Here is a 115343-nt window from a genome sequence, read left to right as displayed (position 1 = left end):
AGCTCGCCGTCGCGCTCCAGCCCCTCGACGGTGGTGACCTCGTGCCCGTCGCACATCACGGCGAGCGTCGGCCTGCGGGTCGCAGTTCGCGGCGGCGATGCGGCCCGCCTCGGCGAACGCCTCCTCGTCGGGGCCCGGCCGGTCAGGTACTCCTCGGCCTCGGGCGCGGCGAAGTGCTCGGCGCCGACGGCGGTCAACCCTATCCCGGCCTCGGCGGCCACCCCGCCGTCGAGCCGGGGCAGCGCCCCGGCCGCGGCGACCGGCCAGTCGCCCACCCGGCGCTCGACCTTCTCGTAGGCGCTCCCCGCGCCGGGGCGCAGCGGCACCCGCAGCCGGGTGAGCAGCTCGCCGGGCTCCACCGCCGTCTCGTACGGCCCGCGGTGGAACTCCCGGATCGGCACCTCGCGCTCGCCGCCGGGTCCCTGGATCACGGCCGTGGCCCGGACCGCGGCGAAGGCCGCCGACAGGTCCTCCGAGGGGTCGGCCTGGCAGAGCGAGCCGCCGACCGTGCCCCGGTTGCGGGCCACGGGGTCGGCGATCACCCGCTCCGCGTCACGAAATATCGGGAAAAATCGCCCCACTGTGGGGTCGGCGGGAAGCTGCGCGTGCCGTACCAGCGCACCGACGACCAGCTCGTTCCCCTCGACCCCGAGGAAGGACAGCTCGGCCAGGTCGTTGATGTCGATCAGAACCTCGGGACGGGCCAGCCGGAGCTTCATCATCGGGAGCAGGCTGTGCCCTCCGGCGATCACCCGGGACTCCGGGCCGTGCCTGTGCGCCTCGTCCCCTCCCGGAAGGCGGTTCCTCACCGCCGCAGCAGGCGGGGTGGGGTGTGGATGTCGAAGTGGATGCGCTCCTGGGCCAGGATCGAGTGCGGCTTCGAGGAGGGGGTGGTCAGGCCGAGCTCCTCGAAGAGGCGGAACCCGGCCGAGGTGGCGGCCAGGTGGCGCGGCCGCATCGGCGGGTGCCAGATGCTGTAGGTGCCCACGCGGCCGTCGCGGCGGCGGTACCAGCCGACGGTCGGGTGGGTGAGCAGGGCCATCCAGTGGCTCTCGCCGGTGAACCCGTCCAGGCTCACGGGCGGCGCGCCGAGCTCGGCGGCCTCGCAGTGCGCCCCGTCGCCGGACAGCCGCCAGCGGGCGGGCGCGGCGTCCCACTCCGCGGAGATGCGGATGCGGGCGCGGCGCCACGGCATGCCCCACACCCGCCGCGGCACGGCGACCAGCGGGTGGTCCAGGCTCGTGCCGAAGAACCACACGCCCTCCCGGCCGCCCGCCGTGACGTAGGCCCGGTAGTTGATCTGGCCGCAGTTGATCGCCGCCGGCGGGCAGAAGCGGAAGTGGAAGTCACGGTCCCGGAAGGCGACCGCAGAGACCATGGCCGCCGTCTCCCCGTCGGAGAAAGCGAACTCCACCGGGGCGACCCCCTCGGGCAGCAACCGGGCGAGCGCGCCGGTCGGCACCCGGTAGCTGACGATCGCGAAGTCGTCGAGGTCGGTCTCGGCGTGGTACCAGCGCAAAGGCGGCCTCGGGGTCCCGCTGAAGCTCATGGCAGCGAGGATACGGGCGCCGGACGGATGCCGGACCAGTGCTCCGTTCCTGGCAGGATGGTCGCCCGTGGCTGGGGAGAAATCATGGCAAATCGGGCTGGCGGCCGTACTCGTGGCCCTGTCGTCGGCCGGGTGCGCGACCGGCGCGGAGCGCGGTTCCGGGGCGGCCGTCGAGAGGTCGCCGCAGACCGCCGAGGGCTCCGGGCGTCCGTCCGCCTCGCCGTCCGGGCCCGCGGGACCGCCCGGCGCGCTGCCGGAACCGGGTGAGGTGGGGCGGATCCCCCGGTCCGCCGACGGGCTGCCGCCGGTGATCAGCTCCATCCCGACCGAGCGGAAGGTCGTCTTCCTCACCATCGACGACGGGTGGGAGCAGGATCCCGGCCTCGTCAGACAGGTCCGCGACGGGCGGATCCCCATCGCCGCCTTCGTCACCCGCGACGCCGTCGAGGCGCGGGGCGCGGCCGACCCGACCGCGCAGGGCGGCAGATATCTGGGCGCCGGGAAGTGGGACTACGTCCGGAGCCTGCGCGAGGCGGGCGCGACGGTGGAGAACCACACCCTGACCCATCCCGACCTGCACACCCTCGGCTACGAGGGACAGCGGGCCGAGATCTGCGGCGCCTCCAAGCTGATCCGCGGGCAGACCGGGACCGCGCCGTGGCTGCTGCGCCCGCCGTTCGGCAACCACAACACGCTGACCCGGCGGGCGGCCAAGGCCTGCGGCGTCAAAGCCCTGCTGCTGTGGACCGCGACCGTGCAGCCCGGCGGGAAGATCGCCTACCAGGTGCCGGACAAGAAGCTCCGCCCCGGCGACGTGCTGCTGCTGCACTTCCGGCCGAACCTGTCGCGGGACTTCCGCATCCTCGTCAACAAGATCAAGCGCCGGGGCTTCGAGATCGGCAACCTCGACGCCTATCTCAAGGCGGCCGGCGTCACCCGCTGACGGCCTCATCCGCTGGCGCCGTCCTCCGCAGAAGAGCCGCCCGCAGTAGAGCCGCCCGTGAAAACAGAGCCGCGGCCCGTTCCCCCCTCCCTGGGAACGGACCGCGGCCGGAATCTATGTGATTACTCGCTCTCGGCGGTGTAGAGGTACTCCCAGTCACCGCAACGAGTCGGGTACTTGCTGTGCAGGCCGATCTGGCAGACCTTCGCCCGCACGCCGTCGACGTCGTGGCTGGAGAAGTGGAACTTCTTGTAGCCGCCGGCGCCGCAGTACTTGTAGTACTCGCTCTCGGCCCAGTAGTTGTGGTGGTCGTCGAAGCGGTGCGCCTGGATCTTCACGTAGGCGCACTTGCCGCCCTGCCCGTAGGTGCGGTGGTCGAGGTCGTACAGCTTGCCGCGGACGTGCACCTCGTTGGACTCCTGGTGGTGGTCCCACTCGACGCCGATCCAGCCCTTGGCCTTGGCCTTGTAGTTGTGTGAGTAGACGGGGCCCCAGTAGTCGTCGTAGTCGTAGCCGGACGAGCTGGCCGTGGCGGACGCCGTGGTGGGCGTGGCCGCCTGGGCGGAGGCCGGCATCGCGAGCGCGAAGGTCGCGGCGGTGGCGGTGGCGGCCAGCAGGCCCATGGTCAGTCGCTTCATTGTCGTTCTCTCCCTAGCGCCCCTCGGACCGGCTCCCTGCCGGATCCCCCCTGGGCGTGACTCATTGATAACCGAGCGTGCTTGCAGCCCTCTTGCCGGTCCTTTATCCGCGCTTTATAGGTGCTTACAGCGCTCCGTAACCGCGCTTGCAAGCCGCGTGATCATGTCCGCCGTCCGGCCTACCCCCGAATCACCCGAGCGGCGGACGCGCCGCCCGCACCGCCTGCACCAGCATGAGGTCATGCGCTTCCGGGAGCCTGGCGGACCCGGAAGCGCCCTCCCGGCAGGTGGAGCCGCCAGCTCTTTCGCCGGGACGGCCGGGGCGCGCCCCCGGCGAGGGAAGAAGGACCGGTGCCGCGAGCCGGAGGGACGATCTGGCCCGCCAGAGAAGTGCGGTCTCGAAACGGGCCGTGTGACAAAGATCGCATCAGCTCGCGGCACCGCTCCCGCCTATTGCTCTACAGGCCGTAGTACTACTAGAAGTAGAACTACGGCTTGTAGAGCTTCAGACCCGCGGGGGGAAGCATGGAGGCGCTTGACCTGGCACGGTGGCAGTTCGGGGTGACCACCGTGTACCACTTTCTGTTCGTACCGCTGACGATCGGCCTAGGCGTCTTCGTGGCCGGACTGCAGACCGCCTGGCACCGTACGGGCAAGGAGCAGTACCTGAGGCTGACGAAGTTCTTCGGGAAGATCTTCCTGATCAACTTCGCGATGGGCGTGGTCACCGGCATCGTGCAGGAGTTCCAGTTCGGGATGAACTGGAGCGAGTACTCGGTCTTCGTCGGCGACGTCTTCGGCGCCCCGCTGGCCCTGGAGGCGCTGCTCGCGTTCTTCCTTGAGTCGACCTTCCTCGGTCTGTGGATCTTCGGCTGGGACAAGCTGCCCAAGCGCGTGCACCTGGCCACGATCTGGGCCGCGGTGATCGGCTCCAACCTGTCGGCCTACTTCATCCTGGCGGCCAACGCCTGGATGAAGCACCCGGTCGGGTACGAGGTGGTGGACGGCAAGGCCCGGATGACGGACCTGTGGGCCGTACTGACCAACTCCACCGCGCTGGCCCAGGTGCCGCACGTGGTGGCGGGATCGTTCGTGATCGCGGGCGGGTTCGTGCTGGCGGTCTGCGGCTACCAGGTTCTGAAGGAGCGCCGGAGCGCCGATCCCGACCGGACCGTCCCGATGCGGCGGGGCGCCGGCCTCGCCGTGAGCATGTGGCGCACGCCGATGCGGGCCGCCCTGGTCATGACGGCGATCGCGGGCATGGTCGTCGCCGGCAGCGGCGACCTGTCGGGCAAGCTCCTGCACGAGCAGCAGCCCATGAAGCTGGCCGCCGCCGAGGGCCTTGAGCGCGACACGGCCGGCGCCGCCTTCTCCCCGGTCCCGGGGGTCGAGGTGCCGATGCTGCTGAGCTTCCTGGCCACCAACGACCCGAACGCGGTCGTCCGCGGCATGGAGGACCTCCAGGAGGAGTACACCCAGCGGTTCGGCCCCGGGGACTACCGGCCCAACCTGCCGGTGGTCTACCTGTCCTTCCGCGTGATGATCGTTTTCGGCATGACCACGGTGGGCCTGTCGGTCCTCGGCCTGTGGCTCACCCGGCGCCGCCGCGCCACCGGCCCCTCCGACGGGCAGCCCGCCCCGCGCGGGCGGACACTGCGCCGCCGCGCCGCAGGAGCGCCGCGCGAGGTCCCGGCCTGGTTCGCCCGGCTCTGCCTGCTGGCCCTCCCGCTGCCGTTCATCGCGATGATCGCGGGCTGGCTGCTCAGCGAGATCGGCCGCCAGCCGTGGACCGTCCAGGGCGAGCTGCTCACCGCGGCGAGCGTCTCCCCCGGTGTCAGCCTGACCGAGGTGGCCGTCTCACTGGCGGTCTTCACCCTCCTGTACGGCCTGCTCGCGGTGGCCGAGGCCGTACTGATCGTCCGCCACGTCAAGGCGGGCCCCGAGCCCGCCCCCTCCGTCCCGCCCGCCTCCCCCACCGGGACCGGCGGCACCGGCGACGGCGACAGGACGGCCGTCATGCTCCAGCCGACCCTGATGTACTGAGGCGGTAACGATGGAACTCACCACCTTCTGGTTCGCGGTCATCGCGTTCCTGTGGACCGGCTTCTTCGTACTGGAGGGCTTCGACTTCGGCGTCGGCATGCTCGCGCCCGTGCTCTCCCGCGACGAGGCCGAGCGCAGGCAGGTCCTGGGCACGATCGGCCCGGTCTGGGACGGCAACGAGGTCTGGCTGATCACCGCGGTGGGCGCGATGTTCGCCGCGTTCCCCGCCTGGTACGCCGGGCTGCTCAGCGAGTTCTACCTGCCGATCGTGCTGGTCCTGGCCGGGTTGATCATGCGCGGCGTCGGCCTGGAGTGGCGGGGCAAGGTCCAGCACGCCTCCGACCGGGCCTGGTGCGACCTGGGCATCCTCGCCGGCAGCGCCCTGCCGGCCTTCCTGTGGGGGGCGGTCTTCGCCGACCTGCTCCGCGCCAGCGCGCCGGCCGCACTGGCCGGCGGGGCGTTCTCGCTGTCGGTGTGCCTGCTGCACGGCGCGGTCTTCGTCGCGCTCAAGACCTCCGGCCCGGTGCGCGCCCGCGCCCGCCGTACCGCCATGGTCGTCTCCGTGGTGGCACTGCCCGCCGGGGTGGTGGCGCTGTCCGGCATCCCCTCGGCCGGTACGGCCGTCGCCGGGTGGGGCGCCTCCCCCTGGCTGTGGGGCTGCGCCCTGGCCGCAATGGCCTTCCTGGCCGCCGCCGTGGCCCTGACCTGGCGCGGCCGAGAGGGCTGGGCGTTCACCGCCACCGCCTCCTCCATCGCGCTGACCGGCGCCGCCCTGTTCGGCGCCCTGTGGCCCGCGCCGCTGCCCGGCCTCACCGTCGCCGAGGCCGCCTCGGGACCGTACACGCTGGGCATGCTCACCTGGATCGGCCTGATCGCGCTGCCGTTCGTGCTGGGCTACCAGGCCTGGTCCTACTGGGTGTTCCGCAAGCGGCTGGTCGCCGAGGTCTCCTGAGCGCCTCCGCCGGCTTTTTCTGCGAGGCGATATCGCCCGTCTCCACTGATATCGCCTCGTCAGCCGTCACTCATGGGGCGTTGCCCTTGTCGGCGTGACCTGCCGTGTCTAGCGTGTCGGGTGGTGTTTTCTCCGAGCAGGGGGTCCGGGAGGGAACGGAGGCCGCCATGACCGAGCCGATGGTGCCCAACCCGCGCCATCTGCGGCTGCGGGAACTCCTGGCGGAGGCCGAGCAGCGGGCCGTCGAGGTCCGTACGGCCTACCGGCGCGTCGTCCAGGCGATGCAGTCGGGGAAGGTGTGGACCGGCCCCGCGGCCACCGCGTGGACGGAGCAGGTGGACGACCGGCACCGCCGGCTGGCCCGCCTGGCGCAACAGGTGGTGGACGCCGTCGAGGACGAACTGCGCCGCCACCCTCCCCTGGTGACCCGGGCCCAGGCCGACGCGGCGCGGCGGGAGCTGGCCGGGCGTCTGTGAGCACGCGACCGTCGAAGGAGGTTCTCCCCGTGGCGCCGACCGACGAGTTCTGCGGCATCGACCCCGGTGAGATGAGCCGGATGGCCGCGGACCTGCGGGACGCCTCCGCCGGGCTGACCGCCTTCTGCGCCAAGTTCGAACGCAGGCTCGGCGCGAACGGGGTCGGCACCGCTGCGCTGCGGGAGATCTCCGAGATCGCCGAGTGGGGCCGCGGCCAGGTCTCCGCGCTCCACGACCGGGCCGACCTGATCCAGGCCCTGAACGGCGGGGACGACCGGGCGTTCGTCAGCCTCCCCGGCGATCTGGAGTCCTTCGAGACGGCCCGGGGCCTGGCCCGGATGTACGGCCACGACATCTTCGTGAACTTCAGCGGCGAACTGCAGGCGGGACTCATCCACGAGCACGCCGACGAGGTCGCCCGGCTGGCCGGCGATCCCCAGGCCGCCGCGGCCTTCTTCGCCCTCCTGCCCCCGCATATCCGCGACTCCCTGGCCACCCGGATCGCCCGGACCGGCAGCGGGACCGCCAAGGCCGACCTGGCGGCCTTCGGCAAGGCCCTCGGCGCCGCTCTGAGCGCTCCCCCTCTCGTTCCCGCCTTCACCAAGGTCAGGAACGACCTGCTGAAACCCGCCGACAAGGCCACCGCGTGGAACCGGCTCGCCCTGCTGCAGGGCGTGAGCCTGCCTGCGGCCGTCCGCGGCGCGGCGGCCCGCTCCCTGGCGCTGGACGGGTTCACCAAGGCGCCCCGGCAGGACTGGCGGGGCGCGGGACCCGTCGAGACACGGGCCTACGACCTCTCCCCCGACCTGGTGGCGCTGGGCCTGGGCCTGCTCGCCGGGGACGGGGCGGCCGCGCGGGACGCGTTCGCGAAGATGGGCGGGGCCGACGTCAAGCTCGGCCGGGCCGACAAAATGAAGCAGATCCTGGACTACGCCCTGACGATCGAGACCGGGGACGACGTCGCCGCCGCCTTCGGCCGGGCCGTGCAGGCCGGCACCGGCGCCACGACCGAACGCCCGGGCCACCACAGCCCGGCCGCCGCGGCGTTCGCGCTGGACACGATCCTGGCGGCGGGCTCCCTCGGCGAGAAACTGCCGGAGGCGGCCCGGGGCTCCATGAGCACGATCGCGAAGTCGTACGTCCACGAACTCGCCTCGGGCGGCCGTTTCGACAAGGCGGTCTACCGCACCTCCGGCATGTCCGTCCCCGACAACTGGATCGCCGTCCCCGGCGTGACCCCCGCCTTCTACCTCAGCCCAAGGGACACGTTCGGCTTCCTGCGGACCTTCGCCGGAGACAAACGCCTGACCGACGACTTCGACACGGCCATGGCCCGCTTCCGCCATGACACCCTGACCACGGCAGCCCGCCTCGACGCCCAGAAAGACGATGGTCGCTTCGAACGGGCCGCGCGGATGTTCGGTGATGTTGGAGCTCTTGAATTCAAGGCCGCGGTGGAGATCCGCGGAGAGAAAGACGCTACGGACGACCTGATCCGCGGCGTCGTCCAGGAGACCGCAGCCCTCGGGATCGACGGAATCCCCGTCGCCGACCCGGTCATCTCAGCAGGGTGGGAACTCGCCAAGGCCTACGGGGCCGGAGCCCTCTTCGACAAGTGGAACGACAGCCTCAAGACCCGCGTCGAGGAACTGACCGGAGAACGGTCAGACTTCGCTCTACGTCAGAAGTATGATTTAGCTCGACTTCTTTACGAGGCCGGCTACCCGACGAGTGAGCCACCGGCGGAAATCACCACCGGAAGTCCTCCAAAGATCGACACCTACGAAGAAATCACGAACACATCCAAGCGCGAAGCCAGCATAAACGGAAGGAAATGGGAAGATATACTTAGAGAAAAACTGATCCCGTACGAGCAGTGGACAGACGAGAACGATAGACTCGACATCAAAGCCGAAAACGCTTCACGGTTCCACACCAACGAACAGGCCAAGGAATTAATGAAGATCTGGGGCAGATCGGCAACCTAGCCACGAGATAGACATGGGGTTTCCGAACGCAGTCTCCAGGTTGGAGAATCCGGCAGCACATCCACCGTGACAGTTATTCCAAGATCTTTCTTTTCCCCCCTTATTAGCCGCCCATCCTCCTTATCCGTCTGACTGAAGTCATACTCCAGCTTATAACCGAACAATTGAGCCAGAGTGTTCTCCATTAACGTCTGGGCGAGATCGAGATGGCCATCCACATCAGGGGCCTTGCGCTCGTAATCAGCCGTCGCCCTCAAAATCCGCCTGAACTTACCATTCCCACAGGGGATATCCTTGTCGGGGCGTTCAAGAATATTCAGTTTACTCAACGGGTTCTTGAAAACGTCGTCGGTTTCCAGGCGTTGGGTGTCCTTCTGCAGCTCCGCCGCCGCGTCCTCCAGTGACGGTCCCGAAGAACAGCCCGTCATCACCGCCAGCGCCGAGACGACGGCCAGCATCCGGGCGACGCGCATGCCGTACCTCCGGATCGGTGTGAACACCGGGACCCACCAATCTTGACCCACCACCGCCTCCCCGTCAGGACTTTCCCGTACGGGCTCCCGCCCGCGCCGAGGAACAGCGGAACTTCCTGCTGTTCCTCGGCGCGCATGCGACATACATGGCGGGCAGCGGCCTCGGCTGGGTGGCGCTGCCGCTGCTGGCCACGACCGCGATCGAGCTGGTCACCCAGCCGTTCCTCCTGCTGGTCGCGTTCACCCCGGGCGGCTGGCCCGGCCTCCTCTACGCGATCCCCACGTTCGTCCAGGGCGCCGGTTTCGCGATCGCGGGTATCGCGCAGATCGGCTATCTCCAGTGGAGGATCCCGTACGACCTGCGCGGCCGCGTGCTCGCCGTCCAGATTCTCCTGTTCACCCTCGCCGCCTTCCCCGCCCCCCTCGCCGGGGCGATGCTCGGGCAGGTCCTGTCCCCGGAGTTCACCGTCCTCGTCTGCGCGGCGGGCCTGACCCTGACCGGAATCGTCGCGTGGCGGGCGCTGCCGTCCACGGTGAGCGACGCACCCCCGGCGGAGGTCACCGGCCGCTAGGCGCCGTGCCCCGGGCCGGGGCTGCGGATAGGGGTTGCGGGGGGCGTACGATCATCGTCACGATACCCGGATGACCTCCGTCAGCCTGTTCAGGCACCGGAACTTCATGCTCCTGTTCGGCGCCGACACAATCAGCCAGATCGGTACACAGGTCAGCCTGCTCGCCCTGCCCCTCGTGGCCGTGGTGGCGCTGAAGGCGAGCCCGTTCGAGACGGGGCTCCTGGTGGCGGCGGAGACCGCGGCCTTCCTGCTGGTGGGGCTGCCCGCGGGGGTGTGGGTGGACCGGATGGCGCGGCGCCGGATCCTCGTCGTCGCCGATCTGGTCCGGGGCGTGCTGTTGGCGTCGGTGCCGGTCTCCTGGTGGCTGGGGGCCCTGAGCATGCCCCAGCTGTACGGCGTGGCGCTCGGAACGGGTCTGGCCACGGTCTTCTTCGACATCGCCTACCAGAGCTACCTGCCGAGCCTGGTCAGCCGTGACCGGCTGGTGGACGGCAACGCCAAGCTGGAGATCGTGCGCACGACGGCGGGGGTGGCCGGGCCGGCCGTGGGCGGCGGGCTGGTGCAGTTGCTCACCGCACCGGTCGCGGTGCTGGTGGACGCGGTCAGCTTCCTCGGCTCGGCGCTGTTCCTGTGGCGGATCGACGCCACCGAGCAGGTGCCGGACCGCTCCGGGCGCCGCGGGCTGCTCAAGGAGATCGGGGAGGGCCTGCGGTTCGTGGCCACGCACCGGATCCTGCGGATGGTCGCAGCCTCCACCGCCACCGGCAACTTCGCCAACGGCGTCTTCGCGGCCATGGAGATGATCTTCCTTGTCCGGGAGCTCCGCCTCGCCCCCGGCCTCGTCGGCCTGCTGTTCTCGGCGGCCGCCGTCGGCGGCCTGGTCGGCGCGGTCATCGTGGGCCGGGCCGCCCGCCTGGTCGGCTCGGCGCGGCTCATCTGGCTGTCCATCCTGGTGACCCAGCCGTTCATGTTCCTGGTGCCGCTCACCGAGCCCGGATGGCGGCTGGGGCTCTTCGTCATCGGGAGTTTCATGCACTCCATCGGCGTGGTGCTCTACAACGTCAGCCAGGTCAGCTTCCGCCAGGCCGTCACCCCCGAGCGCATGCTCGGGCGGATGAACGCCACCATGCGCTTCGTGGTGTGGGGCACCCTTCCCCTCGGCGGCCTCACCGGAGGACTCCTGGGCGAGGCGTTCGGCGCCCGCACCACGCTGTGGATCAGCGCGGCGCTCGTATCGCTGTCGGCGGTGCCGCTGCTGCTCTCCCCCCTGCGTGACATGCGCGACCTCCCCGACCCCGAGGCGGCCGACGCCTGACCCGCGGACGCCGCCCCACCACGGACTCCGGCGGATCGGCGGGATGCGGTCACCCCTTGCCTCCGACCCCTCGCCGGTTGTTATCGTTGCAGGTCGGGAAGCCTGCTACCGGGGGGAGCAATGGCGGATCAGAGGGCCGCGCCGGAGAAGGGCACCGGACACGCCACGCGGCAGATGGCGCTGGTGTTCGCCATGGGAGTGGCCCTGACCCTGGGGGGACTGCTGATAGCGCCGCCCGGTGACCGGGGGGCGGTCATAGTGATCGCGGCCATCCTCCTGGCCCTGGCCGCGGGGACGTGGCTGTTCCCCTGGGAGCGGTTCGATCCCCGGCTACCCCTGGTGCTGTGCCTGCCGGTGCTGGGAATCCTGGCCTACTGCACGCTGGCCTTCGAGGGGAGCTCGGTCGGTACGGCGCCGTTCTTCATGCTGCTGTCCGTCTGGGTGGGCCTGCACTTCCCGACGGCGGCCGTCCTGGCCCTGGGGCCGCTCACGGTGCTCGCCTACGTGGTCCCGCTGGCCGTCGACGGCCGGGGGACTGCGGTGGTGGTCGGCGCGATCCTGTTCGTCCCCACGGCGATGGCGGTGGGCACGCTGATCTCCCGGCAGGTCAACCGTCAGCACCGCGCCCGCGAGACCATCCAGCGCATGGAACGGTGGCGCGCGGCGCTGACGGCCACGCTGGCCCACGACGTACGTTCCCCGCTGACCTCGGTCCAGTTCGCGCTGGAGACCCTGGACGAGGACGGCGACGTCCTGCCCCCGGAGCAGCGGCACGCCATCATCGCCTCGGCGCTGCGCCAGACCAGCCGGATCCGCCGGCTGGCCACCAGCCTGCTGGACGCCGAGCGCATCGACAGCCGGGGCCTCCAGCTGGACCTGCGGCCCATCCGGCTGCGCGCCGCGGTCGAGGACGCCGTCAGCTACCTGACCGCCCCGGTGGGGGTGGCGGTCGACCCCGACCTGATGGTGCGGGCCGACCCGCAGCGGCTGGAGCAGATCCTGGTCAACCTCACCGCCAACGCCATCCGCCACGGCGCCCCGCCCATCATCGTCAGCACCGAACCCGCAGCCGCCGACGGCATGGTGGCCGTCCACGTGCGCGACCACGGTCCCGGCGTGCCCGAGGAGAAGCGCGCGGCCCTGTTCTCCCGGTTCAGCAGCGCCGACACCAGCCCCGAGTCGGTCGGGCTGGGACTGTGGATCACCCGGGAGCTGGTCCGCGCGCACGGCGGCGACGTGCACCACAGCCCCGCCGACCCCGGCACCCGCTTCACCTTCACCATCCCCGCCGCCTGATCCCGCGAGCCGTCCCCCCTCGCTTCATCCCGCGAGCCGTTCCTCCCTCGCTTCGTCCCGCGGGCCGCTCTCACCGCCTGATACCGCGGCGCCGTTTTCCGCTCACCCGCAGACAACGGAATCTCCTTCGGTTAGCCTGGGTTCAAAAATCGAACACAGGGAGCCCGAATGGACTGGAAACCCACCGCCTGTGTGCTCTGCGCCTGCAACTGCGGGATCGAGATCCGCCTCGACGGGCGGAGGTTCGACCGGATCCGGGGCGACAAGCGGCATCCCTCGTCCCAGGGATACACCTGCGAGAAGCCGCTCCGGCTCGACCACTACCAGAACGGCGCCGACCGGCTGACCCGCCCGCTGCGCCGCCGTCCGGACGGCACCTTCGAGCCCGTCTCCTGGGAGACCGCGATCACCGAGGTCGCCGGGCGGTTCGCGGCCGTGCGCGACGCCCACGGCGGGGAGTCGATCTTCTACTACGGCGGCGGCGGGCAGGGCAACCACCTGGGCGGCTCCTACTCCGGCTCCTTCATGCGCGCCCTCGGCGCCCGCTACCGCTCCAACGCCCTGGCACAGGAGAAGACCGGCCAGTTCTGGGTCGGGGACCGGATGCTCGGCAACGTGGCCGTCGGCGACGTCGAGCACTGCGAGGTGGCGCTGTTCGTCGGCAAGAATCCCTGGCAGTCGCACGGCATCCCGCGGGCCCGTCCCGCGCTGCGCGAGATCGCCCGCGACCCGGACCGCTGCCTGATCGTGGTCGACCCCCGGCGCACCGAGACCGCGGAGCTCGCCGACATCCACCTGCGGGTACGGCCCGGCACCGACGCCTGGCTGCTGACCGCCCTGGCGGCCGTCCTCGTCCAGGAGGACCTGGTCGCCACCGAGTGGCTGGCCCGGCACGCCGTGGGGCTCGACGAGGTCGCGACGGTCCTTTCGAAGGTCCCGGTGGCGGAGTACGCGGCCGGCTGCGGCGTCCCGGAGCAGCTGGTCCGCGGCGCCGCCCGGCGGATCGCCGCCGCCGACAGCGTCGCCGTCCACGAGGACCTGGGTGTGCAGATGTCCCCGCACTCCACCCTGAACAGCTACCTCGACAACCTGATCTACCTGCTCACCGGGAACTTCGGGCGCACGGGGACGAACAACCCGCCCATCCCGTTCGCTCCGATGATCTCCTTCTCCCACTGGGGTCCCCGGCGCGACCGCGTCAGCCCGGTGGCCGGGGCCCGCATCATCTCCGGCCTGGTCCCGTGCAACGTGATCGCCGAGGAGATCCTCACCGACCATCCCGCCCGCTACCGGGCGATGTTCGTGGAGACGGCCAACCCGGTGCACTCGCTGGCCGACTCGGCGCGGATGCGCGAGGCGCTGGAGGCCCTGGACCTGCTGGTGGTCGTCGACGTCGCCATGACCGAGACCGCCCGGATGGCGGACTACGTGCTCCCCGCGCCCACCCAGTTCGAGAAGTGGGAGGCGACGTTCTTCAACTTCGAGACCCCGGCGAACTACTTCCACCTGCGCGCCCCGGTGCTGGACCCGCCGCCCGGTTCGGACCTGCTGCCCGAACCCGAGATCCACGCCCGGCTCTGCGAGGCGATCGGCGCGGTCCCCGACCTCGCCCCGCTGCGCGAGGCGCTGTCCCGGGGCCGGGCCGCGTTCGCCGAGGCGTTCCTGGCCGCGGTGGCCGCCGACCCCGCGCTCGCCCTGATCGCCCCGGTCGCGCTGTACCGGGTGCTCGGTCCCACCCTGCCCGACGGCGCCGCCGCGGCGGCGTCCCTGTGGGCGCTGGCGCACAAGGTCGCGTTCGCCCATCCGCAGGCCGTACGGCGGGCCGGGATCGCGGGCGAGGGCCTGGAGCTGGGCGACAACCTGTTCGACGCCGTCCTGAACGGCCGGTCGGGCGTGGTGTTCGCGGTCGACGAGCCGGGTGACGCGATCGCCCGCGTCGGCACGCCGGACGGGAAGATCCATCTGGAGATCCCCGAGCTGCTCGAGGAGATCTCCCGGCTCGGCGAGGTCCCGCGCTCCGACCCCGCGTTCCCGTTCGTGCTCTCCGCCGGGGAACGGCGCGCGTTCACGGCCAACACCATCGTGCGCGACCCCGCCTGGCGCCGCCGCGACGGCACGGGCGTGCTGCGCGTCAACCCGGACGACGCCGCCGATCTCGGTCTGGCCGACGGCGGGGCCGCCCGGCTGACCACCCGCCGGGGCAGCGCCGAGGTCACCGTGGAGCTGACCGACAGCCTGCAGCGCGGTCACGTCTCGCTGCCCAACGGGCTCGGCCTGGACTACGGGGGCACGGTGACCGGTGTCGCCCCCAACGAGCTGACCTCCGTCGAGGACCGCGACCCCTATGCCGGCACGCCGTGGCACAAGCACGTCCCCGCCCGCGTGGAGGCGCTGCGCTGACCTCCACTGCGCCGACCTCCGCCGGACCGACCTGCTCCGGGCCGCCCCGCTCCGGGCCGCCCCGGCCCGGGAGACCGGTCAGGGAGACCGGTCAGGGAGACCGGTCAGGGAGACCGGTCAGGGCTTCATCGTCCGCCAGGACGCGTAGTGGTGGACCGCGATGCCGGCGAAGGCCGGGTACGCCCGGGCGGCCGAGTCGACGTCGGCCAGGACCGTGGTCATGCGCGCGGCGCCCTCCTCGTAGAAGGTGCAGTGCAGGCAGTCGGACAGCGAGCCGGTCTCGGCGGACAGCCGGACCGGCTTGCCGGCCTCCGTGCCGCGGGCGAGGATGTCGGCGCTGACGTCCATCATCGAGTTCGGGCCGGTGGCGGTGTCGCGGTAGCTCATGACGGTGACCCCGTCCACCTGCGCCAGCACCCCGTCGGCCAGCGTGGCGCCCGGGCCGGTGGGGATCGTGTGATACCAGAACGGGATGTCGGCCTCCAGCGGGCGCGGGTCGTCGGCCTGCAGCAGCCGCAGCATCTCCACCAGGCCCGAGGCCAGCGCGCCCTGGTCGGTCTGCCAGGCGGGCAGGGCGTACGGCTCCACGTCGACGTGGCTGCCGGCGAACAGCCCGGTGCCGAGGACGGCCCGCTGCCAGGCCCGCGCCGCCGCGTGGTCGGTGGCCCACGCCGGGTCGCCGCCCAGCGCGCTCAGCCGGATGCGGGCCTTGTCCGCACCGCGCTTCAGCTCCCGCAGCCTCGTCATCCTGGCGGTGTCGGAGGGCAGCCCCGCCCCGGCGTGCACGAAGATCTCATTCACGCCCCGGGCCTTCGCCCAGGCCAGCATGTCCGCCGGCTGCGCCGTACCGATGTCCCACAGCCACATCGCCCGCGTCCCCGCCGCCGCGGCCTTCAGCCCGGCCGCGGCCGAGGCGGGGGCGGGGAGGATCACGCCCGCCAGCAGCGCGGCGGCGAGGAGGAGGAAGAGGACCCAGCCGGTCCTGACCGCCGCGATACTCGATCCGCTGCTCATCACGCCCCGCCCTTCCCTGGGGTTGCTGCCGCCGGTCCGTGGCGGCAGCGGACCTCATCGGGCGGGGCGGGCGTGACCTGAGGTTTTCCGCACCTCTTCCGCAACAATTCGCTACCCGAGGCGCAACCTCCCGGGCGGCCCACCCGGCGGACCGGGTGGCCGCGCGGCACGGCGGGCTCAGGAGGCGGCGCGGCGCAGGTCGAACAGCTCCGACGGGGAGATGGGCATCTTGTCGATCGGGATGCCCTCGGCGTCCTCGATCGCCGAGGCGATCACCGCCGAGACCGGGATGACCCCCGCCTCGCCCGCGCCCTTGATGCCGAGCGGGTTGAGCGGGGACGGAGTCTCCAGGTGCGCCGTCTCCACGTGCGGGACCTCCGTGGCGTACGGCATCAGGAAGTCCATGAACGAGGCGTTGAGCAGCTGGCCGTGGCCGTCGTAGACCATCCGCTCGTACAGCGCGCCGCCGACGCCCTGGGCGACGCCGCCGTGGATCTGCCCCTCGACGATCATCGGGTTGATGAGGTTGCCGCAGTCGTGCACGACGGCGTAGCGCAGGATGCGGATCTCCGCGGTGAGCGGGTCGGTCTCGACGATCGCCGCGTGCATGCCGGAGGCGAAGGTCGAGCGGATCGGCGAGTAGTAGTCGCGCCCCTCCAGTCCCGGCTCGTCGCCCTCCGGCACCGGCGGCCTGTCGAAGGAGGCCGCCCCGGCGAACTGCGTGGCGCGGGCCGCCTCCTCGTCGAAGGCGTAGCGCAGCGGGTTGGACAGCACGGCCACGGTGGCCAGCGGGATGGCGGCGCCCGGGGTGCCGGCCACGTGGACCATCCCGTCGGTGATCTCCAGGTCGCGGGGGTCGGCCTCCAGCGCGTCGGCGGCGATCCGCAGCGCCTTCTCCCTGACCTTCCGGCAGGCCAGCGCGATCGCGTTGCCGCTCATCACGGCGGCGCGCGAGGCGAAGGTGCCGACCGCGTAGCCGAACCTGCGGGTGTCACCGGTGACGACCGAGACCCGCTCCAGCGGCACGCCCAGCTCCGCCGCGGCGATCTGCGCGAACGCGGTCTCGTGGCCCTGGCCCTGCGAGGTCAGCCCGGTCGAGACGTGCACCCGGCCGTCGGAGGTGACCTGGACGTGCCCGCCCTCGTACGGCCCGACGCCGGTGCCCTCGACGTAACAGCCGACCCCGATGCCGATGCGCCTGCCCTCAGCCGCGGCCCGCTCCTTCTCGGCGGGGAAGGAGTCCCAGCCGATCAGCTCCTTCAACATGCGCAGCGACTCGGGGTAGTCGCCGCTGTCGTAGATCAGCGGGCGGCCGTCCTGGAAGATCAGTCCCTGGTCGTAGGGGAACTCCTCGGGCTGGATGAAGTTGACGGCGCGCACCGCCGTACGGTCCAGCCCGAGATGGTCGGCGATGCGGTCCATCGTGCGTTCCATGCAGAAGACCGCCTGCGGGCGGCCCGCCCCCCGGTACGGCGTGACCTGCACGGTGTTGGTGTAGATCGAGGAGAACTCGACCCGGTAGGCCCCGAGCCTGTACGGCCCCGGCAGCTGGGTGGAGGTGATGATCGGCACGATGATCCCGTACGGCGTGTAGGCGCCGTGGTCGTGCAGGATGGTCACCTCCAGGCCGAGCACCCGCCCCTCGTCGTCGAAGCCGACCCGGACGAACTGCACCTGGGCCCGCTCGTGCGCCGAGGAGACGAAGTGCTCGCGCCGGTCCTCGGTCCACTTCACCTCGCGGTTCAGCAGCATGGCCGCCCAGGGGACCAGGACCTCCTCCGGCCACGGGTGCACGATCTTCACGCCGAACCCGCCGCCGACGTCCGGCGCGATCACCTCGACCTTGGGCAGCGGCAGGCCGAGCTTGGCGGCCACGGCCATGCGGACGCTGGTGGAGGTCTGGGTGCTGGAGTAGACCCGCAGGGAGGAGTCGTCGGCGTCCCAGCGGGCGTACACGCCGCGCCCCTCCAGCGGCGTGGACGCGCTGCGCTCGATGTCCAGCCGGAAGGCCAGCGTGTGCGGCGCGTCCTCGATGACCTCGCGCACGTCGAGCCCGCCGGCCGAGGGCACCTCCTGGACCATGCGCGCGCCGACGTTGCCCGGCACGTCGTCGTGGACGAGCTGCGCCGACTGGGCGGCCTCCTCCACCCCGACCACCGGCTTGAGGAGCTCGTAGTCCACCCGGATCAGCGCGCAGGCGTCCTCGGCGACGTAGCGGTCGCGGGCGACGACCATGACGACCGGCTCGCCCACGTGCCGCACGCGCTCGCGCGCCAGCGGGTAGGCGGTGCGGCCGTGGGTCAGGGCCGGGTGCGGGATGAGCAGCGGCAGCGGCTCGGCGAGCCGGTCCGGCAGGTCCTCCCAGGTGTAGATGGCCACCAGCCCGTCCACGTCGAGCGCGGCCGACACGTCGATGTCGCGGATCACGGCGTGCGCGTGCGGGGACCTGACGAACGCCGCGGCCAGCGCGTCGCGGCCGAGGTCGTCGAGATAGCGGCCCCGGCCGGTGAGCAGGCGCGGGTCCTCCCGGCGCCGTACGGGCTCCCCGAACAGCTTCGTCGTCACCGCTCCGCCTCCCGCAGGCCCGGTCGCGTCCCGGGGACCGCCGCGGTGCGCGGCCGCCGCCCGGTCACGACTCCTCCGCCATGATCTCGGCCGCCCGGTGCACGGCCTTGACGATGTTCTGGTAGCCCGTGCACCGGCACAGGTTGCCGGAGATCCCCTCCAGCACCTCCTCGTCGGTGGGCACGGGGTTGTCCCGCAGCAGGGCGGTGACCGTGCACAGGAAGCCGGGGGTGCAGAAGCCGCACTGCAGGCCGTGGCACTCGGCGAAGGCCCGCTGCACCGGGGACATCCGCTCGCCGTCGGCCAGGCCCTCGACCGTGGTGATCTCGCGCCCGTCCACGGTGACGGCGAACGTCAGGCACGAGCGGACCGGCTCGCCGTCCAGCAGCACCGTGCAGCACCCGCACACCCCGTGCTCGCACCCCACGTGCGTGCCGGTCAGGCCCAGGTCGTGCCGGAGGCAGTCGGACAGCAGGCGCCGCCCGGGGACCGCGGCCCGCCTGACCGTCCCGTTGACCACGAGCGTGATGTCGTGCGTCCTCTCAGCCATTCAGGGCCTCCCTCGCCGCGTCGCGCAACGCCCGCTCGGCGAGCACCCCGATGAGGTGCCGCCGGTAACCGGCGGTGGCGTGGATGTCGTCCTCGGGCTCGGCGCGGTCCTGTACGGCGCGCGCGGCCCCGGCCCAGCCGGCGGAGGCGGGCGGGCGGTGCCCGCACTCGCCGGTGACGTCGACGAGCAGCGGGACCGGACCGGCGCTCACGCACGCCACCGCGGCCGAGGTGATCCGCAGGTCGTCGTCCAGGACGACCAGGGCCGCGACGCCGGCCAGCGCGTAGTCGCCGTGCCGCCTGGCCACCTCGCGGAAGGCGGTGCCCGAGCGCGGGGGCAGGGCCGGGAAGAAGGCGGAGACGGCCAGCTCGCCGGGGCCGGCCGCCGACTCCAGCGGGCCGGTGAAGAACTCGCCCGCCGCGACGTCCCGCACGACGAAGGAGCCGCCCGCCGCGACGTCCTGTGCGGTGGAGGAGCCCGCGGCCGGGGTGCCCGGCCCGCCGCGTCGCGCGAGCCGTACCGAGCCGCCGAGCAGGGTGAGCACCGCGGGGAGCTCGGCGGCCGGGTCGGCGTGGACGAGGCTGCCGACCACGGTGCCCCGGTTGCGGACCACCGGGTGGGCCACCAGCCCGAGCGCCTGACGGAGCAGGGGCTGGGCGGCGGCGGCCGGCTCGGAACGCTCCACCTCGGCGTGCCGGGCCAGCGCCCCGATCCGGACTCCGTCCGGCTCCACCTCGACGCCCGCCAGCCCGGTCAGGCGGTTGATGTCCACGAGATGCCCGGGAGCGGCCAGCCGCATGTTCAGCAGCGGGATCAGGCTCTGGCCGCCCGCGAGCACCTTGGCCCGCTCCCCCTCCGCCGCCAGGACGTCGAGCGCCTCGGCGACGGAGCGGGGGGCGTGATAGTCGAAGGGGGGTGGCTTCAACCGGTTGCCTCTCGTCTGGGGTGGTCGTCGCGCGGTCCGGCATGTGCGTCGCGGCGGGAGAGGGCCCGGAGCAGGTGGTAACCGCCGAGCGCCACGATGGTGCCGAGCGCGATGCCCGAGAGCGTGAAGTCTTCGGTGATCACCATGTCGACCGGGCCGATGGCCATGATGATGCCCGCACCGATGGGCACCATGTTGACCGGATCGGAGAAGTCGACCCGGTTCTCGATCCAGATCTTGGCGCCGAGCAGGCCGATCATGCCGTAGAGGATGACGGTGACGCCGCCGAGCACGCCGTTGGGCGTGGCCGCGACCAGCGCGCCGAACTTCGGGCACAGGCCGAACAGGATCGCGATGACGCCGGCGATGTAGTAGGCCAGGGTCGAGTAGACCCGGGTCGCCGCCATGACGCCGATGTTCTCGGCGTAGGTGGTGGTGGGCGAGCCGCCCGCGGCGCTGGCGACCATGGTGCCGACGCCGTCGCCGATCAACGCCCGGCCGACGTAGGGGTCGGCGTCGACGCCGGTCATCTCGCCCACGGCCTTGACGTGCCCGATGTTCTCCGCGATGAGCGCGATGACGGCGGGCAGCACCAGCAGGATCGCCGAGGCCTTGAAGTCGGTGGGCAGGTGGAAGTCCGGCAGACCGATCCAGGGGGCGTCGGCCACCGCGTCGAGGTTGACCCTCGGGTGGGTGTCCACCTGGCCGGTGGCGGCGTTGTAGGCGGTGATGTTCCCGAAGATGCGGTCGGCCGCCCAGGACAGGATGAAGCCTGCGACCAGGCCGATCAGGATGCCGATCCGGCCGATGAACCCCTTGAACAGGACGATGACCACGAAGGTCACCAGCATGGTGATGAGGGCGATCCACTGGTCGGCGGGCCAGTAGAAGCGGGCCACCACGTAGGCCAGGCCGAAGCCGATCAGCATGACCACCGCGCCGGTGACCACCGGCGGGAAGATCCGGTGGATGACCTGCACGCCCATCCGGTGGATGAGGTATCCGCACAGTGCCAGTACGGCTCCCGCCACCAGGATCGCGCTGGTGACCGTCACGCTGTCGCCGCCGCCCGCGCGGATGGCGGCCACCGCCCCGACGAAGGACGCCGAGGTGCCGAGATAACTGGGGATCTTCCCGTTCACGATGAGCAGGAAGAGGATCGTCGCGACGCCCGACATCATGATCGCGACATTGGGGTCGAGTCCCATGACGACGGGGAAGACGAATGTCGCGCCGAACATCGCGATGACGTGCTGGGCCCCGAACCCGACCATGCGCGGCCAGGACAGGCGTTCCTCAGGCTTGACGACCTCCCCCGGCGCCAGGGTGCGTCCGTCTCCGTGTTTGGTCCATCCTGCAACCATCAAGCCCACCTTTCCCGGGCCGTCGGTCGGTGGCCGCCCCGCAGGCTCCCTCCGGCGGATCTTTCACTGCTGCCGTTGCGGGCACATTAGGACCGTGAACCCGCCCTCACATCGTCATGATCTGCCAAATCTGAGCCGCCGACCAGGGGACGGCTTACGCACAACCGGCGGGGACGCCCGGTGAGCGGGCCGGTGAGCGGACCGGGTCAGCCTCCCGCGGCGACCACTTCGATCTCGAAGCCGTCGCCGGTGACGACCTGACCGGCGCGGATCTTGCAGGTTTTGCGGAGCTCGACCTCGCCGTCCACCATGACGTTCCCCTCGGCGACGAGGTGCTTGGCCTGGCCGCCGGTGTCGGTGACGGCGCAGTACTTCAGCAGGTCGCACAGCGGGATGTAGTCGGTCGTCAGTTCAAAGGTCTCTCGCACGCCCACAGCTTAGGACCCGGGCCCCCGCCCGGCCCCTCAGGCACAGCGTGTCAGCGGTGGTCAGATGCCGCGCATCCGCAGGACGTGCAGCGCGAGGGTCAGGTTGAGCCGCAGGTGGGCGTCCTCGGTGAAGTTGCCGAGCATGCGCTCCAGCTTGCCGATCCGGTAGCGCAGCGTGTTGTAGTGGAAGTGCAGCCGCCGGGCCGTCTCGGCGACGTTGAGGTTGGTCTCCAGCAGCACCTGCAGGGTGCGGCGCAGGTCGGCGTTCTCCGCGTCGTCGTCGGAGGCGAGCTGGCCGAGGGTCTCGCGGACGAAGGCGTGCAGCTCGGCGGTGTCGCTGACCAGCGAGAGCAGGCGATAGACGCCGAGCTGGTCGAAGTGGGCCACCGCGCCGGGCCCGTGGAGCTGGCGGCCCACCCGGGCGGCCTTCAGCGCCTGGCCGTACGCCTCGGGCAGCGCCTCGGCCCCGGTGGCGGTACGGCTGGCGCCGGTGGAGAAGGTCGCCGGCAGACACTCGGAGAAGGCGGCCGCGGCGTCCTTGGCCAGCCGTACGGCATCGGCCGCGGCGTCCACGACGGCGACCACCTCGTGGGAGAAACCGGCCACCGCGCCGCGCGGGTCGTGGCGGCGCAGCGCGGCGCTCCAGCAGGAGATCAGGCGGTCCTGGGCGGTCCGCTCGTCGCTCTCGGGGTCGAGCTCGGCCACCAGGACGACGACCGGGCGCTCCAGGTCCCAGCCGAAGGCCGCGGCCCGGGAGGCGACCCGCTCGGAGGTGCCGGCCCTGCCGGTGAGCACGTCGCGCAGGAAGTCGGCGCGGTACTTGCTCTCGACGGCGTTGACCGCCTCCTGCCGGGTGACCACGAGCGCCGCGACCGTGGCGGCACGTTCCAGGATGCCGACGTCGTTGTCGTCGACGGCCCCGGCGGGGCCGTAGGCGACGATGCGGCCGTGGTGGTGCCCGCCCGCCACGACGGGCACGACGGTGCGGCGGTCGTCGGGGACCCCGCGCATGGCGGCGACGTACTCGGGCGGTCCGGCGGCGGCCAGCATCTGACCGGCGCCGTCGACCACGGCCACGGCCACGTCGAGCAGCCCGGCCACCTCGGCGGCCACCTCGCGCAGCCCGCCCCCGGCCAGCACCACCTGCACCAGCGCCCGGTGCGCCTCCTCGGCCCGCGCGAGCACGGCGGCCTGCCGGTTGAGGATGTCGGTGAGGACCTGGTTGAGGATGTCGTCGAAGCCGACGTCGTCGGGGAGCTGGATCAGCGGGAAGCCCAGCCGGTCGGCCTGCTCCACCATCTCGTCGGGCAGCTCGTCCAGATAGCGGCCGAGCTTGATGGCCAGCGCGGCCAGGCCCCGGTCGTCCAGGTCGGTCACCAGCCGGTCGAGCGACTGGGGCGTGTTGCGCAGCGGGTAGCCGGTGGTGAGCAGCAGCTCGTGCGGCTTGACCCAGGCGAGGATGTCGGGGACCTCCATCACGTTGAGCCGTTGCACGATGCGGTCCAGGCCCCGCTCCCCCGCGATCAGCCGGGCCCCGGCCAGGGTCGAGACGCCGAGGACCTCGCCGACGGCGACGCCGTGAGTGATCGTTCCGGTGCTGGCCAGGCGCACGGGGGGTTCCATGGTGCGATTGTTACCGACGGAACCGTCTGTCAGGAAGAGCCAACCTTTGGGCGGACTGTTGGCAGCTTTCTCCGTACGGACCTGATCGCGTGCCGTTTTACCGTCGGGCCATGGATGGTGAGGGCCGGTGACGGTCGGAACGCGCCCGCGAACACACCGGGCGCACACACGGGCACAGGCGACCGGTGCGGCCAGCGCGATCCTGCGCCCCGTGCTGGAGTCGCCCCGCCGTCCCGCGCGGGTGCTGGCGGCCTTTCCCGCCGGGGTCTACCTGGAGGTCCGCGCGGAGCTGGAACCCCATGTGGTGGCGGTGGTCACCGGGGAGGCCACCCGGCTGCCCAACGCGGTCGTCCTCAACGCCCCGCTGCCCCGGGTCACCGTGGGCGACGAGGCCTCCGTCGGAGACGGCTCGATCGAGGTCGGGCACCTCAGCCTGCGGGCCCACCGCTGGTGGAACCCGGCCCCGCCGCTCGGCCCGGTCGACCCGGTACGGCTGGCGCACGTGCTGCCCCAGCTGACCGAGCTGTGCGACAGGTCGGCCAGGCGCCCGGGGCTGGAGGGCAACGGCGCCGTCGCCCTGCTGGCCGAGGCGTGCGCCGAGGCCTCGCTGCTGAACGGCATCATGGCCTCCGAGCAGCTCGTCGGCCTGGGGCCCGGCCTGACGCCGAGCGGTGACGACGTGCTGGCCGGACTGCTGGTGGCGCTGCGCCACCTGGGCGCGGCGGCCGGAGTGGAACGCGCGGTCTGGCTGGCCGACTGGCTGGCCGCCGCGGTGACCTTCGACGCCCGCAGCAGGACCACCCCCATCTCGGCGACGCTGCTGCACTGCGCGGCCCGGGGCGAGGCCAGCGGTGAGGTCCTCGCGGTCCTGCGCGGCCTGGCCGGACGGCAGGATCTGGAGCCCGCGCTGCGCCGGCTGCTCGGGCTCGGCCACACCTCCGGCGCCGACCTGGCGTGCGGGATGCGCATCGGCCTGGCCGCCGTGGCCGGTCTGGCCGGACAGTCCGCCGGCGCCCGTGGCAGGTCCTCCCGGGCCGCGTCCTCCCGTGCCGTCTCTTCCCGGGCCGCCTCCCCCCGCGGCGGGACCGGCCGCCGCGGCAGCCGCCGCGGCGAGGGCGATCACGAAGGTGAGGGCAGGTGAGCAGCGATCTTGTCCAGGTCCGTACCGGGGTGTACCACGACTCGGTGAGCCTGATGCGGGTCAGCCAGGCGGTCACCGGACTGCCCGGGGTGGAGGTCGCGGTGGTCGCCATGGCCACCGAGCTCAATCTCGGCATCGCCGCCGAGCTGGGCTTCGAGCTTCCCCCGGCGGGCCCGGCCGACCTGCTGGTCGCGGTGCGCGCCGCCGATCCCGGCGCCGCCGATCTGGCCGCCGCCGAACTCGACCGGCTCCTGTCCGGTCTCGCGGCCCGCACCGGGAGCCCGGCCGCGGCCGAGCACCCGCCCCGCACCGTCCGCGCCGCCGCCCGGCTCGTCGCCGATCCCGGCGCCGCGGGGGCGGGGGGTGGACCCTCGACCGGCGCCGCGGGGCCGGGCGAGGGGCCGCAGGGCACTCCGTCGCCGGCGGGCGCTTCCGGAGGGGCGGCGCTGGTCCTGGTCTCGGTGCCGGGGCCGTACGCGTTCGCCGAGGCGATGGACGCGCTCGACGCGGGCCTGTCCGTGATGATCTTCAGTGACAACGTCCCGGTCGAGCAGGAGGTGCTGCTCAAGCGGCGCGCGAGCGAGCTCGGCCTGCTGGTCATGGGCCCCGACTGCGGCACCGCCGTGGTCGGCGGGGCGGGGCTCGGGTTCGCCAACGTGCTGCGGCCGGGACCGGTCGGGGTGGTCGCGGCCTCCGGGACCGGGGCGCAGCAGGTGACGTGCCTGCTGGACCTGGCGGGCGTCGGGGTCGGCCATGTCCTGGGCGTGGGCGGGCGGGACCTGTCGGCCGAGGTGGGCGGGCTGTCCACGCTCCGCGCCCTCGATGCCCTGGACGCCGACCCCGCGACGGAGCTGATCGTCCTGATCTCCAAGCCGCCCGCCCCCGAGGTGGCCGACGCCGTGCTGCAGGCCGCCGGGAAGCTCTCCACCCCGGTGGTGACCGCCTTCCTGGGCCCCGGCCGGGACGACCTGACCGCCGCCGCGGAGTCCGTACTGCGGGCGCTGAAGACCGAGCCGCCCGCATGGCCGTCCTGGCCCGCGGCCGGAGAGGACGGTCGGACCGCCGCCGGGGCCGCCACGGGGAGGCTGCGCGGGATCTACTCGGGCGGGACGCTCTGCACCGAGGCGCGGCTGGTGGCCGGGACCGGGGAGTTCACCGACTACGGCGACGACGAGTACACCCGGGGGCGAGCCCATCCCATGATCGACCCGGCGCTCCGCCTGGAGGCCCTGGCCGCGGTGCCCCCCGGCGACGTGGCGCTGCTCGACGTCGTCCTCGGCCACGGCGCCGACCCCGATCCGTCCGCCCGGCTCGCGCCCGCGATCACCGCGGCCGTCTCCCGGGGCGTGCCGGTGGTCGTGGCGCTGGTCGGCACCGAAGGCGACCCCCAGGGACTGGCCGCGCAGGCGCGGGCGCTGAGCGCGGCCGGAGCCCGCGTGTTCGCCTCCAACGCGCAGGCCGCCCGGCACGCCGCGCGCCTGGCAGGCGCGCCCGTCCCCGTCAGGAGCACCCGTTGACGCTGCCCATGCTCTCCGGCGAACCCCACGTGATCACGGCCGGGGCGGACCTGCTCGGCGAGGCGCTGGACGCGCAGGCCGTACCGCGGGTACGGGTGGACTGGCGCCCGCCGATGCCCGGCACCGAGGATCACCTGGCGCGGGTGCTGGCCGATCCGCGCCGGGCCGCGGCCAACGTCCGGGCCGCCGGACGGCTGACCTCCGCCCGTCCCCAGCTCGTCGCGGTACGGCCCGCGCACGAGGTGCTGGAGCTGCCCCCGGGCACGTTCCTGCACGCCGGGCCGCCGATCGATTGGGAGCGCGCGTCCGGGCCGATGCGCGGCGCGCTGATCGGCGCGATGCTGCTGGAGGGGCTGGCCGCCGACGCCCAGGAGGCCGGGAAGCTGCTGGCCGCGGGCCGCGCCCGGCTGGACTCCTGCCACCACCACCGGACCGTGGGACCGATGGCGGGCGTGGTGAGCCCGTCGATGTGGATGTTCGAGGTGCACGACGCCGAGCACGGCGGCACCGCCTACTGCTCCCTCAACGAGGGGCTCGGCAAGGTGCTGCGCTACGGCGCCTACGGACCCGAGGTGATCGAGCGGCTGCGCTGGATGGGCGAGGTGCTCGGCCCGGCGCTGCGGGCCACGCTGGAGCTGACCGGGCCGCTGGACCTGCGGTCGCTGATCGCGCAGGCCCTGCAGATGGGCGACGAGCTGCACAACCGCAACCGGGCCGCGACCTCACTGCTGGTGCGCGAGCTGGCCCCGGCCGTGGTGGAGGCCGCCCCGGGGCACGCGGCCGAGGTGCTGCGCTTCGTCAACGGCAACGACCACTTCTTCCTCAACCCGGGCATGGCCGCCTGCAAGGTGAGCGCCGACGCGGCCCGGGACATCCCCGGCTCGACCATGGTCGTCGCGATGGCCCGCAACGGCACCGACTTCGGCGTGCAGGTCTCGGGCCTGGGCGACCGCTGGTTCACCGGTCCCGCGGGCGTGCCCGACGGGCTCTATCTCGGCGCGTACGGCCCCGCGGACGCCAACCCCGATATCGGCGACTCGACGATCACCGAGACGGCGGGACTGGGCGGCTTCGCGATGGCGGCGGCCCCGGCGATCGTCAGGTTCGTCGGCGGCGACGTCTCCGACGCGGTGGCGGCCACCCGCTCGATGTACGAGATCACCCTCGCCGAGCATCCGGCCTACCAGATCCCGGGGCTCGGCTTCCGCGGCACGCCGGTCGGCGTGGACGTGACGCTGGTGGCCAGGACCGGCCTGCTGCCCACGGTGAACACCGGCATCGCGGGCCGGGTGGCCGGGACCGGACAGGTCGGCGCTGGACTGGTCAGCCCGCCCGCCTCGGCCTTCACCGCCGCCCTGGCCGCGCTGGCGGACGCCGTGCCGATCGGATAAGTGATCGTTTTTCCATAAACCCCGCGAGAGTGAGCGCTCCCACGGGCACTCCGTGTCCTCGCACGTCAAAGCTCACCTATCATGCAAGTCACACAAAGCACATCAACCTCTGACAAATAACACGGAACGCTTTCTTGGTGACCCAGCTTCCATTGCTGATTGCGGTCCCGATATCGTGTTCAACCTCACAAATAGGGCTTGGACTGGGGGAGCGGGGTATGTCAGCGGATCGCTTGGTCGGCAGAGTGCCCCCTGGACCGGAGGGTGCGAACATCACCGGGAGTGCGCCGGAAGGCCAGGGACGGCTGGTGGGCAGGCGTTACCGCCTGATGTCGCCGGTCGGCCGCGGCGGCATGGGCATGGTCTGGCACGCACACGACGTGCTGCTCGACCGGGACGTCGCGGTCAAGGAGCTGATCCTCCCCTACGGGCTGGACCACGCGGGCAAGCAGGTGGCCCACCGCCGGATGATGCGCGAGGCGCGCTCGGCCGCCCGGATAAGCCACCCGGGCATCGTGACCGTCCACGACGTCGTCGAGGAGGACGGCCGTCCCTGGATCGTGATGGAGCTGGTCCGCGCCTGGTCCCTGGAGCAGGCCGTACGGCAGAGCGGGCCGCTGCCGGTGAGCCAGGCCGCCGAGATCGGCATCCGCGTCCTGGACGCGCTGCGCCACGCGCACGCCGCCGGGATCCTGCACCGCGACATCAAGCCCGGCAACGTGCTGCTGACCGCCGACCGGGTGGTGCTCACCGACTTCGGCATCGCCGCCATCGAGGGCGACGTCACGATCACCCAGACCGGCCTGCTGATGGGCTCGCCCGCCTACATCCCGCCGGAGCGGCTCTCCGGGCAGCCGATCACGCAGGCGGCCGACCTGTGGTCCTTCGGCGCCACGCTGTACGCCGCCGTCGAGGGGCGGCCGCCGTACGAGGGGCCCGACGCGATGGCCGTCCTCGGCGCGATCCTCACCCAGGAGCCCGCCCGGCCGCAGCGCGCCGGGGCGCTGACCGGCGTCATCGACGGCCTGCTCCGCAAGAACCCGGCCGACCGCATGCCCGCCTCCCAGGTGTCCGACCTGCTGGAGCAGGTGCTGCGCAGCCACGGCTCCAACACCCCGAACCGGGGGCCCAACTCCCAGGTCCCGGCGGTGATGCCGGTCCCCGGCAACTCCCTGCCGATGCACCTCATGCCGCCGCTGGACGCGCCGTCGGGACCGATGCCCTCGCGGATCATCGAGACCCCCTCGGGCCCGGTGCGCGTGCCGTACGACCCGCAGAGCGGCCAGTCCGGCGGGTACCCGGCCGGCCACGACGCGCTGTCCAGCCCCTCGGGGGCGCACCGCACCGACATGCACGCCTCCTCCGCTCCTCCGGCGGACCCGTTCGCCGCTCCGGGCAGCCCGCCCGGCGGACCCCAGCGCGGCTACGACGCCCTGCGCAGCACCTCCGCGGAGCTGAGCCGGCCCTCCGGGGACCTGCTCGACTCCGACCCGTTCGACTCGCTGCGCAGCGCCTCGGGCGAGTTCGCCCAGAGTGCGCCGGCCCGGCCCGCCCCCGCTCCGGGCGCTCCCGTCCCGCCGATCCTGCCGGTGCAGGCCTCCGCCCGCGAGGCCCTGGACACCGGTCCCACCCGGACGGGACGCGGGCGCGAGAGCGCCCGCTCCGAGGGCCGCAGGAGCACGCGCCGCCGGGAGTCCTCCGGTGAGGACTGGATGCGCGACGGGCGCCCGACCACGCGCCTGATGCTGGTCGCCGGGGTCGGGGCGGTGGGCGTGGTGATCGCCACGGTGCTGCTCCTGACGCAGGGCGACTCCTCCGACGTCGAGGCGACCTCCTCGGCGCCCTCGATCTCCGCGCCCGCCGACCCGGCCACGCCCTCCCGCGCGCAGGCCGAGATCCCCAAGGGCTTCAAGAAGCTCAGCGGGGGCGGCATCTCCGCCGCGGTGCCCGGCAACTGGACGGTGAAGGCGGGCGAGAACGGCACCGTCACCTTCTCCGGGCCGAAGAACAGCGGCCGGAGCATCGTCGTGACCGAGGTCCCCGTGGCTGACCCGGTCTCCGCGCTGGGCAAGGTCGACAAGACGGGCCTGGACGAGTACATCGAGGTCGGGGTGACGCCGGTCACCTACGGCGGCTGGAAGGCCGCCGACTGGGAGTACACCTACGTCCAGCCCGGCGGCATCGTCCCGATGCACGGCCTGACCCGCTACGCGGTGGTCAGCGGCGACAGCGCCTACCAGATCTCGATCCTGGTGAAGGATCTCGACTGGGAGAAGAGCCGCACGACGATCGACGCCTTCTTCTCCACCTTCGACCCCGGCATCTGACCTCCCGCGGACCCCGGGAGCCGATCTCCCGGGCGTCCGGCGGGGCGGTGACGTCTACGGCGTTTATCCACGGGAGAAGCGTCACGAGTGATGGCAGACTTCACTCGTGACTACAGCTCGTACGCCCACCGGCTCGCCCCCTGCCCGTCCCGCAGACGTCGCCGCGGCGCAGCGGCGGACGCTCGGCGTCCTGACCGCCGCGCAGGTCACCAGCGGGATGGGGGTCGCCGTGGGGTTCACCCTCAGCTCGGTGGTGGTCACCGACCTGTCCGGCTCCAAGGCGGTGGGCGGGCTGGCGGGCACCGCCACCGTGCTCGGCGCGGCGCTGCTCGCGCTGCCCACGGCCAAGGCCGCCGGCAGGAGCGGGCGGCGGACGGGCCTGACCCTGGCCTACGGCTGCGCGATCCTCGGCTGCCTGCTCGCGGTGCTGTCCATCACCATCGGGTCCTGGCCCCTGCTCCTGGCCGGGCTGGTGCTGTTCGGCAGCGGCAGCGCGGGCAACCTGGCCTCGCGCTACTCGGCCACGGACCTGTCCCCTCCGGGGCACGCCGCCCGGCACCTGTCGTGGGTGGTGTGGGCCGCCACCATCGGTTCGGTCGCCGGCCCCAACCTCGCCCAGCCCGCCGAGGACCTCGGCCGGCGGCTGGGCCTGGCCGCCTACACCGGCCCGTTCGTGCTGGCCCTGCTGGCTTTCACCCTCGCCGTGATCATCATCTCCGCCGGGCTGCGCCCCGACCCCCTGGTCCTGGCCCGTTCCCTTGCCGCACAGTCCGGGGACGCCGGCGGCGCGGCCGCGGACCCCGGGAAGGGCGCGGCCGGACCGGGCAAGGGGACGGCGGCGGGCAGGTCCAAGGGCACGCTGGGCACCGCCTGGCGGTCGCTGCGCGAGTCGCCGGCCGCCCTGCGGGCGCTGGCCGCGATCGCGATCGGTCACACCTCGATGGTGTCGATCATGTCCATGACCCCGATCCACCTCCACCAGCACGGCGCCGGGTTCTCCGTCATCGGGATGGTGATCAGCCTGCACGTCGTGGGGATGTACGTCCTGTCCCCGCTGGTGGGATGGCTCGCCGACCGGATCGGCCGGGCCCGGGTGCTGGTCCTCGGCATGGCGCTGCTGCTCGTCTCCGCCGTCCTGGCCGGTACGGCGGGCGAGCACGGCGTGACCCAGGTGACCGCCGGGCTGATACTGCTCGGGCTCGGCTGGTCGTGCTGCCTGGTCTCGGGCTCGGCCATGCTCACCGAGGCCGTGCCCCTGGAGCGGCGCCCCGCCGTGCAGGGCCTGTCGGACCTGGTGATGAACGGCTGCGGCGCCACCGGCACGGTCATCGCCGGGGTGATCGTGGAAGTCCTGTCCTACGGCACGCTCGGCGCGGCCGTGGCGGTCCTGGTCACGGCCACCGGCCTCTGGCTGGCCCTCGACCGCCGATGACCACCGCCTGACCGGTCCCCGGGGAACGCCACGGCTCCCCGCTCCCGCGGGACTCCGGGTGCGGACGCTCCCGGTGCGGAGAGGGCCGTCATGCGAGGGACCTGCTTCGCAAAGGCCCTGTTTCGCGAGGACGATCGCGCGAGGACTGTCTCGCGAGGGCTATTTCGCGTCGGCGTAGCAGCGCACGGCGACGGCGCCCATCGGGAAGCGGACGGGGGTGGCGCCGAACAGCAGGCGGGTCGCCTCCTCGGCGGCCCGGCCGACCGCGGCGATCACCTCGTCCGCCATGCCCGCCGGGCAGTGCACCATCACCTCGTCGTGCTGGAAGAACACCAGCCGGGCGGGGTCGGGCAGCAGGCCGCGCAGCACGGCCATCAGCGCCAGCGCCCACTCCGCCGCGGTCGCCTGCACCACGAAGTTGCGGGTGAAGCGGCCCCGGTCGCGGGCCGCCCGCATGCCCTCCGGGCCGGAGACCAGCTCCCGCCAGCGGGCCGAGGGCGGCGGGCAGGTGCGGCCCAGCCAGGAGCGGACCAGCCGGCCCTCCTCCCCCGCCCGCGCGGCGTCCTCCACGAACCGGTAGGCGGCCGGGAAGCGCTGGCGCATCACGGCCAGCAGCTTGGGGGCATCACCGCTGGTCCCGCCGTACATCGCCGAGAGCATGGCGATCTTGGCGTGGTCGCGGTCGCCGCCGAACGCCTGGGCGAGCGCCTGATAGAGGTCGATCTGCCCGGCGGCCCGGGCCAGCCCGCCGTCACCGGCCATCGCGGCCAGCACCCGGGGTTCGAGCTGGGCGGCGTCGGCGACGACGAGCGTCCAGCCCTCGTCGGCGATCACGGCCCTGCGCATGGTCTTGTGGAGCTGCAGCGCGCCGCCCCCGCTGGTGGCCCACCGGCCGGTCACCACCCCGGCCACCACGAACTCCGGCCGGAAGCGGTCGTCGCGGACCCACTGGTCGGCCCAGGCCCAGCCGTGGAAGCTGTAGAACCTGGCCAGCTCCTTGTAGGCGAGCAGCGGCTCGACGCCGGGGTGGTCGACGCGCCGCAGCTCGTGGGCCCTGGCCGAGGAGACGGTCAGCCCCGCCGCCTTGAAGGCCTTGACGATCTGCTGGGAGGAGTCGGGGTTGAACGCCGTGCCGAACACGGCCGCGACCCGGTCGGCCAGCGCCTGGAGCTTGGCCGGGCGCATGCCGTGCACCGGGCGCGGGCCGAGCATCTCCAGCAGCAGCGCGTCGTGCTCGGCCCGCCGCCACGGCATGCCGTCGTGACCCATCTCCGCGGCGATCAGCGCCCCGGCCGACTCGGCCGCCACCAGCAGCCGGAACCGGTGCGGGTCGGGCAGCGCCTCGATCCGCCGGAGCTGGTCGGCGTGGACCTCGGCGACCAGCTCGGCGTCGAGCGGGGGCGGCTCCTCGTCGAACAGCGTGGCCTGCCGCGCCTCGGGCGCGGAGTGGTCGTCGGGGACCGGCAGGCCGTGCAGCCGCGCGTGGGCGGCGCGGGCCGAGCGGGGCTCGCCGTAGCGGCCCTCGTGGGCCAGCAGCAGGCCCTCGGTCAGCGCCAGGTCGTGACAGCGCGACAGCCGTACGCCCCGCCGGAGCAGGGCGGGGTAGACCTCGCGCGTGTCGGCCCAGACCCAGCGCGGCGGACCGGCGCCGCCGCCCTCCGCGCGCCCGGTCTCCAGCTCCCGCGCCGCGGCCGCCAGGTCCGTCACGGCCACGGACGGCCGGCCCTCGGGACGCAGCAGGCCGCCGCCCTCGGCTCCCGGCACGACCACGACGTTCACGCCTCCAGCGTGCCACGCGCCACCGACGTTTCCGATCAGGCGATTCGATCAGGCGAGCGGGATGGAGACCTCGTCTTCGAGCGGGGGTTCGAGCTCCTGGGGCAGGCAGCCGGTGGCGGCGAAGCAGCGGATCCGCAGGGCGTCCGGGGTGACCGAGACGTGCAGGAAGCTCTTGAAGAACGGCGGGTCGTCCCAATCGGACAGCTCCGACACGTACCGGTGGAAGACCTTCTCCACGGGCAGCCGGATCGGCAGCGGCAGCGGCATGGCGCCGAGCCAGCGCGCCGCCCACCGCATCCGCCGGGTGATCTTCACCCCGTCGATCGGCCGCGGCGGGGTGTTGCCGATGTAGCCGGACATCAGGCACATGGCCTCGTCCGGTGTGAGATAGAGCCAGCGCATGCGGAGCCGCTCGCTGTAGAGCTTGCTGTAGAGCGACAGCGAGTCGCCGCGCAGCGGATAGCACTTGTAGTCGTCCTCGTGCACGCCGCCGACCGTGATCCTGGGCGTCGTGTGGGTGGCGTGGGTGAAGGCCCCGGACCCGCCCGCCACGATGTACTGGATCGCCCGCTCGCCGACCTTGACCGGGAAGCGCTGGTAGTTGTGCACGTCCCCGCCGATGACCGCGACGTAGTTGTGCAGGGGGTCGCGCACGATGTCGTCGATCGTGCCGCCGCCCTCCAGCTTCGACGGCTTGTACTCGTTGCGGGTGTAGATCGGCTTACCGGTGATCAGCATCTTGGGCCGGGGGTCACGCGAGACCTCCCTGAGCCAGTTGGCCTGCTCGCGGTCCAGCTCGCCGCGGATGCCGGTGTCGACCCCCACGATGAGCAGCGTCGGGGTCTCCATCGCCCAGTACGGCCCCGGCTGGGTGGCCTGCTGCCCGGGCAGCGCCCGGCGCTCGCGCGCCCTGGCCAGCCGGCCCTCGTCGATCTTCTCCGGTTTGCGCCAGAGCAGCCCGCGCAGCCCGGAGGGCGACAGCTTGAAGCCCTCTCTCCGGGCCGCGAGCGCGCGGGCGTCGCAGAAGACCCGCATGAAGCCGCCGAGCCCGTCGTACCAGTCGTGGTTGCCGGGGACGGCGTAGATCGGCGCCCGGTAGTTCTGATAGGGGCGGAAGAACTTGTCCTCGTACTCGTTGCCGGAGCCGGTGGGGTAGATCACGTCGCTGGCGATGACCGCGAAGTCCGTCCCCTCGCCGATCCTGAGCATGCCGGGGACCACGGCGTACTGCGAGGCGTCGCCCTCGCCGGTGTCCCCCAGGACCAGGAAGGAGAACTCCGGGCCGACGCTCATCGGGATCCGGAAGGACGGGTCGACGCCCCGGTCGCGCTGCGAGCCCACCCAGCGCGCCCTGACCTGGCCCGACGGGTCCCCGAACAGCGCGGCGAGGATCTCGTTGCGCGACCTCCAGAGCGTGCGCGGGTTGAGCCAGGAGAACGACTCCGTGTTGGGCCGCAGGTCCTTGAACGTGCCCATCTCGACGCAGTCCCAGCCCGCGCCCTCCTGCGAGACCCGGGAGGAGACCTCACGCCCGCGTTCCGCGGCCTGCCCGACATCCACCATGGTCATATTCTGGCCATGATTGGGCGATCACGCGGCGGTTCGGGGAGCGCCGGAGTAAAGATCCTCAGGGCAGGCGGCCGATCCGGAAGTCGTCGAAGTACACGCGGGTGTCCGGCTGCTCCCCGGGCCACTTGGCGGCGCCGAGCCCGTACTTGGGCTTCCCCCTGGCGTCGCCCGCCTCGTCCACGACCTCGGCCACCGGCTCGTCGCCCGCCCACAGGCTCACCCTCACCCGGCCCTCCTCCCGCTCGCACTCCGCCCGCAGCACCAGACCGGCCTTCTTGAACCCCGGCACCGGGACGTCGGGCGTCAGATCCAGGGAGGTCTTGTCGGTGGACTTGCGGATGCGCGCGCGCCCGTCGGGACGGACCTCCGCGACGTAGTAGGAGAACTGCTTTTCATCGAGCCTGTACTCGCAGAAGACCCCGCCCCACGCGTTGTGCGGGACCCCCGCGGCGAGATCGGCCTTGACGCTGACCAGGGCGTGCTCGGGGAGCTCGGCGTTGACCGGCGCGGCGGCGTACCGGGAGTTGTTCGAGAGGTCGGAGGCGATCGTGTAGCGGCCGTCCCCGGTGTACCCGTGCGCCACGTCCACGCGGGTGCCGTCGCTGTACCAGCCGGACTTGTCGTTGCCGAAGTCGTCCTGGTACAGCACGTCGGTCATCTCGGGCGGCCCCTGCGGCAGCGCCCGCACGGCGAACACCCCGGCGGCCGCCAGCAGCAGCACCCCGGCCACCGCGCCGCCCACCAGGTACGGCCGCCGCGGAGAGCGGACCCTGCCCGCGGGCTCCCCCGCAGGCGCCAGCCGGGCGGTCGGCGCGACCAGGCCGGAGAGGTTGAGCCGGATCGTGCCCGCCACCCGGGCGGTGTCCTGCGCCTCCTGCTGTCCCACCAGCCCGGACAGCAGGTCCCTGGCCGAGGGCCGGGCCTGCGGGTCCTTGTCCAGGGCCGCCCCGACCAGTTCGCGCAGGCCCGGGTCGACCCCCTTCAGGTCCGGGGTGTCGTGGACGACCCGGTACAGCGCCTCCGGCACGGTCTTTGAGGCGAAGGGCGAGGCGCCGGTCGCGGCGGCGGCCACCACGCAGCCCCAGGCGAAGACGTCGGCGGGCGGGCCCGACCTGCCCTCGGAGATCAGCTCGGGCGCCATGTACTCCGGGGTGCCGAGGATCTTGCCGGTGACGGTCTGCCCCCGGCCCGCGTCCAGGGCGCGGGCGATGCCGAAGTCGATCACCCGGGGGCCGAGCGGGGACAGCAGCACGTTGGCGGGCTTGAGGTCGCGGTGCACCACCCCGGCGCCGTGGATCGCGGTCAGCGCGGTCGCCACTCCGACGGCCAGCGCCTCCAGGTTGGACCCGGTCAGCGGCCCCTGGTCGCGCAGCAGGCGGGCGAGGTCGGGACCCGCCACGTACTCGGTGACCACCCAGAGCGGCTCCCCCTCCAGCCGGGCGTCCAGCACCGGGGCGGTGCAGAAGCGGCTGACCCTGCGGGCGGCGGCCACCTCGCTGCGGAAGCGCGCCGCGAACTCCGGGTCGGCGGCCAGGTGCCGGTTGATCACCTTGATCGCCACCGGTCCCGACGGGCCCTCGGCGAGGTAGACCGTGCCCATGCCGCCCCGGCCGAGACGCCCGGCGATCCGGTAGGGACCGAGCTCGACCGGATCGGCGGGCTCCAGCGCGAGCATGGGAGGAACTCCGTATGCGGTCACAGCGGACGATCATAGGTTGGACTGATCACAGCAGAGCGGAGATTTCCTCCAAAAGTGACACAGGTGTAAGCAAACGGCCGCCATCCGCCCGTCCGCCGGAAAGATCGGCCGCCGTGACCCGGGGGCGCCCGCCGTACGGCTCTGGAATATAGTTCTGTCCGTGTACGCGCACTGGGAGACCGTCCCCACACGGTGGAAGGACAACGACGTCTACGGCCACATGAACAACGCCGTCCACTACTCGCTGATGGACACGGTGATCAACACGTGGCTGATCAGGACCGCGGGCCTGGACATCCACGACGGTGACGTCATCGGCCTGTGCGTGGAGTCGCACTGCGTCTACAAGGCCGCGATCTCCTTCCCCGAGGCCGTCAGGGTCGGGCTCAGGATCGGGAAGCTGGGCCGCTCCAGCGTCCGCTACGAGCTGGGCCTGTTCCGCGAGGACGGGGAGACGGTCGTGGCCGAGGGCCACTTCGTCCACGTCTTCGTGGACCGGGAGAACCGCAGGCCCGCCGAGATCCCGGCGCCGCTGCGCGCCGCCATGGAGAAAATGGTGATCGACGAATGAGCACCTCCACCCGGGCCGCGGTCCTGGTCGAGTCGGGCCGCCCGGCCCCCTACGCGGACTCCCGCCCCCTGGAGGTCGTACCGCTGACGCTCGACCCGCCCGGCCCCGGCGAGCTGCTGATCCGGGTGCGCGCGGCGGGGCTGTGCCACTCGGACCTGTCGGTGATCAACGGCTCCCGGCTGCGCCCGCTGCCCATGGCCCTGGGGCACGAGGCCGCGGGCGAGGTCGTGGCCGTCGGCGAGGGCACCGAGTTCGCCCCGGGCGACCACGTGGTGCTGGCGTTCGTCCCGGCCTGCGGGCACTGCGCCCCCTGCTCGGGAGGCCGTCCCGCGCTGTGCGAGCCGGGCGCGGCGGCCAACGGCAGCGGCACCCTGCTCGGCGGCGGGCTGCGCTTCAGCGACGCCTCCGGCGGCCGCCCCTGGCACCATCTCGGCGTCTCGGCCTTCTCCGAGTACACGGTCGTCTCGGCGCGCTCGGCGGTCAAGGTCGATCCGGAGCTGCCCCCCGAGATCGCCGCGCTGTTCGGCTGCGCCGTCCTGACCGGCGCGGGCGCCGCGTTCTACAGCGCCCGGGTCGCGCCCGGCGACAGCGTCGCGGTGTTCGGCCTGGGCGGGGTCGGGCTGGCCGCGCTGCTGGCGGCCAAGGCGGCCGGAGCGGCGACGCTGGTCGCGATCGACGTGGTGGAGTCCAAGCTGGAGCTGGCGCGCGAGCTGGGCGCGACGCACACAGTCGCGGGCGGCCCGGACGCCGTCGAGGCGATCCGGGAGATCACCCGCGGCGGCGCCGAGAAGGTCGTCGACACCACCGGGGTGGTCCCGGTCCTGGAGCAGGCCTACCGGGCCACGGCCCGAGGCGGCACGACGGTGACCGTGGGCCTGCCCGACCCCTCCCGCGAGCTGGTCCTGCCCGCGCTGAGCCTGGTCGCCGAGGAGCGCACGCTCAAGGGCAGCTATCTGGGCTCGTGCGTCCCGCGCCGGGACGTCCCGCGCTTCGTCGAGATGTACAGGGCGGGGATCCTGCCGGTGGACGCGCTGCTGTCGCACCGGCTCACCCTGGAGGAGGTCAACGAGGGCTTCGACCGCCTGCACACCGGCGAGGCGGTCCGCCAGGTGATCGTCTTCTGAGACCCCGGCGACCGCCCGCGGTCGTTCCGGCGGGCGCCCGGTCCACCACCCGGTCCGCCCCGGCGGACATTTGACCCGGCGCCCAGGGGCGCTTTCCCTCCGGCCCGCGTGCCCGGCGTCCGGGCGGGTACACGCCTGGCACGGCCGGCGGACCGACCCCGGCGCGGCGTCCCGGGGCCCGACGGGCACGCCGTACCCGCGCCCCTGATCCGAGGACGGCGATGCAGACCTTCCTCCCCTATCCCGACTTCGCCGCCACCGCGGCGGTCCTCGACCCGCTGCGGCTCGGCAAGCAGCGGGTCGAGACGCTCCAGGTGCTGCGCGCGCTGACCGTGCCGGGGTACGGCTGGCGCAACCACCCGGCGGTGCGGATGTGGACCGGCTACGAGGAGGCCCTGGTCAGGTACGGCCTGGAGATATGCGGGCACTGGTGCTCCATGGGCCGGGCCGACACCTGCTCGGAGACGATGGCGCGGGAGCTGACCGAGCGGCGCGGCGTCGGGGTCCCGCGCTCCCAGGAGCTGCTCGGGCAGGCGGGCGAGCTGCCGCCCTGGCTGGGCGACCCCGGTTTCCACCTCAGCCACCGCTCGTCCCTGCTGCGCAAGCTCCCCGACCACTACCGCCCGATCTTCGGCGACGAGCCGGACGACCTGCCCTACGTCTGGCCGGCCTCCGACCGCACTCCCCCTCCCCCGCCCGGGTGACCGGCCCTCAGGGGATCAGCACCCCGGGGTTGAGGATCCCCTCGGGGTCGAGGCGCTCCTTGATCCCGCGCAGGATCTCCACGCCCAGCTCGCCGATCTCGTCGGCGTACGGCCCGCGGTGGTCGCGGCCGACGCCGTGGTGGTGGGAGACGGTGCCGCCCGCGGCGGCGATCGCCTCGTTCGCCGCGCGCTTGGCCGCCTCCCACTGCGCGATCGGGTCCTCGCTCTGGGCCGTGACGACCGTGAAGTAGAGCGAGGCGCCGGTGCCGTACACGTGCGAGATGTGGCACATCACCAGCGGCGAGCCGAGCGCGCCGTGCAGCGCCAGCCGTACGGCGTCGTACAGGCGCGGCAGGCCGGCCCAGAACCCGGCCGTCTCCAGGGTCTCCACCGTGGCCCCGGCCGCGAGCAGGGAGTCGCGCAGGTAGGGGGCCGCGTAGCGGCCGTGCGCCCAGGCCTGGCCGGGCTCGGTGCCCAGGAAGGTCCCGCCGAGCCCGGACAGGACCGCGGCGGCCCGCTCGCGCCGCGCGGGCACCTCCTCGGCTGCGCCCTCGTAGCCGGCCACGACCAGGCAGCCCGCCCCGGAGGCCATGCCGCCCAGCTCACCGGGCTTGGCCAGGCCGATCATCGTCTCGGTCTCGTCCGACAGGCGCAGCACGGTGGGCACCGGCCCGTCCTGGGCGAGCCTGCGCAGCGCGGCCGACCCGGCCGCGAACGACTCGAACCGCCAGCCCTCGTAGACGCGCACCTGCGGGACCGGGCGCACCCGCAGCCGGAGCGAGGTGATCACGCCGAAGGCGCCCTCGGAGCCGAGGATCACCTGGCGCAGGTCGGGCCCGGCGGCGGACTTGGGCGCGCGGCCCAGCTCGAGGGTGCCGCGCGGGGTGGCCACGGTCATGCCGACCACCATGTCGTCGAAACGGCCATAGCCCGCCGAGGCCTGGCCGCTGGAGCGGGCCGCGGCGAAGCCGCCCAGCGTGGCGTACTCGAAGGACTGGGGGAAGTGCCCCAGGGTGAACCCGTGCGCGGCCAGGAGCTCCTCGGCCTGCGGCGCGCGCAGGCCGGGCTCCAGTTCCGCGACCATCGACTCGGCGTCCACCGAGACGAGCCGGTTCAGCCGGGCCAGGTCCAGGGCGACGACCCCGGAGAACCCCTCGCGCGCCGGGGTCAGTCCGCCGACGACCGAGGTGCCGCCGCCGAAGGGCACCACCGCGACCCGGTGCGCGGCGCAGACCCGCAGCACCCGGAGCACCTCGTCGTGCGAGGCGGGCAGCACCACGGCGTCGGGGGCGTCGGAGCCGTCACCGGCGCGCATGCGCATCAGGTCGGGGGTGGACTTGCCCCGGGTGTGGCGGACCCGGTCCTCGTCGCCGGAGCGGACGTACCCGTCGCCGACCACGCCGATCAGTTCGGTCAGCGTCTCGGGGGGCAGGACGGTGACGGGCAGCCGCACCTCCTCCCAGCTCCCGGCCGGGCTCGCCGGCGGGCGCACGCCCAGCACCTCGCGCAGCAGCTTCACGACCGGCTCGGGCAGGTCCGCTGCCTTGGCGGGGTCGCCCCAGCCGGACCAGAGCATCGGTTCGGCGGCGCTCGCCGGGGCCGCCGGGGTCTCTACTTCCGCACGGTGAGTTTCCACCTCTACACTGTGACACATGACGTCCATTCGTCACAATAAGGGCAGAGACCGGGCCGACGACTCCGAGGAGCCCCAGGGCGGCAGGCACGGCGAGGCCGTCCTCGACGCCGCGCGCGAGGTGGTCCTCGCCGTCGGGGTGCGCCGCACCACGCTCACCGACGTGGCGCGGCGGGCCGGGGTGTCCCGGATGACCGTCTACCGGCACTGGCCCGACGTGCGGAGCCTGGTCGCCGACCTGATGACCAGGGAGTGGGTGCGCGTCGCCGGGCGCTTCGCCACCGACGACCCGGTCACCGCGGCCGTCGGGGTGGTCGGGGAGCTGCGCGGCCACCCGCTCTGGCGGAAGATCGTCGAGGTCGACCCCGAGCTGCTCCTGCCCTACCTGCTGGACCGCCGGGGCTCCAGCCACGAGGCCATGCTCGCCCTCGTCGAGCAGGCCGTCGCCCGGGGTCAGGAGCAGGGCACCGTACGGCCCGGCGACCCCGTGGCGATGGCCAGGGCCGTGCTGCTGACCGCCCAGTCCTTCCTGCTGTCCGGCCCCACCATGCTCGGCCCCGTCACCCGGGACGAGCTGGACGCCGAGCTGACCGCACTCCTGGAGAGGTACCTGTCGCCGTGAAGTCCTCCCTCAACGCCGCCCGCCGCTCCCGCGAGCTCGCCGAGCTGGCCGACGGCCGGACCGTCGACGTGCTGGTGGTCGGGCTGGGCGCCACCGGCGCCGGGGCCGCGCTCGACGCCGCCTCGCGCGGCCTGTCGGTGGCCGCGATCGACGCCTGCGACCTGGCCTTCGGCACCTCGCGGTGGAGCTCCAAGATGATCCACGGCGGCCTGCGCTATCTCGCCAAGGGGCAGATCGGGGTGGCGCACGAGAGCGCGGTGGAGCGCGGCGTCCTGCTCGCCCGCACCGCCCCGCACCTGGTGCGGGCGCAGCCGTACCTGCTGCCGCTGACCCCGCGGGTCTCCGGCTCCCAGGCGGCGACCCTGATGACCGGCTACCGGCTGGGCGACGGGCTGCGCGCCGCCGCCCGCACCCCGCGCCGGCTGCTGCCCGGCCCCTCGCGGATCTCCGCCGGGCGGGCCCGCGAGCTGGCCGCGCCGCTGAGCCCGCGCGGGCTGCGCGGGGCGCTGCTGTCGTGGGACGGGCGGCTGGTCGACGACGCCCGGCTGGTGGTCGCGCTGGCCAGGACCGCCGCCGCGCACGGGGCCAGGATCCTGACCCGGTGCCGGGCGCTGGAGCTGGGCGGACGGGAGGCGCGGGTGCGCGACGAGCTCACCGGCGAGACCTTCACGATCCGGGCGCGGGCCGTGATCAACGCCGCGGGGGTCTGGGCCGCGCAGCTCGATCCGGCCATCCGGCTGCGGCCCTCGCGCGGCACCCACCTGGTGCTGCGGCCGGAGACCCTGCCGGGGCTGCGCACCGGGCTGCACGTGCCGATCCCCGGCGAGAGCAACCGCTTCGCGCTGGTGCTGCCCCAGGCCGACGGACGCGTCTACGTGGGCCTGACCGACGAGCCGGTGGAGGGGCCGGTCCCCGACGTCCCCGAGGCGCCCGAAGAGGATGTGACGTTCCTGCTCGGCGTGCTCAACTCGGTGCTGGACACCGAGGTGCGGCGTGAGGAGGTCGCCGGCGCCTTCGCCGGGCTGCGCCCGCTGCTGGCGGCCGAGGGGCGCACCGCCGACCTGTCCAGGAGGCACGCGCTGCTGACCTCCTCCGACGGGATGGTCACGGTCGTGGGCGGCAAGCTCACCACCTACCGGCGGATGGCCGAGGACGCGGTCGACCTGGCGGTCCGCACCCACCGCCTGGGCGCGGGCGCCAGCCGTACGGCGCGCCTGCCCCTGGTCGGCGTCACGCACCCGGGCGTCACGGCGCCGGCGCGGCTGGTGGAGAGGTACGGCGGCGAGGCGGGGGCCGTGCACACCCTGGCCGGGCGGGACCCGGCCCTGGCCGAGCGGCTGCCCACCGGCGTCACGGTGGCCGAGCTCGTCTGGGCGGTCCGGCACGAGGGGGCGCTGGACGCCGGCGACCTGCTGGACCGGCGGACCCGGATCGGCCTGGTCGCGGAGGACAGGCAGGCGGCGCTGCCCGCGGCTCAGAAGGCACTGGATTATCAGGAGTAGATCTTTTTCCCGGCTTTGAGCATTTCTACACCCACAAAGATTCCCCTGATCCGTTAGGTTAGTCTTACCTAACCACGGATAGGGGGAGCGTGTGACCGCGGCGAGCGTTCTGGGCAAGGCGGCCAAGGGGTGCGAGCACCCCCTGGGCTGCCACACCGGCGAGCTCCCGGTGTACGCCAGCGCGACAGTCGGGGCCCGTTTCTGGTTGCTCATCGAGCATTCCGGGCCCTGGGCCTCTCATCTGGAGGACTGCGACCTTCCGGAAGAGATTCACACTCTTATCAAACGGGCGACGAGCCTCGGCATCCGCCCCCAGCTCATCCGCCGGCCGGGGCGCAGAATCCCCGGCGGGGACGGCATTCACGTCATGGTCGCGGACTCCACGGCGGCCGAGCCCTGGCTCGCCGAGGGGGTCGTCGACGACCCCGATGATCTTGACCTGGAGGCTCTTCGGGCCGGAGTGGTCCCCAAGTCCTGCATACTTGTGAGTGAGCCGGTTTTTCTGGTCTGTACGCACGCCAAGCGCAACGCGTGCTGCGCCCGCATTGGACTTCCCCTCGCTCGTTCCCTGGCCGATGTTTGGCCGGACAGAGTATGGGAAACATCACATGTTGGCGGCGATCGCTACGCCGCCAATCTGGTGTGCTTGCCACACGGGCTCTACTACGGCAGCATGTCTCAAGCTGCTGCGCTCGCAGCAGTCGACGCGTACCGGTCCGGCGAGGTGATTCTCGACCGTTTCCGGGGACGCGCAGGCATCCCTGAGCCACTGCAAGCCGCCGAGCATTTCGTCCGTGCCCACACGGGCGAGCTCTCGGTCGGCGGAGTGGCCGTGGAGTCCTCCAGGTCGGAGGGAGCCGCCACCGAGGCCATCGTGCGCGGTAGCGGCACCCGTTTTCGGGTAGTGGTTGAGCCCATGACGTTGCCAACGCCATGTGGTACGGCTTGCGCCGATACGATCACCACCTATCGGCTGGTCACGCTGGACAGGCTCACGCCTGTGCGGTATGCCACGCCTGCTCTGACCTGACTAGAGGGAACATCGCGGCCTATCCAGGCGTTGGCACCAGGGACGTCAAATGCGTCCAATGCGGTAGTAACCCGAAATACTTCTCACTAGAAGGTGGTTTTCTCATGTCTCAGGTACGTCGGCAGACCGCCCGCCCTCGGCCCAGCTGGGGCTGGCAGGATGACGCCGCGTGCCGGGGTGAGGACCTTGTGCTCTTCTTCGGTCCCGATGGCGAGCGTCAGCCCGAGCGTGATATCCGCGAGCGCAAGGCCAAGGCCATCTGCGGCCAGTGCCCCGTCCGCGCCGAGTGCCTTGACTACGCGCTGTCCCGTCCGGAGAAGTACGGCACGTGGGGCGGCCTGAACGAGGACGAGCGCGCCTCCGAGCGCCGTCGTCGCATGCGCCGTGCCGCCAGCGCCGGCATCAGCGCCGTCGCCTGAACGACCTCCACCCGGCTTTCCCCCGCACGTGTGATCTCGCCGGCGTCCCTGCGAGATCACACGTTGTTCCGCGCGCGGACCCAGGTGTCGAGCAGGCCGAGAACGTCGTCGTCGTCGAGCTGGTCGAACCTCCGGTACCACTGCCCCACGGCATGGAAGCCCGGTGGTGCGGCGAGCACCACGATCTCGTCCGCCTCCCCCCGCATGGCCCGGACCGTCTCCGGCGCCGCCACGGGAGCGGCGAGCACCAGACGGGCAGGGGCCCGCGACCTGACCGCGCGCAAGGCGGCCCTGGCCGTGACACCGGTGGCGATGCCGTCGTCGACCACGACCACGTCCCTGCCCTCCGGCTCCGGCGGCCTTCTGCTCCCCCGGTAGACCGCGACCCGCCGGGCCAGCTCGGCCCGCTCCGCCTCGACCACCCGGCGCAGCTCCTGCTCCGACGGCATCAGCCGCCGCAGCATGTCCGGATCGAACACCGGCTCGCCGCCCTCGGCGATCGCCCCCACCCCGAACTCGCGGTTGACCGGATGGCCTATCTTGCGGCTGACGAGCACGTCGAGCACGCCTCCGAGCCGTGCCGCGACCGGGGCGGCCACCGCCACTCCCCCGCGCGGCAGCGCGAACACGACCGGAGCCCGCAGGCCCAGGCCGGCCAGCCGCCCGGCCAGGAGCTCGCCCGCCTCCGCCCGGCCGGTGAAGGGCAGGCGCACTCCCGCGTCACCGCTCACGAGCACGGCGTTCCCCGCCCGCGGCCGGAGGAACCTTCTCATAACTCACATAACGGTCATACCCCTGTTGGAGTGACGGTCCCCCGGCCGGAGACGGACAGAGCCACCGGACAGAGCCACCGGACAGAGCCACCGGACCGCGCCGCCGGGCCCGTCACGGGTCACCGGCGGTCGCGGACCAGAGGCGGTCGCGTGTCACAGGCCGCGGGTCAGGGACGGTTACGTCCCGCCCTCCGCATCTCCTTGTGGATCACCTTCCACCGGTTCTGCTGCTCCTTGCGCAGCCGCGCGTCGGTCCGCGAGGCCATCCAGGCGGCCTCCCGCTGGAGCTTGTTCCAGCTGGTCAGCCGGCGCTCGGGGAGCGTGCCGTCCTCGATCGCCTCGATGACGGCGCAGCCGGGCTCGCTGTCGTGGGCGCAGTCGGCGAACCTGCACCGCTCCGCGAGCTCCTCGATGTCGGAGAAGACCATGTCCACGCCCTCGCCCATGTCGTACAGGCCGACGCGGCGGATGCCCGGGGTGTCGATGACCAGGCCCCCGCCGGGCAGCGGGATGAGCTCCCGGTGCACGGTGGTGTGCCGGCCCCGGCCGTCCCCGGCGCGGACCTGCTGGGTCTCCATCACCGTCTCCCCGGCCAGGGCGTTGACGAGCGTGGACTTGCCTGCGCCCGAGGCGCCCAGCACCACGGCCGTGCGGGTGCCGCCCAGGTAGCCGCGGACGATGTCCACGCCCTGCCCGGTGAGGGAGCAGACCGCGTGCACGTCCACGCCGGGCGCGGCCGTGGCGACCTCCTCCATCAGGAAGTCGAGGCCCTCCCCGATGAGGTCGGCCTTGGTGACGAGCACCACCGGCTGCCCGCCGCTCTCCCAGGCCAGGGCGAGCAGCCGCTCGATCCTGCCCAGGTCGGCGGTGTCGGTGGCGTGCAGGGCCGGCTCGGCGACGAAGACGACGTCCACGTTTGCGGCCAGCACCTGACCCTGGGAGTCGTCCGACAGGCCGCCCCGCGAGGTGCGGCCCACCCCGCCCCGGACGAAGGCGGTACGGCGCGGCAGCAGCCCGTCGAGCTCGAAGCGCCCCTCGGGCAGCCGCCGGAGCGCGGCCCAGTCGCCCACGCAGGGCAGGGCCACCGGGTCGGCGGCGGCGGCCCGGCGCACCCGGGCTCCGTAGTGGACCTGGAGATGACCGTCGGCGCCGATCACCTCGGCGGCGCCGCGGTCGACGCGGGCCACCCGGGCGGGGACCGTACCGGCGGGGAGCTCAGCCGAGAGGGAGTCGTTCCAGCCGAGCGAGGAAAGATCGTAGGAACCAGACAGAACTGGTGAGGACAACGTGGACACACCCTTTTGTGAGGCTTACGGAAGAAGCCGGGTGTCCCGTGTCGGAACTGGCTAGCTGGACACCCGGAGGCTGACGGACGGCATGGTCGTCAGAAAGACCCGCATAGTCCTCACCTCCCGATGTCATGGCCGCCCTGCTGACGGAGCGGCGGAGCCGGGCCCACTATAACGCGGACCCGGCCTGTGATCACAATGATTTAACCGCGGAGAGTTCCCTCCGGGGCCCGCGGATCCCGCGGCCAGCCGGAGAGGCGCCCTACAGGCCGGGGGCCGGGAAGCGGGAGGTCAGCTCGCGCACCTCGCCCAGGACGCGCGTGATGGCGTGCTCGGCCTCGTCCTCGCCCTTGGCCAGCGCGGTGACGACCTGGTCGATCCAGGCGCCGATCTGCCGCATCTCGCCCTCGCCCATGCCGCGGCTGGTCACGCCGGCGGTGCCGATCCGGATGCCCGAGGGGTCGAACGGCTTGCGCGTGTCGAACGGCACGGTGTTGTAGTTGGTCTCCAGACCGGCCCGGTCCAGCGCCTGCGCGGCGGGCTTGCCGCCGATGCCCTTGGGGGTCAGGTCCATCAGGATGAGGTGGTTGTCGGTGCCGCCGGAGACCAGGTCGAACCCGCGGGCGGCGAGCTCCTCGGCCAGCGCCCGGGCGTTGGCGACCACCTGGTGGGCGTAGGCCTTGAACTCCTCGGTGGCCGCCTCCTTGAGCGCCACCGCGATGGCCGCGGTGGTGTGGTTGTGCGGGCCGCCCTGCAGGCCGGGGAAGACGGCCTTGTTCAGCGCCGTGGCGTGCTCGTCGGAGGTGGCCATCAGCATGGCGCCGCGGGGGCCGCGCAGCGTCTTGTGCGTCGTGGTGGAGATGACGTCGGCGTGGCCGACCGGCGACGGGTGGGCGCCGCCGGCGACGAGACCGGCGATGTGCGCGATGTCGGCCGCCAGGACGGCGCCGACCTCACGGGCGATCTCGGCGAAGGCCGGGAAGTCGATGGTGCGCGGGATCGCGGTGCCGCCGCAGAAGATCAGCTTCGGGCGCTCGCGCAGGGCGATCTCGCGGACCTCGTCCATGTCGACGCGGCCGGTGTCCTTGCGCACGCCGTACCGGACCGGGTTGAACCACTTGCCGGTGGCCGAGACCGACCAGCCGTGGGTCAGGTGGCCGCCGAAGGGCAGGCCCATGCCCATCACGGTGTCGCCGGGGCTGAGGAAGGCCATGTAGACGGCGAGGTTGGCGGGCGAGCCGGAGTAGGGCTGGACGTTGGCGTGGTTCACGCCGAACAGCGACTTGGCCCGATCGATGGCGATGGTCTCGATCTGGTCGATGACCTGCTGGCCCTCGTAGTAGCGCTTTCCGGGGTAGCCCTCGGAGTACTTGTTGGTGAGGACGGTCCCCGTCGCCTCCAGCACCGCCTTGGAGACGTAGTTCTCCGAGGCGATCAGCTTGACGGTGTCGGCCTGGCGGCGCTCCTCGGCCTTGACCAGCTCGGCGATCTGCGGGTCGACACTGGAAAGAGAACTCATGGCGCCTTCACTCCCTAGTCATCTTTGACGGGCATCGTTGACAACGCACGAAGACCCAGGCGCGCGGCCTCCGCCATTCCGCTCCCCGGTGGTTACCCACCCAATGCGCCAGTCGCGGCTTAGACGATAGCGGACTGGCCGGTCTTGCCGAGGCGTCCGGTGCCGTCGGCCGGCCACAGGCGGTCCACCTCGGCGTTCAGGATGGCCCCGATGAGTACGGCGAGCGCGGTGATGTAGAGCCACAGGAGCACCGCGATGGGGGCGGCCAGCGATCCGTAGATGGACACCGGCGAGAACCACGCCGCGAGCACCTCGCGCAGCACGGCGGCGCAGGCGATCCAGATGATGAGGGCCAGCACGGCCCCGGGCATCTCCCGCCACCAGCGTGTGCGCACCGGGACGCTCACGTGGTACAGGAGCGTGAGGAAGAAGACGGAGCCGACGACGACCACCGGCCAGTAGAGGACGTCCACCAGCACCGTGTAGTCCGGCGGCAGCGCGCCCTGCAGCGCCGCGGGCCCCAGCACCAGGACGGGCATGACGAACAGCCCGCTCAGCAGGCCCGCGAGATAGAGCCCGAAGGACATCAGGCGGGTGCGGATGATCCCGCGTTCCTCGCCCAGGCCGTACGCCACGGCTATCAGGTCCACGTAGACGAACAGGGCCCGCGAGCCCGACCACAGCGCGAGCAGGAAGCCCAGCGAGATCAGCGAGACCTGGTTGCGCGGGTTCAGCACGTCGTCGATGAGCGGGGTGACGACGCTGTCCACGGCGTTGTCGGTGAACAGCAGGTGCGCCTGGAGCTCGATCCAGACGGTGATGTCCTGGACGGTCTCCGGGCCGAACACCGAGGTCAGCTGGCCGACCACGCCGATCAGGCCGAGCACGAACGGCGGCAGCGACAGCAGCGCGAAGAACGCCGCCTCCCCGGCCAGGCCGGTGACGCGGTAGGCGATGCCCGCGTTGACCGTCGCGACGAGCAACGCCCACGTGTCGGTGCCCCGTACCCACGACAGTCCGGCCTGCAGCTTGGCACTGTGCCGGCGCAGCCTGGAGTGGGCCCACCGCGGTCTGCGCCGCTTGGGCCCGGGCCGCCGCGTCGAGGCCTCAGTGGACGTCATGCCACACAACGGTATGCCCTGCGGTCCGCTATAACGAGCCCGGTCATCGGCCGTCCGGCGCCCCGGCGGGACCCGTGGAGATCGGCAACGCGCCGATTCGCCCGTCTGCGCGGGGAAAGCGGGTGATGAGCGCACAATGGGAGGCATGATCTGCGACAAGTGCAAAGACAGCCGCCACGAGGAGTGCCCGGGCGGGTCGTGGTGCGACTGCCAGCATCAGCCCGCCGACGTGCCCCGTGAGTCGCCGCTCGACTGGCCGCGCCAGGGCTGATCCCCCTCCCCCCGCTCTTCCGCTGCCGGTCCGGCCGCCCCGCACGTCCGCAGTGTGTCCGCGCGCGCCCGCGATGCGCCCGCGTGCGTCCAGAGTGTGGACCCGATATTGGACATCTCGGGCCGCCAAGGTATCGTCAGGGACATGCCAGCGGACCCCATGCTCGTCGTGCGACGCCACGTCGACCTTTTGCGTGTCCGTAGCGCCATCTGTTGTGACGTCCGTTGACCGTCGCCCTCCGCCGCTGACCTGACGCAGCCCGGGGCACCTGACAGGCGTCACTCTCTGAGCGATCTTCCCCCGCACTCGACGATGAGGCGGGAGGTGCCTGCGCGTGCCCGGAAAACACCCCACCTCCGAATAAGGACGCGCACATGACGACCCCGGCCCGTTCGGCCAACCGCCACCACAAGCGCCCGCGCGGCGAAGGTCAGTGGGCTCTCGGTTATCGCGAGCCGCTGAACAAGAACGAGGAGAACAAGAAGAACGACGACGGGCTCAACGTCCGTCAGCGGATCATCGACATCTACTCCAAGGCCGGCTTCGACTCCATCGACCCGGCCGACCTTCGCGGGAGGATGCGCTGGTACGGGCTCTACACCCAGCGCAAGCCCGGGATCGACGGCGGCAAGACCGCGGTGCTGGAGCCGGAGGAGCTCGACGACCGCTACTTCATGCTCCGCGTCCGCATCGACGGCGGCCAGCTCACGGTGGAGCAGCTGCGCGTCATCGCCGACATCTCCAACGAGTACGGCCGCGGCACCGCCGACGTCACCGACCGGCAGAACATCCAGCTGCACTGGATCGAGATCGAGTCCGTGCCGGACATCTGGCAGCGGCTGGAGGCGGTGGGCCTGTCCACCACCGAGGCCTGCGGCGACACCCCGCGCGTCATCATCGGCTGCCCGCTGGCCGGGATCGACACCGACGAGGTGATCGACGCCACCGCGGAGATCCGCCGGATCCAGGACGACTTCATCGGCAACCCCGAGTACTCCAACCTGCCGCGCAAGTTCAAGTCGGCGCTCTCCGGCTGCCCGGCGCACTGCACCGTGCACGAGATCAACGACGTGGCGCTGGTGGGCGTCGTCAACGAGGCGGGCGAGCGCGGCTACGACCTGTGGGTGGGCGGCGGCCTGTCGACCAACCCGATGCTGGCCAAGCGGCTGGGCGTCTTCGTCAGCCCCGAGCGGGCCTCCGAGGTCTACGGCGGCGTGATCGGCATCTTCCGCGACTACGGCTACCGCCGCCTGCGCCACCGGGCGCGGATCAAGTTCCTGGTCAACGACTGGGGCGTGGAGAAGTTCCGCGAGGTCCTGGAGAAGGAGTACCTCGGCTACACCCTTCCCGACGGCCCCGCGCCCGAGCTGCCGCGCGACGGTCGCCGCGACCACGTGGGCGTCCACCCGCAGAAGGACGGCAACTTCTACGTCGGCTTCGCGCCGCGGGTCGGCCGTCTCGACGGCGACAAGCTGCACCTGATCGCCGACATCGCCGAGCGGCACGGCTCCGGCCGGATCCGCACCACGGTCGAGCAGAAGATGGTCATCCTCGACGTCGCCCCCGACGAGGTGGAGGGCATCGTCGCGGAGCTGGAGGCCAACGACCTGCGGGTCAACCCCTCCACCTTCCGCCGCCAGACCATGGCCTGCACCGGCATCGAGTACTGCAAGCTGGCGATCGTCGAGACCAAGGCCACCGCCTCGAACCTGATCGACGAGCTGGAGGCCCGCCTGCCGGACTTCGCCGAGCCGCTGACCATCAACGTCAACGGCTGCCCGAACTCCTGCGCGCGCATCCAGACCGCCGACATCGGCCTCAAGGGCCAGCTCGTGGTCAACGAGGCCGGCGAGCAGGTCGAGGGCTTCCAGATCCACCTGGGCGGCTCGCTGGGCGTCAACGCCGGCTTCGGCCGCAAGGTCCGCGGTCTGAAGGCCACCGCCGCGGAGCTGCCCGACTACGTCGAGCGGGTCCTGCGCAACTTCGACAAGCAGAAAAACGAGGGCGAGACCTTCGCCGAGTGGGTCCAGCGCGCCGACGAGGCGGACCTCAAGTGAGCGAGCGTGCGGTCCCGTTCCACTGCCCCTACTGCGGTGAAGAGGACCTGGAGCCCTACGAGGGCGACGGCGGCTGGTACTGCCGCTCGTGCGCCCGCGCTTTCAAGCTGAAGTTTCTCGGAATCGGAGTGCGAACCTCATGAGCATCGTGGACGTTGAAATCGGGTTACGTCAGCAGCGCGGCGCGCTCGACATGCAGGACATCGTCGAGTCGGCCGCGCGTTTCCTGGAGGACGCCCCGGCCATCGAGATCATCCGGTGGGCGGCGGCGACCTTCGGCGACCGGCTCTGCCTGACCGCGTCGATGAGCGACGCGCTGATGATCGACCTGGTGAGCAGGGTGAAGCCGGGCGTGGACGTGCTCTTCATCGACACCGGCTACCACTTCGCCGAGACGATCGGCACCCGTGACGCGGTCCAGCAGGTCTACGACGTCAACGTGATCAACGTGCAGCCGTCCCGGACCGTGGCCGAGCAGGAGCGCGACCTGGGCCCGCGGCTGTTCGGCCGCAACCCCGACCTGTGCTGCTACCTGCGCAAGGTGGAGCCGCTCAACCGCGCGCTGGAGCCGTACCTCGCCTGGGTCTCCGGCATCCGCCGGGACGAGGCGGCCACCCGCGCCGGCATCAAGGTCGTGGAGTGGGACGCCAAGCGGCAGATGGTCAAGGTCAACCCGATCGCCCGCTGGACGCAGGACGACGTCGACAACTACATGGCCGACAACGGCGTGCTGATCAACCCGCTGCACTACGACAACTACCCCTCGATCGGCTGCGCCCCCTGCACCCGTCAGGTGGCCCCCGGCGAGGACCCGCGCAGCGGCCGCTGGGCAGGGATGGGCAAGACCGAGTGCGGCATCCACACGTGAGCCGCAGTTCCTCCGCCGCGCGGCCGGTCCCCCTGGTGGCGGTGGCGCACGGGTCGCGTGATCCGCGTGCCGCCGCGACGGTGGAGGAGCTGCTGGACGCGGTACGGCGGTCGCGGCCGGAGATCCCCGTGCGCGCCGCCTACCTCGACCACTCCGCCCCGACGCTCTCCGGGGCCCTGTCCGGGCTGACCGAGGCGGCGGTGCTGCCCCTGCTGCTCACCGAGGCCTACCACAGCAAGGTCGACATCCCCGGCGCGCTGGCCGAGGTCGCGGCCCGGCAGCCGCGGCTGCGCGTGCACCGGGGCACGACGCTCGGCCCGCACCCGCTGCTGACCGACGCCCTGGAGCGGCGCCTGGCCGAGGCGGGCGTGCCGGCCGGCGACCCGGAGACCGCCGTGGTCCTGTTCTCGGCCGGCTCCAGCGACCGCCGGGCCAACGCCACCGTGGCCGCGATCGCCGCGGACTGGGCCGCCCGGCGCGGCTGGTGGTCGGTGAGCGCGGCCTACGCCTCGGCCGCCGAGCCCGCCCCCGAGCAGGAGGTACGGCGGCTGCTGGAGGCCGGAGCGCCCCGCGTGGTGGTCTCCCCCTATCTGCTGGCGCCCGGTTACTTCGCCGACAGGACGCGCGAGCGCACCCTGGCCGCGGGCGCCGAGATCGTCGCGGAGGTGCTCGGCGCCGCCCCGGAGGTCGCCTCCGTGCTGCTCGAACGCTACGGGCAGGCCCTGGAGGCGGGCGAGCGGTCAATCACCGCCTGAGCGCGACACCTCCGCATCCGGGTCGGGGGCCGGCTGCGGCCCCTCGCCGTACGACCAGGGCTCGGCCAGGAAGCGGCAGTCCGGCCCGCTCTCGCACGGCTCCGCCCGCATCATGATGATCTGGAAACCGAGGTCGGCGCGGCTCTTCTCCGCCGTGTCCCGGTCGCGGCACAGGAGGTAGGCGGTGCGCAGCAGGCGGCCCGAGCGCTGCTCGACGTAGCGCTCGAAGTCGGCCCGGTCACGCATGCGGTGATCCTCACTGTTCGGTGATTGTCACCGGGTACTACCGATCAGGCCGCGCCGGACGTTGCACGCTCCGGGAAAATCGCGATCAGTGCCCGTGCGACCACCCGGACCCGTGGCCCCGCTCGCCGTGCGGGTCGGGATGGGAGTGGAGCCCGTGCCCGGGCGCCTGCGGCGGGTAGGGCTGCTGCGGGACGCCGGGCGGCAGCCGCCGGTACGGCTCGCCGGTCAGTTCCCCGCGCAGCTCGCGCCACTGCTCCCGCCAGGCGGCCCAGGCCTTCTTGACGGGCTTGGCCCGGGAGTCGCCGATCACCTTGATGTCGCCCATCAGGGCGAAGGCCCTGACCCGGACGACCGGCACGTTCATGCCCGGGGGCGCCTCGATCACCTGGACCTTCTTGTCCCCCATGATCGCGACACCGTCGAGCTCGACGTCCACCCCGTCCGGGACGATGATCTTCACATCGCCCATGACCGCGGTGGCGGCGATGTCGACCACGCCGGTGCGCACCTCGGCCTCGCGCAGGTCCAGCTCGACGTCGCCCATCACGGCCACCGCGCCGAGCTCCTGGTCGATCCGCCACTTGCCGCGGCGCTTGGATTCGCCCATCACCGCCACGAACCAGCGCCGCGACCGGCCCTCCTTCCGCGGGACGGGCGCGGGGGCCGGAGCCGGGATGTGACCCAGCCCCGGCAGGTCGGAGGTGATGACGGCCAGCTCGGCCTGGGTGACGGCGGTGTAGGCCGCCTCCGTGCGCTCGGTGAGCTCACCGAGGGTGAGCCGTCCCTCGACCGAGGCGACGCGGAGTTGCTCGACGACGGCTTCGCGCTCGGCGTCCGACGCGCGGATTCCACCCGGATCATTCACAACTCACAACATATCGCGAGTCGCGGTGGAAAGGATCCTCCCGAAGGAGGAAAGCCCCTACATCGACCGGCGCAGCGCGCGCCCGCCGCGATCGCGGACACCTATGATCCGGAGACATGTACGAAGAGCTTCTGGACGCCGCGGGCGAGAACGACACCGAGCGGATCGAGCGTCTGCTCCGGACGGGGACGCCCGCGGATCCGGCGGGCGAGAAGGAACCGACCGCGCTCTACCGGGCGGCGACGAACGGCCGGGCCGACCTGGTGCGGATCCTGCTGGCCTCCGGCGCCGACCCGAACCGGCGCAGCGGCGGTCAGGACGAGGGGCTGCCGCTGTGCGCCGCCGCGGCCCTGAACCGCGGCGAGGCGGCCCAGGCGCTGATGGACGCCGGGGCGGACCCGGCCGGGCGCGAGGACCAGGGCTGGTCCCCGGTGCTCTGGGCCGCCGCCAACGGGCACGCCGACATGCTCCGCCTGCTGCTGAACGCCGGAGCGCCGGCCGAGGACGCCAACGACGACGGCGAGACCGCGCTGACCCTGGCCGCCCGGCGTGGCGCGCCGGGCGCGGTGCGGGCGCTGCTGGAGGCCGGGGCCGATCCCGGGCGGCCGGACGGCGACGGCGACACGCCGCTGGCCATCGCCTACGACTGGCTCGGCGTCCAGCTGGAGAACGCGCTGCTGGAGCAGATCTCCGACCGGGTGCCGGAGGACGCCGGGATCGTCGTGGGCCGCACGCGCGCCGAGGACGGCACCGACCTGGTGACCGTCAGGGCCCTGGACGCCGAGGGCGCGGTCCTGGCCGAGGTGCAGAGCCAGCGCGGGCACGCGGCGGTGGCCACCCTGCTGGAGGAGGCGGCGGGCGAGCCGACGCCCTTCGAGGAGATGGTCGAGCGGGCGCTGCCGTACCGGGACCTCGACGAGGAGGCCGAGACCTGGTGGGCCGTGGCGGGCGCGCTGAGCCGGCGCGGCGACCGGGGGACCTTCGAGGACGCCGTGCGGCTGTGCGCCAGCGACGACCCGCGCAAGCGCGAGTTCGCCGTCGACGTGCTGGCGCAGTTCGGCTTCACCGAGGACGACAAGCCCTTCGTCGAGGAGTCGCTGCCCGTCCTGCGGCGCATGGCGGTCACCGAGGGCGACGAGCGGGTGCTGCGCTCGGTGCTCGGGGCGCTCGGCCACCACGCCGACCCCCGCGCCCTGCCCGAGGTGCTGAGGATCGTCACGGCCGAGGGCTGGACCCGCACCGAGGCCGATCCCGCCGCGCTGGCCGCGGTCCTGCCGCCCGGCCACAGCGAGGGGCTCGCCCTGCTCATCGCGATGACCGAGGACCCCGACGAGGGCGTCCGCGACTGGGCGACCATGGGCCTGGCCGGCCTCGACCAGGACAGCCCGCAGATCCGCGACGCGCTGGCCGCCCGGCTCGCCGACGAGGACCTGAACACGGTGGCCGAGGCCGCGCGGGGCCTGGCCGAGCGGGGCGACCCGCGGGCCAGGGCGGGCGTCGAGCGGGTGCTGGCCGAAAGCGACGACGACTACGCCAGGGACCTCGTCAGCGATCTTTGACCTCCGGGCCCTCCCGGGCACATGCCGTCACAGGCGGACGGCGTATGTTCGCTCATGAACACCTAACCAATCGAAAGGGACATCGCCATGGCGACGACACGCATCGCGACCACCAACTGGAAGGGCGCGCTGCTCGACGGCTCCGGCACCGTGTCGCTGGACTCCTCCGGCGTCGGCACGTTCGACGTGTCCTGGCCCTCCCGCGCCGAGCAGGCCAACGGCAAGACCTCCCCCGAGGAGCTCATCGCGGCCGCGCACTCCTCCTGCTTCTCGATGGCGCTGTCGCACGGGCTCGCCCAGGCGGGCACCCCGCCGCAGTCCGTGGAGACGAAGGCCGAGGTGACCTTCCAGCCGGGTGAGGGCATCACCGGGATCGTCCTGTCGGTGCGCGCCCAGGTTCCGGGCCTCACCGCCGAGCAGTTCCAGACCGCGGCCGAGACGGCCAAGGCCAACTGCCCCGTGAGCAAGGCGCTGGGAGGCACCACGATCACGCTCAACGCCGAGCTGCTGAGCTGACCGTCGCACTCCGCGGTCACGCGCGCCCCCACCGGGGCGCGCGTGACCGGTCCCGGCGCCTCGGTTGGCTTGTCCGGACTTGCGATGGAGCATGCCAGGTCAGCCCTGAACGCCACGTTTCCCGTGACTGGTGAAGGTGACAAAAGAGTCAACACCCTGCGACGGATCCCGGACTGGAGGAGAATAGGGTCATATGCGCGAAATCTGGCCGGGAGAGCCGTATCCGCTGGGTGGTACCTGGGACGGCGCGGGCACCAGCTTCTCGGTGTTCTCCGAGGTGGCCGAGCGGGTCGAGCTGTGCCTGTTCGACGACGACGGACGCGAGGAGAGGATCGACCTCCCCGAGGTCGACGGGTTCGTCTGGCACGGCTACCTGCCCGGGATCATGCCGGGGCAGCGGTACGGCTACCGCGTGCACGGCCCCTTCGATCCCTCCCACGGACACCGCTGCAACCCCTCCAAGCTGCTCCTGGACCCCTACGCCAAGGCGATCGAGGGAGAGGTGAAATGGAACGAGTCGATGTTCTCGTACCGGTTCACCGATCCGAGCGCGCTCAACGACGACGACAGCGCCGCCTTCATGCCGAAGAACGTGGTGATCAACCCGTTCTTCGAGTGGGGTAACGACCGGCCGCCCCGCACGCCGTACCACCAGACCGTCATCTACGAGACGCACGTGCGCGGGCTCACCATGTGCCATCCCGCGGTCCCCCCGGAGCAGCGCGGCACCTACGCCGGGCTGGCCCATCCGGCGGTCATCGAGCACCTGCTGAGCCTGGGCGTGACGGCGGTGGAGCTGATGCCGGTGCACCAGTTCGTCCCCGAGCACGCGATGGTGGCGCGCGGGCTGACCAACTACTGGGGCTACAACACCATCGCCTATCTCGCCCCGCACAACGCCTACTCCGGCTCGGGGCAGCGCGGCGGGCAGGTGCTGGAGTTCAAGGCGATGGTCCGGGCGCTGCACGAGGCGGGCATCGAGGTCATCCTCGACGTGGTCTACAACCACACCGCCGAGGGCGACCACATGGGCCCCACCCTGGGCTTCCGGGGGATCGACAACACCGCCTACTACCGCCTGCACGACGGCGACCGGCGGTACTACCTCGACTACACCGGCTGCGGCAACTCCCTCAACGTCCGCTCCCCGCACGCGCTGCAGCTCATCATGGACTCGCTGCGCTACTGGGTGCTGGACATGCACGTGGACGGCTTCCGCTTCGACCTGGCCGCCGCGCTCGCCCGCGAGCTGCACGACGTCGACCGGCTCAGCGCGTTCTTCGACCTGATCCAGCAGGACCCGATCATCTCGCAGGTCAAGCTCATCGCCGAGCCCTGGGACGTGGGCCCGGGCGGCTACCAGGTGGGCAACTTCCCCCCGTTGTGGACCGAGTGGAACGGCAAGTACCGCGACACCGTCCGCGACTTCTGGCGGGGCAACGGCTCGGCGCTGCCGGAGCTCGCCTCCCGGCTGACGGGCTCGGCCGACCTGTACGCCACCTCCGGGCGCCGGCCGGTGGCCTCGATCAACTTCGTCACCTGCCACGACGGGTTCACCCTGACCGACCTGGTCTCCTACAACCGCAAGCACAACGACGCCAACGGCGAGAACAACCGCGACGGCACCGACGACAACCGCTCGTGGAACTGCGGCGCCGAGGGACCGGTGGAGGATCCCGCGATCGTACGGCTCCGCCGCCGGCAGCGGCGCAACCTCCTGACCACCCTGTTCCTGTCCCAGGGCGTGCCCATGCTCTCCCAGGGCGACGAGATCGGGCGCACCCAGGGGGGCAACAACAACGCCTACTGCCAGGACAACGAGGTCTCCTGGGTCGACTGGTCGCAGACCCACAACGAGAAGGAGCTGCTGGACTTCGTCAGGATGCTGTCCGAGCTGCGCCGCAACCACCCGGTCTTCCAGCGGCGCAGGTTCTTCCACGGGCGCAAGGCCGACGACGGCACCCGCGACATCGTCTGGTTCACCCCCTCGGGGGAGGAGATGTCGGCGGCCGACTGGCACACCGGCTACGCCAAGTCGCTGGCCGTCTTCCTCAACGGCGGGGCCATCACCGAGCCCGGCCCGCGCGGCGAGCGGATCGTCGACGACTCGTTCCTGCTGCTCATCAACGGCCACCACGAGGACATGACCTTCGCGCTGCCCGAGTCGCGCTACGGCGCCGGGTGGCGCACGGTGCTGGACACCGCCGACGAGTTCGTCAGGGACGAGCCGTTCCCCGACGAGTACTGGCCGGCCGAGTCCGTGATCGCGGTGACCTCGCGCTCCATGCAGCTGCTGTGCTGCCCCAGGACGGCCTAGGGCCCGCTCACGCCCCCGTGGCGACGGCGGCGGTCAGCAGGACCAGGACGAACGTCGTCAGCGCGGCCGCGCCGTGCAGCAGCACGGCGATCATCGGGAAGCCGTTCTCGGCGCCGCGGGCGTGGCGGCCGCCGCCGAGCCAGCGGGTGAACATGACGAATCCCAGCAGCGCGGCCAGCGTGAGCACGCCGAAGGACACCCAGGCGAAGACCCGCTCGGAGGTCAGGACGTAGGCGATCCAGCAGCCCAGCGCGGAGACCGCCAGGACCGGATGCGAGAAGACCAGGGTCGCGGGGAAGCGGGTGACCTTGGTCGCCTGCCGGCGCAGGCCGCCGCCCGACAGCCACAGGTACAGCAGATAGATCCCCACCGTCGCAGTGATCAACCATGTCACGATCGCCGCCAACCCCACACGGCCCTCCCTGATCTCCTGTGAGGAATGATGTAACGGCGGACGCCCGAAGTCACCACCGGCGTCGAATCCGTTATCGCCGGAGCTGTGACAGGGTGGGGGAATGCGCCTCATCCATCCGGTGACCGCCGACGACGTCGATCTCACCCGGGCCTACGCCTACCCGGAGGGCCCCTGCGTCCGGCTCAACATGGTGGCCAGCACCGACGGCGGGACCTGGCTCAAGGGCCTGTCGGGCGGGCTGTCCGGCGCGGGTGACAAGCGCGTCTTCGGGGTGCTGCGCGGGCTGGCCGACGTGATCGTGGCGGGCGCCTCGACCGTCCGCGACGAAGGGTACGGCCCCGCCCGGCCGAGGGCGTCGTGGCCGCCGCTGCGCGAGGGCCGCCCGGACGCCCCACCGGTGGCGGTGGTCACCCGGCGGCTGGAGCTGGACCTGACCTCCGCGCTGTTCGCCGAGGCCGGGCCGGACTCGCGCACGATCGTCGTCACCTGCGGGGCGGCGCCGGCGGACCGGCGCGCCGAGGCCGCCCGGCACGCCGACGTGATCGTGGCCGGGGACGATCAGGTGGACCTGGCGGCGGCGCTGGAGGAGCTGCGCGACCGGGGCCTGAGGCGGGTGCTGTGCGAGGGCGGGGCGCGGATCAACGGGCAGCTGGCGGAGGCCGGCCTGGTCGACGAGGTCTGCCTGACGGTCAGCCCGATGCTGATCGGCGGGGCCGCCTCGCGGATCCTGAACGGCGCCGACGTCCTGACCCGGCTGCGGCTGGCCCACGTCCTGGAGGAGGAGGGTTTCCTGTTCACCCGGTACGTCCGCGAGCCCGGCTGACCCGCGCGGGTCCTCCGCGTCGAGGACACCCATTCAGAAATCCTCTGTTGGTGGACAGAGACCGACAAAAACGATATATCTCGACCATGACGTCATCCTCCCCCGGATCCTCCTCCGCCGGAAACGAGCTTCGCGCCACGGTCGCGGCCCGCCGCGACCTCGGTCCCGAATTCGAGGACTCCCTGATCGAGGGCTTCCTGGAGAAGGTGGACCTGGAGATCGACCGCAGGGTCGACGAGCGGATCGCCCGCCAGGCCGGCAAGCTGGCCCCGGCCGTCAATCCCACGGTGGCCGCCGGGCAGCGTCTCGCGCTGGCGATCGTCTCCATGGTGCTGGGCGTGGGGGTCACGATCGCCCTCCCCTTCGCCGGAGACGACTTCGCCTACCTGATCCTGGTCGCGTGGGCCGGGATCATCGCGGTGAACTTCGCCTTCGCCAGGGGAGGCCGGGAGCGATAGGGGCGCGCCTTCCCCTCCCACACCAACCAAGCGTATGCTTGTTCACGTTTCCGTACGGCTGACGCGGGAGTTGAAGCGTGGACGAGTACCGCAACCTGATCGGCGGACGGCTGGTGCCCGCCGCCGACGGCCGCACACTGGACTCGGTCAACCCGGCGACCGGCGAGGTGTGGGCCCGCATCCCGGCGAGCGGGAGGGCCGACGCCGAGGCGGCCGTGGCTGCGGCGCGCGCCGCGTTCCCGGCGTGGTCGGGCATGCCCGCCCTCGGCAGGGCGCACTTCCTGCGCAAGGTGGCGGAGGTGTTCGCCGGGCACGCCGAGGAGCTGGCCAGGATCGAGACCACCGACAACGGCCGCATCCTGCGCGACACCCTGAAGAAGGACCTGCCCGGCATGACCCACCTGTGGCAGATCGCCGCGGGCCAGGTGCTGGACGCGGTCAAGGGCGAGACGGTGATCCTCGGCCCGGACAGCATGGGACTGACCCGGCGGGAGCCGTACGGCGTGGCGGTGTGCATCATCCCGTGGAACTCCCCCATCTCGACCTTCTCCGCCAAGGCGGCCTACGCCCTCGCGGCGGGCAACACCGTCATCGTCAAGCCCGCCGAGCAGGCCTGCGCCTCCGTGCTGCGGCTGGGCGAGCTGCTGGCCGAGGTGCTGCCGCCCGGCGTGCTCAACATCGTCAGCGGCCTGGGCGAGGACGTGGGCGACCCGCTGGTGCGCCACCGGGGGGTGAACAAGGTCAGCCTCACCGGTTCCACCCAGACCGGCCAGGCCATCACCCGGGCCAGCGCCGACGCGCTCAAGCCGCTCACCTTCGAGCTGGGCGGCAAGTCGCCGAACATCGTCTTCTCCGACGCCGACCTCGACGCGGCCGCGCGGGGCGTGACGGTCGACTCGGTCTACACCGGCAACGCCGGCCAGGTCTGCGTGGCCGGGTCGCGCATCCTGGTCCACCGCCCGGTCTGGGACGAGATGATCGAGCGCATCACCGCGATCGCCTCGGAGATCAGGCTGGCCGACCCCCTCGACATGACCACCACGATGGGCCCGATCGTCTCCGCCGGGCAGTACGAGCGGGTCACCTCCTACCTGGAGATCGCCGGAAAGGAGGGCGCCGAGCTGGTGTTCGGCGGCGCCACGGGGGCCGAGGTCGTGCCGTCCATGCCGGGCGGGTACTGGGTCGCGCCGACGCTGCTGACCACGACCGACAACTCCCTGCGGGTCTGCCAGGAGGAGATCTTCGGCCCGGTGGCCGTGGCCATCCCCTTCGACACTGACGACGAGGCGCTGGCGATCTCCAACGACTCCTCCTACGGCCTGGCGGCGGGCCTGTGGACCCGCGACCTCGGGCGCGCCCAGCGCTTCCTGCGCGACCTGCAGACCGGGACGGTCTGGGTGAACACCTTCCGGCAGATGCCGCCCGGCCTGCCCTTCGGCGGCGTCAAGGACTCCGGTTACGGCCATGACGCGGTGCTGGAGTACACCAGGGAGAAGGCGGCCATCATCAAGACCTGAGAGCGGCCCCGGGGTCTTACCCCGAACCGAATATGGTTCTAGAGTCGGCCCATGGGCATCGGGATCACTGAGGAACACCGGGCGCTGGCCGACTCCGTCCGCGGCTTCGCCGCGCGGAACATCGCACCGCGCGGCATGGAGCACGAACCCTTCCGCGCCGCACTGGCCGCGCAGGGACTTCTCGGGCTGCACCTGCCCGAGGAGTACGGCGGGCAGGGCGGCGGCCTGGCGGAGCTGGCCGTGGCCCTGGAGGCACTCGGCGAACGCTGCGCGCCCGGTTCCTTCCTCCCCACCGCCCTGGCCTCCGCCGTCATCACCCGCGCCATACCGGAAGCCCACCACCCCGCCTCCGCCGAAGGGTCCCGCCGAGCCGTACCGGATCCCGCCGGGGAGACGCCCTCGGACGCCCCGGACGCGGCCTCATCCGAAGGATCCCGCCGCGCCTCCGCCGTACCGGCCCTGCTGGCCGCGCTGGCGGACGGCTCCCTGACCGCCGCCGTCGTCCTGCCTGCGGGCTCCCGCGCCGCCCTGCCCATCCCGCCGGACGGCCGTGCGGGGACCGGAGAAGCCGCCACAGGCGGGACCGGGAACGGCGGAGGCGGGAGCGGCGCCGCCGAGAGCGGTGGGTCCGAGGCTGACGGGACCGGGAGCGGCACGGCCGAGAGCGGCGGAGCCGGGAGCGGCGGAGCCGGGAGCGGCGGGGCCGGTGTGCCGTTCGCGACCGCGCTGGGCTCCTCCGGCGCGGATCTGTTCGTCCTGCCGCTGCCCGACGGCCGGTGGGCCGCACTGGACCGCGCGGACTGCGTGACCGCCCCGCTGGAGGGCGTCGATCTCACCCGGCCGCTGACGGCGGTGACGGTGGCGGCGCGTGCCGTACCGGAAGAGCGGGTGCTGCCCGGCGTGACCGCGGAGCTGGTGGAGGTGCTGGCCGCCGTCCTGCTCGGCGCCGAGGCGTGCGGCGTGGCCGCCTGGGCGGTGACCGCCGCCGCGGACTACGCCAAGGTCCGCGAGCAGTTCGGCCGCCCGATCGGCCAGTTCCAGGGGGTCAAGCACCGCTGCGCCGCCATGCTGGTCGCCCTGGAGCAGGCCCGCGCCGCCGTGTGGGACGCCGCCCGCGCCCTCGACGGGCAGGGCTCCCCGACGGCGAACCCTGCGGCGGCGCCCGGGGGCGACGGCTCCTCCGCCGCGCCTCCCGGCGGGGATTCATCCATAGCCGCGGCTCCGGGGGAGGACTCCCCCGCTGTGGCCGCTCCGGGACGGTTGGACGATGAGACCCTCCTGACGGTGGCCGTGGCCGGGGTGCTGGCCGCCGACGCGGCCGTGCGGTGTGCGGCGGACGCCATCCAGGTGCTGGGCGGCATCGGCTACACCTACGAGCACGACGCCCATCTGTACTACCGGCGGGCGCTGTCGCTGCGGGCGCTGAGCGGCGACCCCGGCGGATGGGCCGAACGGGTGGCCGTGCTGGCCTCGGGCGGGGTCCGCAGGGACATGAGCCCGGACCTGCCGCGGGAGGCCGAGGCGTTCCGGCGGGAGGTCGGGGCCGCCGTCGCCTCGCTGGCGGCCGAGGAACCGCTCACCCGGCTGGCCCGCCTCGCCTCCGAGGGGTGGATCATGCCGTACCTGCCCGAGCCCTGGGGCCGGGCCGCCTCCCCGCTGGAGCAGGTCGTCATCCACCAGGAGTTCCGCGCCGGGGGCGTCCGCCGCCCCAACCTGGGCATCGGAGCCTGGGCCGTGCCCTCGATCGTCCGGTACGGCACGCCGGAACAGCGGGAGCGCTTCCTGCCGAAGACCTTCACCACCGAGATCACCTGGTGCCAGCTGTTCAGCGAGCCCGGCGCCGGCTCCGACCTGGCGTCCCTGTCCACCAAGGCCGTCCGGGTCGAGGGCGGCTGGTCGCTGAGCGGCCAGAAGATCTGGACCTCCCTGGCCCAGTACGCGCACTGGGGCATCTGCCTGGCCAGGACCGACCCGGACGCCCGCAAGCACGAGGGCATCACCTACTTCCTGGTCGACATGTCCTCCCCCGGCGTCACGGTCCGGCCGCTCAAGGAGATCAACGGGGACGAGATCTTCAACGAGGTCTTCCTCGACGACGTCTTCGTCCCCGACGACCTGGTGGTCGGGGAGGTCAACCGGGGCTGGAGGGTCGCCCGCGACACCCTCTCCCACGAGCGCGTCGCCCTGGGCGACTCGTGGGGTCCGGGTTCCCAGCACACCGACATGGTCAAACTGATCGGCACGCTCGGCGGCCCCGGCGTCCTGCGCCCCGCCGACCTGGAGCGCGCCGGGCGCGTGTGGGCCGAGGGGCAGGCCGTCTCGGCCCTCGGCCTGCGCGTGACGCTCTCCCAGCTGTCCGGCGGCGACTCCGGGACCGCCTCCAGCGTCCGCAAGCTCCTCGGCATGCGCCACTCCCAGGCGATCTCGGAGTTCTGCTGGTCCCTCGCGCCCGCCTCGCCGTACTGGAACCGGATGATCCTCACCACCCGCGCCTTCACCATCGGCGGCGGCACCACCGAGGTCCAGCTCAACATCATCGCCGAACGCGCCCTCGGCCTGCCCAGGGATCCCTGACCTCCCCGGCCCGCCGAGGGCGCGTCCGGCCGTCTCAGGACGTCTCGGGACGTCTCAGAACGGCGTGAGCGTGATCCCGGCGGACTTCGGCGAGCCGTCGTGGACCAGGGACTCGAAGTGGCCGACGTCGTCGAAGGCGAAGCCGTAGGCCTTGCCGTCCACCGAGTGCGCGTGCAGCTTCCTGGAGTAGTGGTCGGTGACGGTCCTGGTGTAGAACTGCGCGGGGTCCCTGGTCGGCTGGGTGTGCAGATAGCCGAGCGTCGAGCGGTGCAGCGCGGCGCACAGGGTGCGCGCGATCGGCCCGACCACGGGGTCGTTGGGCGCGTGCAGCCGCCCGTCGCAGCCGAAGACGTCCTTGGTCGAGGGCCGCGGGAAGGACGCCACCCGGGCGCCGGAGGCGTCGGTGAAGTGCATCACGCCGGAGGCGTCGGTCCGGCCGAGGAACTTCCTGCCGGGCTCGTTCTCGAACGGCACGACGGTCAGCGTCCTGCTCCGGTAGGTCTCCCAGGCCGAGCGGATGTAGCCGTCCATGTAGGTGGGGCTGAACACGCCGGTGTCGATGCCCTTGTGGGGCGAGATCACCCGCAGCCGCGTCCCGTCGGCACGGCGATGGATCAGCTTCGCCCAGTCGCCCGGCTGGTTCTTCACCGCGTCGAAGATGCGCTCACGGCCGTTGGCCACCAGGTCCCCGGTCCGCCTGCGCGTGCCGTCCCCGCCGGTCACCTCGACCGCCTGGGGCACGCTGAACATGTCCACCATCGAGGTGTTCAGCCACAGGCCGCTGCCGTTGTAGGTGAACTCGGTCCAGTCGAACAGGATGTCCCGGTTGGGGTCGCCCGGCGCCCAGGGCGCGGGCTGCACGAAACCGTCCGGGGTCAGGGAGAACTTCAGCTTCGCCCCGAAGGAGACGTACACCCGGCCGGACATGTTCAGCGGCAGCCGGAGCGTCTTGGCCGCGCCCTTGGCCGGCCCGGGGATCGCGACGTCGGGGGCGGGGCTGGGCGGGATCGAGCCGGCCGGCCAGGGGGCGAACACGCCGTTCGCGTCGGCGTATCCGAGCCGGCCGGTGGTGAGGTTCGTGCCGAGCACGTAGATGTGGATCTGCTCCCCCCGTCCGGACCGGTTCGTGACGGTCAGCGGCAGCAGGCTCGGCGGCGCGGTCCGCGCCTGCGTCCCGGCCGTCCCCGTTCCCGAGGCCGCCGTCACCGGGGCCGGGGCGGCGGCCAGGAGGGCGGGCACGGTCAGGGCCACCGCGGCGAGCCGACGGAGTGTCGTGCGTGGGGTGGGCATAAGCGACTCCTCGATCGTCTACCAGCGCGAGGCAGCCTACGAGAGCGCTCTCCAGACAAATAGCCGCTTAAGTTACATTTAAGCCGGGTCTAAGAGAGCGCTCTCGAAGCATGAGCCGGGCATGCCCCGGACGCCGTCAGTGGAGCAGGAGGCGGTCCATGCCGTCGATCATCCAGTCGACGCATTCGGTCAGCGTCCATCCCCGGCCGAGCAGCACCTCGGTGGTCTGCTCGTCGAAAACCGCCCAGAAGACGTCGGCGGCGCGCTCGACGGTCAGCCCGGGGCGCAGCAGGTGGGCGAAGGACTCCACGAGGACCCGCATGTCGGCGTAGCGGCGCCGCTGGTACTCCTCCCACGCCTCGCCGATCTCGGGGTCGCCCGGCGCCGCCTCCCGGAACGCCCGCATGATCTCCCCGGACATGGGCGGCCGGTTCAGCGCGATCTCGCGCAGCAGGCGCAGCTTCTCCTTCTTGTCCCGCTCCTCGAGCAGCCGCCGGAACCAGTCCCGCTCCCGCAGCGACTCGGGCGCGGCGTCCCCGACGAGGCTCTGGTCGACCGCGGCCAGCAACAGCTCGGCCTTGGCCCCCTGCGCATAGACGGTCGGCGCGGAGACGCCCGCCCGGGCGGCGATGTCCTTCATCGTCGTCTCGGCGTAGCCCTTCTCGACGAAGCACTCCGCGGCGGCGGCTATCACGGCCACCCTGGTCCGTTCCGCCTGCTCGGCGCGGAGGGCCGAGCGGTACGCCCGCTTCCCTTCCACCACGCATTGACTTTATCAGACGGTAATTCATTTTATTCTGGGTAAAGCCGAATAATCGATCATGGCATCCCGGACCCGCCGGAGGGTCACCCGGGCGGATGGTAGGCCCGGACGAGATGGGCGTAGACGATCGTGTTGTCCCGGTAGCTGTGCGCCCCGCGGTCGAAGACGCCGCCGCAGGTGACCAGGCGCAGGCCGGGATAGTCCACGTCACCGTACACCCGGGCCGTGGGGAAGTCCTCCTTGGCGACGCGCTCGCGCTTGTCCACCACGAAGACGGCCACGGAGCCGTCGGAGCGCATGACGTGGATCTGGTCGCCGCGCCTGACCTCGTCGAGGCGGGCGAAGACCGCGGGCCCGGTACGGGTGTCCAGGTGGCCGGTGATGACGGCGGGACCGCTCTGGCCGGGGGCCGGACCGTGGCGGTACCAGCCGGCGATGTTGGCCGGGGACAGGGGCGGGTTCTCGATGGCGCCCTCGGCGTCGAGGCCCAGCTGCATCAGCGGGGCGGCCACCCCGATCCTGGAGATGTAGACGGCCCGCGGGACGGACCTGCCCATCGGCCGGGCGAAGGTCCGGGCCAGCACGTCGGCGGGCTCGGTCAGGACGGGCGGGTGGCGCGGGACGTGGGTCGGCACCGGCTCGGCGGCCGTTCCGGGACCGCCTCCGGAGACCATTCCGGCGACGCCGAACGCGATCAACGCGATCCCGGCCACCGCGGCCGCGACGGCTCCGCCGAGGGCGAGCAGCTGGGTCCGGGACGGGGTCGGGGGCACCGCTCAGGCTTCACCCGCCCGCCGGCGCCGTACGGCGTAGCCGGCCAGCCCGGCACCGATCAGCAGCGCCCCGCCACCGGCGGCGAAGGGCCAGACGGTGGGCTCGGCGGCGAGGCCGCCGGCCCCGGTCTGCGGAGCGCCCTGCGGGACCTTGCGCCCGCCGCCGGCGGGCTTCCACGGGGAGGGGGGCAGGGAGGCCGGGCCGCTGGAGAACGTCTCGCCGGGGGCGGCCGACCAGCTCTCGCCCGGGGAGCGCGGCAGCGGGATGCTCGCGAAGGTCTCGTCGGAATCCGGCTCCGGCTCCGGCCAGTCGCCCTGTCCGGACTCTCCGGGTTCCGGGTCACCGGAGAAGCTCTCACCCGGCTCGGAGCCGCCGAGGCTCGGGCCGGACCCGTGCTCCTCGGCCCACGGGTCGCCCTCCGAGGGCGGGCTTCCCGGCTGCGACTCGCACACGGCCACGCCCTCCTCGCAGGTGGCCGCCACGGCGGGCCCGCGCGCCGCGGAGGTCTGGGCGGTGGCCGTACCCACACCTGCCGCCATTCCGACGCCGCCGACCGTGAAGGCCACCGCCGCGCCCGCGGCGGCGAGACGTCGTGTTCCTGCGACTGCCACAGCTTCACTCCCGGTGCCGACGAGATTCCCGAGCCCCGATGTACGGCTGAGCTTCGCGAACTATTGGACCTGGAGTCAAGTAATGTAATGGAAGCGCAACAGATGTCCGTCCCGGCCCGGCGGCCCCTCCCCCACGGCGGGCGCCGGAGATCTCGAAGGGACGGGGACCAGGGCCGGGGATCTCGGAGGGCTGGTCCGTCCCGGAGTCACCGCGGCGGCGGGACCGGGCTCTCGACGGGACGGACCACGTGATCACCCGTCCCGCTCTCCGGTCCCGGGCGCTGGCGCGCCACCCGGCCGGCGGCATCTCGACCGTCCCCGTAGAACTCCTGGACGGCGGACGGATGATCTCATCCCTCATCTGGAAGGTGAAAACCCCCCACGTCAGCAAAGACGCCAAATCCCACGCGAAAGGATGCTTCGCTCCCAAGATTTTCTTTCCGCCCCGGACCCTCACGTAGAGTCGGGGGTATGGACAAGGTGGTCAAGAGCGACGCCGAGTGGCGCGTCCAACTTTCTCCCGAAGAGTTCCACGTGCTTCGCGAGGCGGGCACCGAGCGCCCCTTCACCGGGGAGTACGTCGACACCAAGACCGTGGGCGTCTACAGCTGCCGCGCCTGCGGGGCGGAGCTGTTCCGGTCGGAGACCAAGTTCGACAGCCACTGCGGCTGGCCCAGCTTCTACGAGCCCTCCTCCTCGGACGCGGTCACCCTGCTCGAGGACCGCTCCCTGGGGATGGTCCGCGTCGAGGTCCGCTGCGCCCGCTGCGACTCCCACCTCGGTCACGTCTTCCACGGCGAGGGCTACGCCACCCCCACCGACGACCGCTACTGCATCAACTCCGTCTCGCTGAGACTGGAGCCCGCCGGCTGACCACCGGCCCGCGTCCCGCCGGTCCCGGCGGTCCCGGCGGGACGTGCGCGGCCATGGGGGCACTCCTCGACCCCTACGACGGGGGAGCACACACTAGTAGAGTTCATCACATACGGTGCGTGAGGATCTCCGCAACGTGACCTTTCTTTCGAGGAGTCCCCGTGCATCTCCGGCATCGGTGGGAGATCATCGAGACCATCGGCAGGGTGATCACTCAACGCTGCACGGTGTGCGGGAAGACCCGCGTCCGCGTGAAGTGAGTCCTGGGAACGCTCCAAAAGGGCACGTCCACGACCGCCTTGCGGGGACCGGTCAATCTCCCGGCTCGGGGTGGGTGACCTGGCAGGTGGAGTCGTCGGGGCCCAGCACGTTGGCCAGGATGGGGTTGCCGTTCTCGCCGAACTCCGCCTGGACGAAGATCACGGGGTTCTCCACCCCGAGCCCCTCGAGATATTCGCGGCCGGTCTCGCACAGCTCCAGCGCCTGCTCGGAGTTGTCCGCCGACTCCGGCATGTCAGTATATATCCGGAGATAGCCGCCGACCGTGCGGATGTCCTTGATCCGTTTGGCCGCCTTGTTCCGCTGGAAGTAGGCCACCGCCTTGGCGTCGGTGTGCCGGGACGGCCCCGACGCCTTGCTCTCCTGGGCCGACTGGCCCTCCCGCCGCTCTTCGCCGCCGGTGGCCCCGCCCGTGGGCGCGGCGCCGCCGGACGCCTCGGACACGGTGTCGCCGGAGGCCTCGGGGACTCCCCCGCCGGCTCCGGAGGGACCCGCGGGCCCCTCCGCCGGGCCGTCCTGCCGCGGGGAGACTCCCACGGCCACGGTGCCGCCCGTCACCGGATCGGCGCCGAACACCGACCCGCCGACGAGGGCCGCGACCGCCACCGCCGCGGCTCCGACCGACGCCTCGAACACCCACGGCCGCGTCTTCTTCCGCCGGGTGCCCCTGTGCCGCCTGGAACGCGCCAAACCTTCGCCCCTCGTCACCGCTCGCCTCGCAGACAGGTGATTTTCCCTGAGTATGGCAAACATTTGACGCGGCGCCGGGGGTTTTCGCGCAGGTCGCTACGGCAGAACGGCGATGAGCTCCCGTACGGGCTTGCGGATGCCGGTGTAGAAGGGAATCTCCTCCCGGGTGTGTCGCCGGGCCTCGGCCCCGCGCAGCGTGCGCATGAGGTCGACGATGCGGTGCAGCTCGTCGGCCTCGAAGGCGAGCATCCACTCGTAGTCGTTCAGGGCGAAGCAGGCGACCGTGTTGGCCCGCACGTCGGGGTAGTCGCGGGCCATCATGCCGTGCTCGGCGAGCATCCGGCGGCGGTCGGCGTCGTCCAGGAGGTACCACTCCAGGGAGCGGACGAACGGATAGACGCTCACGTAGCCGCGGGGCTCCTCCTCGGCCAGGAATGCCGGGATGTGCGACTTGTTGAACTCCGCCGGGCGGTGCAGCGCCATCGCCGACCAGACCGGCTCGGTCAGCCGGCCCAGGCCGGTGCGGCGGAAGCGGGAGTAGGCCTCCTGGAGGTCCTCCGCCGTCGGCGCGTGCCACCAGAACATGAAGTCGGCGTCGGCGCGGAAGCCGGCCACGTCGTACAGGCCGCGGGTGACGACGTCCTTCTCGGCCAGCTGGGCCAGGAGGTCCTCGACCTCGTCGGCCAGCCCCTCCCGGTTGCCCGGGCAGTTGTCACGCAGCTTGAAGACCGACCACATCGTGTAGCGGATGACCTGGTTCAGGTCACGCGCCTTGGGCCGCGGGTTCGCGTCCGTCGTTCTCACCCTTTCGCCAGCGAGTCAGCTGAATCGGAATCGGTTTTCCTGTGCCATTGTCTCGTGGGATCCAGGTGGTCCAGGATCCGGGCCGCCGCCGTACGGGCGGTGGCGATGCAGGCGGGGACGCCCAGGCCGTCGTAGGCGGCGCCGCACACGGCCAGGCCCGGCTGGGCGGCCACCGCGGCGCGGACGCGGGCGATCCGGTCGAGGTGGCCCACGTTGTACTGGGGCAGGGAGCCTCCCCAGCGGGTCACCCGGGAGTCGCGGGGCAGCCCGCGCACGCCGACCACCTCGGCCATCTCGGCCATGGCCAGGGCGACCAGCTCGGCGTCGTCGCGCTGGAGCAGCGCCTCCTCGCCGATCCGGCCGATCGAGCAGCGCAGCACGACCAGGTCGGGATCGGCCTCGGCCAGGTGCGGCCACTTGAGCGAGCTGAAGGTGGCGGCTTTGATCGCGCGCCCGTCGACGGGCGGGACCAGGTAGCCGCTGCCGGCCGGAAGCGAGGGGAAGGCCGCGCGCGGGTAGGCGAGCGTCACGACCGCCATGCTGGCGTACTCGATCCGGTTCAGCTCGGCCGCCGCCGCGGGCACCTCCTCGGCCAGCAGCCGGCCGGCCGCGGGGGCGGGCACGGCGACGATCACCGCGTCCGCCTCGATGACCTCCGGCTCGGGCACCGGCCCGGCGACCAGCCGCCATCCGTGCTCGGTGCGGCGCATCTCGCGGACCATCACCCCGGTCCTGATCTCCGCGCCGGAGGCGGCGGCCACGGCCTCGGGCAGGCTCCCCATGCCGCGCCGCAGGGTGGCGAAGACGGGCCCGGCGTCCTTGGGCGCCTCCGCGGCGATCTTCCGGGCGGCGGAGAGCAGGGAGCGTTCGGCACGGGCCGCGGCGGCGATCCGCGGCATGGTCGCGTCCAGGGAGAGCGCCTCGGCCCGGCCGGCGTAGACGCCGCCCAGCATCGGCTCGATCAGCCGGTCCACCACCTCGCCGCCCATCCGGGCGCGCACGTAGGCCGCCACCGAGACGTCGGTGGTGATGAGCGTGGCCGGCAGGATCTGGTCCAGCGGCACGCGCGACAGGCCGCCGGGGCTGAGGATGCCCGAGGAGGCCAGCGCGGTCAGGTCGGACGGCACGCCCATGACCTGTCCCTTGGGCATGGGCCGCAGGGTGCCCCTGGTCAGGATGCTCGCCTGGGAGGTGCCGGGATGGCGCAGCTCCTCTCCGAGCCCCACCGCCCTGGCCAGGTCCTTGCCCTCGGGCCGCCGTACGAGCATCGCCTCGGCCCCCGCGTCGACGGGGATGCCGGCGACCTCACCGGCGTGGAGCTTGCCGCCGACCCGGCCTGCGCCGTCCAGGACGGTCACCCGGACGCTCTCGTCGCCCTGCCGCAGGTACCAGGCGGCGGCCAGTCCGGCGATCCCGCCGCCGACGACCACGACATGGCTGCGCTTGCCTTCCATGACTCCAGACCGTACCTCCCCCCGTGGGCGCCCGTGTTCCCGGCCGCCGCCGTGACCTCACGGCGCGCAGAACGTGACGGCATCGTGACGGGCCGCGTCAAACCGCACCCGCCGAAAGTCCGTCTTCTGGGCATGAGCAGATTTCGGTACGGCCCGCGGCTGGCGATCGCCATCGCGGGGCTGGCGGTGCTGGTGTCCGCCTGCGGGAGCGCGGACACCCAGAACAGCTCGGACGCACCCGCGGCGCCGGCCGCGGGAGAGTTCGACTCACAGGGAGGCGACGCGGGCGGCGCCGAGAACGCCGCGCCGCAGGCGACCTCGGCCCCGAAGCGGGAGGAGTCCACCGGGCAGGTCGAGCGGGTCGAGGCGGTCCCGACCGACCGGGCCATCGTCTACACCGCCAACATGACCGTCCGCGTCACGGACGTCGTGTCCTCCGCCGACAAGGCCAAGCAGATCGTGGTCTCGGCGGGCGGCTATCTCGCCCAGGAGAAGTCGGACGCCTACGAGGGCGGCAGCGCCTCCTCCACGCTGGTCTTCAAGGTCCCGCCCACGGGCTACTCCGGTGTCGTGGGACGGCTCGGCAAGGAGCTGGGCAAGCAGGAGTCGATCCAGCAGAGCACCGAGGACGTCACCGAGGAGGTCGCCGACGTCGAGAGCCGGCTGAAGTCGGCGCAGTCGGCGCTGGACTCGCTGCGCACGCTGCTGAAGCAGGCCAAGACGATCGGCCAGGTGCTCGAGGTCGAGCGGGAGATCGCCAACCGCGAGGCGGAGCTGGAGTCCCTGCAGGCCCGGCAGAAGAAGCTGGCCTCGCTGACCAGCATGGCGACGCTGACGCTGAACCTGATCGGGCCGGCGGCCGAGGTGCCCGCGCCGCCGGAGGAGGAGCCCGGCGGCTTCCTCGGCGGCCTGGCGGCGGGGTGGAAGGCCTTCGTCACCGCGCTCAAGGTCGCCCTGACGGTCCTGGGCGCGCTGCTGCCCTGGCTGCTGGTGATCGTGCCGGTCTGGCTGGCGCTGTACTGGGTGCTGCGCCGCCGCGGGCGCAACCGCCAGGTGCCGCCCGGCCCGGCCCGCGGCCCGCTGCCGCATCCGGGCCCGCCCCCGCCCGGGGGTCAGGACCCGGACGCACCGGGTCAGGCCGGGACCGGCGAGCCCGCGCAGCCGAGCGCGGCGGGCCCCCGGGTCCCCTCGTAGGCCCCCGGGTCCCCGTGCGCCGAGGGGCCGCGCCGCCGGGCGCGGGCACGGGGCCCGGAGCCACAGAGGAGATCAGCTACCGAGAAGGCCGGCCGCGGAGAGGATCAGAGGTCCGGGCCGATGTCAGCGGGCGGAGGAGTCGTGGACGAAGTCGGTGAGGCGGGCGAGCTGGTCGGGGTCGGTCCCGGGCAGCACCCCGTGGCCGAGGTTGAAGATGTGACCCTCCGCCTTGGCGCCCCTGGTCAGGATGTCGGCCGCGCGGCGCTCGACGGCCTCCCAGGGGGCGAGCAGGATCGCCGGGTCGAGGTTGCCCTGCAGCGCCTTGCCGGGACCGATCCGGCGGGCGGCCTCGTCGAGGGGGACGCGCCAGTCGACGCCGACCACGTCGGCGCCCGCCTCACCGAGCAGGCCGAGCAGCTCGCCGGTGCCGACGCCGAAGTGGATGCGCGGGACGTCGAGGTCGGCCAGGCCGGCGAAGATCCGGCTGGTGTAGGGCATGACGAACTCGCGGTAGTCGTCGGGCGCGACGGCGCCGACCCAGGAGTCGAAGAGCTGGACCGCCGAGGCGCCGGCCGCGACCTGGATGCGCAGGAAGCCGAGGGTGATCTCGGTCAGCCGGTCCATCAGGGCGTGCCACAGCTGCGGCTCGCCGTACATCATGGCCTTGGTGTGGTCGTGGTTCTTGGACGGGCCGCCCTCGATGAGATAGGAGGCGAGCGTGAACGGCGCCCCCGCGAAGCCGATGAGCGGCGTCGCTCCCAGCTCCCCGGTGAGGGCCCCGATCGCCTCGGTGACGTAGGAGACGTCGTCGGGCTCGATCGGGCGCAGCGTCTCGACCGCGGCGGTGTCCCTGATCGGGGAGGCCACCACCGGGCCGACGCCGGGCTTGATGTCGAGGTCGATCCCGATCGCCTTGAGCGGCACCACGATGTCGCTGAAGAAGATGGCCGCGTCCACTCCGTAGCGGCGGACCGGCTGCATCGTGATCTCCACGATCAGGTCCGGGGTGGCGCAGGCGGTGAGCATCGGCACCCCGCCGCGCACGGCCCGGTATTCGGGCAGGGAGCGGCCGGCCTGTCGCATGAACCACACCGGCGTGCGGGAGACGGGCTGGCGGCGGCAGGCGCGCAGGAACGGGGAGTCGGCAAGCTCGGGATTCACCCTCCCAGGGTGCCATGCCGGGGTACCGGTCCGTGCATCACGGGCGCGAGTGCGCATCCCGCGTCCTCAGTCCGCGCGAGCTGTACGGAAATCACCGGTTATGAGGTGACACCAGCAAGGAGAAGGCATAGACCGCGTCAAAGCAGACTGTCGTTATGGTTCCTCCGGTTTGGGGGCTTAGGTCACCTCTGCCCGTCCCGATCCGAGCCGTCTCTCCACCCGAACCCTGGCGGATCGGACACGAAGCGATCATGTTTCCGGGTACAGTTTCTCCCATCCGCGGGCCCGGGCCGGCCCCCGGCTGGTCCAAATGTTCGCCAAATCACCGCGCGGCATCGATTCCGGCACCACTTTCGGGACACGCCGAGCACGTTGCGCGGAATTGTCGGCGCGACGTGCCAACGTCGGACCACGACCCGACGAAAGGCCGTGCGATGACCACGATGTGGAATTCACCCGAACACCGCGGTGAGCACTGTGTCTCCTGCGCCGCTGATCGGGTTTTCGAGCAGCCTCCCTGCCTGGACGGACACGAGGCCGGGGAGTGCCCCGAGTGGGCCTGCGCCGAGTGCGGTCACGCGCTGCTCCTCGGGTTCCCGGGCGGCGAGGACGCGGCCTTCCGGTCGATGGCGTCGGTTTGATCGGCTCCGATGGCTCCTTCGCACACCCCAGTGGTCCCCATGCACTCGATTTCGACCTACCCTTCCGATATGACCCTCGGTGACGCGCCGCCTGCCCCCGCCGTCTTCCGGCGTGCGGTGGCCAGCCTGCGTCCGGCGGAGGTCAGGCCGGAGATCGAGCTGGAGGACATCCCCGCGCCGCAGCGCCTGGCCCCCTACTCGGCCGCCATCGGCGCCTCGGTCTACCGCGACGACGACGAGCTCGCGGTCGGCCGCCTCATCGTCCTGTTCGACCCGGACGGCCAGCGCGGCTGGGACGGCCAGTTCCGCCTGGTCGCCTACGTCCGGGCGGACATGGAACCCGAGATCACCGAGGACCCGCTGCTCGGACCGGTCGCCTGGAGCTGGCTCACCGAGGCGCTCGAGGCCCACGACGCCGGTTACGCCGCCGCGGGCGGCACCGTCACCAGGGCGGTCTCCGAGGGCTTCGGCAACAAGGCCGAGGACCCGGTGACCACGGAGCTGGAGCTGCGCGCCTCCTGGTCGCCCCTGGACGAGGACCTGTCCGGGCACGTCTCCGCCTGGTGCGACCTGATGTGCCTCGCCGCGGGAATCCCGCCCCTGCCACCCGGCGTGGCGACCCTGCCGCCGCGCCGTCGCGAAGATCCGGAGCCCTTCAGAACGTGACCGACGAGACGACCATCGTTCCACTGCTGGAACCCAGGGAGGGCATCCCGCCCGTCATCGGTGACCCGGCCGGCCTGGCAGAGGTCGTGCGGGCCTTCTCGGCGGGCACCGGCCCCGTCGCCGTGGACGCCGAGCGGGCCTCCGGTTACCGCTACAGCGGCCGGGCCTACCTCGTGCAGCTGCGGCGCGCCGGCGCGGGCAGCGCGCTGATCGACCCGATCGGCTGCCCCGACCTGTCGGAGCTGGACGCCGCGCTGGCCGACGCCGAGGTCGTGCTGCACGCCGCCTCCCAGGACCTGCCCTGCCTGGCGGAGCTGGGCTTCCGCCCCCGGCGGTTGTTCGACACCGAGCTGGCCGGCCGGCTGCTCGGCTACGAGCGGGTGGGGCTCGGCATGATGGTCGAGAACGTTCTCGGGTTCCGGCTGGAGAAGGGCCACTCGGCCGCCGACTGGTCCACCCGGCCGCTGCCCGAGGACTGGCTGCGCTACGCCGCGCTCGACGTCGAGGTCCTGGTCGAGCTGCGCGACAGGCTCCACGAGGAGCTGGAGGCCAGCGGGAAGCTGCCGTGGGCGCACGAGGAGTTCGCCTGGGTGCTGGCGCACCGGACGCCGCCCCCGCGTTCCGACCCCTGGCGGCGCACCTCCGGCATCCACAAGGTCCGCTCGGCGCGCGGGCTGGCCGTGGTCCGGGAGCTGTGGACGCTCCGCGACAGCCTCGCCCGCGAGGCCGACCTGGCACCGGGCCGGATGCTGCCCGACTCCGCGATCGTCGCCGCCGCCCTGGAGCTGCCCCGCACCACCAAGGCCCTGACCGAGATCGCCCCGTTCACCGGGCGCAGCGCCCGCCGCCACCTGCGCGACTGGCTGGCCGCGGTCAACACCGCCCGCACGCTGCCGGAGTCCCGGCTCCCCCAGCCCGGCGCCCCGGGCGAGGGCCCGCCCCCCGCCAACCGCTGGATGGACCGCGATCCGGTGGCCGCCCGGCGGCTCGCGGCGGCCAGGACCGTGGTGGCCGCCCTCGCCGACGAGCACCACATGCCGACCGAGAACCTCCTGCAGCCGGACGCCGTACGCCGCCTGACCTGGGAGCCGCCCCCGGTCATCGACGACGGGACCGTCGCGGCCCGGCTGCGCGAGCTGGGCGCCCGCGAGTGGCAGATCGCCCTGACCGCCCACCCGGTGGCCAGGGCCCTGACCCGCCTGGAGACCAAGGGCGAGATCTGACGGGACCCGCCGGGTCAGCGGGCCGCCTCCCGGCCCCGGACCCGGCGGGCGTGCAGGAGCACCAGGATCGCGGCGACGCCGTAGGCCAGGCTGAACCATCCCGGGGAGACGCCCTCGGGCGGCATCAGCCGGATGCCGCCCTCCAGGAATCCCATGTAGAAGTCCTCCTGAACGCGTGCGATCTCCTCCGGTGAGTGCGACGGCTCGGGGCTCGGGGTCACGGGACTCAGGAGCGGCTCGGTGAGGAGAACGCCGATCACGGCGACGACGGCCAGCACCGAGACGGCGACGCGCCGGATCCGGCGGCCCCCCGTCACGGCGAGCGCCACCACCACGACCATCAGGCCGAGCCCGACCAGCCGGTCGGCGACGGCCCACGGTACCGCCCCGGTCCAGTCGAGGAGGGCGGCGTACAGCCAGGACGACGGCTCGCCGATCCAGGTGGCCCGGTCCGTGGCGAGGTTGACCGCGGACGGCAGCGCGGTGACGGCCACCGCCGCCGCCGGCAGCGCGTGCCGCCGGAGCCTCGCCCCCGCCGGTTCACCCGGAACACCGTCCCAGGCGTCCGGTCCACCTACCAGGCCCGCGAGCAGCACGCATCCCCCGATCGCCCCGTAGAGCGGCATCACGGCCCAGGCGTCCAGCGGCTCCGCCGGGCAGTACGGGAACGTCAGCGCCGGGGAGAAGCCGTAGGCGACCGCCGCCGCGAAGGCCGCACCGGCTCCGGTCCTGATCACGATCCTGTGCCCGCGCGGCCCGGCCCGCCGCGCGGCGAGCGCCAGTCCGGCCAGGAGCGGCGGGAGCAGCGCGGCCGACGCGAGGAACGCCAGGAACGGAATCGCCGCCGCCCCCACCGAGCCCATGCCCGGCACCTCCGCCCCCCGGAGAGAGCAGATCCCGAAGTGGGGGACGCCCGAGCCGATCAGCGTGTACGGCAGCGCGGCCAGCAGGATCGCGGCGATCCACCAGAAACGCGCGGAGCGGTCGGACATGCGCCATCCCAATCACTCGGGGCCTTGAGGTCGTCGGGTGAGGACTCCGCACGGGAGCCCGACGAGGAGCGTGCGCTTCCCACCGAATGATCTCCTCATCCGGGGCCCCCGGAGTAATCGGCCGTGCCCGCCGGCGCCAGGCGGCGGAGCCCGCGGTTCCTCGCCGGGCCCGTGTCCGCCGAACCGGCCCTGCCCTCCCCCGATCTTTTATCCGACGCGGCGCAGGTGGGCGGCGAGCTCTCCCAAGTGGGTGATCGACAGCTCGCCGTCCAGGCCGCGCAGGGCGGCGACCGGCATGCCCGCCGCCCGGCCCGCGGCGATCCCCGGAGCGGAGTCCTCGACGGCCAGGCACGCGGCGGGGTCGACGCCGAGTTCGGCCGCCGCCATGAGATAGCCCTCCGGGTCGGGCTTGCCGACCGCGACATCGTCCAGGGAGACGACGAACGGCGCGGTGACGCCGGCGGCGGCGAGCCGGGCCTTGGCCAGCCTGGCGCCGGAGCCGGTGACGACCGCCCACGGGATGGCGCGCTCGGCCAGGACGGCGAGGAGCTCCCCGGCGCCCTGCGCGGCCACGACACCGTCGAGGTCGGTGCACTCCAGGTCGAGCAGGAGCTGCGCGGCGTCGGCGACCTCCTCCTCGGAGAGCCACGGAGCCAGGCGGCGGATCGAGGTGGGGGCGGGATATCCGTGGACGCCGGCGACCACCTCCTCCTCCGGCAGGCCGTACCGCACGGCCCAGGTCCGCCAGCAGCGCTCGACCGCGCTGTCGGAGTCGACCAGGGTGCCGTCCATGTCGAGCAGGACGGCGCGCACGCCCTCCAGCACGCCGGGCGCTTCCTCACTTCGGATCGGCACGCTCATCGTCCCCTCGCCTCGCGGATCTCCGGTCTCCAGCATGCCTGCCGCCTCTCCTCTATTATGATCGCCTCACGAGCATAATCGCGGCGGGAAAGTTGACACAATCCCCTTTCATGAGAGCCGGTGAAGTCGGGCGGGCACGCGCCCTCCAGGTGCGGGGGATGCTCGACGTGCTGCGGCACGTCCACCTCCACCCGCAGACGACCCGCGCCGAGCTCGCCCGCGACCTCGGCCTGAGCCGGGGCTCGGCGGCGGAGATCCTGGCGCGGCTGCGCGCGCTCGACCTGGTCGAGGAGACCGCCGCCGAACCCACCGGGGCCCGCGGGCGGCCCACCCGCACGGTGCGCCGCCACGAGCGGGGACCGGTGGTGGCGGCGGTGGACGTCTCCTACGAGTCCTGGCGGCTCGCGGTGGCCCACCTGGGCGGCGGGCTCGAACCCCTGCGGCGCGAACGGTACGGCGGGCAGCCCGCCGAGGACGTCCTGGCGCGCATCTCGCAGGCCCTCCGCGAGGCCCGGACCGCCTTCGGGCCCCGCCTTCGGGCGGTCGGGGTCTCCATGCCGGGCACGGTCAGCGGGGGCCGCCTGGTGGAGTCGGCCACCATCGGCTGGCGGGACGTCGAGGTCGCCGAGCGGCTGCGGATCGCCCCGGTCCCCGTCGTGATCGGCAACGACGCCACGATGGCCGGGGTCGCCGAGGCCCGCCGGGGCGCCGCGACCGGGGCCGACGTGGCCCTCCACGTGGCCGTGGAGGTGGGGGTCGGCGGCGTGGTGCTCGAACACGGGCGCGCCACCACCGGCAGCACCGGCGCGGGCGGCGAGTTCGGGCACCTGCCCTTCGGCGACCCGGACCGCCCCTGCCCGTGCGGCGCGCACGGGTGCTGGGACCTCGAAGTCGACGGCCGGGCACTGGCGCGCATCCTCGGCGCCCCGCCCCCGGCCGCCCCGCGCAGCGCCGCCGACGCCGTCCTGCGGCGGGCCGGCGAGGGCGACCCCGCGGCCCTGGCGGCGGTCGACCGGGTGGCGCGCAACCTCGGGCGCGGCATCGGCGGCCTGGTCAACGCGCTGGACCCGCGGATCGTGACGCTCTCCGGGGTGGCCGCCGCGCTCCTGGACCAGGCGGGGGACTCCGTCCGCGCCGCCTACCTGTCGGGGCTCATGCGCTTCCGCCGCCACGACCCGCCACCGTTGATCCGCGCCGCCTTCCCCCGGGACGGCAGCCTCCGCGGGGCGGCCGAGCTCGCCTTCGACACCGTGCTGTCGGAGGCCGGGCTCGACTCCTGGAGAGCGGACGTACGGCCCGCGGACGCACGACCCGCGCCGGAGACCGCCTGAGAGCACGCGCCCGGGAACGGAACCCGTGAGCGGGTGGCCGGCTCAGGACTGCGGCGCCCGCCGGCGCTGCAGGTGCTTGAGGACGACGAACAGGACGGTGGCCCCGGCCGCGGCCGCCGCGCAGACCATCGGCGACAGGGGGGTGAGAGTGGCCAGGACGAGGAACATGACGGGCCCGAAGCTCAGAGTGTCGAGCAGGGGATGCTCACGGCCCCAGACCATGAACCGGTCCCACGCGAGCAGGCCGATCGCCAGCGAGCCGTACACGACTCCCGCGAGGACGCCCATGAGCGGACCGCGTTCGTCGCTCATCTGCAGAGTCGCCAGCAGTGCGATCGGGATGCCGAGAGCGCGGAGCCAGATCGGCGGTTTCTCCCAGAACGACCGCTGGTCCCGGGTTGCCGGCTGATCAGGATGCGTCATGGGGCCTCCTTTTTGAGGGAGCGGGCCCGCGACGGGCCGGAGTGACCCGTGACCCCGGTCCCGCTCGCCCAACAGATAGCCCACACCCCTTGCGGAGCGCTTTCAGCCGTGTGTCCCCGGCGGGCGTCCTCCGATGTCGGCGCGGGTCAGAGGCCGGCGCCCGGTCAGCCCGCCTCGCCCAGGGCCTTGGCTATCTCCTCGGAGGTGAGGCGGCGTGAGCTGACGTAGTACAGCACGGCCCCCGGCGGGAGCGTGGACTGCCAGTCGGGGTTCACCAGCAGCTCGCCGCCGGCGCGGGCGGCCAGCACGGTGGCGCCGCACATCCGGCCGAGCGCGATCTGGCAGCGCTCGACCCGCACCGGGCCCAGCGACCCGGGCAGCCGCGCCGAGTAGGTGTTCGCGCCGCCGTGGGTCATCAGGTCGGTGTAGACCTCGGTGATCCCGGGATCCTTCAGCTCCTCGGTGATCATGTGAGGGGTGTGCCACTGGACGCAGCGCACCGCCTCGTCGACGTAGCGCAGGTGCGGGGCCCGGCTCAGGTCGCGCAGCGCGACGACCAGGTGGGCGCCCTCGGCGACGTGGTCGGCGGTCAGCGCGACGGCCAGCGCCTCGTTGTCGTCGCGGGCGTCGACGAGCACGCTGTGCGCCCGCTGCACCCCGGCCCGGCGCAGCACCTCCTCCGAGGTCAGGTCGCCGCGCACGAACGTGACGTCGCGATCCGGCATGGGATGGGCCGAGACCTCCTCCCAGGCGCACAGGACGATCTCACACGGATCGTCGGCGATCAGCTCGTCCACGATCCGCTCGGTCCGGCCCGGGGTGTACCCGAGCAGCACGATGTGGCCGGCGCCGTCGGCCGTGACGGAACCCTGCATCCGCCGTCCCTTCGATCGTTCCAGCACCGATGCGAGCTTGGTGAAGAGCGTCGTCAGCGCCGCGATGCCGCCGACGATGACGTACACGCCGACGACGTGGCCCGCCGCCGACTCCGGATAGAGGTCGCCGTAACCCACGGTCGCGGCGGTGACCATGAAGTACCACCAGTAGTTGCCGGGCTCGACGATCTCGCTGCCCGCGGGCTCGGCGAGCGCCATCAGCGGCCAGCTCGTCAGATAGACGAAGCCGAGCACGGCGACGGGCGACCACCACGTCCCCAGCAGCCTGAACCGGGCCAGCAGGCGGGCGATGAAGATCGGCACGTTTCCCCCCTGCGGTGCGGCGGCGTCCGGTCCTTCACCAGGTTGAACCGTATGAACAACCACGATACGGACGTCACCCGCAGATCCACACGATCCGCCACGCGGACATCTTCCCGGGCGCACACGGTACGGCGCCCGCCGCCCGCGTGGCCCGTTCCACAACCACCTGCCGGACGGGAGCTTGCCTGGTCGTCGCGCCTGCCGTACGGTAGGTACGGAAAGCGCTTTCCAAAGGAGGCTCCGCATAATGTCCCCCCGAAGCATCGGCGTCGTGATGAACGGCGTCACCGGCCGCATGGGCTACCGCCAGCACCTGGTCCGGTCGGTCCTGGCCATCAACGAGCAGGGCGGCGTCGCCCTGTCCGACGGCGAGCGGGTCCTGCTCCGGCCGGTGCTCGTGGGCCGGAGCGCCGCGAAGCTGGAGAAGCTCGCCGCCGACCACGGCATCGCCGACTGGACCACCGACCTCGACGCGGCCCTGGCCGACGACGACAACCTGATCTACTTCGACGCCCAGGTCACCCAGGCCCGGGTGAAGGCCGTGCTGAAGGCGATCGAGGCGGGCAAGCACATCTACGCCGAGAAGCCCACCGCCGAGACCGTCGAGGACGCGCTGGCCCTGGCCGACGCCGCCGCCGCGAAGGGCGTCAAGAACGGCGTCGTGCAGGACAAGCTGTTCCTTCCGGGCCTGCTCAAGCTCAAGCGCCTGATCGACGGCGGCTTCTTCGGCCGGATCCTGTCGGTGCGCGGCGAGTTCGGCTACTGGGTCTTCGAGGGCGACTGGCAGGCCGCCCAGCGCCCGTCGTGGAACTACCGCACCGAGGACGGCGGCGGCATCGTGCTGGACATGTTCCCGCACTGGGCCTACGTGCTGGAGAACCTCTTCGGCCGCGTCACCTCGGTCTACGCCCGGGCCGTCACCCACATCCCCGAGCGGGTCGACGAGCAGGGCGAGACCTACACGGCCACCGCCGACGACGCCGCCTACGGCATCTTCGAGCTGGAGGGCGGGGCCGTCGCGCAGATCAACTCCTCCTGGAGCGTCCGGGTGAACCGGGACGAGCTGGTGGAGTTCCAGGTGGACGGCACCCACGGCAGCGCCGTGGCGGGCCTGCGCAACTGCCGCATCCAGCACCGCGCCACCACCCCCAAGCCCGTCTGGAACCCGGACCTGCCGGTCACCGCGCGCTTCCGCGACGACTGGCAGGAGGTGCCCGACAACGCCGAGTTCGACAACGGCTTCAAGATCCAGTGGGAGATGTTCATCCGGCACGTGCTGGAGGACGCCCCGTTCCCGCACGACTTCGCCTCCGGCGCGCGCGGCGTACGCCTGGCCGAGCTGGGCCTGCGCTCCTCCGCCGAGGGCCGCCGCCTCGTGGTGGAGCCGTGACCCGCATCGCGCTCCCCGGCGGGGAGTACACCCTGCGCGAACCGGTGACCTGGGAGCGGCCCGCCGGCCCGCCGCGCAGCCGGATCGTCTACGCCGCCGCGCACGTGGTGGCCGATCCGCTCGGTGACAACACCCCCGGCTCCCCCGCGGCCGTCGACTGGGACGCGACCCTGCGCTTCCGCCGTCACCTGTGGTCGCACGGCCTGCGCGTGGCCGACGCCATGGACACCGCCCAGCGCAACATGGGCCTGGACTGGGCGGCGACGAGCGAGCTGATCCGGCGCAGCGCGGCCGAGGCCGCCGGCTTCGGCGATCCGGCCGCGCTGGTGGCCTGCGGCGCGGGCACCGACCACGCGCCGGACGCCGCGGCCCTCGACGAGGTCGTGGCCGCCTACACCGAGCAGATCGAGACCGTACGGCGGGCGGGCGCCGGGGCCGTCATCATGGCCAGCCGCCAGCTCGCCCGGATCGCCCGGGGGCCCGAGGACTACCACGAGGTCTACGGCAAGCTGCTCTCGGCGGCCGACCGGCCGGTGATCCTGCACTGGCTGGGCGAGATGTTCGACCCGCAGCTGGCGGGCTACTGGGGCTCGCGGGACGTGGCCGAGGCCACCGAGTCGTTCCTGGCGCTGATCCGTGAGCACGCGCCGGCGGTGGACGGGGTCAAGGTCTCGCTGCTGGACGCCGAGCACGAGATCGGCCTGCGGGCGGCGCTGCCGGAGGGGGTCAGGCTCTACACCGGCGACGACTTCAACTACCCGTCGCTGATCGCCTCGGGCAGCCACGCTCTGCTGGGCATCTTCGACGCGATCGCCCCGGCCGCGGCGGCCGCCCTGGCCGCCCTCGACGCCGGGGACACCGTCCGCTACGACGAGATCATGGCCCCGACGGTCCCGCTCTCGCGGAAGATCTTCGAGACGCCGACGTACAACTACAAGACCGGCGTCGTCTTCCTGGCCTGGCTCAACGGCCACCAGGACGCCTTCGCCATGGTCAACGGCGCCCAGTCGGCCCGCTCGATCCTCCACCTGTCCGAGGTCTTCCGCCTGGCCGACCAGGCGGGGCTGCTGGCGGACCCCGAGCTGGCCGTCCACCGGATGCGGTCGCTGCTGGCGGTGAACGGTCTGTGAGTCAGGTGAGCGCGCGGCGGTTCTCGCTGAACCAGTGGACCACCAAGCGGTGGTCGGTGGCCGAGGCGGTCGAGGGGTGCGTGCGGCACGGCGTGGAGGCCATCGGCCTGTGGCGCCAGGACGTCGCCCAGCAGGGCCTGGAGGAGAGCGTGAAGCTGGTGCGCGACGCCGGGCTGCGGGTGTCGTCGCTCTGCCGGGGCGGCTTCCTGACCTCCGGGAGCCCCGAGTCGCTCGACGACAACCGCCGGGCGATCGACGAGGCCGCCGCGCTGGAGGCGGCGTGCCTGGTCATGGTGGTCGGCGGGCTGCCCGGCGTGGTGCCGGACGAGCCGCTGGGCGGCACCGGCCGGGAGGCCGACCGGGACCTGGCCGGGGCCCGGGAGCGGGTCGCCGAGGCGCTGGCCGTCCTGGCCCCCTACGCCGCCGAGCGCGGCGTGCGGCTGGCCCTGGAGCCGCTGCACCCGATGTACTGCGCCGACCGGGCCGTGCTGTCCACCCTCGGCCAGGCGCTCGACCTGGCCGCGCCGTACCCCTCCGAGCAGGTGGGCGTGGTCGTCGACGCCTTCCACGTGTGGTGGGACCCGCAGGTCTTCGAGCAGATCGCGCGGGCCGGGGACCGGATCGCCTCCTACCAGGTGTGCGACTTCCTGCACCCGCTGCCCGCCAACGTGCTGCTGGGCCGGGGCGTGATGGGCGACGGCGTGATCGACTTCGCGCCGCTGACCGAGGCCGTGACCGCGGCGGGCTACACCGGGGACATCGAGGTGGAGATCTTCAACGCCGACGTGTGGGCCGCCGACCCGGACGAGGTCCTGGCCCGGGTGAAGGCGAGGTTCGGCGAGCTCGTCGCCCGCTGAACCACCGGGCGGGCCGCCGTACGACGGTGTGCGGCGGACCCGCCGGGGGCGCGAGGGCCGGAGGGCTCCGGGTTCGGCGTGCTCGGGGGCCGGTGGACTCCGGATTCGGCGGGCTCCGGATTCGGCGGGCTCCGGATCCGGCGGGCTCAGCGCACGGTGATGCTCCGGGTCGGGCAGTGCGACTGCGCCCTGCGTACGGCCTCGCGCAGATCGGCGGGCGGGTTCGGGTCCAGCAGGACCACGAGCCCGTCCTCCTCGCTCTGCGTGAAGACCGCGGGCGCGGCCAGCGCGCACTGGCCGGCGCCGCAGCAGCTCTCCCGGTTCACTGTGACGGCGGTGCCGCCGGCGACGTCGACGGGTTCCACGGTGCTCACCAGGTCACCGGGAGGCTGTGCAGGCCGTGGATGGCCGCGTTCTCCCTGACCCTGACCTCCTCCAGCGGTACGGCCGCCCGCAGCCCCGGGAAGCGCCGCAGCAGCGCCTGGAAGGCGATCTCCAGCTCCAGCCGGGCGAGGTTCTGCCCGAGGCACTGGTGCGGGCCGAAGCCCAGCGCGACGTGCGCGGTCTTGGGCCGGGTGACGTCGAGCCGGTCGGGGTCCTCGCAGAGCGCGGGGTCGCGGTTGGCCGCCGCGAGCGAGGCCAGACCGAACTGCCCCGCCTCGATCTCCTGACCTCCCAGCGTGAGGTCCTCCTTGGCCCCGCGGAATATCACCAGGTCGACGATCGACAGGTACCGCAGCAGCTCGTCGGCCGCTCCCGGCGCCCCCTCCCGGACCAGGGCGAGCTGGTCGGGGTGGTGCAACAGCAGCAGCGTGCCGAGACCGAGCATGTTGGCGGTCGTCTCGTGCCCGGCGAGCAGCAGCAATATCGAGATATGGACCAGTTCCCCATCGGTGAGGACTCCCTCACGGATGAGTTCCCCGATGAGCGCGTCGTCCGGCTCCTCCCGCTTGGCGGCGATCAGCTTCGCCAGGTGGGCGCCGAGCCTCGCCAGGGCGGCGTCCGCCTGCTCGGGCGGGGTGGTCATGTCGACGACCGTGCGGGCGGCCTCCTGGAACTCGGCCCGGTCCTCGTACGGCATGCCGAGCAGCTCGCAGATGACCAGGGAAGGTATCGGCAGCGCGAACTCGGCGACCAGGTCCACCGGGCGGGGCAGGCGCTCCATCGCGTCCAGCCGCTCGGCGACGATCTGCTCGATCCTGGGCCGGAGCCGGTTCATCCGCTGGACGGTGAAGTGGGCGGTGAGCATGCGCCGGTAGCGCGCGTGCTCCGGGGCGTCCATGCTGATGAACATCCCGGGCTCGGGCTCCGCCATGTGCAGGGGCTGCTCCGGGCTGAGGCCGCCGTCCACCGAGGAACTCCACCGGGGGTCGGCGAGCATCCGCCGGACCAGGTCATGACTGGTGACCAGCCAGAGCTCGGTGCCGTCGAGCGGCATCACGCGCCGGGTGACCGGTTCGGCGGCGCGCAGCCCGGCCAGGCCGGGAGGCGGGTCGAACGGGCAGGTCCTCCTGATCGGGACTTCGAAGAGCCCGGAGTCCGCGGAGGACCCGGGGCCCGGAGAGGACGCGGAGTCCGCGAAGCGCCCGGGGTGATCCGGATTCCCGGAAGGACCGGCGGGCTCCGGCCGCGGAGAACGCCCGGATGGCTCCGGGATCCCGGAGCGCGGGGAGTTCCCGGGCGGCTCCGCGACCTCGGGATGCGGGGAGTGCTCAAGGCGCGCGGAGTGTCCGGAAATTTCAGGATTCGGTGTCATGTCCTCCACGGTGGGCGAGGGCGCTCACCGCGAGCCGACCCGGCGCTGACAACCACCGCGTCACCGCGGTGAGCGCCGCGTCACCGGTCATCCCGGCGCCCTCGTCATAGGCCGTGCCGTACCCGGCCTCGCCCAGTACGGCCCGCGCGCGGCGGCCCGTCTCCCGGACCTCGGGGTCGCAGATCGCCAGCCCACGCAGCGCGCACGCCGCTCCCAGCAGGAACGCCGACCGCTCGGCGTCCCCGCAGGCCAGCAACAGGTTCGCCAGTCCTTCGACGGCCGACGCCGCGGACGGCCGGTCCCCGGCGCCGGCGGCCAGGCGGAACGCCTCCCGGTGGTACCGCAGCGAGGTCCCGAGGTCGCCCCGGCTCTCCGCGACCCGCCCGAGGCCGATCAGAGCCCGCGCCCGGGCCTGCTCCACCCCGCCCCAGCGCGGCTCGCATCCCGCCAAGGCCAGCTCGTAGAGCTCCCCGGCCTCATCCACCCGGCCGCGGCGACGGGCCACGGCCGCCAGGCCGAGCCGGACCGTGACCCAGACCTCGGGGACGTCGAGCCCGCGGGCGATCCTCGCCGCCTCCCCGCAGTCGGCCGCGGCGGCCGCCAACGCCCCGGCGTCCCCGGTGCGCAGGCGCTCGGCGGCGCGGCTGCACAGCAGGAAGACCCGGTCCTCGGGCGAGCCGATCTGCTCGATCAGGTCCATGGCCCGCTCGACGGTCGCCACGGCCCGCCGGTGCTCGCCCCGCCATCCCTGCGGCTCGGCCGTCGACAGCAGCGCCTGGGCCATGCCCCAGCGGTCGCCCCGGTCGGCGAACCCCTCCAGCGACCGGGCGAACTCCTCCTCGGCCTCCGTCACCCGGCCGGAGTTCAGCCGGACGAAACCGAGGATCAGCCGGGCCATCGCACGGGTCCACGGGTCGGAGCTGGTGGTGGACCGCAGGACGTCCTCTCCGACGACTCCGTACTCCCCCCGGGCGATGGTGACGAGAGAGCCGATCATGAGCAGCATCGGGTGCCGGGGCGAGGGCGGCAGGGCCCGGACGAGCCGCTCCGCCTGGTCGATCATGTTCAGGGCCGAAGTGTTCACGACCGCCACGGCGAGCACGCACATGACGTACTCCTCCTCCATGCCGGGCGGCGGCGTCCGGCCGACCGCGGCGAGGGTTCTCTCCGCGAACACCCGGCCCTCCATCCGCATGCCGCGCAGCGTCCAGTACCACCACAGCGCGGCGACCAGCCGCAGCGCCTGCCCGTCCCGCCCGGAATCGGCGGCCCGGCGCAGCGCGGCGCGTATCTCGTCATCCTCGGCCGCCAGCCGCCGCAGCCAGACCAACTGGTCCCGGCCGTGCAATTCCGGAGCGGCCCGCTCGGCGAGCGCGGTGAGATAGCCGGCATGGGCCTCGCGAACCCGCTCCTCCTCCCCCGACTCGGCCAGGCGCTCGGCGCAGAAGGCCCGGATGGTCTCCAGCATCCGGTAGCGGCCCCCCGCCACCTCGATCAGCGACTTGTCCACGAGCGCGGCCAGCAGGTCGAGGGCGTCCCGTCCGCCCAGGGCGCCCGCGGCGTCGGGGACGCCGGAAGCACGCGGGGCCCCGTCTCCGCGGACGAGGTCTCCGCAGACGTGCTCGGCGGCCTCCAGGCTGGCGTCGCGGGCGAACACCGCGAACCGCCGGGCGAAGACCCGCTCCGGCTCCTCCAGCAGGTCCCAGCTCCACGCCACGACCGCGCGGAGCGTGCGGTGCCGGGGCAGCGCCGTACGGCTGCCGCCGGTGAACAGCCGGAACCGGTCGTCCAGCCGGTCGGCGACCTCCCCGGCGTCCATCGAGCGCAGCCGGGCCGCGGCCAGCTCGATCGCCAGGGGCAGACCGTCCAGGGCCCGGCAGATCCGCATCAGCGCCTCGTCTCCGGCGTCTCCGGCGTCTCCGGCGTCCGCGGTGCCGAAGCCGGGCCGTACGGCGGCCGCCCGGTCGCGCAGCAGCCGCAGGGCGAGCTCCTCCGGCAGCGGGTGCACCGGGAACAGCACCTCCCCGGTGATGCCGAGCGGCTCGCGGCCGGTCGCCAGCACCCGCACCCCGGGACAGGCCGCGAGCAGCCGGTCGGCCAGGCGGGCGGCGGCCTCCACGACGTGCTCGCAGTTGTCCAGGACCAGCACCAGGTCCCGGCCGGACAGCGCGGCGACGAGCCTCTCCTCCGGCTCGGGGGTGCGGGTCACGCGGAGCGCGGTCTCCCGGACGCCGAGCTCGCCGAGCAGCATCCGCGGCAGGTCGCGGCCGTCGCCCAGGTGGGCCAGCTCGGCGAAGCAGACCTCGCCGTCGAGCCCGGCGGCCGTCTCGGCCGCGAGCCTGGTCTTGCCCACCCCTCCGGGACCGGTCAGCGTGACCAGCCGCCGCTCCCGCAGCAGCTCGCGGAGGCGCCGGAGGTCCTCCTGCCGCCCGACGAAGCTGGTGAGCTGGGCCCGGACGCCGCGCCTGACCGGCTCCCCGGCCGCTCCCCCGGCCGGTCCGCCGGACGGCCCTCCGAACGGCTCGGTCCCGCGCAGGATCGCCAGGTGCGTCCCGGCCAGGGCGGGTGAGGGGTCGGCGCCCAGCTCCCCGGCCAGCACGCGCCGGGTGTCCTCGAAGACGGCCAGGGCCTCGGCCTGCCGCCCCTCCGCCTGCAGTGCCCGCATGAGCAGCGCGCACAGCCGCTCCCGGAGCGGGTGTGCGGCCAGCAGCGCCCGCATCTCGGCGACCGACCCGCCGCCCGCCTCGAACCTGTCCTCCAGGGCGCCGAGCCGCACCTCCTCCAGCCGCCCGGCCAGCGGTTCGGGCACCGGTCCGCGCCACAGCGCCAGCGCCTCCTCCACGAGGGTGAGCGCCCCGCGGCGGTCACCGGCCGCCAGCGCGCTGCGGCCCTCCCGCGCCAGCCGCTCGAACCGGTGCGCGTCTACGTCCTCGGGCCGGGCCGCGATCCGGTAGCCGGACGGGAGCAGCTCGACGGCGACGCCGAGCCTGCGGAGCCGGGAGATCTGCGAGTGCAGGGAACGCTGGGCGCCGGACGGAGGACGCCCGCCGTACAGGACGTCGATCAGGCGGTCGGCGGAGACCGTCGTGCCGGGTTCGGCCAGGAGCGCGACCAGCAACGCGCGCAGCCCCGGCCCCGGGATCTCGACGGGCTCGCCGCCCTCGCCCACCAGACGGACGGGGCCCAGCACCTCGAAGCGCATGATTCGATTCTCACCGCCGGGCCCGTGACCCGCGCGCCGCCGGTCCCGGAGGGCGGGGTTACTCCAGGCGGCGGGTGCTCTCGCGGATGACCACCTCTCCGGCCACCCGCTCGGTCCTGGCCCGCTCCGCCGGGTCGAGGGCCAGCTCCATCGCCCGGGCGCCCATGTCCGCCAGCGGGAGCCGTACGGTCGACAGCGGCGGGACCAGGTCCCTGAGGGTGGCGATGTCGTCGAACCCGGCGACGGAGACGTCCTGGGGCACGCGGACGCCGCGGTCCCTGAAGGCCGCCAGCGCGCCCATCGCCATCACGTCGTTGACGGCGAACACGCAGGTGATCTCCTTGCCCGCCTCCGCGAGCCCGGCCGCCGCCGCGTAACCGCCGTCGCGGTCGAAGGTGCCGTGCACGATCCGCGGCTCCGGCAGGCCGAGCGCGGCCAGCGCCCGGGAGAAGCCGGTCGTGCGGTCGCGGGCGGTGACCAGCCCGGCGGGCCCGGCGAGTACGGCGAAGCGCCGGTGCCCGAGGCCGGCCAGGGCCCGGGCCAGTTCGGCGGCGCCCTCGGCGTTGCCGGGCGCCACCGTGTCGGCGCCGAGCAGGTCCTGACCCACGCAGGCGACCTGGCCGCCGCTCTCGCGGTAGCGGTCGAGCTCCTGGCGCAGCCGCCGGGTCACCTGGGCGTCGTCGAGCCGGGATCCGGTCAGCAGGACGGCGCGCACCCGCTGCGCGTTCAGGGTCGAGACGTAGGCGATCTCCCGCTCGGGGTCCCGGTGCGTGGTGCCCACCATGACCATCAGGCCCCGGCTCTCGGCCACCCGCATCGCCCCGTCGGCGATCGCGGCGAAGTAGGGGTCGACCAGGTCGTGCACCACCAGGCCGATCACGTTGCCGGCGCCGCGCGCCAGCGTCTGGGCCGCGACGTTCGCCCGGTAGCCGAGCTGTTCGGCGGCCAGCTCGACCTTGGCCCGCAGCGGCGCGCCCACCTGACGGGTGCTGCCGTTGAGCACCCGCGAGGCGGTGGCGAGCGAGACTCCCGCGTGCTTGGCGACATCCTCGAGCGTGACCACAGGCGACCTCCAGGAAAACGATTTCCAAGTCTGCCAGACGATCACCTCCCGCGCATCCGGCCCAGCCGCGGGGAAGGCTCCGCCCTCGCCCCCGATTCTCCGCCTCCACCGGGCCCTCGCGCACCCCGGACGGACCGAGTGTTGTTACTGGCGAGTAGCATGGGGAGGGTAGCCACCCAGCAACGAGGAGCTAACCCCGTGCCTTCGTCTCGTGACGTCGTATTCGTCGACGGAGTGCGCACGCCTTTCGGCAAGTCGGGCCCCAAGGGCCTGTACGCCGAGACGCGCGCCGACGACCTGGTGATCCGCGTCATCCGCGAGCTGATTCGGCGTAATCCGAACCTGCCGCCGGAGCGCGTCGACGAGGTGGCCATCGCGGCCACGACCCAGATCGGCGACCAGGGGCTGACCATCGGCCGCTCCGCCGCCGTCCTGGCCGGACTGCCCAAGAGCGTCCCCGGTTACGCGATCGACCGCATGTGCGCCGGCGCCATGACCGCGGTGACCTCCGTCGCGGGCGGCATCGCCTTCGGCGCCTACGACGTGGCCATCGCCGGCGGCGTCGAGCACATGGGCCGCCACCCGATGGGCGAGGGCGTCGACCCGAACCCGCGGTTCGTGGCCGAGCAGATCGTGGACGGCTCCGCCCTGGTCATGGGCATGACCGCGGAGAACCTGCACGACCGCTACCCGACCGTCACCAAGGAGCGCGCGGACGCCTTCGCCCTCGCCTCGCAGGAGAAGGTCGCCAAGGCCTACGCCGACGGCAAGATCCAGCCCGACCTGGTCCCGGTGGCCGTGCGCTCCGCCGAGAGGGGCTGGGGCCTGGCCACCGCCGACGAGGCTCCCCGTCCCGGCACCACGCTGGACGGCCTGGGCACGCTGAAGACCCCGTTCCGCCCGCACGGCCGGGTCACCGCGGGCAACGCCTCCGGCATCAACGACGGCGCCACCGGCTGCATCGTGGCCGCCGCCGACGTCGCCGAGGAGCTGGGCCTGGCGCCGAAGATGCGCCTGGTCTCCTACGCCTTCGCGGGCGTGGACCCCGAGGTCATGGGCGTCGGCCCGATCCCGTCCACCGAGCGCGCGCTGCGCCTGGCCGGGCTGTCCATCGACGACATCGGCCTGTTCGAGATCAACGAGGCGTTCGCCGTCCAGGTGCTGGCCTTCCTGGAGCACTTCGGCATCGCCGACGACGACTCCCGCGTGAACCCGTACGGCGGTGCGATCGCCTTCGGTCACCCGCTGGCCTCCTCGGGCGTGCGGCTGATGACCCAGCTCGCCCGCGAGTTCGGCGAGCGCCCCGACGTCCGCTACGGCATCACCACGATGTGCGTCGGCATGGGCATGGGCGGAACGGTCATCTGGGAGAACCTCGCCTGGGAAGGTGCGAAGCAGTGAGCGAGCGCAGCGAGCGAGCCAGTGAGTACAGCGACTCGGCGAATGCCCCGACGAGCCGCCAGGCGAGGAGGTAACGGCATGAGCATCAAGGAACTCTTCGCTGACGAGGTCGTCACCAAGGCGATCGTCCGCGACGTCGAGCTGCCGTACGGCGCGGGCACCATGGCCCTGATCACGCTGGACAACGGCTTCGACCACACCAAGCCCTCCACCTTCGGCCCCGGCGGCCTGACCTCGCTCAACGAGGCCATCGACGCCGTCGCCGGCCGGACCGACCTGGCCGCGGTGGGCGTCGTCGGCAAGCCGTTCATCTTCGCTGTCGGCGCCGACCTCAAGGGCGCCGCCCTGGTCTCCGAGCGCGAGCAGGCGCTGGCCATCGGCAAGCTGGGCCACGACGTGTTCCGTCGCCTCGGCGAGCTGTCGGTGCCGTCGTTCGCGTTCGTCAACGGCGCGGCGATGGGCGGCGGCCTGGAGGTCGCCCTGCACTGCACCTACCGGACCATCTCCTCCGGCGTGCCCGCGGTGGCCCTGCCCGAGTGCTTCCTCGGCCTGGTACCCGGCTGGGGCGGCACCCAGCTGCTGCCGCGCCTGATCGGCCCTATGAGCGCGCTCAAGCTGATCATCGAGAACCCGCTCGCGCAGAACCGCATGATCAAGGGCCGGGACGCCTTCAAGCTCGGCATCGCCGACGCGATGTTCGAGGCCGCCGACTTCCTGGAGGAGTCGCTGCGCTGGGCCGCCCAGGTGCTGCGCGGCGAGGTGACGGTCTCCCGTACCGACCACACCGCCGCCGACTGGTCCAAGACGATCGCCGACGCCCGCTTCCTGCTCGACATGAAGCTGCGCGGCGCCAACCCGGCCCCCTACCGGGCGCTGGAGCTGGTCGAGCTGGCCCGCACCGCCTCCCGCGACGAGGGCTTCGACGCCGAGGACCAGGCCCTGGCCGACCTGCTGATGGGCGACGAGCTGCGCGCCGGGCTGTACTCCTTCGACCTGGTGCAGCGCCGCGCCAAGCGGCCCGCCGGGGCGCCGGACAAGTCGCTGGCCCGCAAGGTCACCAAGGTGGGCGTCGTCGGCGCGGGCCTGATGGCCTCGCAGATGGCGCTGCTGTTCGCCCGCCGCCTGGAGGTCCCGGTCGTCCTGACCGACCTGGACCAGGCCCGCCTGGACAAGGGCGTCGCCTACGTCCACGCCGAGGTCGACAAGCTGCTCGGCAAGGGCCGCATCTCCGGCGACCAGGCCAACCGGCTCAAGGCCCTGGTGACCGGCTCGCTGACCAAGGACGCCTTCGCCGACGCCGACTTCGTCATCGAGGCCGTCTTCGAGGACATGAAGGTCAAGCAGAAGGTGTTCGCCGAGGTCGAGGCCGTGGTCTCCGAGACCTGCGTGCTGGCGACCAACACCTCCTCGCTCTCCCTCACCGAGATGGGCTCGGAGCTGAGGCACCCCGAGCGCCTGGTGGGCTTCCACTTCTTCAACCCGGTCGCGGTCATGCCGCTGCTGGAGATCATCCGCGGCCACGCCACGGACGACGCCACGCTGGCCACCGCGTTCGCGGTCGGCAAGTCGCTGAAGAAGTCCAGCGTGCTGGTCAAGGACGCCCCGGCGTTCGTCGTCAACCGGCTGCTGACCCGCTTCATGGGCGAGGTCATCACCGCCGTGGACGAGGGCACCCCGCTGGAGGTCGCCGACCACGCGCTCGACGACCTGGGCCTGCCGATGACCCCGTTCGCGCTGCTGCAGCTGGTCGGCCCGGCCGTCGGCCTGCATGTCTCCGAGACGCTGCACGCCGCCTTCCCCGAGCGCTTCGGCGTCTCGCAGAACATGGCCAAGCTGGTCGCGGCGGGCAAGCCCGGCGTCTACGGCGCCGACTTCTCCCTCGACCCCGAGGCGGTGGCGATCTTCTCCGGCGGGACCTCCCCGTCCACGGCCGAGCAGGTGCGCGAGCGCGTGCTGCGGGCCCTGGAGCAGGAGATCCGCATCATGCTGGAGGAGGGCGTGGTCGCCGCGGCGCAGGACATCGACCTGTGCATGATCCTGGGCGCGGGCTGGCCGTTCCACCTGGGCGGCATCACCCCTTACCTGGACCGCGCCGGCATCGCCCGGCCGCGGTTCCTGGAGCCGGGCGTGGCCTCCGTCCCCGCCTGACCCGTTCCGCTCCCCGCCCTCCGTCCCCTGCCCGGGACGGAGGGCGGACGCGTTTCTCCCGGTCGTTCTGTGGATTATCACGCAGTCGTTGTGTGGATTATGCGGAGGTGAGCGATCCGTCCCGGCGGCATCGTCGGGTGCGCCGGCCGCGGTGGCCGGTGACCCGGACGGCCCGCCTCGGCGGGCTCTCGCCCACGGGAGACCGCCATGACCACCCTCCGCTCCGCGCCCCCGGCCCTCATCCCGCCCGCCGCCGGCACGCCGCAGGCCGCGGCGCCCGGCCCGCGGCGGATCGGGTGGGCCGACACCGCCAAGGGCGTGTGCATCCTGCTGGTGGTCCTGTGGCACGTGGTCGCCAAGCAGTACCTCCAGCTCGACTGGCGGCTCGCCCTGCCGGTCCCGGGAGCGTGGGGCGCCCTGGGCGAGCTGCTCCTGCCGTTGCGGATGCCGCTGTTCTTCGCCATCTCGGGCATGTTCGCGCTCGGCGCGGTGAACCGGCCGTGGCGGGTGGTCGCCCGGTCGCGGGTGGCCAGGTTCCTGTACCTGTACGTCCTGTGGCTGCTGGTCCACACCGCGCTGCTGAGCACGACGCCGGACTTCCCCACCGACCGGGCCACGAGCGCGACCGGGCTGCTGGAGCAGCTCACGGTCACGCCGTCCAACCTGTGGTACCTGTACGCGCTGGCGCTGTACTTCGTGATCGCCAAGCTGACCCGGCGCTTCCCGCGGATCCTCGTGCTGGGTCCGGCCCTGGCGCTGTCGGTCCTCGCCTCCGCCGACCTGGTCGCGGCGCCCGGCAACCGCGCCGGGCTGTACCAGAACCTGGTGTTCTTCCTGGTCGGGCTGTACTTCCGCCCGGCCGTCGAGCGGCTGGCCGCGGCGGCGGACTGGAGGCTGCTCGTCCTGACCGGGGGCGTGTACGGCTCGGCGCTGCTGGCCATGACCGTCACGCGCTCCCAGGACGTCCCGGGCGTGTGGCCCCTCGTCTCGGCGACCGCCACGGTCTTCGGTGTGACCGCGGCGGCCGTGCTGAGCCGCTGGAACGCCCTGGCGAGGCTGCTGACGGGCATCGGCCGGCAGACGTTGCCGATCTACGTCGTGCACATGCCGGTCCTCGCGCTGCTCGGCCTGGCGCTGGCCGGGCCGCTGTCCCGGCTCGAGGGCCCGTGGCCGACCGTCGTCGCCGTCGTCCAGCCGCTCGTCCTGACCGGCGCCGTCACCTGGATCTGCCTCCTGCTGCACCGGGTGCTGGGCGCGGCCGGGGCCGGGCGTGTCCTGTTCGACATGCCCGGCCGCCGGACGGAGCGCGGGCCCGCCCCTCAGCCGTCCTTCACCGAGCCGCCCATCGGCCGGTCGGCCACGCGGCTGTGGCGGTAGCCGTACAGGAAGTAGATCACGACCCCGACGAGCATCCACGCCAGGAAGCGCAGCCAGGTCTCCACCGGAAGGTTGATCATCAGGTAGAGGCAGGCCAGCACCGACAGGATGGGCACCAGCGGGACCAGCGGGGTGCGGAAGGAGCGCGGCAGGTCGGGCCGGGTGCGGCGCAGGATCACCACCGCGATCGAGACGACCACGAACGCGAAGAGCGTGCCGATGTTGACCAGCTCGGCGATCGTGGACAGCGGCACCAGCCCGGCCAGGATCGCGATGATCACGCCCAGCAGGATGGTGATCCGGTACGGCGTGCCGTACACCGGGTGCACCCTGGCCAGGCCGCGGGGCAGCAGGTTGTCGCGGCACATGGAGAACATCACCCGCGACTGGCCCAGCATGAGGATCATCACGACCGTGGTCAGACCGGCCAGCGCGCCGATGCTGATCAGCGTCGCCGCCCAGGTCTGGCCGACCGCCTTGAACGCGTCGGCGAGCGGGGCGGCCTCGCTCAGCTCCCGGTACGGCTGCATGCCGACGACGACCAGGGAGACCGCCACGTACAGGATCGTGCAGATGACCAGCGAGGCGATGATGCCGATCGGCAGGTCCCGCTGCGGCCTGCGGGTCTCCTCGGCGGCGGTGGCCACCACGTCGAAGCCGATGTAGGCGAAGAACACGATCGCGGCGGCGCTGAAGATGCCCATGACGCCGAAGGCCACCGGGGTGATCCCGAACATCACCTGGATCAGCGGCGCGGACAGCCCCTCGACGGCCGGGGTCTGCTCGGCGGGCGGGATGAACGGCGTGTAGTTGGCGCCCTCGACGAAGAACAGTCCCGCCAGGATGACCAGCAGGATCACTGTGACCTTGATCGCGACCACGGCCAGGTTGAGCCGCGACGACAGCTTCACCCCGGCCACCAGCACCGCGGTGAGGACCAGCACGATGAGCGCGGCGGGCAGGTTGAAGACCGGATCGTCGCCCGCCAGCGAGGCGGGCAGGTTGATGCCGAAGGACGACAGCAGCGAGGCCAGGTATCCCGACCAGCCCACCGCGACGACCGCGGCGCCGAGCATCATCTCCAGGATGAGGTCCCACCCGATGATCCAGGCGGGGAACTCGCCCAGTGTCGCGAAGGAGAAGGTGTAGGCCGAACCGGCCACCGGGACGGTGGAGGCGAACTCGGCGTAGCAGAGCGCCGCCAGCGCGCAGACGACCGCGGCCGCCACGAACGACAGGGCGACCGAGGGCCCGGCCAGCTCCTTGGCCACCCTGCCGGTGAGCACGAAGATGCCGGTCCCCACGATGACGCCGATGCCGAACACGGTCAGGTCGAGCGCCGTGAGCTCCTTTCTCAGCCGATGCTCCGGCGCCTCGGTGTCCGAGATGGACTGCTCGACCGACTTCACGCGGAACACGCTCATCGGGTACACCTCCCGGGGTCGTGTGATCACCCGGGTGCTTCCCCCTCGACCGGCGGGTCATGCGGATCCGGAACGTACGGATGTCCGCTCCGGAGACACCCGGCCGGGCCGAAACCCCGGCGCGGGGCGGACCGGGGGGCGGGGCGGACCGGGGGGCGGAGGGCGGTGCGGGAAAGTAAGGGTTCTTCTCGGGGTAAGTCCGGATCTGCTCGAAGGCTCGGGCGAGGAGGATGGGCAGCATGATCCTGGACATATTGGGCCAGCTGGATCCCGTCCTGGTGGGCGGGGTCCTGATGGCCGTGCTGGCGCTGGACAACACCCTGCTGACCGGACTGGTGATCCCCGCCGACGCGTCGATCATCGTGGCCGGCGCCGCGCTGACGAGCCCGGCCGAGATCGCGCTGGTCGCGGCGGCCGGTACGGCCGGCTGCTTCCTGGGGGCCAGCGGCGGCTGGCTGCTGGGCCGCCGGTACGGCTCGCGGGTCCGCCACAGCAGGGCCGGACGGTGGATCGGGGAACACCGCTGGGCCCGCGCCGAACGGATCGCCACGGGCGACGGCGGCGGTCCCGCCCTGGCCGCCGCCCACTTCCTTCCGGTGGTGAACGCGCTGACCCCGATCCTCGCCGGGACGCTGGGCATGCCGTACCGGAGCTTCATCCGCTGGGCGCTGGCGGGCGGGGCCGTCTGGGTGACGACCTATCTGACGCTGGGATCCCTGGCTGCGGACTTCATGCGCGACAACCAGCACCTGACGGTGCCCCTGGCCGCGTGCGCCGCCCTGCTCGCCGTGGGCCTGGCCGTCATCACCCGGCGGACCCGCGCGTCCAGGAACGCGCGGGCGGCCTCCGGGAGCTCCGGCGGATCCGGCGAGCCGGGGCCCGCCGGATCCGGTGCCGCCGGGATCAGCGGGCCGGGTGGTTCTCCAGGACAGGAGAGCGCTTCGCGACCGCCTCGGTGACCTCCCGGGCGATGTCCTGGGCGGTCAGGCCGATCTCGGTGAGGATCTTCGCCCGCTTGGCGTGGTCCAGGAAGCGCTGCGGGATGCCGTAGGTGCGCACCGGGACGTCCACGTCGGCGTCGCGCAGCATCCTGGCCACCGCGTCGCCGACGCCGCCCACCCGGCCGTTGTCCTCGACCACCACGACCAGCTTGTGCGCCTTGGCGGCCAGCACCAGCGCCTCGTCCAGCGGCTTGACCCAGCGCGGGTCCACCACGGTGGCGGAGATCCCCTGTGCGTCGAGCAGCCCGGCCGCCTCCATGCACGTCTCGGCCATCGGGCCCACCGAGACGATCAGCACGTCGGGGTCGCCCGCGCGCAGCACGTCCATCCCGCCGAGCTTGCCGACGGCCTCGATCTCGGGGCCGACCGGGCCCTTGGGGAAGCGCACGACGGTGGGGCCGTCGTCGACCGCCACGGCCTCGGCGAGCAGTTCGCGCAGGCGCGGCTCGTCGCGCGGCACCGCGATGGCCAGGCCCGGCACGACCTGCAGGATCGACAGGTCCCACATGCCGTTGTGGCTGGCGCCGTCGTCGCCGGTGACGCCCGCCCGGTCGAGCACCACGGTGACCGGGAGCCTGTGCAGGGCGACGTCCATCAGCAGCTGGTCGAAGGCCCGGTTGAGGAAGGTGGCGTAGACCGCCACCACCGGGTGCAGCCCGCCGAGCGCCAGGCCGGCGGCGCTGGTCAGCGCGTGCTGCTCGGCGATGCCGACGTCGTAGAGCCGGTCGGGGTAGGCCTCGGAGAACGGGATCAGACCGGTCGGGCCGAGCATCGCGGCGGTGATCGCCACGATGTCCTGCCGCTCGGCGCCGAGCCGTACGATCTCCTGGCTGAACACGTTGGTCCAGCCGTGCGGCTTGGGCTTCTCCTCGCCGGTCAGCGGGTCGAAGACGCCGGGCGAGTGGAAGCAGTCCTCCCCGTGGTTCTCGGCCGGGGAGTAGCCGAAGCCCTTCTTGGTCAGCACGTGCACGATGACCGGGCGGCGGAAGTCGCGCGCCTTGCGCAGCGCGGCCTCCACGGCCTGCTCGTCGTGGCCGTCGACCAGGCCGATGTACTTCAGGCCGAGGTCCTCGAACATGACCTGCGGGGCCAGGACGTCCTTGAGGCCCTTCTTGACGCCGTGCAGCGCGTCGTAGACGGGGGCGCCGACCAGAGGCACCTTCGTCAGGTTGTCCTTGACGAAGTCGAGCACGTCCTCGTAGCGCTGGGTGGCGCGCAGTGAGGCCAGGTGGTTGGCCAGGCCGCCGATGGTCGGCGAGTAGGAGCGGCCGTTGTCGTTGACCACGATGATCAGCGGCAGGTCCTTGTGCCCGGCGATGTTGTTGAGCGCCTCCCAGGCCATGCCGCCGGTGAGCGCGCCGTCGCCGATCACCGCGACGACCGAGCGGTCGCTCTCACCGCGCAGCTTGTAGGCCTTGGCCAGGCCGTCGGCGTACGACAGCGCGGTGGAGGCGTGGGAGTTCTCGATGATGTCGTGCTCGGACTCGGCCCGGCTGGGGTAGCCGGACAGGCCGCCCTCCTGGCGGAGCCCGTCGAACAGCCCGGCGCGGCCGGTGAGCATCTTGTGCACGTACGCCTGGTGGCCGGTGTCCCACAGGATGCGGTCGCGCGGCGAGTCGAAGACACGGTGCAGTGCGACGGTCAGCTCGACCACGCCGAGGTTGGGGCCGAGGTGCCCGCCGGTACGGGCGGTGGAGGCGACGAGCAGGTCCCTGATCTCGGCCGCGAGCCGGGGGAGCTCGTCGGCCGCCATCAGCTTGAGGTCCCGTGGTCCCTTGACCGACTCCAGAAGACTGCCCGGCCGTGCGGTCCGCTCGCTCACGGAATCATCCCCTCTGTCCAGTCATCTTCAAAGCGAGTCTAGTTCGCCCCCCAGGCAGTGCCGCCCATCGAGGGAGAACCTGCATGCTTTATTCACACATGTCATAACCTTTTGCACACCATGAACTCCCTCCTCTCCGGGTCACTGGTGTCCCTCGCCGTGACCTCCCTCTCCTTTTCCCCGGTGCCCGCCGCGGGTTCCCCGGTGTCCGCCGTGGGTTCCCTGGTCCCCGGCGCGGGCGAGGCGGGCAAGATCGCCGCTATGGCCGTCGCGGCCGTCGCCGGGCAACAGGGAGTGCAGCTGAGCGGCAAGGCCGCCGCCACCTCGAACTCCCTGTACCGGACCGGCCAGATCTCCGGCACCAGGTGCCGGGCCGGCCGGATCATCGCGGGGAACGCGGCCTCCTACCGGCGCTTCATGACCCGCGTCAACCGCTGCCTCGGCAGGACGTGGGCTGCCCAGTTCAGGAAGGCCGGCCTGCCCTTCAGCCAGCCGACGCTGCGCTTCGTCACCTCCCGGGTGAGCAGCCCGTGCGGCAGGTGGCCCACCGGGGCGGGCGGCTACTACTGCTCCAGCAACCGCACCATGTACATCGGCGTCACCCGCAGGGTGCTGCAGAACCCCTACGCCCCCAACCACGCGCAGTTCATGGCCCACGAGTACGCCCACCACCTGCAGCAGCTGGCCGGCATCCTGCCGTACTACGGCCAGAGCGCCTGGCAGGCCCGCACCGGCGTCAGGCTCGCGCTCTCCCGCCGCCTCGAACTGCAGGCCGACTGCCTGGCCGCGGTCTTCCTGCGCGGGGCCGCCCGGGATCTGGAGGTCACCCGGGAGCACTGGGAGGCCATGCTGGAGTGGACCACCGAGAACGGCCACAAGACCTGGCCGACCAACGACCACGGCAAGGGCCGCAGCCAGGCGTTCTGGATGCGGCGGGGCTTCGACTCCGGCTCTCCGGCCTCCTGCAACACCTGGACGGCCTCCAGCCGCAGCGTCTCCTGAACCCGCCCGCCGCATTCCCGAGGCGTACTGCGAGCGCCCTGCGAGCGCACCGTGCCGCCGATCGTGCAGGGACCGCGGGATCGCCGCGGTCCCGTCACGATCCGGCGCGGGCGAGGACCTCCAGCGGGTCGGCCAGGACCTGGGCGAAGGCCAGCTCGGCGGCGCCGATGAGGGTGGCGTCGTCGCCGAGGGCGGAGGTGCGAAGGCGCAGGTGCTCCCGCACCGGGGGAAGCGCGTCGGTCGTGATACGGCTGCGCACCTGGGCTGCGGAGCCGAGATAGACCTCGCGGAGCGTGCCGCCGAAGACGACCATCTCCGGGTTGAAGATGTTGACCAGGTTGGCGACGCCCAGCCCGAGCCAGTCGCCGACCCTGCCCAGCGCCGCCTGGGCGACGATGTCGCCGCGGTCGGCTGCGTCGACCACGGCGCGGACCGCGTCGCGGCCGATCAGGGCGCCGGACCCGTTGTACGGCTGGGCGCTGTGGTTCTCGAAGCGCCCGGCGGCCTCCAGCAGGGCCCGCTCCCCCACCTCGGCCTCCAGGCATCCGAGCGAGCCGCACCCGCAGGAGCGGCCCTTGGGGTTGACGATCATGTGCCCGACCTCGCCGCCGAAGCCCTGGTGCCCGCCGAGCAGGGTCCCGTTGACGATCACGCCTCCGCCGACGCCGACATCGCCGTGGAGGTAGATCAGGTCGCGGCATCCGACGCCGACACCGCGCGTGTGCTCGGCCATCGCCCCGAGGTTGGCGTCGTTGCCGACCGTCACGGGCAGGCCGAGCCCGAGGCGCCGGGCCATCTCCTCGCCGAACGGCACGTCCTCCGCCCCGTCCATGTTCGGCCCGAACCGGACGACGCCGTCCTCACGGGCCACCCCGCCGGAGAAGGCCGCGGCGGCTCCGACGCAGACCGTGTCCGGCCGGGTCTTGCGGTGCATCTGCCGGGCGAAGGCGGCCAGCGGCCCGACGACCTCCTCCATGACGAAAGGGCCGCGGCGCCGTACCGTCTCGCGCCGGTCGAGGACCACGCCGCCCAGTCCGACGCGGGCGGCGACCAGCCGGTCGACGCCCACGTCCAGGGCGAACACGTAGACCCGTGCCGACTCCGGCCGGACCACCAGGGAGGGGCGTCCCGCGCGTCCGGTCTCGCGCGGCAGCTCCTCCCTGACCAGACCGGCGGCGGTGAGGTCGGCGGTGAGGGCCATGATGGTGCTGCGGTTGAGCCCCATCCGGCTGGTGAGCTCCGCCCGCGAGGTAGGCCCGCCCAGATGAACGTGACGGAGCAGGGCGCCGAGATTGTGGCGCCTGATCTCCTCTTGGGAGGGACCGGCTCGCATCGCGTGGCGTTCCTTAGGTCGGTCGGAGTCGTGGATCACCCTAGACCAGTTGCGGCGGCACGCCTGCGGGACAGCGCGTCCACGCTCGCGGCCAGGAGCAGAACGGAACCGGTGACGATGTACTTCACGCCGGAGCTGTAGCCCATCAGGCCCATGCCGTTCTCGATGACCGCGACCACCGCGCCGCCCAGGACCGCGTCCAGGACACGGCCCTTGCCGCCGAAGAGGCTGGTGCCGCCGATGACGGCCGCGCCCACGGCGTACAGCAGCACGTTGCTGCCGCCGGTGTTGGGGTCGACCGAGGCGCCACGGGAGGCCGCGATGATGCCGCCGACCGAGGCCAGGGTGGAACAGAGCACGAACGCGGTGATCTTCATCCGGTCCACGTTGATGCCGGCCCGGCGGGCCGCCTCGGCGTTGCCGCCGACGGCGTACAGGTGACGGCCGTACCCGGTGCGGCGCAGCACGAAGGTCAGCACCAGCAGGAGGACGACGATGATCGGGACGACGACCGGCACGCCCTTGAGGGAGACGACCGCCGCGTTGCGGCTGCGCTCCAGGTTCAGGAAGTAGACGGCGAGCCCGCCCAGGACGGCCAGCGCCCCCACGCGCACCGCGATCAGCGAGATGGGGTCCGCGGTCAGGCCGCGCGCGGTCCGCTTGCGCGCCCGGATGAGCTGGACCGCCGCGTAACCGACGACCCCCAGGATCAGCAGAGCCCAGCCCCACACCGGCGGCAGGTTCTTGTTGGCGATCGCGAGGATCGTCTCGTCCCGGATGGAGATGTTCGTGCCGCCCTTGACCAGCAGCAGGACCAGGCCCTGGAAGGCGAGGAAGCCGGCCAACGTCACCACGAAGGAGGGGATGCCGAGCTTGGCGACCAGCGCGCCGAGGGTGGTGCCGATCGCGGCGCCGGTGAGGATGGCCGCGAGCACCGCGACGTACCAGGGCTGGCCCTGGTCGGTGAGCAGGATCGCCAGCACCGCGGCGCAGACACCGCTGGCGAAGCCCGCCGACAGGTCGATCTCGCCGAGGAGCAGGACGAACACCAGACCCATGGCGATCACGGTGACGGCCGCGCCCTGGGTGAACAGGTTGGCGAAGTTGCCCGCCGTCAGGAAGGAGGGCCGCAGGATCGAGAAGACTGTGCAGAGCACGATCAGGCCGAACACCGCGGGCAGCGCGCCCATGTCGCCGCCGCGGACCCGCTCGGCGTAGCCGCGGACGTTGGAGGCGATCGAGGGGGACTCTGGCTTGCTCTCGATGGTGGTGGTCATGCCGGAACTCCGTTGGTCAGGCCGAGGTCCCCGCTCCGGCCGGAGGTGATCAGTTCGACGACCTGCGCGTGGGTGACGTCCGAGGTCTTCACCTGGGCCGCCATCCGGCCGAGGTAGAGCGCGGCGATCCGGTCGGACACGGCGAACACGTCGTTCATGTTGTGCGAGATGAGCACGACGGCCAGGCCCTGGTCGGCCAGGCGGCGGACCAGCTCCAGCACCTGCGCGGTCTGCGCGACACCGAGCGCCGCGGTGGGCTCGTCGAGGATGACGACCTTGCTGTTCCAGAGCACGGCCTTGGCGATCGCGACGGTCTGCCGCTGGCCGCCGGAGAGGCTGGAGACGTGCTGGCGGATGGACTTGACGGTCCGGACCGACAGGCCCTCCAGCGTCTTGGCCGCCATCTCCTCCATGGTGTCCTCGTCGAGGACGATGCCGCGCTTGTGCTCACGCCCCAGGAACATGTTCTGGACGATGTCGAGGTTGTCGCACAGCGCCAGGTCCTGGTAGACGATCTCGATGCCCAGGGCGGCGGCCTCGCGCGGGCTGTGGACGTGGACGGGCTTGCCCTCGAAGAGGTACTCGCCCGAGTCGATGGGGTGGATGCCGCCGACGCACTTGACGAGGGTGGACTTACCGGCGCCGTTGTCGCCGACCAGCGCGGTCACCTCTCCGGCGTGGACGGAGAAGGCGACGTCGTGCAGGACCTGGACGGGACCGAAGCTCTTGTCGATCCCGCGGAGTTCCAGTACGGGGGTCATATGGGGCTCCTCAGGTGCGGCGGGGTACGGCCGGCGGAGGGGACGCCGGCCGTACCCCGCCTGCGCGTTACTGGATTCCGGCCTCGGTGCACTTGGCGGCGAAGTCGCCGGTGCACAGCTCTTCCTTGGTCACGAACCCGTCGGTGACGACGTCCTTGACGTTCTCGAAGTAGATGGCCTGCGGGTCGAGCAGGACCGCGGGAACGTCCTGGCCGCTCTCGGTGTCCTTGACCGTGCCGCTCGCGGCCGGCTTCTCACCCTTGGCCAGGCCGATCGCGAGCGCGGCGGCCGCGTCGGCCTCCTTCTTGATCGCCTTGTAGACCGTCATGCACTGGTCGCCGGCGAGGATGTTCTGCAGACCCTGGACGGTGGCGTCCTGGCCGGTCACCGGCACCTTGCCGTTGAGGTTGTTCTTCTTGAGCACGGTGATGGCGGCGTTGCCGAGGCCGTCGTTGGCGGCCAGCACACCGGCGATCTTCGGCTGCTCGGTCAGCATCTGCTCGAAGATCGTGGCGGCCTGGGCGTTGTCCCAGTCCGGAACCGACTGGTCCGGGCCCTTCTCGTACTCGCCCGCGTCGAACTTGGGCTTGAGCACGCCGTCGTAGCCGTTCTTGAACAGGGTGGCGTTGTTGTCGGTGGGCGAGCCGTTGAGGTAGGCGACGATCGGCTTCTCGGCCTTCTTGTCCGTGAGGCACTTGACCAGGCCCTCACCCTGCAGGGTGCCGACCTTGGTGTTGTCGAAGCTCACGTAGTAGGAGGCGCCGCCGTTGAGGGTCAGGCGGTCGTAGTCGATGGTGGCCACGCCCTGGGCCTTGGCCTTGTCGAGCACGGCCTTGCCGGTGCCGCTGTCCAGGTTGACGATCATCAGGACCGTGGCCCCGTTGGTGATCATCTGGTCCGCGATGGTCTGGAACTGGTTCTTGTCGCCCTGGGCGTTCTGGATGTCGTAGGCCACGCCCGCGGCCTTGAACGCCTCCTCCAGGTACTTGCGGTCCGCGGTCTCCCAGCGGGCGGAGGACTTGCTGTCCGGCAGGATGACGCCGACCTTTCCGGCGGCCTTGCTCTCGGCCGGGGCGGCGCTGCTCTGGGCGCTGGTGTCGCCACCGTCGCTCCCGCATGCGGCGAGGCCGAGAGTCATCACCGCGGCGGCGGCGGTCAGGCTGAGGATCCCCTTGCGCATGGTGCACGGGTCCTTTCTTCGAGAACTTCGAGAAGTGGGGGGTCGGAAGTGCGGCATGCCGAATTCATCGGAACGGCCCGGCCGGGTTACGGCTCACCGTCCCGTTGAATGTTGTTTGCGGCAACGTATTCCGCCGTGGCCAGGAACGCCAGACCCTCCAGAGGGAAAGTTTGTTGTGGCCGGTAACAATCCAGAAACGCGGGCTTAACCCACGGTGCTCTGGATGATCAGGCCCAGCGCGGAAAGCGCGGCCACCATGAGGATCGCGGCCCTGACACGCCCGCCGTCGAGATAGCGGCGCAGCGGGCCCGACAGGAGGAAGCCGACGACCAGGAACGGGATCAGCACGGCCCCGAAGCCCAGCGCCCGCGCCGGCAGCCGCCCCAGGACGGCGAGGATGACCATGGACTGCGCGGCGCTGAGGAAGAAGAACATAGCGAGGGTGGCGCGGATCTGCGGCCCCTTGGCGTTCTGGTAGACCAGGGCCATCGGCGGCCCGCCGATCCCGGTCGCGGTGCCGGTGATCCCCGAGACGAGACCCGCCCCCGTCAGGGTCGCCGGAGTGCGCGGTACGGCCGCCGCCCGCACGGTCAGGGCGACGGCGACCAGCACCATCACGCCCACCAGGACGCCCAGGGCCCGGGTGGAGACGTAGACGACCACCAGGCCGCCCAGGAGGCTGCCGGGCAGCCTGCCCAGCAGCGCGAAGCCGAGCCCGCGCCAGTCCACCCGGCGCCACTCGACCATGAGGGTGAACAGCGGCAGCGTGACGTTCACGACCTGGATCGCCCCGGGGACCACGGAGGGCGCCAGGATCGTGATGATCGGGGCCGCCACCAGCCCCAGCCCGAACCCGACCGCCCCCTGGACGATCGCCCCCAGGAGGACCGCCAGGCCCGCCAGAACGACCACTGCCGCCTCGTCACCCATGGACGCGACCGTAGCGCCGCCCCGGACCGGGCCCCGTCCATGATGCCGTCACCCGGACCCCGCCGCCCTGGACCCCGCCGCCCTGGACCCCGCTCCCCGGGCCGGGCCGCGCTCCGGGCGTGACGGTCCGGGCATGACGGTCCGGGCATGACAGAGCCACCCGGCGGCGGTGCGCCGCCGGGTGGCTCGTGTCTGGGGTGTCTCCCCGATATGGGCGGGACCCCGAGGGGCCCCGTCCCCCCGGCTCAGCTCTTGGCGAGCAGGGAGCGCAGGACGTACTGCATGATGCCGCCGTGGCGGTAGTAGTCGGCCTCTCCCGGCGTGTCGATGCGCACGACCGCCTGGAACTCCTTGTCCCCGGCCTTCACCGTCACGGTCCTCGGGATGCCGCCGCCGTTGAGCTCCTCGACACCGGTGATGTCGAAGGTCTCCTCACCGGTCAGGCCCAGGGAGGCGGCGCTCTCGCCCTCGGGGAACTGCAGCGGCAGCACGCCCATGCCGATCAGGTTGGAGCGGTGGATGCGCTCGTAGGACTCGGCGATGACGGCGCGCACGCCGAGCAGCGCGGTGCCCTTGGCCGCCCAGTCGCGCGAGGAGCCGGAGCCGTACTCCTTGCCGGCCAGGACGACCAGCGGGATGCCCGCGGCCTGGTAGTTGGCCGAGGCGTCGTAGATGAAGCTCTGCGGGCCGCCCTCCTGGGTGAAGTCGCGGGTGTAGCCGCCCTCCACGCCGTCGAGCAGCAGGTTCTTCAGCCGGATGTTGGCGAAGGTGCCGCGGATCATCACCTCGTGGTTGCCGCGGCGCGAGCCGTAGGAGTTGAAGTCCCTGACCTCGACCCCGTTCTCGCGCAGGTACTCGGCCGCCGGGGTGCCCGGCTTGATGGAGCCGGCCGGGGAGATGTGGTCGGTGGTGACCGAGTCGCCGAGCTTGGCCAGCACCCGGGCGCCGGAGATGTCCTTGACCGGCTCCGGCTGGGCGGGCATGCCGTCGAAGTAGGGGGCCTTGCGCACGTAGGTCGAGGCCGGGTCCCACTCGAAGGTGTTGCCGGTCGGGACCGGCAGCGACTGCCAGGTCTCGTCGCCCTTGAACACGTCGGCGTAGTCGCGCAGGAACATCTCCTGGTCGATCGAGCCGTTGACGACCTCGGAGACCTCCTCCGGCGACGGCCAGATGTCGCGCAGGTAGACCGGGCCGTCGACGCCCTCGCCGAGAGGCTCGTTGTTCAGGTCGATGTCCATGGTGCCCGCGAGCGCGTAGGCGACCACCAGCGGCGGCGAGGCCAGGTAGTTCATCTTCACGTCGGGGTTGATCCGGCCCTCGAAGTTGCGGTTGCCGGACAGCACCGCGGTGACCGCGAGGTCGTTCTCCTGGATCGCGGCCGAGATCTCCTCGTCCAGCGGGCCGGAGTTGCCGATGCAGGTGGTGCAGCCGTAGCCGACCAGGTTGAAACCGATCTTGTCGAGGTACGGCTGCAGGCCCGAGCGCTCGAAGTAGCCGGTGACGACCTGCGAGCCGGGGGCCAGGGAGGTCTTGACCCACGGCTTGCGGGTCAGGCCCTTCTCCACCGCCTTCTTGGCCAGCAGGGCGGCGCCCATCATGACGTACGGGTTGGAGGTGTTGGTGCAGCTGGTGATGGCCGCGATGGTCACCACGCCGTGGTCGATCTCGAAGCTGGTGCCGTCGGCCAGGGTGACCGGGACGCGCTTGTGCGGGCGGGTGCCGTTCAGGTCGGCCGCGTGCGGCTTGTCACCGTTGCTGTCGTGGCCGATCGCCGGGGAGTCCGAGGCGGGGAACGACTCGGCGGACGCCTCGTCGGCCGGGCCCTGGATGCTCGGGGCGTAGTCCTTGACGGCGGCGCGCCAGGCCTGCTTGGCGTCCGACAGGGCGATGCGGTCCTGCGGGCGCTTGGGGCCGGCGATCGACGGAACCACGGTGGACAGGTCCAGCTCGATGTACTCGGAGAAGACCGGCTCCTCGGCCGACGGGTCCAGCCACAGGCCCTGGGCCTTGGCGTAGGCCTCGACCAGGGCGACCTGCTCGTCGGAGCGGCCGGTGAGCCGCAGGTAGTTGATCGTCTCGCCGTCGATCGGGAAGATCGCGCAGGTCGAGCCGAACTCGGGGCTCATGTTGCCGATGGTGGCGCGGTTGGCCAGCGGCACGCTGGAGACGCCCTCGCCGTAGAACTCGACGAACTTGCCGACCACACCGTGCTTGCGCAGCATCTCGGTGATGGTGAGCACCAGGTCGGTGGCGGTGGCGCCGGCCGGGAGCTTGCCGGTCAGCTTGAAGCCGACCACGCGCGGGATCAGCATGGAGATCGGCTGGCCGAGCATCGCGGCCTCGGCCTCGATGCCGCCGACGCCCCAGCCCAGCACGCCGATGCCGTTCTCCATCGTGGTGTGGGAGTCGGTGCCGACGCAGGTGTCGGGGTAGGCCTTGCCGTCGCGGATCATGACCACGCGGGCCAGGTGCTCGATGTTCACCTGGTGCACGATGCCGGTGCCCGGCGGGACGACCTTGAACTCGTCGAAGGCCGTCTGGCCCCAGCGCAGGAACTGGTAACGCTCGCGGTTGCGCTCGTACTCCCGCTCGACGTTGCGCTGGAAGGAGTCGGGACCGCCGAAGAAGTCGACGATGACCGAGTGGTCGATGACCATCTCGGCCGGGGCCAGCGGGTTGATCCTGGCGGGGTCGCCGCCCAGGTCGCGCACGGCCTCGCGCATGGTGGCCAGGTCCACCACGCAGGGGACGCCGGTGAAGTCCTGCATGATCACGCGGGCCGGGGTGAACTGGATCTCCACGCTCGGGGCCGCCGACGGGTCCCAATGACCCAGTGCCCGGATGTGGTCGGCGGTGATGTTGGCACCGTCCTCGGTGCGCAGCAGGTTCTCCAGCAGGATCTTCAGGCTGTACGGGAGGCGCCCCGACCCCTCGACGGCGTCCAGCCGGTAGATCTCGTAAGCCGCGTCTCCGACGCGGAGCGTGTCACGGCTGCCGAAGCTGTTCGCGGACACGATTCGCCTCCCTCATCACCATGTCGTCTGCACGCCTCGCCTGCGGGGCGCAACTGAATCCTGCCGCACCGCGGAAGTGCCCACGTCAGTTAGGTATGCCTAACCGGCCGCCCTCCGCAGGTTGCAGCGGTTGTCTCGACGTCAAGATATCCCCGTAGATATCTCGACATCAAGTTACTTACCAGTATGGTCAGAGGGGCGCCAGGCGCCAGTACAGAAGTCCGAGAACGACGACGGAAAGTACCGGGGCGAGAAACTTCTGCTCGAAGGCGCGGCCCGTCTTGATGCCGATCTTCCACGGCAGCAGCCAGCGCTGCTTCATAGGCCACAGGACCGGGCAGCCCTTCTCGGTGCAGCAGTCCCCCACGACGTGCACCAGGCACCCGAGCGCGACCGCGAGCCCCAGCCAGGCGTAGCCGACGTTGTCGGAGCGGAACACCGCGAACAGCCCGGCGGTCATGGCGATGTTCACCATCGCCGAGGCGAACTTCTTGCCCGGGATCCCGATGCCGATCGCCCGCAGCGCCAGGCCGATCAGCAGCACGACGAGGATGTCCCGGCCGATCGGCTGGCTGTTCGCCAGATAGTGGGCGCCGAACCCGGCCCCGACCGCGAACAGCAGCGAGTGGGTGGCGTTGCGGTGCCCGCCGGCCAGCCAGTTGACCCCCTTGCTCAGCGCCCAGGTGACGGGCCCGAAGGTCTGCGCGATCGTGGCGCTGGGATGGTCGAGGTCCGGGAGCATCGCGGCCCCGGCGCAGATCAGCGCCCCGGCGACGAACTCGGCCGGGCTGAGCGCGTTCACCATGACCCCGGTCTCGACGAACCTGGAGGAGTCGGTCAGCAGCGGCAGCGCGGCCAGCGTCGGCGCCACGCCGAGCCAGGCGATCGCTCCCGTCAGCGCGTGCGTGTGCCCCATCAACGCTCAATCACCACCAACAAGATCACGGTGGGTGACTGTACGGCAAAGCCGACCCGAAGGACAGACGACGGCGGCAGACGCACCGGATGTGCCGCGTCCCCCGGGATCGCGGCGGGATTCCCCATGTCCACGACAGGTGAACGGACGGCGCGGGCGGTTGGTGCCCGCCGGGACGGGCCGGGCGGCCGATCGGGTCCCCGGAGCCGACACGGGGCCGCATGCTGCGGAAACGACAGACGGGACCGTTCCGCACCGAAAGCACCCCCCAGCCCTTCCGGCACGGAACGAATCCCGTCTATGTCATTTGTAACGCCTAGGTCTCGGTGCTTGTTCCGAAATCCGCCGAGAATCCAGTGATCTATCTCACTTATTTTTTCCGGGGACCGGTAAGTCACCCTCCGTGACCGCCCATGAGAGGACAGTCCACACGAAAAGGGGGTTGGCAGTAGAACACTGTCGATATATCTTTGAAGAGTCGAGAACGATCGAAGGTCGATCGTGCACAGATCTTCAGAAGGAGAACGCCATGACATCCGCACACGCGATGGGCGGCCACTGGGGGATGCACCCCCGCCAGATGCGCCGCGAGATCAAGCAGGCCATGGAGGCGCTGCGCACCATGGCCGAGGGCTGGCAGCAGGCCGGGACCCGCCACGGAGGACCGCCGGGTCACCACGGCCCGCACGGCCCTCATGAGGGCGGGCCGCACGAGCGCCGTCACCGCGGTCACCGTGGCCCGGGCCCGTGGGGCGGCGGGGGCTTCCCGTGGGACTGGGGCCGCGGGCCCTGGGGCGGTCCCGGCGGTCGCGGCGGCCCGTTCGGACGCCCGCCGTTCGGCCGCGGGCGCAAGGCCAAGCGGGGCGACGTGCGCGCCGCGATCCTCGCCCTGCTGTCGGAGGAGCCGCGCAACGGCTACCAGATCATCCAGGAGATCGCCCAGCGCAGCCAGGGCGGCTGGAAGCCCAGTCCGGGCGCGGTCTACCCGGCGCTGCAGCAGCTCACCGACGAGGGCCTGGTCCTGTCGGAGGAGAGCGACGGCCGCAAGACCTTCCGCCTCACCGACGCGGGCCGGACCTACGTCACCGAGCACCCCGACGAGGTGCGCGCGCCGTGGGAGGAGATGACGCCCGACGTCGACGACAGCACCTGGGAGCTGATGGACCTGGGCCGCCAGTCCGCCTTCGCCATGCTGCAGATCCTGCAGACCGGCACCGAGGCCCAGATCCGCCAGGCCAGGCAGCAGCTGATCGAGACCCGCCGCAGGCTCTACCAGATCCTCGCCGACGGCGACCCCGGCGAGGAGTGAGGACCGGAGTGAGCATGATCCCCGGCGATGACCTCCGCATCGGAGACGCGGAGCGCGAAGCGACGATGGCCGCCCTGCGCGAGCACTACGCCCAGGGACGGCTGACCCATCAGGAGCTCGACGAGCGCCTCGGCCTGGCCCTGACCGCCCGCACCGGGCGCGAGCTCGCGCTGGCCCGGGAGGACCTGCCCGACCTGTACGGCGCCGCGGACCGCACGGAGCGGCGCCCCGGTGACCAGGCGGGATGGAAGGCGCAGTGGCACGGCGACCGCGACGCGTGGAGAGCGCAGTGGCACGCCGACCGCGACACGTGGAAGGCGCAGTGGCACGGCGACCGCGACGCCTGGAGGGCCCAGTGGAAGGCGCAGCACCACGCGGCCCACGCGGCATGGAAGGCGCAGTGGCACGCCGACCGGGCGGCGTGGAAGGCCCAGTGGAAGGCACAGTGGCACGCCGACCGTGACGCCTGGAGGGCGCAGTGGCGGGCGGAACGGGCCGCCCGGCACGGGCACGCGGGCCGACACCACCACCCGGCGCGCAGGGGCGGGCCGCCCATCGTGCCGCTGCTGTTGCTGGCACTGTTCATCGCGGTCGTCACCGGCGGCTTCGGGATCCTGAAGTTCGTGCTCCTCGCCTGGCTGGTGATCGGCCTGTTCCGGATGGTGCACCACCGGAGTCACGCCCGGCGGATCAGCCGCTCCGGCGCCCCGTGAGACGGGCCGGCCCGCACCGCGCGGCCGGCCCGCAGATCGCCTGACGGACCACGCCCGGCGGGTCCGCAGAACACCTGACGGACCACGGGAACGCCTGGCGGGTCCGCAGAACGCCCGCGACGGGACCGGAGACACCTGGCGGGCCCAGGGCACTCAACCGGCCGGGGGAGAACACCCGGCCGGTGGGACGCTCACGCCTCGGGGCGGCCCAGGGACTCCCTGAGCCGCCGCATCTCCCCCGCGATCCGCTCCAGGGACCAGTGGGCGTTCAAGCCGCTCGGGTTGGGCAGCACCCACACCGCCGCGCCGCCGATCTCCTCCGCCTGGGGCCCGATCGCCGCCTTCGGCCGCCCGAACGCCGTGCGGTAGGCGGTCACCCCCGCCACCGCCAGCACCCGGGGCCGAACCTCGGCGACCAGCCGCGCCAGCCGTACCCCGCCCTCGCGGTACTCCTCCTCCGACAGCTCCGCCGCCTGCGCGGTGGGCCGGGCCACCACGTTCGTGATGCCCAGCCCGAAGGAGGGCAGCAGGTCCTGCTCGGCCGGCGACAGCAGCCGGGGCGTGAAGCCGGACCGGTACAGCGCGGGCCAGAAGCGGTTGCCCGGGCGGGCGAAGTGGTGACCGGTCGCGGCGGAGTACAGGCCGGGGTTGATCCCGCAGAACAGCACGTCCAGCGAGGGACCGAGCACGTCCTCGATCGTCCGGTCCCTGGCGGCCTCGATCTCGGCTCTCGTGGGAGGCATGGGCGCGAACCTAACCCATCTCCTCCAGCTTCCTGCCCTTGGTCTCTCTCACCTTCAGCAGTACGAAGGCCAGAGACAGCACCGCGAACAGGGCGTACCCCACGTAGGCGCCGGACAGGCTCCACTCCGCCAGCGAGGGGAACGAGACCGTGATCAGCCAGTTGGCCACCCACTGCGCGGCGGCGGCCACCGACAGCGCCGCGGCCCTGATCCGGTTGGGGAACATCTCGCCCAGCAGCACCCACACGACCACGCCCCACGACAGCGCGAAGAACAGCACGAAGACGTGGGCGGCGATCAGGGCGACGGTCCCCTCCGTGCCCGGCAGGGTCACGGTGTCGCCCGCGCCCGGGACGCCGGCGCTGAACGCCCAGGCGGCCACGGCCAGCGAGACCGCCATGCCCGCCGAGCCCACCAGCAGCAGCGGCCGGCGGCCGACCCGGTCGACCAGCGCGATGGCGATGAACGTGCCGACGATGTTGATGATCGAGGTGGAGAAGCTGATCAGCAGCGAGTCGGACTGGTTGATGCCGACCGACTGCCACAGCGACGCCGAGTAGTAGAAGATGACGTTGATTCCGACGAACTGCTGGAATACCGAGAGCGCGATGCCGATCCAGACGATCGGCAGCAGCCCGAACGCCGAGCCGCGCAGGTCCCGCAGGCGGGTGCGGTGCTCGCTGTAGACCGAGTCCCGGATCTCCGCCAGTCTCGTGTCCAGGTCGACGTTCCCGCCCTCCACCTCGGCCAGAACCTTGCGGGCCTGGTCCGTACGGCCGGCCGCGACGAGGAACCGCGGCGACTCGGGGATGATCGTCGAGAACAGCAGATAGAGCAGGGCGGGCACCAGGCAGGCGCCGAGCATCCACTGCCAGGCCTGGATGCCGAGCAGCTCGTTGTTGACGTCGCCCCCGGCCAGCTGGGCGATCGCGTAGTTGACCAGCTGGGAGACCGCGATGCCGAGCACGATGGCCAGCTGCTGGAAGGACCCCAGCCGCCCGCGGTAGGCCGGTGGCGCGACCTCGGCGATGTAGGCCGGGCCGATGACCGAGGCCATGCCGATCCCCACGCCTGCGAGCACGCGCCACATCGCCAGGTCCCAGGTCGCGAACGGCAGCGCCTGGCCCACCGAGCTGACCGCGAACAGCACGGCGGCCAGTTGCATCGCCTTCGTCCGGCCCCAGCGGTCGGCCAGCCCTCCGGCGATCCAGGCGCCGAGCGCCGAGCCCAGCAGGGCGATCGCCACCACGAAACCGGTCTCCACCGGTCCGACGCCGAAGTGTTTCTGGATTCCGGTGACGGCCCCGTTGATCACGGCGCTGTCATAGCCGAAGAGGAAGCCTCCGATCGCCGCCGCCGCGGTGATGAAGACGACATGCCCGATGTTCTCTTTATGGGTGCCCGTAGACAGCGTGCCGGCCATGACAGTCCTTTCCCCCGAAAGGCGCTTTAAGTCATCTCTGCCCGCTTCTCCCCGGCGCCACCCAGGTAAAAGCGGCCTTGACCTGCCCGGATGTTCTCAGACGCCGGCACGGCGGGCGGAGAACATCCGGGCGGGCGTCCGCGGTCTCCTCGTCAGAGGCGGGGGTCGACCGGTTCGGACTCCAGGGCGAGGACGGCGAAGACGGGTTCGTGCACCCGCCACAGCGGCTCGCCGTCGGCCAGGCGGGACAGCGCCTCCAGGCCGAGCGCGTGCTCGCGCAGGGCCAGGGAGCGCTTGCGGCCCAGGAAGCGGTTGCGCAGGACGTCCAGGCTCTCGGTGTAGTCGGGGCCGTAGATGATCCGCAGGTACTCCCGCCCGCGCACCTTGATCCCCGGCTGCACCCGGCCCAGGCCCCGGCGCGACGCCTCGGACCCGGACGGCTCCGTCTCACCGTCCGCGGCCGCGCCGCCCTCCGCCGTGCCCGGCCGCTCCCCGGCGACGGTGACCGGCTTGACCACCATGCCCTCGCCCCCGGCGACCGTCAGGCTCTCCCACCACGCCGTCGCCGCCCGCACCGACTCCGGCGAGTCCAGGTCGGCGTAGACGTGACGGGTGGGGGTGATCAGCGGGTCGTCCAGGCGGGACAGCAGGTCCAGGTGCCAGGGGTGCGGCTCGGTGACCGCGGTCGCCCGGCCCTCGCAGGCCAGGATCTGGAACGGCGCCAGGCTCACGCCGTCCAGTCCCGATACCGGTCGGCAATAACGCGCGTAGGCGTCCCTGAAGCGGGAAGCGTTGAGCGAGCGGAGCCGGGCGCGATCCAGCACATCGCCCACATCCACACCGCGCCCGGCCGCCGCCTCCAGCGCCGCGACGACCTCCGGCAGCGCGGTGCGGGCCGCGGCCCCCACCGAGGCGTACTGGTCGCGGATCAGCCCTTCGGCCTTGGCCGACCAGGGCAGCAGCTCGCAGTCGAGCACCAGCCAGTCCGAGTCCAGCTCGTCCATGAGCGGTGCGCACACCCGCCGCAGCCGGTCGACCAGCGCCCCGGCCAGCTCCGGGGCGGCGAAGAACGGCCTCCCGGTGCGGGTGTACACCGCCCCCGCGCTCCCGTCGTCCACCCCGAAGCGCGCCGCCGCGGTCTTGTGGTCCCGGGCCAGTACGGCGACCGCCCGCGAGCCCATGTGCTTCTCCTCGCACACCACCCGGGTGACCCCGGCCTCGGCGAACTCCGCGAACGCCTCGGCCGGGTGCTCCAGGTAGCCCTCCCGCCGGGACGTCTCCGGCGGCGCCATGGTCGGCGGCAGGTAGACCAGCCAGCGCGGGTCCACCGCGAACCGGCTCATGACCTCCAGCGCGGCGGCGGCGTTCTCCTCCCTGACCTTGATCCGGCCGCCGCCGTGGCGCACCTCGATGTGCTTGGTGCCC

98 protein-coding genes and 1 riboswitch (2 of these 99 running past the window's edge) are annotated in these 115343 nt (G+C 72.4%); of the genes, 48 read left to right on the top strand and 50 right to left on the bottom strand.

The genetic code is table 11. From position 1 onward, the window contains the following. On the bottom strand, window positions 1–809 hold the 5' portion of the coding sequence (locus tag Psi01_RS07115; RefSeq protein ID WP_204063121.1) for an FAD binding domain-containing protein. Its footprint begins 493 nt before the window's first position; only the first 809 of its 1302 coding nucleotides appear in the window; its start codon is at window positions 807–809; its stop codon lies beyond the left edge, outside the window. After that, complete coding sequence (locus Psi01_RS07110) at window positions 806–1549, bottom strand: DUF2071 domain-containing protein (RefSeq protein ID WP_204063120.1); 744 nt, start codon at window positions 1547–1549, stop codon at window positions 806–808. The genes Psi01_RS07115 and Psi01_RS07110 overlap by 4 nt, the downstream gene beginning before the upstream one ends. A 67-nt stretch (window positions 1550–1616) precedes the next feature. Between Psi01_RS07110 and Psi01_RS07105 the strand changes: the two genes are divergently transcribed. Next, complete coding sequence (locus tag Psi01_RS07105; protein WP_239127229.1) at window positions 1617–2492, top strand: polysaccharide deacetylase family protein; 876 nt, start codon at window positions 1617–1619, stop codon at window positions 2490–2492. A 122-nt stretch (window positions 2493–2614) separates the two neighbouring features. Here the strand turns inward: Psi01_RS07105 and Psi01_RS07100 are convergent, their stop codons facing one another. Further along, window positions 2615–3130: a hypothetical protein gene (locus Psi01_RS07100; protein ID WP_204063118.1), complete on the bottom strand. Its 516-nt coding sequence runs from the start codon at window positions 3128–3130 to the stop codon at window positions 2615–2617. A gap of 525 nt (window positions 3131–3655) precedes the next feature. Here Psi01_RS07100 and Psi01_RS07095 point away from each other — a divergent pair. The 4 genes from Psi01_RS07095 to Psi01_RS07080 all read left to right on the top strand — a co-directional run bounded on the left by Psi01_RS07095 (window position 3656) and on the right by Psi01_RS07080 (window position 8589). Further along, complete coding sequence (locus Psi01_RS07095) at window positions 3656–5173, top strand: cytochrome ubiquinol oxidase subunit I (protein ID WP_204063117.1); 1518 nt, start codon at window positions 3656–3658, stop codon at window positions 5171–5173. A 10-nt stretch (window positions 5174–5183) separates the two neighbouring features. Beyond that, complete coding sequence (gene cydB / locus Psi01_RS07090) at window positions 5184–6125, top strand: cytochrome d ubiquinol oxidase subunit II (RefSeq protein ID WP_204063116.1); 942 nt, start codon at window positions 5184–5186, stop codon at window positions 6123–6125. A 167-nt stretch (window positions 6126–6292) separates the two neighbouring features. Further along, the gene (locus tag Psi01_RS07085) at window positions 6293–6601 is read left to right on the top strand and encodes a hypothetical protein (RefSeq protein ID WP_204063115.1); all 309 of its coding nucleotides are present in this window, start codon (window positions 6293–6295) and stop codon (window positions 6599–6601) included. A gap of 29 nt (window positions 6602–6630) precedes the next feature. Continuing rightward, window positions 6631–8589 (top strand): hypothetical protein, encoded by a 1959-nt coding sequence (locus Psi01_RS07080; protein ID WP_204063114.1) that lies wholly within the window; start codon window positions 6631–6633, stop codon window positions 8587–8589. Here Psi01_RS07080 and Psi01_RS07075 read toward each other — a convergent pair. Beyond that, window positions 8586–9062, bottom strand: coding sequence for a hypothetical protein (locus Psi01_RS07075; protein WP_204063113.1), 477 nt, complete (start codon window positions 9060–9062; stop codon window positions 8586–8588). The two genes, Psi01_RS07080 and Psi01_RS07075, sit on opposite strands and share 4 nt — an antisense overlap. Window positions 9063–9208: 146 nt before the next feature. Here Psi01_RS07075 and Psi01_RS07070 point away from each other — a divergent pair, with 146 nt between their 5' ends. From Psi01_RS07070 to Psi01_RS07055, 4 genes are all read left to right on the top strand, one after another. Beyond that, window positions 9209–9634 carry an MFS transporter gene (locus tag Psi01_RS07070; RefSeq protein WP_204063112.1) on the top strand — a complete coding sequence of 142 codons (426 nt, stop codon included), beginning with the start codon at window positions 9209–9211 and terminating at the stop codon, window positions 9632–9634. Window positions 9635–9704: 70 nt separating this feature from the next. Further along, a complete protein-coding gene (locus tag Psi01_RS07065) occupies window positions 9705–10949 on the top strand; it encodes an MFS transporter (protein ID WP_204063111.1) in 1245 nt (414 codons plus the stop codon). 120 nt (window positions 10950–11069) lie between these two features. After that, window positions 11070–12245: a sensor histidine kinase gene (locus Psi01_RS07060; RefSeq protein ID WP_204063110.1), complete on the top strand. Its 1176-nt coding sequence runs from the start codon at window positions 11070–11072 to the stop codon at window positions 12243–12245. A gap of 168 nt (window positions 12246–12413) precedes the next feature. Next, window positions 12414–14645, top strand: a complete 2232-nt coding sequence (locus Psi01_RS07055; RefSeq protein ID WP_204063109.1) for a molybdopterin-dependent oxidoreductase — start codon at window positions 12414–12416, stop codon at window positions 14643–14645. A gap of 117 nt (window positions 14646–14762) precedes the next feature. On the opposite strand, the gene Psi01_RS07050 is transcribed toward Psi01_RS07055, so the two are convergent. The 7 genes from Psi01_RS07050 to Psi01_RS07020 form a co-directional block, all read right to left on the bottom strand. Further along, window positions 14763–15659, bottom strand: coding sequence for a hypothetical protein (locus tag Psi01_RS07050; protein ID WP_204063108.1), 897 nt, complete (start codon window positions 15657–15659; stop codon window positions 14763–14765). Window positions 15660–15836: 177 nt separating this feature from the next. Beyond that, entirely contained in the window at window positions 15837–18224 is a 2388-nt protein-coding gene (gene cutA / locus Psi01_RS07045) for an aerobic carbon-monoxide dehydrogenase large subunit (RefSeq protein ID WP_204063107.1), read from the bottom strand. Window positions 18225–18288: 64 nt separating this feature from the next. Then, window positions 18289–18774: a (2Fe-2S)-binding protein gene (locus tag Psi01_RS07040; RefSeq protein WP_204063106.1), complete on the bottom strand. Its 486-nt coding sequence runs from the start codon at window positions 18772–18774 to the stop codon at window positions 18289–18291. Next, the gene (locus Psi01_RS07035) at window positions 18767–19699 is read right to left on the bottom strand and encodes an FAD binding domain-containing protein (protein WP_204063105.1); all 933 of its coding nucleotides are present in this window, start codon (window positions 19697–19699) and stop codon (window positions 18767–18769) included. The genes Psi01_RS07040 and Psi01_RS07035 overlap by 8 nt, the downstream gene beginning before the upstream one ends. Then, window positions 19696–21063, bottom strand: a complete 1368-nt coding sequence (locus Psi01_RS07030; RefSeq protein WP_204063104.1) for a uracil-xanthine permease family protein — start codon at window positions 21061–21063, stop codon at window positions 19696–19698. Before Psi01_RS07030 ends, Psi01_RS07035 begins: the two co-directional genes overlap by 4 nt. 206 nt (window positions 21064–21269) lie before the next feature. Next, window positions 21270–21491, bottom strand: coding sequence for an RNA-binding S4 domain-containing protein (locus Psi01_RS07025; protein ID WP_204063103.1), 222 nt, complete (start codon window positions 21489–21491; stop codon window positions 21270–21272). A gap of 60 nt (window positions 21492–21551) precedes the next feature. Continuing rightward, entirely contained in the window at window positions 21552–23114 is a 1563-nt protein-coding gene (locus tag Psi01_RS07020) for a PucR family transcriptional regulator (RefSeq protein ID WP_204063102.1), read from the bottom strand. A gap of 211 nt (window positions 23115–23325) precedes the next feature. Between Psi01_RS07020 and Psi01_RS07015 the strand changes: the two genes are divergently transcribed. The 5 genes from Psi01_RS07015 to Psi01_RS06995 all read left to right on the top strand — a co-directional run bounded on the left by Psi01_RS07015 (window position 23326) and on the right by Psi01_RS06995 (window position 30922). Continuing rightward, on the top strand, window positions 23326–24255 hold the full coding sequence (locus tag Psi01_RS07015) for an oxamate carbamoyltransferase subunit AllH family protein (protein ID WP_239127227.1): 930 nt from the start codon (window positions 23326–23328) through the stop codon (window positions 24253–24255). Further along, window positions 24252–25772 carry an AllF/FdrA family protein gene (locus Psi01_RS07010; RefSeq protein WP_204063100.1) on the top strand — a complete coding sequence of 507 codons (1521 nt, stop codon included), beginning with the start codon at window positions 24252–24254 and terminating at the stop codon, window positions 25770–25772. The genes Psi01_RS07015 and Psi01_RS07010 overlap by 4 nt, the downstream gene beginning before the upstream one ends. Continuing rightward, entirely contained in the window at window positions 25769–27163 is a 1395-nt protein-coding gene (locus tag Psi01_RS07005; RefSeq protein ID WP_204063099.1) for a YlbE family protein, read from the top strand. The genes Psi01_RS07010 and Psi01_RS07005 overlap by 4 nt, the downstream gene beginning before the upstream one ends. Before the next feature lie 308 nt (window positions 27164–27471). Continuing rightward, window positions 27472–29490 carry a serine/threonine-protein kinase gene (locus Psi01_RS07000; protein WP_239127225.1) on the top strand — a complete coding sequence of 673 codons (2019 nt, stop codon included), beginning with the start codon at window positions 27472–27474 and terminating at the stop codon, window positions 29488–29490. Window positions 29491–29596: 106 nt separating this feature from the next. After that, the gene (locus tag Psi01_RS06995) at window positions 29597–30922 is read left to right on the top strand and encodes an MFS transporter (RefSeq protein WP_239127223.1); all 1326 of its coding nucleotides are present in this window, start codon (window positions 29597–29599) and stop codon (window positions 30920–30922) included. Window positions 30923–31081: 159 nt separating this feature from the next. Here Psi01_RS06995 and Psi01_RS06990 read toward each other — a convergent pair whose 3' ends face one another. The 3 genes from Psi01_RS06990 to Psi01_RS44040 form a co-directional block, all read right to left on the bottom strand. Then, the gene (locus Psi01_RS06990; protein ID WP_204063097.1) at window positions 31082–32701 is read right to left on the bottom strand and encodes a bifunctional 3'-5' exonuclease/DNA polymerase; all 1620 of its coding nucleotides are present in this window, start codon (window positions 32699–32701) and stop codon (window positions 31082–31084) included. A 48-nt stretch (window positions 32702–32749) separates the two neighbouring features. Beyond that, window positions 32750–34264, bottom strand: coding sequence for a metallophosphoesterase family protein (locus Psi01_RS06985; RefSeq protein WP_204063096.1), 1515 nt, complete (start codon window positions 34262–34264; stop codon window positions 32750–32752). 64 nt (window positions 34265–34328) lie between these two features. Next, window positions 34329–35969, bottom strand: coding sequence for a serine/threonine-protein kinase (locus Psi01_RS44040; RefSeq protein ID WP_275424496.1), 1641 nt, complete (start codon window positions 35967–35969; stop codon window positions 34329–34331). A gap of 160 nt (window positions 35970–36129) precedes the next feature. Here Psi01_RS44040 and Psi01_RS06975 point away from each other — a divergent pair, with 160 nt between their 5' ends. From Psi01_RS06975 to Psi01_RS06965, 3 genes are all read left to right on the top strand, one after another. Beyond that, window positions 36130–36540: an acyl-CoA thioesterase gene (locus Psi01_RS06975; RefSeq protein ID WP_204063095.1), complete on the top strand. Its 411-nt coding sequence runs from the start codon at window positions 36130–36132 to the stop codon at window positions 36538–36540. After that, window positions 36537–37664 (top strand): zinc-dependent alcohol dehydrogenase family protein, encoded by a 1128-nt coding sequence (locus Psi01_RS06970; protein ID WP_204063094.1) that lies wholly within the window; start codon window positions 36537–36539, stop codon window positions 37662–37664. The genes Psi01_RS06975 and Psi01_RS06970 overlap by 4 nt, the downstream gene beginning before the upstream one ends. Window positions 37665–37885: 221 nt before the next feature. Beyond that, window positions 37886–38368, top strand: coding sequence for an MSMEG_6728 family protein (locus Psi01_RS06965; protein WP_204063093.1), 483 nt, complete (start codon window positions 37886–37888; stop codon window positions 38366–38368). 7 nt (window positions 38369–38375) lie between these two features. On the opposite strand, the gene Psi01_RS06960 is transcribed toward Psi01_RS06965, so the two are convergent. Then, the gene (locus Psi01_RS06960) at window positions 38376–39944 is read right to left on the bottom strand and encodes an FAD-binding oxidoreductase (RefSeq protein ID WP_204063155.1); all 1569 of its coding nucleotides are present in this window, start codon (window positions 39942–39944) and stop codon (window positions 38376–38378) included. 76 nt (window positions 39945–40020) lie between these two features. Between Psi01_RS06960 and Psi01_RS06955 the strand changes: the two genes are divergently transcribed. From Psi01_RS06955 to Psi01_RS06940, 4 genes are all read left to right on the top strand, one after another. Beyond that, complete coding sequence (locus tag Psi01_RS06955; RefSeq protein WP_204063092.1) at window positions 40021–40623, top strand: TetR/AcrR family transcriptional regulator; 603 nt, start codon at window positions 40021–40023, stop codon at window positions 40621–40623. Beyond that, on the top strand, window positions 40620–42125 hold the full coding sequence (locus Psi01_RS06950; RefSeq protein ID WP_204063091.1) for a glycerol-3-phosphate dehydrogenase/oxidase: 1506 nt from the start codon (window positions 40620–40622) through the stop codon (window positions 42123–42125). Before Psi01_RS06955 ends, Psi01_RS06950 begins: the two co-directional genes overlap by 4 nt. A 91-nt stretch (window positions 42126–42216) precedes the next feature. Then, window positions 42217–43155 carry a sucrase ferredoxin gene (locus Psi01_RS06945; protein WP_204063090.1) on the top strand — a complete coding sequence of 313 codons (939 nt, stop codon included), beginning with the start codon at window positions 42217–42219 and terminating at the stop codon, window positions 43153–43155. A gap of 104 nt (window positions 43156–43259) precedes the next feature. After that, window positions 43260–43574, top strand: a complete 315-nt coding sequence (locus Psi01_RS06940; protein WP_184943121.1) for a WhiB family transcriptional regulator — start codon at window positions 43260–43262, stop codon at window positions 43572–43574. Between the two features lie 56 nt (window positions 43575–43630). On the opposite strand, the gene Psi01_RS06935 is transcribed toward Psi01_RS06940, so the two are convergent. The 4 genes from Psi01_RS06935 to Psi01_RS06920 all read right to left on the bottom strand — a co-directional run bounded on the left by Psi01_RS06935 (window position 43631) and on the right by Psi01_RS06920 (window position 48276). Further along, a complete protein-coding gene (locus Psi01_RS06935; protein ID WP_204063089.1) occupies window positions 43631–44347 on the bottom strand; it encodes a phosphoribosyltransferase in 717 nt (238 codons plus the stop codon). 167 nt (window positions 44348–44514) lie between these two features. Next, window positions 44515–45642, bottom strand: a complete 1128-nt coding sequence (gene rsgA, locus Psi01_RS06930; RefSeq protein ID WP_239127222.1) for a ribosome small subunit-dependent GTPase A — start codon at window positions 45640–45642, stop codon at window positions 44515–44517. Between the two features lie 256 nt (window positions 45643–45898). Further along, window positions 45899–47155, bottom strand: a complete 1257-nt coding sequence (gene glyA / locus Psi01_RS06925) for a serine hydroxymethyltransferase (protein WP_204063087.1) — start codon at window positions 47153–47155, stop codon at window positions 45899–45901. 46 nt (window positions 47156–47201) lie between these two features. Then, a riboswitch (ZMP/ZTP riboswitch) is annotated at window positions 47202–47281 on the bottom strand. Beyond that, the gene (locus tag Psi01_RS06920) at window positions 47275–48276 is read right to left on the bottom strand and encodes a YihY/virulence factor BrkB family protein (protein ID WP_239127214.1); all 1002 of its coding nucleotides are present in this window, start codon (window positions 48274–48276) and stop codon (window positions 47275–47277) included. It overlaps the preceding riboswitch by 7 nt. Before the next feature lie 145 nt (window positions 48277–48421). Between Psi01_RS06920 and Psi01_RS44035 the strand changes: the two genes are divergently transcribed. The 5 genes from Psi01_RS44035 to Psi01_RS06905 all read left to right on the top strand — a co-directional run bounded on the left by Psi01_RS44035 (window position 48422) and on the right by Psi01_RS06905 (window position 52227). Then, window positions 48422–48547: a hypothetical protein gene (locus Psi01_RS44035; protein WP_275424495.1), complete on the top strand. Its 126-nt coding sequence runs from the start codon at window positions 48422–48424 to the stop codon at window positions 48545–48547. Window positions 48548–48691: 144 nt separating this feature from the next. Beyond that, window positions 48692–48775, top strand: coding sequence for a putative leader peptide (locus Psi01_RS44515; protein ID WP_373872355.1), 84 nt, complete (start codon window positions 48692–48694; stop codon window positions 48773–48775). Window positions 48776–48921: 146 nt separating this feature from the next. Then, complete coding sequence (locus Psi01_RS06915) at window positions 48922–50604, top strand: nitrite/sulfite reductase (protein WP_204063085.1); 1683 nt, start codon at window positions 48922–48924, stop codon at window positions 50602–50604. 139 nt (window positions 50605–50743) lie between these two features. Continuing rightward, entirely contained in the window at window positions 50744–51472 is a 729-nt protein-coding gene (locus Psi01_RS06910) for a phosphoadenylyl-sulfate reductase (protein ID WP_204063084.1), read from the top strand. Further along, window positions 51469–52227: a sirohydrochlorin chelatase gene (locus tag Psi01_RS06905; RefSeq protein ID WP_239127213.1), complete on the top strand. Its 759-nt coding sequence runs from the start codon at window positions 51469–51471 to the stop codon at window positions 52225–52227. The genes Psi01_RS06910 and Psi01_RS06905 overlap by 4 nt, the downstream gene beginning before the upstream one ends. Here the strand turns inward: Psi01_RS06905 and Psi01_RS06900 are convergent. Both Psi01_RS06900 and Psi01_RS06895 read right to left on the bottom strand, forming a co-directional pair. Continuing rightward, entirely contained in the window at window positions 52213–52473 is a 261-nt protein-coding gene (locus tag Psi01_RS06900) for an RNA polymerase sigma factor (RefSeq protein ID WP_204063083.1), read from the bottom strand. The two genes, Psi01_RS06905 and Psi01_RS06900, sit on opposite strands and share 15 nt — an antisense overlap. Window positions 52474–52558: 85 nt before the next feature. Then, window positions 52559–53338, bottom strand: a complete 780-nt coding sequence (locus tag Psi01_RS06895; protein ID WP_204063082.1) for a DUF1707 SHOCT-like domain-containing protein — start codon at window positions 53336–53338, stop codon at window positions 52559–52561. Window positions 53339–53454: 116 nt separating this feature from the next. Between Psi01_RS06895 and Psi01_RS06890 the strand changes: the two genes are divergently transcribed. The 3 genes from Psi01_RS06890 (at window position 53455) to glgX (ending at window position 57730) form a co-directional block, all read left to right on the top strand. Further along, complete coding sequence (locus Psi01_RS06890; RefSeq protein WP_204063081.1) at window positions 53455–54897, top strand: ankyrin repeat domain-containing protein; 1443 nt, start codon at window positions 53455–53457, stop codon at window positions 54895–54897. An 87-nt stretch (window positions 54898–54984) separates the two neighbouring features. Further along, entirely contained in the window at window positions 54985–55413 is a 429-nt protein-coding gene (locus Psi01_RS06885; protein ID WP_203874130.1) for an OsmC family protein, read from the top strand. A 193-nt stretch (window positions 55414–55606) separates the two neighbouring features. Beyond that, window positions 55607–57730, top strand: a complete 2124-nt coding sequence (gene glgX / locus Psi01_RS06880) for a glycogen debranching protein GlgX (protein WP_204063080.1) — start codon at window positions 55607–55609, stop codon at window positions 57728–57730. 7 nt (window positions 57731–57737) lie between these two features. On the opposite strand, the gene Psi01_RS06875 is transcribed toward glgX, so the two are convergent. Then, window positions 57738–58124: a hypothetical protein gene (locus Psi01_RS06875; RefSeq protein ID WP_239127212.1), complete on the bottom strand. Its 387-nt coding sequence runs from the start codon at window positions 58122–58124 to the stop codon at window positions 57738–57740. Between the two features lie 121 nt (window positions 58125–58245). Here Psi01_RS06875 and Psi01_RS06870 point away from each other — a divergent pair, with 121 nt between their 5' ends. The 4 genes from Psi01_RS06870 to Psi01_RS43170 all read left to right on the top strand — a co-directional run bounded on the left by Psi01_RS06870 (window position 58246) and on the right by Psi01_RS43170 (window position 63517). Then, window positions 58246–58968: a pyrimidine reductase family protein gene (locus tag Psi01_RS06870; protein WP_204063078.1), complete on the top strand. Its 723-nt coding sequence runs from the start codon at window positions 58246–58248 to the stop codon at window positions 58966–58968. Between the two features lie 86 nt (window positions 58969–59054). Next, on the top strand, window positions 59055–59426 hold the full coding sequence (locus Psi01_RS06865; RefSeq protein WP_204063077.1) for a hypothetical protein: 372 nt from the start codon (window positions 59055–59057) through the stop codon (window positions 59424–59426). A 77-nt stretch (window positions 59427–59503) separates the two neighbouring features. Beyond that, window positions 59504–60943: an aldehyde dehydrogenase family protein gene (locus Psi01_RS06860; RefSeq protein WP_204063076.1), complete on the top strand. Its 1440-nt coding sequence runs from the start codon at window positions 59504–59506 to the stop codon at window positions 60941–60943. Window positions 60944–60994: 51 nt separating this feature from the next. Further along, on the top strand, window positions 60995–63517 hold the full coding sequence (locus tag Psi01_RS43170) for an acyl-CoA dehydrogenase family protein (protein WP_239127211.1): 2523 nt from the start codon (window positions 60995–60997) through the stop codon (window positions 63515–63517). 54 nt (window positions 63518–63571) lie between these two features. On the opposite strand, the gene Psi01_RS06840 is transcribed toward Psi01_RS43170, so the two are convergent. The 4 genes from Psi01_RS06840 to Psi01_RS06825 form a co-directional block, all read right to left on the bottom strand. Continuing rightward, the gene (locus Psi01_RS06840; protein ID WP_204063075.1) at window positions 63572–64807 is read right to left on the bottom strand and encodes a beta-1,3-glucanase family protein; all 1236 of its coding nucleotides are present in this window, start codon (window positions 64805–64807) and stop codon (window positions 63572–63574) included. Window positions 64808–64943: 136 nt separating this feature from the next. Beyond that, the gene (locus Psi01_RS06835; protein ID WP_204063074.1) at window positions 64944–65570 is read right to left on the bottom strand and encodes a TetR/AcrR family transcriptional regulator; all 627 of its coding nucleotides are present in this window, start codon (window positions 65568–65570) and stop codon (window positions 64944–64946) included. An 83-nt stretch (window positions 65571–65653) separates the two neighbouring features. After that, window positions 65654–66343, bottom strand: a complete 690-nt coding sequence (locus Psi01_RS06830) for a class F sortase (RefSeq protein WP_204063073.1) — start codon at window positions 66341–66343, stop codon at window positions 65654–65656. A gap of 3 nt (window positions 66344–66346) precedes the next feature. After that, entirely contained in the window at window positions 66347–66955 is a 609-nt protein-coding gene (locus Psi01_RS06825) for a hypothetical protein (protein WP_204063072.1), read from the bottom strand. 471 nt (window positions 66956–67426) lie between these two features. Here Psi01_RS06825 and msrB point away from each other — a divergent pair, with 471 nt between their 5' ends. Beyond that, entirely contained in the window at window positions 67427–67828 is a 402-nt protein-coding gene (gene msrB / locus Psi01_RS06820) for a peptide-methionine (R)-S-oxide reductase MsrB (protein WP_204063071.1), read from the top strand. 312 nt (window positions 67829–68140) lie between these two features. Here the strand turns inward: msrB and Psi01_RS06815 are convergent, their stop codons facing one another. From Psi01_RS06815 to hemG, 3 genes are all read right to left on the bottom strand, one after another. After that, window positions 68141–68743 (bottom strand): hypothetical protein, encoded by a 603-nt coding sequence (locus tag Psi01_RS06815; RefSeq protein WP_204063070.1) that lies wholly within the window; start codon window positions 68741–68743, stop codon window positions 68141–68143. A gap of 150 nt (window positions 68744–68893) precedes the next feature. Continuing rightward, window positions 68894–69601, bottom strand: a complete 708-nt coding sequence (gene hemQ, locus Psi01_RS06810; RefSeq protein WP_373872468.1) for a hydrogen peroxide-dependent heme synthase — start codon at window positions 69599–69601, stop codon at window positions 68894–68896. Continuing rightward, window positions 69598–71055: a protoporphyrinogen oxidase gene (gene hemG / locus Psi01_RS06805; RefSeq protein WP_204063069.1), complete on the bottom strand. Its 1458-nt coding sequence runs from the start codon at window positions 71053–71055 to the stop codon at window positions 69598–69600. Before hemG ends, hemQ begins: the two co-directional genes overlap by 4 nt. 132 nt (window positions 71056–71187) lie before the next feature. Between hemG and Psi01_RS06800 the strand changes: the two genes are divergently transcribed. After that, the gene (locus Psi01_RS06800) at window positions 71188–72249 is read left to right on the top strand and encodes a DUF4349 domain-containing protein (protein ID WP_204063068.1); all 1062 of its coding nucleotides are present in this window, start codon (window positions 71188–71190) and stop codon (window positions 72247–72249) included. Between the two features lie 123 nt (window positions 72250–72372). Here the strand turns inward: Psi01_RS06800 and hemE are convergent, their stop codons facing one another. After that, entirely contained in the window at window positions 72373–73410 is a 1038-nt protein-coding gene (gene hemE / locus Psi01_RS06795) for a uroporphyrinogen decarboxylase (RefSeq protein WP_204063067.1), read from the bottom strand. Between the two features lie 710 nt (window positions 73411–74120). Here hemE and Psi01_RS06790 point away from each other — a divergent pair. After that, window positions 74121–74717, top strand: a complete 597-nt coding sequence (locus Psi01_RS06790) for a DUF3000 domain-containing protein (RefSeq protein WP_204063066.1) — start codon at window positions 74121–74123, stop codon at window positions 74715–74717. Continuing rightward, on the top strand, window positions 74714–75940 hold the full coding sequence (locus tag Psi01_RS06785) for a ribonuclease D (RefSeq protein ID WP_204063065.1): 1227 nt from the start codon (window positions 74714–74716) through the stop codon (window positions 75938–75940). The genes Psi01_RS06790 and Psi01_RS06785 overlap by 4 nt, the downstream gene beginning before the upstream one ends. A 14-nt stretch (window positions 75941–75954) precedes the next feature. Here the strand turns inward: Psi01_RS06785 and Psi01_RS06780 are convergent, their stop codons facing one another. Both Psi01_RS06780 and Psi01_RS06775 read right to left on the bottom strand, forming a co-directional pair. Continuing rightward, window positions 75955–76932 carry a hypothetical protein gene (locus tag Psi01_RS06780; protein ID WP_204063064.1) on the bottom strand — a complete coding sequence of 326 codons (978 nt, stop codon included), beginning with the start codon at window positions 76930–76932 and terminating at the stop codon, window positions 75955–75957. 207 nt (window positions 76933–77139) lie between these two features. Then, on the bottom strand, window positions 77140–77829 hold the full coding sequence (locus tag Psi01_RS06775; RefSeq protein ID WP_204063063.1) for an HAD-IA family hydrolase: 690 nt from the start codon (window positions 77827–77829) through the stop codon (window positions 77140–77142). Between the two features lie 74 nt (window positions 77830–77903). On the opposite strand from Psi01_RS06775, the gene Psi01_RS06770 reads away from it, so the two are divergent. Beyond that, window positions 77904–79124 carry an ROK family transcriptional regulator gene (locus tag Psi01_RS06770; RefSeq protein ID WP_204063062.1) on the top strand — a complete coding sequence of 407 codons (1221 nt, stop codon included), beginning with the start codon at window positions 77904–77906 and terminating at the stop codon, window positions 79122–79124. Window positions 79125–79166: 42 nt separating this feature from the next. Here the strand turns inward: Psi01_RS06770 and Psi01_RS06765 are convergent, their stop codons facing one another. Continuing rightward, on the bottom strand, window positions 79167–79547 hold the full coding sequence (locus Psi01_RS06765) for a hypothetical protein (protein WP_204063061.1): 381 nt from the start codon (window positions 79545–79547) through the stop codon (window positions 79167–79169). A gap of 164 nt (window positions 79548–79711) precedes the next feature. Continuing rightward, window positions 79712–80746, bottom strand: coding sequence for an ion channel (locus Psi01_RS06760; protein ID WP_204063060.1), 1035 nt, complete (start codon window positions 80744–80746; stop codon window positions 79712–79714). Window positions 80747–80993: 247 nt separating this feature from the next. Here Psi01_RS06760 and Psi01_RS06755 point away from each other — a divergent pair, with 247 nt between their 5' ends. The 3 genes from Psi01_RS06755 to Psi01_RS06745 are packed head-to-tail and all read left to right on the top strand — an operon-like array spanning window position 80994 to window position 84123. After that, window positions 80994–82136 (top strand): Gfo/Idh/MocA family protein, encoded by a 1143-nt coding sequence (locus Psi01_RS06755; RefSeq protein WP_204063059.1) that lies wholly within the window; start codon window positions 80994–80996, stop codon window positions 82134–82136. After that, a complete protein-coding gene (locus tag Psi01_RS06750) occupies window positions 82133–83266 on the top strand; it encodes a dihydrodipicolinate synthase family protein (protein ID WP_204063058.1) in 1134 nt (377 codons plus the stop codon). Before Psi01_RS06755 ends, Psi01_RS06750 begins: the two co-directional genes overlap by 4 nt. Then, window positions 83263–84123, top strand: coding sequence for a sugar phosphate isomerase/epimerase family protein (locus tag Psi01_RS06745; RefSeq protein WP_204063057.1), 861 nt, complete (start codon window positions 83263–83265; stop codon window positions 84121–84123). The genes Psi01_RS06750 and Psi01_RS06745 overlap by 4 nt, the downstream gene beginning before the upstream one ends. 146 nt (window positions 84124–84269) lie before the next feature. On the opposite strand, the gene Psi01_RS06740 is transcribed toward Psi01_RS06745, so the two are convergent. From Psi01_RS06740 to Psi01_RS06725, 4 genes are all read right to left on the bottom strand, one after another. After that, entirely contained in the window at window positions 84270–84497 is a 228-nt protein-coding gene (locus tag Psi01_RS06740) for a ferredoxin (RefSeq protein WP_239127203.1), read from the bottom strand. Further along, window positions 84494–85561: a cytochrome P450 gene (locus Psi01_RS06735; protein WP_204063056.1), complete on the bottom strand. Its 1068-nt coding sequence runs from the start codon at window positions 85559–85561 to the stop codon at window positions 84494–84496. Before Psi01_RS06735 ends, Psi01_RS06740 begins: the two co-directional genes overlap by 4 nt. A gap of 301 nt (window positions 85562–85862) precedes the next feature. Further along, on the bottom strand, window positions 85863–89081 hold the full coding sequence (locus tag Psi01_RS06730; protein WP_204063055.1) for an ATP-binding protein: 3219 nt from the start codon (window positions 89079–89081) through the stop codon (window positions 85863–85865). 58 nt (window positions 89082–89139) lie between these two features. After that, on the bottom strand, window positions 89140–90144 hold the full coding sequence (locus Psi01_RS06725; protein WP_204063054.1) for a LacI family DNA-binding transcriptional regulator: 1005 nt from the start codon (window positions 90142–90144) through the stop codon (window positions 89140–89142). 198 nt (window positions 90145–90342) lie between these two features. On the opposite strand from Psi01_RS06725, the gene Psi01_RS06720 reads away from it, so the two are divergent. From Psi01_RS06720 to Psi01_RS06710, 3 genes are all read left to right on the top strand, one after another. Next, the gene (locus Psi01_RS06720) at window positions 90343–91545 is read left to right on the top strand and encodes a thiolase family protein (protein WP_204063053.1); all 1203 of its coding nucleotides are present in this window, start codon (window positions 90343–90345) and stop codon (window positions 91543–91545) included. A gap of 78 nt (window positions 91546–91623) precedes the next feature. Then, on the top strand, window positions 91624–93693 hold the full coding sequence (locus Psi01_RS06715) for a 3-hydroxyacyl-CoA dehydrogenase NAD-binding domain-containing protein (protein WP_204063052.1): 2070 nt from the start codon (window positions 91624–91626) through the stop codon (window positions 93691–93693). A 207-nt stretch (window positions 93694–93900) separates the two neighbouring features. Continuing rightward, window positions 93901–95070: an acyltransferase family protein gene (locus Psi01_RS06710; RefSeq protein WP_204063051.1), complete on the top strand. Its 1170-nt coding sequence runs from the start codon at window positions 93901–93903 to the stop codon at window positions 95068–95070. Here the strand turns inward: Psi01_RS06710 and Psi01_RS06705 are convergent. Next, a complete protein-coding gene (locus tag Psi01_RS06705) occupies window positions 95013–96494 on the bottom strand; it encodes an amino acid permease (RefSeq protein WP_204063050.1) in 1482 nt (493 codons plus the stop codon). The genes Psi01_RS06710 and Psi01_RS06705 overlap by 58 nt on opposite strands. Window positions 96495–96724: 230 nt before the next feature. Between Psi01_RS06705 and Psi01_RS06700 the strand changes: the two genes are divergently transcribed. Next, window positions 96725–97453 carry a DedA family protein gene (locus Psi01_RS06700; protein ID WP_204063049.1) on the top strand — a complete coding sequence of 243 codons (729 nt, stop codon included), beginning with the start codon at window positions 96725–96727 and terminating at the stop codon, window positions 97451–97453. Here Psi01_RS06700 and dxs read toward each other — a convergent pair. Then, complete coding sequence (gene dxs / locus Psi01_RS06695) at window positions 97398–99317, bottom strand: 1-deoxy-D-xylulose-5-phosphate synthase (RefSeq protein ID WP_204063048.1); 1920 nt, start codon at window positions 99315–99317, stop codon at window positions 97398–97400. The genes Psi01_RS06700 and dxs overlap by 56 nt on opposite strands. A 120-nt stretch (window positions 99318–99437) precedes the next feature. On the opposite strand from dxs, the gene Psi01_RS06690 reads away from it, so the two are divergent. Beyond that, a complete protein-coding gene (locus Psi01_RS06690) occupies window positions 99438–100319 on the top strand; it encodes a neutral zinc metallopeptidase (protein WP_204063047.1) in 882 nt (293 codons plus the stop codon). A gap of 94 nt (window positions 100320–100413) precedes the next feature. Here Psi01_RS06690 and Psi01_RS06685 read toward each other — a convergent pair whose 3' ends face one another. The 7 genes from Psi01_RS06685 to Psi01_RS06655 all read right to left on the bottom strand — a co-directional run bounded on the left by Psi01_RS06685 (window position 100414) and on the right by Psi01_RS06655 (window position 109730). Continuing rightward, on the bottom strand, window positions 100414–101652 hold the full coding sequence (locus Psi01_RS06685) for an ROK family transcriptional regulator (RefSeq protein ID WP_204063046.1): 1239 nt from the start codon (window positions 101650–101652) through the stop codon (window positions 100414–100416). Between the two features lie 35 nt (window positions 101653–101687). Next, complete coding sequence (locus Psi01_RS06680) at window positions 101688–102929, bottom strand: sugar ABC transporter permease (RefSeq protein WP_204063045.1); 1242 nt, start codon at window positions 102927–102929, stop codon at window positions 101688–101690. Next, window positions 102926–103690 (bottom strand): ATP-binding cassette domain-containing protein, encoded by a 765-nt coding sequence (locus Psi01_RS06675; RefSeq protein WP_204063044.1) that lies wholly within the window; start codon window positions 103688–103690, stop codon window positions 102926–102928. Before Psi01_RS06675 ends, Psi01_RS06680 begins: the two co-directional genes overlap by 4 nt. A gap of 67 nt (window positions 103691–103757) precedes the next feature. Further along, window positions 103758–104870, bottom strand: a complete 1113-nt coding sequence (locus Psi01_RS06670) for a sugar ABC transporter substrate-binding protein (protein WP_204063043.1) — start codon at window positions 104868–104870, stop codon at window positions 103758–103760. A 204-nt stretch (window positions 104871–105074) separates the two neighbouring features. After that, window positions 105075–105800 carry a sulfite exporter TauE/SafE family protein gene (locus Psi01_RS06665; RefSeq protein ID WP_204063042.1) on the bottom strand — a complete coding sequence of 242 codons (726 nt, stop codon included), beginning with the start codon at window positions 105798–105800 and terminating at the stop codon, window positions 105075–105077. Between the two features lie 245 nt (window positions 105801–106045). After that, a complete protein-coding gene (acnA, locus tag Psi01_RS06660) occupies window positions 106046–108814 on the bottom strand; it encodes an aconitate hydratase AcnA (protein ID WP_204063041.1) in 2769 nt (922 codons plus the stop codon). Between the two features lie 190 nt (window positions 108815–109004). Continuing rightward, window positions 109005–109730: a metal-dependent hydrolase gene (locus tag Psi01_RS06655; RefSeq protein ID WP_239127201.1), complete on the bottom strand. Its 726-nt coding sequence runs from the start codon at window positions 109728–109730 to the stop codon at window positions 109005–109007. 529 nt (window positions 109731–110259) lie between these two features. Between Psi01_RS06655 and Psi01_RS06650 the strand changes: the two genes are divergently transcribed. Next, window positions 110260–111039 (top strand): PadR family transcriptional regulator, encoded by a 780-nt coding sequence (locus Psi01_RS06650; protein ID WP_204063039.1) that lies wholly within the window; start codon window positions 110260–110262, stop codon window positions 111037–111039. 14 nt (window positions 111040–111053) lie between these two features. Beyond that, window positions 111054–111752 (top strand): DUF1707 SHOCT-like domain-containing protein, encoded by a 699-nt coding sequence (locus Psi01_RS06645; protein WP_204063038.1) that lies wholly within the window; start codon window positions 111054–111056, stop codon window positions 111750–111752. A gap of 191 nt (window positions 111753–111943) precedes the next feature. Here the strand turns inward: Psi01_RS06645 and mug are convergent, their stop codons facing one another. The 3 genes from mug to Psi01_RS06630 all read right to left on the bottom strand — a co-directional run. After that, window positions 111944–112495 (bottom strand): G/U mismatch-specific DNA glycosylase, encoded by a 552-nt coding sequence (gene mug / locus Psi01_RS06640; protein WP_204063037.1) that lies wholly within the window; start codon window positions 112493–112495, stop codon window positions 111944–111946. 10 nt (window positions 112496–112505) lie between these two features. Beyond that, window positions 112506–113918 carry a sugar porter family MFS transporter gene (locus Psi01_RS06635; RefSeq protein ID WP_204063036.1) on the bottom strand — a complete coding sequence of 471 codons (1413 nt, stop codon included), beginning with the start codon at window positions 113916–113918 and terminating at the stop codon, window positions 112506–112508. A 152-nt stretch (window positions 113919–114070) separates the two neighbouring features. Continuing rightward, a protein-coding gene (locus Psi01_RS06630) for a polynucleotide kinase-phosphatase (RefSeq protein WP_204063035.1) crosses the window boundary here: on the bottom strand, window positions 114071–115343 show its 3' end. It continues 1313 nt past the right edge of the window; only the last 1273 of its 2586 coding nucleotides appear in the window; the start codon falls outside the window, past its right edge — the gene reads right to left on this strand; the stop codon is at window positions 114071–114073.

Source organism: Paraplanobispora siamensis (assembly GCF_016863175.1).
GTDB lineage: Bacteria > Actinomycetota > Actinomycetes > Streptosporangiales > Streptosporangiaceae > Planobispora > Planobispora siamensis.
Note: the sequence above shows the minus strand (reverse complement) of the source record. Positions and strands in the feature narration are given on the sequence as shown.

Bases quoted from the DNA above. Each gene is read 5' to 3' on its own strand.
- Psi01_RS07110 (WP_204063120.1), bottom strand. From the start codon at position 1,549: ATGAGCTTCAGCGGGACCCCGAGGCCGCCTTTGCGCTGGTACCACGCC.
- Psi01_RS07100 (WP_204063118.1), bottom strand. From the start codon at position 3,130: ATGAAGCGACTGACCATGGGCCTGCTGGCCGCCACCGCCACCGCCGCG.
- Psi01_RS07095 (WP_204063117.1), top strand. From the start codon at position 3,656: ATGGAGGCGCTTGACCTGGCACGGTGGCAGTTCGGGGTGACCACCGTG.
- cydB (WP_204063116.1), top strand. From the start codon at position 5,184: ATGGAACTCACCACCTTCTGGTTCGCGGTCATCGCGTTCCTGTGGACC.
- Psi01_RS07085 (WP_204063115.1), top strand. From the start codon at position 6,293: ATGACCGAGCCGATGGTGCCCAACCCGCGCCATCTGCGGCTGCGGGAA.
- Psi01_RS07075 (WP_204063113.1), bottom strand. From the start codon at position 9,062: ATGCGCGTCGCCCGGATGCTGGCCGTCGTCTCGGCGCTGGCGGTGATG.
- Psi01_RS07070 (WP_204063112.1), top strand. From the start codon at position 9,209: ATGGCGGGCAGCGGCCTCGGCTGGGTGGCGCTGCCGCTGCTGGCCACG.
- Psi01_RS07065 (WP_204063111.1), top strand. From the start codon at position 9,705: ATGACCTCCGTCAGCCTGTTCAGGCACCGGAACTTCATGCTCCTGTTC.
- Psi01_RS07060 (WP_204063110.1), top strand. From the start codon at position 11,070: ATGGCGGATCAGAGGGCCGCGCCGGAGAAGGGCACCGGACACGCCACG.
- Psi01_RS07055 (WP_204063109.1), top strand. From the start codon at position 12,414: ATGGACTGGAAACCCACCGCCTGTGTGCTCTGCGCCTGCAACTGCGGG.
- Psi01_RS07050 (WP_204063108.1), bottom strand. From the start codon at position 15,659: ATGAGCAGCGGATCGAGTATCGCGGCGGTCAGGACCGGCTGGGTCCTC.
- Psi01_RS07040 (WP_204063106.1), bottom strand. From the start codon at position 18,774: ATGGCTGAGAGGACGCACGACATCACGCTCGTGGTCAACGGGACGGTC.
- Psi01_RS07030 (WP_204063104.1), bottom strand. From the start codon at position 21,063: ATGGTTGCAGGATGGACCAAACACGGAGACGGACGCACCCTGGCGCCG.
- Psi01_RS07020 (WP_204063102.1), bottom strand. From the start codon at position 23,114: ATGGAACCCCCCGTGCGCCTGGCCAGCACCGGAACGATCACTCACGGC.
- Psi01_RS06985 (WP_204063096.1), bottom strand. From the start codon at position 34,264: ATGGTGGATGTCGGGCAGGCCGCGGAACGCGGGCGTGAGGTCTCCTCC.
- Psi01_RS06970 (WP_204063094.1), top strand. From the start codon at position 36,537: ATGAGCACCTCCACCCGGGCCGCGGTCCTGGTCGAGTCGGGCCGCCCG.
- Psi01_RS06965 (WP_204063093.1), top strand. From the start codon at position 37,886: ATGCAGACCTTCCTCCCCTATCCCGACTTCGCCGCCACCGCGGCGGTC.
- Psi01_RS06960 (WP_204063155.1), bottom strand. From the start codon at position 39,944: ATGCTCTGGTCCGGCTGGGGCGACCCCGCCAAGGCAGCGGACCTGCCC.
- Psi01_RS06955 (WP_204063092.1), top strand. From the start codon at position 40,021: ATGACGTCCATTCGTCACAATAAGGGCAGAGACCGGGCCGACGACTCC.
- Psi01_RS06940 (WP_184943121.1), top strand. From the start codon at position 43,260: ATGTCTCAGGTACGTCGGCAGACCGCCCGCCCTCGGCCCAGCTGGGGC.
- Psi01_RS06935 (WP_204063089.1), bottom strand. From the start codon at position 44,347: ATGAGAAGGTTCCTCCGGCCGCGGGCGGGGAACGCCGTGCTCGTGAGC.
- glyA (WP_204063087.1), bottom strand. From the start codon at position 47,155: ATGAGTTCTCTTTCCAGTGTCGACCCGCAGATCGCCGAGCTGGTCAAG.
- Psi01_RS06920 (WP_239127214.1), bottom strand. From the start codon at position 48,276: ATGACGTCCACTGAGGCCTCGACGCGGCGGCCCGGGCCCAAGCGGCGC.
- Psi01_RS44035 (WP_275424495.1), top strand. From the start codon at position 48,422: ATGATCTGCGACAAGTGCAAAGACAGCCGCCACGAGGAGTGCCCGGGC.
- Psi01_RS44515 (WP_373872355.1), top strand. From the start codon at position 48,692: ATGCCAGCGGACCCCATGCTCGTCGTGCGACGCCACGTCGACCTTTTG.
- Psi01_RS06915 (WP_204063085.1), top strand. From the start codon at position 48,922: ATGACGACCCCGGCCCGTTCGGCCAACCGCCACCACAAGCGCCCGCGC.
- Psi01_RS06910 (WP_204063084.1), top strand. From the start codon at position 50,744: ATGAGCATCGTGGACGTTGAAATCGGGTTACGTCAGCAGCGCGGCGCG.
- Psi01_RS06900 (WP_204063083.1), bottom strand. From the start codon at position 52,473: ATGCGTGACCGGGCCGACTTCGAGCGCTACGTCGAGCAGCGCTCGGGC.
- Psi01_RS06890 (WP_204063081.1), top strand. From the start codon at position 53,455: ATGTACGAAGAGCTTCTGGACGCCGCGGGCGAGAACGACACCGAGCGG.
- Psi01_RS06885 (WP_203874130.1), top strand. From the start codon at position 54,985: ATGGCGACGACACGCATCGCGACCACCAACTGGAAGGGCGCGCTGCTC.
- glgX (WP_204063080.1), top strand. From the start codon at position 55,607: ATGCGCGAAATCTGGCCGGGAGAGCCGTATCCGCTGGGTGGTACCTGG.
- Psi01_RS06870 (WP_204063078.1), top strand. From the start codon at position 58,246: ATGCGCCTCATCCATCCGGTGACCGCCGACGACGTCGATCTCACCCGG.
- Psi01_RS06865 (WP_204063077.1), top strand. From the start codon at position 59,055: ATGACGTCATCCTCCCCCGGATCCTCCTCCGCCGGAAACGAGCTTCGC.
- Psi01_RS43170 (WP_239127211.1), top strand. From the start codon at position 60,995: ATGGGCATCGGGATCACTGAGGAACACCGGGCGCTGGCCGACTCCGTC.
- Psi01_RS06840 (WP_204063075.1), bottom strand. From the start codon at position 64,807: ATGCCCACCCCACGCACGACACTCCGTCGGCTCGCCGCGGTGGCCCTG.
- msrB (WP_204063071.1), top strand. From the start codon at position 67,427: ATGGACAAGGTGGTCAAGAGCGACGCCGAGTGGCGCGTCCAACTTTCT.
- hemG (WP_204063069.1), bottom strand. From the start codon at position 71,055: ATGGAAGGCAAGCGCAGCCATGTCGTGGTCGTCGGCGGCGGGATCGCC.
- Psi01_RS06800 (WP_204063068.1), top strand. From the start codon at position 71,188: ATGAGCAGATTTCGGTACGGCCCGCGGCTGGCGATCGCCATCGCGGGG.
- Psi01_RS06790 (WP_204063066.1), top strand. From the start codon at position 74,121: ATGACCCTCGGTGACGCGCCGCCTGCCCCCGCCGTCTTCCGGCGTGCG.
- Psi01_RS06780 (WP_204063064.1), bottom strand. From the start codon at position 76,932: ATGTCCGACCGCTCCGCGCGTTTCTGGTGGATCGCCGCGATCCTGCTG.
- Psi01_RS06775 (WP_204063063.1), bottom strand. From the start codon at position 77,829: ATGCTGGAGACCGGAGATCCGCGAGGCGAGGGGACGATGAGCGTGCCG.
- Psi01_RS06770 (WP_204063062.1), top strand. From the start codon at position 77,904: ATGAGAGCCGGTGAAGTCGGGCGGGCACGCGCCCTCCAGGTGCGGGGG.
- Psi01_RS06765 (WP_204063061.1), bottom strand. From the start codon at position 79,547: ATGACGCATCCTGATCAGCCGGCAACCCGGGACCAGCGGTCGTTCTGG.
- Psi01_RS06755 (WP_204063059.1), top strand. From the start codon at position 80,994: ATGTCCCCCCGAAGCATCGGCGTCGTGATGAACGGCGTCACCGGCCGC.
- Psi01_RS06735 (WP_204063056.1), bottom strand. From the start codon at position 85,561: ATGCCGCTCGACGGCACCGAGCTCTGGCTGGTCACCAGTCATGACCTG.
- Psi01_RS06730 (WP_204063055.1), bottom strand. From the start codon at position 89,081: ATGCGCTTCGAGGTGCTGGGCCCCGTCCGTCTGGTGGGCGAGGGCGGC.
- Psi01_RS06715 (WP_204063052.1), top strand. From the start codon at position 91,624: ATGAGCATCAAGGAACTCTTCGCTGACGAGGTCGTCACCAAGGCGATC.
- Psi01_RS06710 (WP_204063051.1), top strand. From the start codon at position 93,901: ATGACCACCCTCCGCTCCGCGCCCCCGGCCCTCATCCCGCCCGCCGCC.
- Psi01_RS06705 (WP_204063050.1), bottom strand. From the start codon at position 96,494: ATGAGCGTGTTCCGCGTGAAGTCGGTCGAGCAGTCCATCTCGGACACC.
- Psi01_RS06700 (WP_204063049.1), top strand. From the start codon at position 96,725: ATGGGCAGCATGATCCTGGACATATTGGGCCAGCTGGATCCCGTCCTG.
- Psi01_RS06690 (WP_204063047.1), top strand. From the start codon at position 99,438: ATGAACTCCCTCCTCTCCGGGTCACTGGTGTCCCTCGCCGTGACCTCC.
- Psi01_RS06685 (WP_204063046.1), bottom strand. From the start codon at position 101,652: ATGCGAGCCGGTCCCTCCCAAGAGGAGATCAGGCGCCACAATCTCGGC.
- Psi01_RS06680 (WP_204063045.1), bottom strand. From the start codon at position 102,929: ATGACCACCACCATCGAGAGCAAGCCAGAGTCCCCCTCGATCGCCTCC.
- Psi01_RS06675 (WP_204063044.1), bottom strand. From the start codon at position 103,690: ATGACCCCCGTACTGGAACTCCGCGGGATCGACAAGAGCTTCGGTCCC.
- Psi01_RS06670 (WP_204063043.1), bottom strand. From the start codon at position 104,870: ATGCGCAAGGGGATCCTCAGCCTGACCGCCGCCGCCGCGGTGATGACT.
- Psi01_RS06665 (WP_204063042.1), bottom strand. From the start codon at position 105,800: ATGGGTGACGAGGCGGCAGTGGTCGTTCTGGCGGGCCTGGCGGTCCTC.
- Psi01_RS06655 (WP_239127201.1), bottom strand. From the start codon at position 109,730: ATGGGGCACACGCACGCGCTGACGGGAGCGATCGCCTGGCTCGGCGTG.
- Psi01_RS06650 (WP_204063039.1), top strand. From the start codon at position 110,260: ATGACATCCGCACACGCGATGGGCGGCCACTGGGGGATGCACCCCCGC.
- Psi01_RS06645 (WP_204063038.1), top strand. From the start codon at position 111,054: ATGATCCCCGGCGATGACCTCCGCATCGGAGACGCGGAGCGCGAAGCG.
- mug (WP_204063037.1), bottom strand. From the start codon at position 112,495: ATGCCTCCCACGAGAGCCGAGATCGAGGCCGCCAGGGACCGGACGATC.
- Psi01_RS06635 (WP_204063036.1), bottom strand. From the start codon at position 113,918: ATGGCCGGCACGCTGTCTACGGGCACCCATAAAGAGAACATCGGGCAT.